Annotated in this window: 92 protein-coding genes and 1 riboswitch (1 of these 93 cut by a window edge); of the genes, 43 read left to right on the top strand and 49 right to left on the bottom strand. The window is 73.0% G+C overall.

The features are described 5' to 3' along the window. On the top strand, positions 1–1,264 hold the 3' portion of the coding sequence (locus tag ASG49_RS05670) for an aldehyde dehydrogenase (protein ID WP_056539853.1). The gene continues 233 nt to the left of window position 1, outside the view; the window shows 1,264 of its 1,497 coding nt (coding positions 234–1,497); the start codon falls outside the window, past its left edge; it ends in the stop codon at positions 1,262–1,264. Positions 1,265–1,270: 6 nt separating this feature from the next. On the opposite strand, the gene ASG49_RS05675 is transcribed toward ASG49_RS05670, so the two are convergent. The 7 genes from ASG49_RS05675 to ASG49_RS05705 all read right to left on the bottom strand — a co-directional run bounded on the left by ASG49_RS05675 (position 1,271) and on the right by ASG49_RS05705 (position 10,991). Beyond that, a complete protein-coding gene (locus tag ASG49_RS05675; protein WP_056538173.1) occupies positions 1,271–2,485 on the bottom strand; it encodes a hypothetical protein in 1,215 nt (404 codons plus the stop codon). Then, the gene (locus ASG49_RS05680; RefSeq protein ID WP_056538177.1) at positions 2,482–3,150 is read right to left on the bottom strand and encodes a class F sortase; all 669 of its coding nucleotides are present in this window, start codon (positions 3,148–3,150) and stop codon (positions 2,482–2,484) included. The genes ASG49_RS05675 and ASG49_RS05680 overlap by 4 nt, the downstream gene beginning before the upstream one ends. Before the next feature lies 1 nt (position 3,151). Next, positions 3,152–3,946: a DUF4397 domain-containing protein gene (locus ASG49_RS05685; protein WP_056538180.1), complete on the bottom strand. Its 795-nt coding sequence runs from the start codon at positions 3,944–3,946 to the stop codon at positions 3,152–3,154. Positions 3,947–4,164: 218 nt separating this feature from the next. Next, positions 4,165–5,175: a 5'-3' exonuclease H3TH domain-containing protein gene (locus tag ASG49_RS05690; RefSeq protein ID WP_056538183.1), complete on the bottom strand. Its 1,011-nt coding sequence runs from the start codon at positions 5,173–5,175 to the stop codon at positions 4,165–4,167. A gap of 150 nt (positions 5,176–5,325) precedes the next feature. Beyond that, positions 5,326–8,721, bottom strand: a complete 3,396-nt coding sequence (locus ASG49_RS05695) for an error-prone DNA polymerase (RefSeq protein ID WP_056538185.1) — start codon at positions 8,719–8,721, stop codon at positions 5,326–5,328. Positions 8,722–8,748: 27 nt separating this feature from the next. Continuing rightward, positions 8,749–10,317: a DNA polymerase Y family protein gene (locus tag ASG49_RS05700; RefSeq protein ID WP_056538188.1), complete on the bottom strand. Its 1,569-nt coding sequence runs from the start codon at positions 10,315–10,317 to the stop codon at positions 8,749–8,751. Continuing rightward, the gene (locus tag ASG49_RS05705; RefSeq protein WP_056538191.1) at positions 10,314–10,991 is read right to left on the bottom strand and encodes a hypothetical protein; all 678 of its coding nucleotides are present in this window, start codon (positions 10,989–10,991) and stop codon (positions 10,314–10,316) included. The genes ASG49_RS05700 and ASG49_RS05705 overlap by 4 nt, the downstream gene beginning before the upstream one ends. A gap of 143 nt (positions 10,992–11,134) precedes the next feature. Between ASG49_RS05705 and ASG49_RS05710 the strand changes: the two genes are divergently transcribed. Together ASG49_RS05710 and ASG49_RS05715 are read left to right on the top strand one after the other, a co-directional pair. Beyond that, positions 11,135–12,526: a hypothetical protein gene (locus tag ASG49_RS05710; RefSeq protein ID WP_056538194.1), complete on the top strand. Its 1,392-nt coding sequence runs from the start codon at positions 11,135–11,137 to the stop codon at positions 12,524–12,526. Positions 12,527–12,589: 63 nt separating this feature from the next. After that, on the top strand, positions 12,590–12,871 hold the full coding sequence (locus ASG49_RS05715) for a DUF4287 domain-containing protein (protein WP_056538197.1): 282 nt from the start codon (positions 12,590–12,592) through the stop codon (positions 12,869–12,871). 7 nt (positions 12,872–12,878) lie between these two features. Here the strand turns inward: ASG49_RS05715 and ASG49_RS05720 are convergent, their stop codons facing one another. After that, on the bottom strand, positions 12,879–13,661 hold the full coding sequence (locus tag ASG49_RS05720) for an alpha/beta fold hydrolase (RefSeq protein ID WP_056538199.1): 783 nt from the start codon (positions 13,659–13,661) through the stop codon (positions 12,879–12,881). 124 nt (positions 13,662–13,785) lie between these two features. Continuing rightward, on the bottom strand, positions 13,786–14,412 hold the full coding sequence (locus ASG49_RS19045; RefSeq protein WP_200936204.1) for a lytic transglycosylase domain-containing protein: 627 nt from the start codon (positions 14,410–14,412) through the stop codon (positions 13,786–13,788). Positions 14,413–14,650: 238 nt separating this feature from the next. Between ASG49_RS19045 and ASG49_RS05730 the strand changes: the two genes are divergently transcribed. After that, positions 14,651–15,034: a hypothetical protein gene (locus ASG49_RS05730; protein ID WP_156384198.1), complete on the top strand. Its 384-nt coding sequence runs from the start codon at positions 14,651–14,653 to the stop codon at positions 15,032–15,034. A 186-nt stretch (positions 15,035–15,220) separates the two neighbouring features. Here ASG49_RS05730 and glnA read toward each other — a convergent pair whose 3' ends face one another. Beyond that, positions 15,221–16,639: a type I glutamate--ammonia ligase gene (gene glnA / locus ASG49_RS05735; RefSeq protein ID WP_056538207.1), complete on the bottom strand. Its 1,419-nt coding sequence runs from the start codon at positions 16,637–16,639 to the stop codon at positions 15,221–15,223. A gap of 179 nt (positions 16,640–16,818) precedes the next feature. Between glnA and ASG49_RS05740 the strand changes: the two genes are divergently transcribed. Continuing rightward, a complete protein-coding gene (locus tag ASG49_RS05740; RefSeq protein WP_056538210.1) occupies positions 16,819–17,205 on the top strand; it encodes an RDD family protein in 387 nt (128 codons plus the stop codon). A gap of 9 nt (positions 17,206–17,214) precedes the next feature. Here ASG49_RS05740 and ASG49_RS05745 read toward each other — a convergent pair whose 3' ends face one another. The 6 genes from ASG49_RS05745 to lipB all read right to left on the bottom strand — a co-directional run bounded on the left by ASG49_RS05745 (position 17,215) and on the right by lipB (position 22,312). Then, positions 17,215–17,736, bottom strand: a complete 522-nt coding sequence (locus tag ASG49_RS05745) for a hypothetical protein (RefSeq protein ID WP_056538213.1) — start codon at positions 17,734–17,736, stop codon at positions 17,215–17,217. 41 nt (positions 17,737–17,777) lie between these two features. Next, positions 17,778–18,503: a DUF4191 domain-containing protein gene (locus ASG49_RS05750; RefSeq protein ID WP_082533806.1), complete on the bottom strand. Its 726-nt coding sequence runs from the start codon at positions 18,501–18,503 to the stop codon at positions 17,778–17,780. Positions 18,504–18,567: 64 nt separating this feature from the next. Beyond that, positions 18,568–19,503 (bottom strand): lipoyl synthase, encoded by a 936-nt coding sequence (gene lipA, locus ASG49_RS05755; protein ID WP_056538217.1) that lies wholly within the window; start codon positions 19,501–19,503, stop codon positions 18,568–18,570. A 57-nt stretch (positions 19,504–19,560) separates the two neighbouring features. Then, positions 19,561–20,532, bottom strand: a complete 972-nt coding sequence (locus ASG49_RS05760; protein WP_056538220.1) for a hypothetical protein — start codon at positions 20,530–20,532, stop codon at positions 19,561–19,563. Continuing rightward, positions 20,529–21,467, bottom strand: a complete 939-nt coding sequence (locus tag ASG49_RS05765; RefSeq protein WP_056538223.1) for an ABC transporter ATP-binding protein — start codon at positions 21,465–21,467, stop codon at positions 20,529–20,531. Before ASG49_RS05765 ends, ASG49_RS05760 begins: the two co-directional genes overlap by 4 nt. A gap of 62 nt (positions 21,468–21,529) precedes the next feature. Next, complete coding sequence (lipB, locus tag ASG49_RS05770; RefSeq protein WP_056538225.1) at positions 21,530–22,312, bottom strand: lipoyl(octanoyl) transferase LipB; 783 nt, start codon at positions 22,310–22,312, stop codon at positions 21,530–21,532. Between the two features lie 82 nt (positions 22,313–22,394). On the opposite strand from lipB, the gene ASG49_RS05775 reads away from it, so the two are divergent. Beyond that, the gene (locus tag ASG49_RS05775; protein ID WP_056538228.1) at positions 22,395–22,898 is read left to right on the top strand and encodes a hypothetical protein; all 504 of its coding nucleotides are present in this window, start codon (positions 22,395–22,397) and stop codon (positions 22,896–22,898) included. A gap of 75 nt (positions 22,899–22,973) precedes the next feature. Here the strand turns inward: ASG49_RS05775 and ASG49_RS05780 are convergent, their stop codons facing one another. Continuing rightward, positions 22,974–23,867, bottom strand: coding sequence for a TIGR01777 family oxidoreductase (locus ASG49_RS05780; RefSeq protein WP_056538231.1), 894 nt, complete (start codon positions 23,865–23,867; stop codon positions 22,974–22,976). A gap of 112 nt (positions 23,868–23,979) precedes the next feature. Between ASG49_RS05780 and lpdA (ASG49_RS05785) the strand changes: the two genes are divergently transcribed. Together lpdA (ASG49_RS05785) and ASG49_RS05790 are read left to right on the top strand one after the other, a co-directional pair. Continuing rightward, on the top strand, positions 23,980–25,371 hold the full coding sequence (gene lpdA / locus ASG49_RS05785) for a dihydrolipoyl dehydrogenase (RefSeq protein WP_056538234.1): 1,392 nt from the start codon (positions 23,980–23,982) through the stop codon (positions 25,369–25,371). Between the two features lie 211 nt (positions 25,372–25,582). Beyond that, positions 25,583–26,530, top strand: a complete 948-nt coding sequence (locus ASG49_RS05790; RefSeq protein WP_056538237.1) for a type IV toxin-antitoxin system AbiEi family antitoxin domain-containing protein — start codon at positions 25,583–25,585, stop codon at positions 26,528–26,530. A 128-nt stretch (positions 26,531–26,658) separates the two neighbouring features. On the opposite strand, the gene sucB is transcribed toward ASG49_RS05790, so the two are convergent. Continuing rightward, complete coding sequence (gene sucB / locus ASG49_RS05795; RefSeq protein ID WP_056538240.1) at positions 26,659–28,572, bottom strand: 2-oxoglutarate dehydrogenase, E2 component, dihydrolipoamide succinyltransferase; 1,914 nt, start codon at positions 28,570–28,572, stop codon at positions 26,659–26,661. Between the two features lie 86 nt (positions 28,573–28,658). Beyond that, complete coding sequence (lpdA, locus tag ASG49_RS05800; protein ID WP_235561915.1) at positions 28,659–30,041, bottom strand: dihydrolipoyl dehydrogenase; 1,383 nt, start codon at positions 30,039–30,041, stop codon at positions 28,659–28,661. A gap of 147 nt (positions 30,042–30,188) precedes the next feature. Between lpdA (ASG49_RS05800) and ASG49_RS05805 the strand changes: the two genes are divergently transcribed. Further along, a complete protein-coding gene (locus ASG49_RS05805; RefSeq protein WP_056538246.1) occupies positions 30,189–30,569 on the top strand; it encodes a hypothetical protein in 381 nt (126 codons plus the stop codon). 6 nt (positions 30,570–30,575) lie between these two features. Here the strand turns inward: ASG49_RS05805 and ASG49_RS05810 are convergent, their stop codons facing one another. Continuing rightward, positions 30,576–32,102: a leucyl aminopeptidase gene (locus ASG49_RS05810; protein WP_200936206.1), complete on the bottom strand. Its 1,527-nt coding sequence runs from the start codon at positions 32,100–32,102 to the stop codon at positions 30,576–30,578. A 47-nt stretch (positions 32,103–32,149) separates the two neighbouring features. Here ASG49_RS05810 and gcvT point away from each other — a divergent pair, with 47 nt between their 5' ends. Both gcvT and ASG49_RS05820 read left to right on the top strand, forming a co-directional pair. Then, entirely contained in the window at positions 32,150–33,274 is a 1,125-nt protein-coding gene (gene gcvT / locus ASG49_RS05815; RefSeq protein WP_056538252.1) for a glycine cleavage system aminomethyltransferase GcvT, read from the top strand. 37 nt (positions 33,275–33,311) lie between these two features. Continuing rightward, on the top strand, positions 33,312–33,560 hold the full coding sequence (locus tag ASG49_RS05820; RefSeq protein ID WP_056538255.1) for a hypothetical protein: 249 nt from the start codon (positions 33,312–33,314) through the stop codon (positions 33,558–33,560). Positions 33,561–33,580: 20 nt separating this feature from the next. Here the strand turns inward: ASG49_RS05820 and ASG49_RS05825 are convergent, their stop codons facing one another. Next, positions 33,581–34,180: a DUF3043 domain-containing protein gene (locus tag ASG49_RS05825; RefSeq protein ID WP_056538258.1), complete on the bottom strand. Its 600-nt coding sequence runs from the start codon at positions 34,178–34,180 to the stop codon at positions 33,581–33,583. A gap of 119 nt (positions 34,181–34,299) precedes the next feature. On the opposite strand from ASG49_RS05825, the gene ASG49_RS05830 reads away from it, so the two are divergent. From ASG49_RS05830 to erpA, 8 genes are all read left to right on the top strand, one after another. After that, positions 34,300–35,100: a PspA/IM30 family protein gene (locus tag ASG49_RS05830; RefSeq protein WP_056538261.1), complete on the top strand. Its 801-nt coding sequence runs from the start codon at positions 34,300–34,302 to the stop codon at positions 35,098–35,100. After that, a complete protein-coding gene (locus tag ASG49_RS05835; RefSeq protein ID WP_056538264.1) occupies positions 35,097–35,375 on the top strand; it encodes a hypothetical protein in 279 nt (92 codons plus the stop codon). Before ASG49_RS05830 ends, ASG49_RS05835 begins: the two co-directional genes overlap by 4 nt. A 38-nt stretch (positions 35,376–35,413) precedes the next feature. Next, positions 35,414–36,334 carry a zinc metalloprotease HtpX gene (gene htpX, locus ASG49_RS05840; RefSeq protein ID WP_056538268.1) on the top strand — a complete coding sequence of 307 codons (921 nt, stop codon included), beginning with the start codon at positions 35,414–35,416 and terminating at the stop codon, positions 36,332–36,334. Positions 36,335–36,336: 2 nt separating this feature from the next. Continuing rightward, positions 36,337–36,903, top strand: coding sequence for a hypothetical protein (locus ASG49_RS05845; protein WP_056538271.1), 567 nt, complete (start codon positions 36,337–36,339; stop codon positions 36,901–36,903). Positions 36,904–36,950: 47 nt separating this feature from the next. Next, positions 36,951–38,204 (top strand): ATP-binding protein, encoded by a 1,254-nt coding sequence (locus ASG49_RS05850; protein WP_162244498.1) that lies wholly within the window; start codon positions 36,951–36,953, stop codon positions 38,202–38,204. Positions 38,205–38,277: 73 nt separating this feature from the next. Further along, the gene (locus tag ASG49_RS05855; RefSeq protein ID WP_056538277.1) at positions 38,278–39,513 is read left to right on the top strand and encodes an ATP-binding protein; all 1,236 of its coding nucleotides are present in this window, start codon (positions 38,278–38,280) and stop codon (positions 39,511–39,513) included. A gap of 34 nt (positions 39,514–39,547) precedes the next feature. Beyond that, entirely contained in the window at positions 39,548–40,642 is a 1,095-nt protein-coding gene (locus tag ASG49_RS05860) for a glycerate kinase (protein WP_056538280.1), read from the top strand. A gap of 73 nt (positions 40,643–40,715) precedes the next feature. Then, positions 40,716–41,078, top strand: a complete 363-nt coding sequence (gene erpA / locus ASG49_RS05865; protein WP_056538283.1) for an iron-sulfur cluster insertion protein ErpA — start codon at positions 40,716–40,718, stop codon at positions 41,076–41,078. Positions 41,079–41,213: 135 nt separating this feature from the next. On the opposite strand, the gene ASG49_RS05870 is transcribed toward erpA, so the two are convergent. Further along, positions 41,214–41,453: a hypothetical protein gene (locus tag ASG49_RS05870; protein ID WP_056538286.1), complete on the bottom strand. Its 240-nt coding sequence runs from the start codon at positions 41,451–41,453 to the stop codon at positions 41,214–41,216. A gap of 146 nt (positions 41,454–41,599) precedes the next feature. Between ASG49_RS05870 and ASG49_RS05875 the strand changes: the two genes are divergently transcribed. From ASG49_RS05875 to ASG49_RS05895, 5 genes are all read left to right on the top strand, one after another. After that, positions 41,600–42,577 carry a carbohydrate kinase family protein gene (locus tag ASG49_RS05875; RefSeq protein WP_056538288.1) on the top strand — a complete coding sequence of 326 codons (978 nt, stop codon included), beginning with the start codon at positions 41,600–41,602 and terminating at the stop codon, positions 42,575–42,577. 150 nt (positions 42,578–42,727) lie between these two features. After that, a complete protein-coding gene (gene coxB / locus ASG49_RS05880; RefSeq protein WP_082533811.1) occupies positions 42,728–43,615 on the top strand; it encodes a cytochrome c oxidase subunit II in 888 nt (295 codons plus the stop codon). Then, a complete protein-coding gene (ctaD, locus tag ASG49_RS05885; protein ID WP_056538291.1) occupies positions 43,612–45,360 on the top strand; it encodes a cytochrome c oxidase subunit I in 1,749 nt (582 codons plus the stop codon). Before coxB ends, ctaD begins: the two co-directional genes overlap by 4 nt. After that, complete coding sequence (locus ASG49_RS05890) at positions 45,357–45,752, top strand: cytochrome c oxidase subunit 4 (RefSeq protein ID WP_056538293.1); 396 nt, start codon at positions 45,357–45,359, stop codon at positions 45,750–45,752. The genes ctaD and ASG49_RS05890 overlap by 4 nt, the downstream gene beginning before the upstream one ends. A 163-nt stretch (positions 45,753–45,915) precedes the next feature. Next, entirely contained in the window at positions 45,916–47,100 is a 1,185-nt protein-coding gene (locus ASG49_RS05895) for an Ig-like domain-containing protein (RefSeq protein WP_235561916.1), read from the top strand. Positions 47,101–47,199: 99 nt separating this feature from the next. On the opposite strand, the gene ASG49_RS05900 is transcribed toward ASG49_RS05895, so the two are convergent. From ASG49_RS05900 to ASG49_RS05920, 5 genes are all read right to left on the bottom strand, one after another. Then, complete coding sequence (locus ASG49_RS05900) at positions 47,200–47,607, bottom strand: hypothetical protein (RefSeq protein WP_056538297.1); 408 nt, start codon at positions 47,605–47,607, stop codon at positions 47,200–47,202. A gap of 115 nt (positions 47,608–47,722) precedes the next feature. Next, positions 47,723–49,468, bottom strand: coding sequence for a cytochrome bc complex cytochrome b subunit (locus tag ASG49_RS05905; RefSeq protein WP_056539862.1), 1,746 nt, complete (start codon positions 49,466–49,468; stop codon positions 47,723–47,725). A gap of 5 nt (positions 49,469–49,473) precedes the next feature. Beyond that, on the bottom strand, positions 49,474–50,529 hold the full coding sequence (locus ASG49_RS05910) for a ubiquinol-cytochrome c reductase iron-sulfur subunit (RefSeq protein ID WP_056538298.1): 1,056 nt from the start codon (positions 50,527–50,529) through the stop codon (positions 49,474–49,476). After that, on the bottom strand, positions 50,526–51,398 hold the full coding sequence (locus tag ASG49_RS05915; protein ID WP_235561917.1) for a c-type cytochrome: 873 nt from the start codon (positions 51,396–51,398) through the stop codon (positions 50,526–50,528). The genes ASG49_RS05910 and ASG49_RS05915 overlap by 4 nt, the downstream gene beginning before the upstream one ends. 37 nt (positions 51,399–51,435) lie before the next feature. Continuing rightward, positions 51,436–52,056, bottom strand: coding sequence for a heme-copper oxidase subunit III (locus ASG49_RS05920; protein ID WP_255355109.1), 621 nt, complete (start codon positions 52,054–52,056; stop codon positions 51,436–51,438). Between the two features lie 99 nt (positions 52,057–52,155). Here ASG49_RS05920 and ASG49_RS05925 point away from each other — a divergent pair, with 99 nt between their 5' ends. Genes ASG49_RS05925 through trpD form a run of 3 tightly spaced genes read left to right on the top strand, consistent with a single transcriptional unit; the run spans position 52,156 to position 54,594 of the window. Further along, complete coding sequence (locus ASG49_RS05925; RefSeq protein WP_056538304.1) at positions 52,156–53,109, top strand: cytochrome c oxidase assembly protein; 954 nt, start codon at positions 52,156–52,158, stop codon at positions 53,107–53,109. Positions 53,110–53,119: 10 nt separating this feature from the next. Next, the gene (locus ASG49_RS19270; protein WP_056538308.1) at positions 53,120–53,542 is read left to right on the top strand and encodes a response regulator transcription factor; all 423 of its coding nucleotides are present in this window, start codon (positions 53,120–53,122) and stop codon (positions 53,540–53,542) included. Positions 53,543–53,589: 47 nt separating this feature from the next. After that, a complete protein-coding gene (gene trpD, locus ASG49_RS05935; protein WP_235561919.1) occupies positions 53,590–54,594 on the top strand; it encodes an anthranilate phosphoribosyltransferase in 1,005 nt (334 codons plus the stop codon). Positions 54,595–54,603: 9 nt separating this feature from the next. Here trpD and ASG49_RS05940 read toward each other — a convergent pair whose 3' ends face one another. The 6 genes from ASG49_RS05940 to ASG49_RS05965 form a co-directional block, all read right to left on the bottom strand. Next, positions 54,604–55,482: a glycosyltransferase family 2 protein gene (locus ASG49_RS05940; protein ID WP_056538314.1), complete on the bottom strand. Its 879-nt coding sequence runs from the start codon at positions 55,480–55,482 to the stop codon at positions 54,604–54,606. Further along, positions 55,479–56,957, bottom strand: a complete 1,479-nt coding sequence (locus tag ASG49_RS05945) for a DUF2142 domain-containing protein (protein ID WP_056538317.1) — start codon at positions 56,955–56,957, stop codon at positions 55,479–55,481. The genes ASG49_RS05940 and ASG49_RS05945 overlap by 4 nt, the downstream gene beginning before the upstream one ends. Continuing rightward, positions 56,950–57,336 carry a DUF2304 domain-containing protein gene (locus ASG49_RS05950; RefSeq protein ID WP_056538319.1) on the bottom strand — a complete coding sequence of 129 codons (387 nt, stop codon included), beginning with the start codon at positions 57,334–57,336 and terminating at the stop codon, positions 56,950–56,952. Before ASG49_RS05950 ends, ASG49_RS05945 begins: the two co-directional genes overlap by 8 nt. After that, positions 57,333–58,001: a glycosyltransferase family 2 protein gene (locus ASG49_RS05955; protein ID WP_235561920.1), complete on the bottom strand. Its 669-nt coding sequence runs from the start codon at positions 57,999–58,001 to the stop codon at positions 57,333–57,335. The genes ASG49_RS05950 and ASG49_RS05955 overlap by 4 nt, the downstream gene beginning before the upstream one ends. Positions 58,002–58,157: 156 nt before the next feature. Further along, on the bottom strand, positions 58,158–58,436 hold the full coding sequence (locus ASG49_RS05960; RefSeq protein ID WP_056538325.1) for an Lrp/AsnC family transcriptional regulator: 279 nt from the start codon (positions 58,434–58,436) through the stop codon (positions 58,158–58,160). A 36-nt stretch (positions 58,437–58,472) separates the two neighbouring features. Then, on the bottom strand, positions 58,473–60,230 hold the full coding sequence (locus ASG49_RS05965) for a DEDD exonuclease domain-containing protein (protein ID WP_056538328.1): 1,758 nt from the start codon (positions 60,228–60,230) through the stop codon (positions 58,473–58,475). Between the two features lie 167 nt (positions 60,231–60,397). Between ASG49_RS05965 and ASG49_RS05970 the strand changes: the two genes are divergently transcribed. The 4 genes from ASG49_RS05970 (at position 60,398) to ASG49_RS05985 (ending at position 64,468) form a co-directional block, all read left to right on the top strand. Further along, positions 60,398–60,604, top strand: a complete 207-nt coding sequence (locus tag ASG49_RS05970) for a hypothetical protein (protein ID WP_056538331.1) — start codon at positions 60,398–60,400, stop codon at positions 60,602–60,604. 105 nt (positions 60,605–60,709) lie between these two features. Continuing rightward, positions 60,710–60,890: riboswitch (cyclic di-AMP (ydaO/yuaA leader) on the top strand. Positions 60,891–60,902: 12 nt separating this feature from the next. Then, positions 60,903–61,922, top strand: coding sequence for a C40 family peptidase (locus ASG49_RS05975; RefSeq protein ID WP_156384200.1), 1,020 nt, complete (start codon positions 60,903–60,905; stop codon positions 61,920–61,922). A gap of 49 nt (positions 61,923–61,971) precedes the next feature. Next, positions 61,972–63,222, top strand: a complete 1,251-nt coding sequence (locus ASG49_RS05980; protein ID WP_056538338.1) for a hypothetical protein — start codon at positions 61,972–61,974, stop codon at positions 63,220–63,222. Between the two features lie 4 nt (positions 63,223–63,226). Further along, positions 63,227–64,468, top strand: a complete 1,242-nt coding sequence (locus ASG49_RS05985) for a M48 family metallopeptidase (RefSeq protein ID WP_056539870.1) — start codon at positions 63,227–63,229, stop codon at positions 64,466–64,468. A 214-nt stretch (positions 64,469–64,682) separates the two neighbouring features. Here the strand turns inward: ASG49_RS05985 and ASG49_RS05990 are convergent, their stop codons facing one another. The 9 genes from ASG49_RS05990 to ASG49_RS06030 form a co-directional block, all read right to left on the bottom strand. Then, on the bottom strand, positions 64,683–64,892 hold the full coding sequence (locus ASG49_RS05990) for a Flp family type IVb pilin (RefSeq protein ID WP_056538340.1): 210 nt from the start codon (positions 64,890–64,892) through the stop codon (positions 64,683–64,685). Between the two features lie 180 nt (positions 64,893–65,072). Beyond that, positions 65,073–65,711, bottom strand: coding sequence for a response regulator transcription factor (locus ASG49_RS05995; RefSeq protein ID WP_056538345.1), 639 nt, complete (start codon positions 65,709–65,711; stop codon positions 65,073–65,075). A 39-nt stretch (positions 65,712–65,750) separates the two neighbouring features. Continuing rightward, the gene (locus ASG49_RS06000; RefSeq protein ID WP_056538348.1) at positions 65,751–67,271 is read right to left on the bottom strand and encodes a sensor histidine kinase; all 1,521 of its coding nucleotides are present in this window, start codon (positions 67,269–67,271) and stop codon (positions 65,751–65,753) included. A gap of 3 nt (positions 67,272–67,274) precedes the next feature. Continuing rightward, positions 67,275–68,213 (bottom strand): type II secretion system F family protein, encoded by a 939-nt coding sequence (locus tag ASG49_RS06005; RefSeq protein ID WP_056538351.1) that lies wholly within the window; start codon positions 68,211–68,213, stop codon positions 67,275–67,277. After that, on the bottom strand, positions 68,210–70,150 hold the full coding sequence (locus ASG49_RS06010; RefSeq protein WP_056538353.1) for a type II secretion system F family protein: 1,941 nt from the start codon (positions 70,148–70,150) through the stop codon (positions 68,210–68,212). Before ASG49_RS06010 ends, ASG49_RS06005 begins: the two co-directional genes overlap by 4 nt. After that, entirely contained in the window at positions 70,147–71,655 is a 1,509-nt protein-coding gene (locus tag ASG49_RS06015; protein ID WP_235561921.1) for a CpaF family protein, read from the bottom strand. The genes ASG49_RS06010 and ASG49_RS06015 overlap by 4 nt, the downstream gene beginning before the upstream one ends. After that, the gene (locus tag ASG49_RS06020) at positions 71,652–72,818 is read right to left on the bottom strand and encodes a P-loop NTPase (protein ID WP_056538356.1); all 1,167 of its coding nucleotides are present in this window, start codon (positions 72,816–72,818) and stop codon (positions 71,652–71,654) included. Before ASG49_RS06020 ends, ASG49_RS06015 begins: the two co-directional genes overlap by 4 nt. 41 nt (positions 72,819–72,859) lie before the next feature. Continuing rightward, positions 72,860–73,606, bottom strand: coding sequence for a Flp pilus assembly protein CpaB (cpaB, locus tag ASG49_RS06025; protein WP_082533815.1), 747 nt, complete (start codon positions 73,604–73,606; stop codon positions 72,860–72,862). Between the two features lie 185 nt (positions 73,607–73,791). Then, the gene (locus tag ASG49_RS06030; RefSeq protein ID WP_056538362.1) at positions 73,792–75,636 is read right to left on the bottom strand and encodes a long-chain fatty acid--CoA ligase; all 1,845 of its coding nucleotides are present in this window, start codon (positions 75,634–75,636) and stop codon (positions 73,792–73,794) included. 146 nt (positions 75,637–75,782) lie between these two features. Here ASG49_RS06030 and ASG49_RS06035 point away from each other — a divergent pair, with 146 nt between their 5' ends. The 5 genes from ASG49_RS06035 to ASG49_RS06055 are packed head-to-tail and all read left to right on the top strand — an operon-like array spanning position 75,783 to position 79,775. Beyond that, the gene (locus ASG49_RS06035) at positions 75,783–76,220 is read left to right on the top strand and encodes an SRPBCC family protein (protein ID WP_056538365.1); all 438 of its coding nucleotides are present in this window, start codon (positions 75,783–75,785) and stop codon (positions 76,218–76,220) included. A gap of 6 nt (positions 76,221–76,226) precedes the next feature. Continuing rightward, positions 76,227–77,411 carry an ArsA family ATPase gene (locus ASG49_RS06040; protein WP_235561922.1) on the top strand — a complete coding sequence of 395 codons (1,185 nt, stop codon included), beginning with the start codon at positions 76,227–76,229 and terminating at the stop codon, positions 77,409–77,411. Beyond that, positions 77,408–77,881 (top strand): hypothetical protein, encoded by a 474-nt coding sequence (locus ASG49_RS06045; RefSeq protein WP_056538368.1) that lies wholly within the window; start codon positions 77,408–77,410, stop codon positions 77,879–77,881. Before ASG49_RS06040 ends, ASG49_RS06045 begins: the two co-directional genes overlap by 4 nt. Then, complete coding sequence (locus tag ASG49_RS06050; protein ID WP_056538371.1) at positions 77,878–78,831, top strand: ROK family glucokinase; 954 nt, start codon at positions 77,878–77,880, stop codon at positions 78,829–78,831. The genes ASG49_RS06045 and ASG49_RS06050 overlap by 4 nt, the downstream gene beginning before the upstream one ends. Next, entirely contained in the window at positions 78,831–79,775 is a 945-nt protein-coding gene (locus ASG49_RS06055; protein ID WP_056538376.1) for an ROK family protein, read from the top strand. The genes ASG49_RS06050 and ASG49_RS06055 overlap by 1 nt, the downstream gene beginning before the upstream one ends. 23 nt (positions 79,776–79,798) lie before the next feature. Here ASG49_RS06055 and ASG49_RS06060 read toward each other — a convergent pair whose 3' ends face one another. Both ASG49_RS06060 and ASG49_RS06065 read right to left on the bottom strand, forming a co-directional pair. Then, on the bottom strand, positions 79,799–81,082 hold the full coding sequence (locus ASG49_RS06060; RefSeq protein WP_056538379.1) for a TIGR00300 family protein: 1,284 nt from the start codon (positions 81,080–81,082) through the stop codon (positions 79,799–79,801). An 82-nt stretch (positions 81,083–81,164) separates the two neighbouring features. After that, positions 81,165–81,782 (bottom strand): hypothetical protein, encoded by a 618-nt coding sequence (locus ASG49_RS06065; protein WP_056538381.1) that lies wholly within the window; start codon positions 81,780–81,782, stop codon positions 81,165–81,167. A gap of 193 nt (positions 81,783–81,975) precedes the next feature. Between ASG49_RS06065 and ASG49_RS06070 the strand changes: the two genes are divergently transcribed. From ASG49_RS06070 to ASG49_RS06090, 5 genes are all read left to right on the top strand, one after another. Then, entirely contained in the window at positions 81,976–82,794 is an 819-nt protein-coding gene (locus tag ASG49_RS06070) for a 1-acyl-sn-glycerol-3-phosphate acyltransferase (RefSeq protein ID WP_056538384.1), read from the top strand. A 2-nt stretch (positions 82,795–82,796) separates the two neighbouring features. Continuing rightward, entirely contained in the window at positions 82,797–83,981 is a 1,185-nt protein-coding gene (gene macS, locus ASG49_RS06075; RefSeq protein WP_082533818.1) for a MacS family sensor histidine kinase, read from the top strand. Next, positions 83,978–84,493: a flavin reductase family protein gene (locus ASG49_RS06080; protein WP_056538386.1), complete on the top strand. Its 516-nt coding sequence runs from the start codon at positions 83,978–83,980 to the stop codon at positions 84,491–84,493. Before macS ends, ASG49_RS06080 begins: the two co-directional genes overlap by 4 nt. A gap of 79 nt (positions 84,494–84,572) precedes the next feature. After that, positions 84,573–85,217 (top strand): response regulator transcription factor, encoded by a 645-nt coding sequence (locus tag ASG49_RS06085; RefSeq protein WP_056539885.1) that lies wholly within the window; start codon positions 84,573–84,575, stop codon positions 85,215–85,217. Between the two features lie 119 nt (positions 85,218–85,336). Beyond that, the gene (locus ASG49_RS06090) at positions 85,337–85,663 is read left to right on the top strand and encodes a helix-turn-helix domain-containing protein (protein WP_056538389.1); all 327 of its coding nucleotides are present in this window, start codon (positions 85,337–85,339) and stop codon (positions 85,661–85,663) included. A 7-nt stretch (positions 85,664–85,670) separates the two neighbouring features. Here ASG49_RS06090 and ASG49_RS06095 read toward each other — a convergent pair whose 3' ends face one another. Continuing rightward, positions 85,671–87,077: a wax ester/triacylglycerol synthase family O-acyltransferase gene (locus tag ASG49_RS06095; RefSeq protein WP_082533819.1), complete on the bottom strand. Its 1,407-nt coding sequence runs from the start codon at positions 87,075–87,077 to the stop codon at positions 85,671–85,673. Between the two features lie 125 nt (positions 87,078–87,202). Here ASG49_RS06095 and ASG49_RS06100 point away from each other — a divergent pair, with 125 nt between their 5' ends. Further along, positions 87,203–88,330: an aromatic acid exporter family protein gene (locus tag ASG49_RS06100; RefSeq protein WP_235561923.1), complete on the top strand. Its 1,128-nt coding sequence runs from the start codon at positions 87,203–87,205 to the stop codon at positions 88,328–88,330. Between the two features lie 7 nt (positions 88,331–88,337). On the opposite strand, the gene ASG49_RS06105 is transcribed toward ASG49_RS06100, so the two are convergent. Genes ASG49_RS06105 through ASG49_RS06120 form a run of 4 tightly spaced genes read right to left on the bottom strand, consistent with a single transcriptional unit; the run spans position 88,338 to position 92,464 of the window. Then, positions 88,338–89,450, bottom strand: a complete 1,113-nt coding sequence (locus ASG49_RS06105) for a glutamate--cysteine ligase (RefSeq protein WP_056538392.1) — start codon at positions 89,448–89,450, stop codon at positions 88,338–88,340. 25 nt (positions 89,451–89,475) lie between these two features. Continuing rightward, positions 89,476–90,021 (bottom strand): DUF402 domain-containing protein, encoded by a 546-nt coding sequence (locus ASG49_RS06110; RefSeq protein ID WP_056538394.1) that lies wholly within the window; start codon positions 90,019–90,021, stop codon positions 89,476–89,478. A 44-nt stretch (positions 90,022–90,065) separates the two neighbouring features. Continuing rightward, entirely contained in the window at positions 90,066–90,917 is an 852-nt protein-coding gene (locus ASG49_RS06115; protein ID WP_056538397.1) for an SDR family oxidoreductase, read from the bottom strand. After that, complete coding sequence (locus ASG49_RS06120; protein WP_056538400.1) at positions 90,914–92,464, bottom strand: NAD(P)/FAD-dependent oxidoreductase; 1,551 nt, start codon at positions 92,462–92,464, stop codon at positions 90,914–90,916. Before ASG49_RS06120 ends, ASG49_RS06115 begins: the two co-directional genes overlap by 4 nt. A gap of 72 nt (positions 92,465–92,536) precedes the next feature. Between ASG49_RS06120 and ASG49_RS06125 the strand changes: the two genes are divergently transcribed. Beyond that, positions 92,537–93,142 carry a TetR/AcrR family transcriptional regulator gene (locus tag ASG49_RS06125; RefSeq protein ID WP_235561924.1) on the top strand — a complete coding sequence of 202 codons (606 nt, stop codon included), beginning with the start codon at positions 92,537–92,539 and terminating at the stop codon, positions 93,140–93,142. Positions 93,143–93,421 lie beyond the last annotated feature (279 nt).

A 93,421-nucleotide genomic window follows, 5' to 3' on the forward strand; every position in this document is an offset into this window, starting at 1 on the left:
GGTGCTGCGCGACGTGGCCACGGCCATCACCGAGAACGCCGAGCGGCTGGCGCTGCTCGAGGTGCGCGACTCCGGCAAGCTGATGCGCGAGATGCGGGGCCAGCTGCAGGGCCTGGGCGTCTGGTACTCCTACTTCTCCGGCCTCGCCGACAAGCTCGAGGGCAAGACCGTGCCGGCGATCTCGCCCAGCACCTACTTCGGCTACACGTTGCGCGAGCCGGTCGGCGTCGTGGGCGCGATCACGCCGTGGAACTCCCCGCTGCTGCTGCTCACCTTCAAGCTGGCGCCGCTGCTGGCCGCCGGCTGCACCTGCGTGGTCAAGCCCTCGGAGCACGCGCCCGCCTCGACGGTCGCGTTCGCCGAGGTGCTGCACGAGGCCGGCCTGCCCGCCGGCGTGCTCAACGTCGTCACCGGTTGGGACCGCTCGACCGGCGAGGCGCTGGCCTCCCACACCGGCGTCGACAAGGTCGCCTTCACGGGCAGCACCGCCACCGGCGCCGCGGTCGCCAAGGCCGCGGTCGCGAACATCAACAAGGTCACCCTCGAGCTCGGCGGCAAGTCGCCCCAGGTCGTCTTCCCCGACGCCGACCTCGACGCGGCGGCCAATGGCCTGGTGGCCGGCGTCTTCGCCGCCACCGGCCAGACCTGCATGGCCGGCTCCCGGCTGATCGTCCACGAGAGCGTCAAGGACGAGCTGATCGCCAAGGTCGCCGCCCGCGCCGAGGAGATTGTGCAGGGCGACCCGACCGAGGCCGACACCGAGATGGGCCCGGTGGCCAACCGGCCGCAGTACGAGAAGGTCATCGGCTACCTCGACGGCGCCCGCGAGGAGGGCTGGACGATCGCGGCCGGCGGCGGCGCCAACGAGGAGCTCGGCGGGCTGTTCGTGCGACCCACCGTCGTCGTCGCCGCCCCCGAGGCGACCATCGCCCGCGAGGAGGTCTTCGGGCCGGTGCTCACGGCGTACACCTTCACCGACGAGGAGGAGGCGGTGCGGCTGGCCAACGACACGCCGTACGGGCTGGCGGGGGCGGTGTGGACCAAGGACGTCCACCGCGCCCACCGGGTGGCTGCGGCGATCAAGGCCGGGACGGTCTGGATCAACGCCTACCGCGTCGTCGCGCCCAACATGCCCTTCGGCGGGTTCGGCATGTCCGGCATCGGCCGGGAGAACGGCTCGCAGGCCGTCGACGAGTACCTCGAGAACAAGTCGGTCTTCGTCGAGCTCACCGGCGGCACCCGCGACCCGTTCAAGCTCGGCTGAGGCGGGTCAGGACAGGTCGAGCTGGGCCTGCACCAGGTCGTCGCGCTCGGCCGGCTCCAGCCGGACCCGCCAGGTGCGGCCCTCGGCCTGGCCGCAGGGGCGAGGGGTGGCCGCGGCATCCGCGGCGCAGGCGGCCGACAGCAACCGGCCGCCCAGCACGGTGACGGTCCGGGGCACCCGGCCGCGCGAGACGTCGAGGTCGAGGGAGGTCAGTCGCGCCAGCGCCCGGTCGGGGTCGTCGTCGCTCCGCATCACCGCCCCCGTCAGCACGTAGCTGACGTGCACCTCCTCGGCGCCGTCGAGCGAGTACGCCGCCGACGAGCCGCGCACGACCCCGGGACCGGGCCGGTCGCCCGACGGGGTCTCGACCCGCACCTCGCGGGCGGTGACTGGGTCGGACCCGGTCCCGGGCACCGTGGGCACGCTCAGCCGGAGCCGCGAGACCGGGCGCGTGCTGGCGATCCAGTGGTCGACCCGGATGTCGCCCTCGGCCCGGACCCGGCTGCGGACGTACTCGCTGTCCGGTGCCACCGCGACCGGCAGCTGCAGCCGCGAGGCCGGGGTGGCGGTCTCGGTCGTGGCAGCCGGCTCGTCCCACCGCACCACGACGACGCCCAGCAGGGCGATGGTCAGCAGGGCCGACAGGGCCAGGAGGGTGAGGAGCACCGCCCGGGCGGGCAGCCGGGCGAGCGCGGACCTCTCGTCCGCGCGGTCGTCGTCGGGGTCAGGCTCGCCCTCGTCCAGGTCGTCCCGGTCGGACCGGTCCTCGGTCTCGTCGTCGGGCCGGTCGGCGAAGAGCGCGTCGGCCGCGGAACGTTCCGCGGGCTCCTCGGGCTCTTCGGGCTCCTCGGTGGCTGGGTCGAGGTCGGGGTCAGGGTCGTCGGGGTCGGGGTCGGGGTCGGGGTCGGGGGTGTCGTCGCTCGGGGCCTCGTGGTCGGCGTCGTGCGCCTCGGCCGGCCCGTCCTCGGCCGCCCCGACATCGTCCCGATCCTGGTCTCCCCGCTCGTCCTGGTCGTCCTCGAGGAGGTCGACCGGGGCCATCACCCCGTCGTCGTCGGGCTCGTGGACGACGCCGTCCTCGTCGACGACCACGGCGTCGGCGTAGTGGTAGAGCCAGCGCTCGACGTACTCCCCGTCGACCTGGACCTCGTGCAGCGCCCAGCCCGGGTCGTCGGCGCCGGTGGTGTCGGTGTCCTGGGCCTCGGTGTCCACGTCGCTCACCCGCGTGGGGTGGGGTCGGACGCGGGTGTGGCGGTGACGACGACCAGCCGCTGGTAGCCCCCGCGATCGGGCAGGTACGGCGGGGCGCAGGTCACCATCACCAGCCTCCGGTCGCCGGCGGGACGGTAGATCCACCGCTGCCGCAGCGCGGTCGCGCGGTCCAGCCGCCGCACCGAGGTCGTCGTGAACGACTGCCGCAGGCCGGCCGAGGTGACGTCGAACCGGTCGCCGCGCTGGGACTCGAGCAGCGTCGCGAAGGGTCCGAGGCCCTGTGACCTGGAGTCGACGTGGGCCGCGAGGAGCGTCGAGCCGAAAAGGTCGCCGATCCCGGAGCCGCCGCGCCACCAGCCGGCCTCGTCGACGTCGGGCGGCACGTCGAGCACCCCGTCGGTGCGGGAGGACACGGCGCGCACCCGCACGACGGCGCCGTCGGGCAGGCGGACCTCGACGGGAGGCTCGGCCCGTACGGCGCCTGCCCGCCGGGCCGGGCGTGACTCGAGCTCGACCGGGGCCTCGTCGCCCGGAGCGGTCCGCTGGGTCGGCTGCTCGACGGCGCCGGAGGTGTCCCGGGGCGAGGGCCACCACAGGGTCGAGGTCGTGACCACCACCGCGACGAGCAGCACCGAGAGCGCGAACCGCAGCAGCGGGCTGCGACCAGCTGCCACGTCATGGCCGCCCTGCGGGCCAGGGCTGCCAGGGGGTGGGCGACAGTGCGGCCAGCGGCTCGCGGTGGCCGGGTGCGGCCAGGCCGGCGGACCCGGTGTCGATCGAGCGGGGGACGACCGACCCGTCGGAGGACAGCGCGAGGGTGTGCGTCACGACGTCCATCGACCGGTCGCGGGGGCTCCCCACGGCGTACACCATGGTGGCCGTGCGGGGGGCCAGGTCGACCGAGAGCGGGCCGAGGATGGGGTCGCCGGAGGTGCCGGCGGGCAGCAGCTCGACGCGGTGGGTGCCGGCGGGCACGTCGGCCTCGGCGTACTCCCCGTTGGCGATGTTGCTGAAGACGACCTTGCCGTCGAAGGCCACGTCGGCCGGCGCCACGGTCGCGGTGTGGGCGAGCAGGAGGCGTGCCTTGCCGGGACCGATGGGGGAGTCGGGCGTGGTGTAGGTGTTGACGACCGGCGACCCGTCGACCGAGGCCGGTCGGTGCAGCACGACGTCGTTGCCGGACCCGGCGGCGACGTCGAGCTTGGTGGTCAGGGTCCGGCCGCCCGGTCCGCCGACGAAGGAGAGCCGGTGCGCACCGGGGGTGAGCGTGAGCGGCCCGACCACCGTGCCGACCCCCGCCTGCTCCTCGACGGTGCGGCCGTCGACCTGCACCTCGACCTCGGTGCCGGGCACGGCTTGCACCACGGTGACCTGCCCACCGGCGGCGGCGCTCGCGCCGCCCCCGGCGCCGGCGGCGGCTCCGAGGAGGCCGAGGACCAGGGTCGCGACGCACCACACGAGCTTGTTCATCCCAGGACCCCCAGATGACCTGCAGCAGCGGGATGCCCCGCTGCCAGGTCGTCCAATGCAGCACGAAGGTCGTTGCCTGGTCAAAGGCCGTCGCCCGACTTGACGGGGGATGGACGGGAAAGTCCTGCGATACCAGGCAGTAGGCCTCGAGTGCAACTCCGTGTCCGCCATCCGGGGCGGCAGCGGCCGAGGTCGGCCGGTCCGGTGGGGGCCGGGACTCAGGGCGTCGGCGAGGCCGAGGCGGGGTCCCCGGTGAGCACCCGCACGGCCAGCGCGGTCGTCGCCTCGACGTTGAAGAAGCCGGCGACCCGGGTGACCCGGTCGATGTCGAGCGGCAGCAGCCCCGGGGTGCCCGGTCGGTCGGGGGTGAGACCGAGGTCGAGGTCGGTGTGGCCTTGCATCAGGTCGACGTTGAAGTCGTAGCGCTCGCGGGCGCCGGGTGCGGTGAGGCGTCGTACGACGGTGGCGCCGAGGCGCCGTCCGCCGGTCTCGGCCGCGTGAGCGTCGAGCGCGGCCGCGACCGAGCGGCCCGCGTCGTGCTCGACGTCGGCCCACACCGCCTGCATGTCCCCGGCGACCTCGAGCAGGGCCATCGCGGCCTTCTCCCCGATGCCCGGGACGCCCGGCAGGTTGTCGCTGGCGTCCCCGCGGAGCGCGGCGTAGGCGAGGTAGTTCTCGGCTGCCACGGCGTACATCAGGCGCAGCCGGTGGGGGTCGAGCAAGGGAGATCCGGCGATGCCGCCGTCGATGAGGCGCAGCACGCGCGTGTGCGGGCTGATGTGCGCGAAGGCGTCGCGGTCGGAGGTCACGATGACGCAGTCCCAGCCGTGACGCCCGGCCCAGGCGGCCGCGGAGGCGCCGACGTCGTCGGCCTCCAGGCCCGGGGGAGTCAGAGTGGCCAGCCCCAGAGCGTCCAGCAGGCCCCCGGCGCGCTCGAGCTGCTCGACGAGCTCGGGGTGCTTGGCCGCCCGCCCGGCCTTGTAGAGCGGGTAGCGGTCACGCCGCTGCGAGGAGGTGCGGTCGTCGAGGCCGAACAGGACGGCGTCGGGAGCGAACCGGTCGATGCACTCCAGGATCTGGCGCAGCATGCCGTGCAGCGCCCAGACCGGGCGTCCGGACCGGTCCAGGATGCGGGTGTGCGCCCGGGCGTGGTGGTTGCGGTGCAGCAGCGACGGGGCGTCGACGACCAGGAGCAGCCTGCGCGGGTGGGCGGCGTCGGGTGGGGTCATCGAGATCGCGGCCCATGCTACGTCCGCGCCTCACCGACCCGCCCGCACCGCCGGTCGACCCGGCCCCGTCGGTCTAGCCGGCCCCGACTGTCGAACCGGCCCCGTCGGTCGAGCCGGCGCCGTCGGTCGAGCCCGTCGAGACCCCGGACCTCAGCGGAAGTCGCGCGAGGACGCCCGTGCCTGCAGCACGGCGCCGGCGCCGGGGACGATCACGTCGATGCCCTCGACCCGGTCGGCGACGAGGTTGGTGACCCCCTCGTGGCGCTCGAGCCGGCCGCGGACGACGACGGCGACGCGGTTGCGGGCCGCCTGCCGGTGCACCTTCATCACGCCGATCGAGCACACGACGTTGAGCATCCCGGTCTCGTCCTCGAGGTTGAGGAAGGTGACGCCCATGGCGGTGCCGGGCCGCTGCCGGTGGGTGACCAGGCCACCGACGTGGACGCGACGCCCCGACTCGGTGTCGGCGAGCTCGGCGACCGAGCGCACCCCTGCGCGGCGGAGGTCGTCGCGCAGGTGCTCGACGGGGTGCCGCTCGGGCGAGACCCCGGTGGCCCAGAGGTCGGCCAGGGTGATCTCGGGCTCGCTGAGGCCCGGCAGGGTGGGAGCCGCAGGAGCCGGCGTCGTGCCGGGCAGGTGCTCGGCCCCCTCGGCGAAGCCGGCCGCCCAGAGCGCCTCGCGGCGGCCCAGCCCCCAGGCGTCGAAGGCGCCGGCCGTCGCGAGCGCCTCGAGCTGGGTCGAGGTCAGGTCGGCCCGGCGGGACAGGTCGGTGACGCCGGTGAAGGGGGACTGCTCGCGTGCCGCGACGATGCGTCGCGCCACGTCGGGGCCGATCCCGCGCACCGAGTCGAGGCCCAGCCGCACGGCGAGCGAGCCGTCGCGCCGGTGGGCGGGCACGGGGTCGGGGGTGCCCGGCACCCACTCGACGCGCTCGAAGCGAGGCCGGCAGCACGCCTGCATCCCGGTGGGGGCGGTCGCGCCCGCCCGGACGGGTTCGAGGTCGGCCTGGGCGGCGGAGCGGGTGACGTCGGGGCGGCGTACGTCGACGCCGTGCCGCCGCGCGTCGCCCACCAGCGACTGGGGGGAGTAGAAACCCATCGGCTGGTTGCGCAGCAGCCCGGCCAGGAACGCGGCGGGGTAGTGCAGCTTGAACCACGACGAGGCGTAGACGAGCAGCGCGAAGGAGAGCGCGTGCGACTCGGCGAAGCCGAAGTTGGCGAAGGACAGGATCTTGACGTAGATCGAGTCGGCCAGGTCGCCGGTGATGCCGCGACGCTGCATGCCGGAGTAGAGCTTGTGCTTGACCGACTCGATGCGCTCGACGCCCCGCTTGGACCCCATGGCCCGCCGCAGCAGGTCGGCGTCGTCGCGGCTGCAGTCGCCGAGCGCCACCGCCATCGCCATCAGCTGCTCCTGGAACAGTGGCACGCCCTTGGTGCGCTCCAGCACCGGCACCAGCTCTGGGTGGTCGTAGGTGACCGCCTCCTGCCCGGTGGCCCGGCGGACGTAGGGGTGCACGGCGCCGCCCTGGATGGGACCGGGTCGGATGAGGGCGATCTCGATGGCGAGGTCGTAGAACTCGCGCGGACGCAGGCGCGGCAACGTGCCGATCTGGGCCCGGCTCTCCACCTGGAAGACGCCGATCGAGTCGGCGCGGCACAACATGTCGTAGACCGCCGGCTCCTCCTTGGGCATCGTGGCCAGCGTCCACCTCTCGCCGAGGTGCTCCTCGGCGAGCCGCATCGTGTGGTCGAGGGCGCCGAGCATGCCCAGGCCGAGCAGGTCGAACTTGACCAGGCCCATCGACTCGCAGGCGTCCTTGTCCCACTGCAGCACCGTGCGCTTGTCCATCCGCGCCCGCTCGATGGGGCAGACCTCGCCGATGGGCCGCTCGGTGAGCACCATCCCGCCGGAGTGGATGCCGAGGTGGCGCGGCGCCCCCATCAGCTCCTCGGCCAGCGCGACCACCGGGGCGGGGACGTCGTGGGCCGCGGGGTCACCCATGTCGCCCGCGACCACGGACTTCCAACCGTCGATCTGCTTGGACCACGCGTCCTGCTGGCCCTGGGAGAAGCCCAGCGCCTTGGCGGCGTCGCGCACCGCCATCCGTGGCTGGTAGGCGATGACGTTGGCGACCTGGGCCGCGTTGTGCCGGCCGTAGGTCTCGTAGACCCACTGGATGACCTCCTCGCGGCGGTCGGAGTCGAAGTCGACGTCGATGTCGGGCTCCTCGTCGCGGTGCGCCGAGATGAAGCGCTCGAAGGGCAGCCGGTAGAAGACGGCGTCGACCGCGGTGATGCCGAGGGCGTAGCAGACCGCGGAGCTCGCCGCTGAGCCGCGGCCCTGGCACAGGATGCCGCGCTCGCGGGCGAACGCGACGATGTCGTGGACGATGACGAAGTAGCCGGCGAAGTCCTTCTCGGCCACGACCCGCAGCTCGTGCTCGAGCCGCTCGCGCGCCTCGCGCTCGTGGGGCACGCCGACGTAGCGCTCGGCGAAGCCGCGCTCGGCCAGCACCCGCAGCCAGGAGTCGGCCGTGTGGCCCTCGGGGATCTGACGCTTGGGCAGCGCGGGGGAGGCCTTGCGCAGGTCGAAGGCCAGCTCCTGCGCCAGCGACACGCTGCGGGCGACGGCGCCGGGGTGGCCCGCCAGCGCGGCGGCCGTCTCGGCACCGCTGCGCAGGTGGGCCGACCCCGAGAGGTCGAGCCAGCCGTCGAGCTCGGCCAGGCTGCGGCGGGCGCGCACCGCCGCCATGGCCGAGGCCACCCGGTGGCCCGCCGGGGTGGCGTGGTGGGTGTTGCCCGCGGCGACGACGTCGAGGCCATGGTCGGCGGCCAGCCGCGCGAGCGCCGCGTTGGTCCCGCCTGCCCCCGGTCGCGGCGACAGCTCGACCAGCACGTGCTCGAGCCCGAACAGCGACGTCAGCCGGTCGAGCGCCTCGGCCGCCGCCCGCTCGCCCCCGGTGGCCAGGGCCTGCTGCACGGTGCCCTTGCGGCAGCCGGTGAGCACCGCCCAGTGGCCGCGGCCGCGCTCGCCCAGCGCCTCGAGGTCGTAGTCGGGACGGCCCTTCTCATCGCCGCGCAGGTGGGCGTCGGTCATCGCCGCGGCCAGCCGGTGGTAGCCCTCGACCCCACGCGCCAGCACCAGCAGGTGGCTGCCCTCCGGGTCGGGCACGCCGTTCTGCGGGCCGGACAGACCGAGGGAGAGCTCGGCGCCGAACACCGTCGGCAGGTCGTACGCCGCAGCGGCCTCGGCCAGCATCGGGGCGCCGTAGAAGCCGTCGTGGTCGGTGATCGCCAGCGCGGTGAGACCGAGCCGCACGGCCTCCTCGACCAGCTCGGCGGGCGAGCTGGCGCCGTCGAGGAAGCTGAAGTGGCTGTGGCAGTGCAGCTCGGCGTACGGCGTCACCGCGGCCGGTCGGTCGATGGACCTCGCCGACGTCGCGGCGCGCTTGCGCCGGGACACCGGGGCGTCGTCGGCCCCCGGCAGGCCGCTGAGACGCCGCTCGAGCTCGGCCCACTTCATCGCGGGGTTGTTCCAGCCCATCAGCGCACCCCGGCTCGGTCGTCGTGGTCAGTCATACGCCGCCTCCAGCGACCAGCCCTCGGGGGCGCGGAGCAGCAGCCAGGCCCGGCCGTCGGCACCGACGACCTGGAAGCGGGCCGAGAGGCCGGCCCCGCCGGACCACCAGCCCTCGTCGGTGGGCCACGGGCCCGCCCACGCCTTGACCGGCTGCCACGGCACGTCGCCGCCCTCGACGCGGAAGCGGGCGGGCTCGCCCGTGACCACGCCGCGCTCGGTGACACGCACGTCGAGGTTGCGCTCGTCGACGACCTCGGCGTCACGGGGGACGGCGAAGACCCGCACCGGGGGCGGGCCGGGCACCCGTCCGGGCCAGGGGCGGTCGACCGGACGCAGGTCGACGGCGCGCTCGCCCCAGGGCACCAGCGCCTGCCGGGCCGCCGGGCTGCGGCCGCCCTGCAGCACGGGGCGCACCACGGCGTCGAAGCCGATCATGCCCTGGACCCGCGCCACGCCCCGCTCGACGAGGTCGTCGGACGCGCTGCCCCACAACGCCTCCCCGTGGGCGGCGGCGGACTCCACGACCTCGGGCACGAAGCGGATCCGCTCGATCGGCGCGCGCACCACGCCGACGTCCTTGCGGGCGCGCAGCGAGCCGCCCACGTCGGCCGACTGCAGCTGCCAGTGCACCCGGTCGACGAGGTCGCGGGCCCCGAAGTGGCGCGGGTGCAACCAGGTGCGCGACGAGCAGACGACGCCCTCGGACTCGGCCTCGACGCGGACGCCGGTGGCGACGAGCTGGCGGCGCGCCAGCTGCTCGACGAACCGCTCGGCGGTGGTGCGGACGCTGAAGGTGACCGCCTCGACCGACTCCAGCGGAGGCTCGAACGGCACCTCGGCGTCGAGCTCGGGCGGCGGCTGCCGGGCGGCGAACAGCGTCGGGTCCTCACCCCGGGCGCGGCGGCGTACGGCGGCACCGTAGGCACCCAGCCGGTGGCCGACCGCCTCGGCCGGCAGGTCGGCGAGGTCGCCGAGCGAGCGCATCCCGAGGCGCTCGAGCAGGCTCACCAGCTCGCGGCCCTGCGCGCCCTCGTCGGCCAGCACCGAGACGGGGAGGCCGCGCAGGAAGTCGGGGGAGCCCCCGGGAGGCACGACCGTCCACGACTGGGCGTCGGCGGTGCGGGCGGCCTGCTCGGCGGTGAAGAGGTCGTCGGCGACGCCGAGACGGACGTCCCTGACGCCGATCCCGACGAGCGCCTCCGCGACCGTGGCGGCGGCGTAGGTCTCGTTGCCGTACCACCGGTCGGGCGCCCGGACGGCGAGCAGACCGGGCCGCAGCGCCGCCACCCCGGGACGCAGGTCCTCGACCGTGGCCAGGACCGGCTCGAAGGCGCGGGCGTCGCGGTCGGGGTTGGCGGGCAGCAGCACCAGGTCGGGGCACCGGGCCTGCGCGTCGCGGCGCCGCTGGCCGCGGCGTACGCCCTCGGCACGGGCAGGGCCGTTGCAGACCTCGACGAGGTTGGCGTGCAGCACGGCCGCGGGGGAGCGTGACGACGCCCCGGCCTCCTCGAGCGCGGCGACCACCGACCAGTCGGGGCACCACACGACCATGACCCTCATCCGATGGCCCGTCGGACGACGGGCTGCTGCTCGACGGGGTCGACGGGGTCGACGCGGGCGACGTCGGGCCAGCTCAGGTCTATGCGCCGGGGCGGCCGTGACCCGCGGTGCACGAGCACTCCGGCACGTCGCTCCTGCAGCTCCCCGGGGCCGGTCGTGGGGCCCTCCCACGCGGACTCCACCGTGCTGAGCCGCGCCTCGACGCGAGGCCACCGGCCGTGGACCACGAGCACCGCCGAGCGGTTGCGGAGTCGCGAGCCCAGCACGGCCGCGGTCTTCTCGCTCACCGACGCGGGCGGTCGCAGCACCACCACGCGCAGGACGTCGACCAGGGCTGCCGTCACCTCCACCCAGTGCTCGCCGGGGTCCGGCACCAGCACCGTGCGCGAGAGCTCGATGCCCAGGCCCGCCGCGGCCTCGGCCCCGAAGTCGGGGCAGCCGGCGAACCCGACCCACGCCCCGGCCTGGGAGGCACCCGCCGCCAGCGCGAGCGCCAGCGAGGCCGAGTCGACCGCGTAGGCCGACCCGGCACGGAGCGGCAGCACGTCGGTGAGCCCGGCGAGCGTGGGCACGACTTCGCCCGTGGTCCTACGCTCCATGGCAGCGACCCGCTCACGCAGCTGCTCCACGACCGACCGCCCCGGGTCGAGCTGGGCGGTGCTGGCGGCGGGCATGGGTCAAGGATCGAACACATGTTCGAACTCGTCAAGCCGTTCGACCGACCCTGTGGACCGGCGTCTCACCGTCCCGTCGGACACCCTGCGCCGCCTGGGGTGCGGGGGTACGGTGACGCGTCGCTGCTCACCGAGGGGATCTCATGCGTCGACCGGGTCTGCTCGCGGGTGCGGTGCTGGCGCTCGCCCTCGGGGTGCAGGTCGGGGTCGGGCCGTCGTCGTCGGCCGACGACGAGCCGCCGGCCGACCCCGGTACGGCACCCGCGTGGCGCGTGCTCCGGTCCGAGGACTTCACCAGGACGCTGACCGTCGACCGGGCGCGCTGGGTCAAGGACCCGCAGAGCGCGACGAGCCCCTGGGCGGTCGACCAGCTCGACGACAACGGCCGCGTCTGGCACGCGATCAGCGACCCGGCGATGACGCGGCAGCTGCGGACGCTCCACGTCTTCCGCAAGCGGGTCGCCTTCGGCACCGACGGCTGGCTGACCGCCGAGGTCGCCGCCGTCGACAAGAACCGCGACGGCCGGCCCGACTCCAGCCCCGGCCTGGCGACCACGGTGCTGCCCGACGGCGAGCGCGCGGCGCGGATCAGCGAGCCCTCGTGGGACGCGGGCGTGGTGATCCGACCCACCCGGCCGCTGCCGGCGGCGTACCGCGTGGAGATGACGCTGCGCGGCATCGACTTCGGCGGCAAGCGCAACGGCTCGCTGTCGTACGCCGGGAAGACCAACGGCTACCGCACCGGCACCTGCAAGACGGCGTTCCCGTGGACGTTCACCGGCGCCATCCCGGGCCGGTCGCGCTGCCGCTACCCGAGCGTGACCAAGGAGAACGGGTTCTACTTCCTGACGATCCTCGACCACGCCAACGGGGCGCCGCACGGCAACGCCGGCATCCACTACCGCCGCAAGGTGGTGCTCGACTCCTACAACAGCCAGGCGTCGTGGTCGGCCTCCAACGCGATCTGCAACCCCGCGACCGGCCAGCTCGAGAGCACGCTCAGCGGCACCTACAACGCCGTCAACGCGGCCTTCGTGCGCGGCGACGCGTTCCGGCGCGAGAACAACAACGTGGGCAACCAGTACTTCTTCCGCACGCCCTGCGGCGACTTCGACGGCGCCGGCCGGTGGGGCCCGGGCGGGAAGTTCCGCGACCTCGCCTCCAGCGTCGAGCTGCGCCCCGAGCTGCTGCCGACCCAGCGCTACCGGTTCGCGGTCGAGCGCGACGCGAGCGGCTACACGATCGAGCTGAGCGGGCCGTTCCGCCACGTCAGCCAGGCGACCTACCGGCTGCACCACGACTTCGTCGAGGGCGGTCGCCCGATCTGGCACTACAACCAGAAGCCGGGGGAGTACGACGGCCGCTTCGACCGCTCGCTCACCCACACCGGACCCGCCGGGAAGTACGTCACCCGCCACACCTGGCCGGCCGGCTCGGCGTACCCCGACTCGTTCGTCATCGGCGACCCCCACCTCAACTTCTACGAGGGCTCGGCGGTCGTCGACGACGTCCGGCTGCTCGTGCCGACCGGCTGAGCGATCAGTTCCACTGTCGGTGGTGGTCGAATTACTGACACCCCTCGATGACAGGAGCACCCGATGTCCTTCCAGGCCTACCTCGACAACGCGGAGAAGAAGACCGGCAGGACCCCGCAGGAGCTCGTCGACCTCGCCCGCGCGCGCGGCTTCGGTGCCGACACGAAGGCCGGCGACATCCTGGCCTGGCTCAAGGACGACTTCGACCTCGGTCGGGGGCACGGCATGGCGCTGGTCCACGTCATCAAGAACGGCCCCGGCATCAGCGACGAGCACGTCGGCAGCTCCGGCGCGCACCGGGACGCATCGTCCGTGCTGCGGCTGGACGGGATCGCCGCCCGCTAGTCCGGTCTCACTCGGTGTTGTCGAGGATCAGCCGGGTGGCCTCGTCCGGTGCGTCCCACTGCGGGAAGTGCCCGCACCGCTCGAACCAGTGCAGCGCGGCGTCGGGGAAGAGCTCCTGAGCACGGGTGGCCTGCCGGGGCACGGTCACCAGGTCGCGACGACCCCACCCGATCGTGACCCGGCCGGGCACCGTGCCCGCCGGGGCTCCCTGCTGCGTGGGGCCCGTGGTCAGGGCGTCCAGGGCAGCCGAGGTCGAGGGAGAATCGGCCAGTCCGCGTACGTCGGGCAGCACGGTCTCGGTCGACAGTGCCCACGGCCGGGCCGACAGCTGAGCCAGCAGCAACGTCCTGCCCACGGGGCTGCCCAGCAGTGCCGGCAGCCTGTCCCGCAGGACGCGGACCAGGGCGATCGAGGGTCGCAGCGTGGCGCCGAAGACGGCGAGCTGGCGGGGGCTCCAGAAGCCGCCCGGGTCCAACGCCACGGTGTCGCCGCCGACGCCCCGGCGCGCGAGCTCGAGCACGATCCGCCCGCCCATCGACTGGCCGGCGGTCGAGACGCCGTCCAGGCCCTGCTCGCGGATGAAGCCCACGACGGAGTCGGTCAAGCTGGCGATCGAGACCTCGCCGTCCAGCGGCGGTGTCTCACCGAACCCGGGCAGGTCGACCGCGACGACCCGGCGACTCTTCGCGAGGTCGTCGAGGATCGGGGACCAGGATCTCCAACCAGCACCCAGGCCGTGCACCAGCAGCAGCGGGCTACCGCTCCCTCGGACCACGTGGTTCAGAGTCATTCCGTCGACGCTAGCGCGTCGTCCCTCGGGTGCGGGCCTCGCTGGTCGTCGGCGGCAGAGCGCTGGCCGCCGAGCGACGGGACGCCTTTGCCCACCGCTCCCCCCGACCGCTCGGAGCCGGTCGTCAGTACCAGCCGACGCGCTCGGAGTGTTCCCACGCGCCCTGGGGGTTGCCGTAGCGCGCGGCGATGTAGGCCAGCCCCCAGGTGATCTGGGTCTCGGCGTTGGTGCGCCAGTCGGGCGCGACGTCCGCCATCTTCGAGCCCGGCAGCGACTGCGGGATGCCGTAGGCGCCGGAGGACGGGTTCTCGGCGAGGTGGTTCCAGCCGGACTCGCGCTGCCAGAGCTGGTCGAGGTACTGCCACTGATCGGCTGCCACGCCGAACTGGAGCATCAGGCGATATCCGAGCCCGCGGTTGGACTCGGGGTCGACGTCCGTAGGCAGCACCTCGGGAGAGGCGCTGGCCATGGACGCGGCGATGCGCTCCGCGCGCTTGGCCAGCTGCTCGATGATGACGGCGCGCGGCACGCTGGCGGCGGCGCCGGTGCGCTCGACCCGGGCTTCAGTCCTCGTGGGGGTCGGTGCCTCAGGCGTCTGCGTCGCGACCGGTTCCCGGGACGGAGTCCGCGTCGGGGCCGTGGGTGCCTCGGACGCCGTCGGCTCGGCCGCCTCGGGTTCGGACGCCGTCGGCTGGGCGACCGCGCAACCAGCGGTCATCAGCGCGACGATCAGCAGCGCGGCTGTCTTCACGGCTGGCCGCCTGGGAACCCCTCCGGGCCTGCCGTGGTGCCGGCACCACGGCATGGTCGACACCTCGTGCTCACGGTCACCGGCACAGGGTGGCACGGGTCGTTGATCTGCGCACCAACATCCGAATCTGGGCAGATCGTACGTTCGGCAGGCAGACGCGAGCCTCGGTTCCTCAGGGCTCAGAGCGAGTCAGATGCGGGAGCTGGCCCCGCACGTCTGTCACCGCACACTGAGGCTCATGACCACCATCGGCGACCTTGCCTTCGTGGCCGCCATCTCGATGGGCCCCGGACTGGTCCTCACCACCTTCGTGCTGCTGCTGGTGACACACCAGCCTCGGTGGGTCTCCAGGACGGTCATCGTCTGTTGGGGTCGTCGCCGCGACCGCGTTCGTCGCCTACTGGCACACGGGGGAAGAGCCTTCGGCTACGCCGACGCGAACCGGTCGGTGCCCGCGGTTCTCGACCAGGCGACCCACGTCGCCATGGCGGCCTGCCTGCTGTCGAGCCTCATCGTGGTGGCGCTCGGGGCCTCGCGGCTGGTCGCCGCCTGGAACAGCCGCCCGAAACCTGGGTCGGATGTGCCCTTTGACAACGAGGCCCTGGCATTGCGTGTCCGGTGATGCACGCGTCCGACAGGCGGCGGTGTGTTCCGGGTCTGGGCCAACTGCAGCACCCGAACGCACAACACCCCCGACCGACTGCAGCGGAGTCGTCCGGGGGTGTCGTGCGGGGCCGCACGTGGCGACCGACGGCAGGGGTGACGACGGGCCCGACCGGAGTGCCGGTCGAGCCCGTCGAAGGGTGGATCAGATGTCGTAGTAGAGCTCGAACTCGTGCGGGTGCGGACGCAGCTGCACGGGGAGGATCTCCTGCTGACGCTTGAAGTCGATCCAGGTCTCGATCAGGTCGGGGGTGAACACGTTGCCCTCGGTGAGGAACTCGTGGTCGCGCTCGAGGTTGTCGAGCACCGCGTTGAGCGAGGTCGGGACCTGGTCGATCTCGGCCATCTCGTCCGGCGGCAGCTCGTAGATGTCCTTGTCGATCGGGTCGGCGGGCTCGATCTTGTTCTTGATGCCGTCGAGGCCGGCCAGCAGCAGCGCCGAGAAGGCGAGGTAGGGGTTGGCCGACGGGTCGGGGCAGCGGAACTCGATGCGCTTGGCCTTGGGGTTGGCGCCCGTGATCGGGATGCGCACGCAGGCCGAGCGGTTGCGCTGGCTGTAGACCAGCGAGATCGGGGCCTCGAAGCCGGGCACCAGGCGGTGGTAGGAGTTCACCGTCGGGTTGGTGAAGGCCAGCAGCGACGGGGCGTGCTTGAGGATGCCGCCGATGTAGTAGCGCGCCATGTCGGAGAGGCCGGCGTACCCGGTCTCGTCGTAGAACAGCGGCTCGCCGTTGTTCCAGATCGACTGGTGCACGTGCATGCCGGAGCCGTTGTCACCGAAGATCGGCTTGGGCATGAAGGTCGCGGTCTTGCCGTTGCGCCAGGCGACGTTCTTCACGAGGTACTTGAACTTCATGACGTCGTCGGCGGCCTTGAGCAGCTCGTCGAACTTGTAGTTGATCTCGGCCTGGCCGGCGGTGCCGACCTCGTGGTGGGCGCGCTCGACGGTGAGGCCGGACTTCTCCAGCTCGATGACCATCTCGTCGCGCAGCTCGCCGAAGTGGTCGTACGGCGCGACGGGGAAGTAGCCGCCCTTGTACTTCACCTTGTAGCCGCGGTTGTTGTCCTCGGAGCCGGAGTTCCAGGCGCCGGCCTCGGAGTCGATCTCGTAGAAGCCGGTGTTGGCCTTGGTCTCGAAACGGACGTTGTCGAAGACGTAGAACTCGGCCTCGGGGGCGAAGAACGCCTGGTCGCCGACGCCGGTGCTCTGCAGGAACGCCATCGCCTTGCGCGCGATGTTGCGCGGGTCGCGGGAGTAGGCCTCGCCGGTGATCGGGTCGTGGATGAAGAAGTTCACGACGAGGGTCTTGGCGGTGCGGAAGGGGTCGATGTAGGCCGTGGTGGGGTCCGGGAACAGCGACATGTCGGACTCGTGGATCGCCTGGAAGCCACGGATCGAGGACCCGTCGAAGCTCAGGCCGTCGTCGAACACCGACTGGTCGAACGACGAGACCGGCACGGTGAAGTGCTGCATCACACCGGGAAGGTCGCAGAAACGGACGTCGACCATCTCGACGCCCTCGTCCTTGACGTACTTCAGCAGCTCTTCGCTGTTGTTGAACATTCGTCCTCCTTGGCCGCCCTGCGACCGCGTGGAAATGGTGAGCGCTGCGCCAGCGTGCTGACGCGACGACGCGAAACTACGTACGGGTGGTTGCACGACCGTATCCACATTGTTTCGGGCACGTAACACGACGGTCACCCAGCGGTCGCCCACGACCCCCTCCTGGCTAGGCTCGCGGCGTGCCTGAGTACGCCTCGTGGGGGCGGCGCATCCTCGCCCTCGCCATCGACTGGATCGCCTCGATCCTCGCCGTCGTGGGCATCGTGGGCTTCGGCCGCTACCTCGACGACCCGTCGTCGGGCTGGTGGGTCCTGGGCGTCTTCGCGGTGCAGGTGACGCTGCTGACGGCGCTGGTCGGCGGCTCGTTCGGCCAGGTCTGCACGGGCGTGCGCGTGCTGCGCGAGGACGGCCGGCTGCTGCCCTTCGTCCCCACCCTGCTGCGCACGCTCCTGATCTGCCTGGTCGTGCCGCCGATCATCTTCCAGTCGGCGACCGGCCGCGGGCTGCACGACCTGTGGACCAAGTCCGCGGCGTACGACGCCCGCAGCGCCCGCCGAGCCGCCTGACCCGCCTCCTCAGGAGGACGGCAGCACGCCCCGCCGCACCGTCAGGCGCTCGGGCCAGGTCACGACGAGCTCGCCGCCCGGGGGAGTGGCCCGCCAGGCGTCGAACAGCTCGGTCAGCCGCCGCTGCACCCGCGCGAGCTCGGCGGGCGTGACGAGACCGGCCGGGAGGTCGGGGCGGAGCCGGCCGTCGTGGCCGACGCAGGCGGCCAGCGCCTCCGAGCAAGCGGTGTCGTCGCGGCCGGCACGGGCCAGGCGCTGCGAGCGCCGCTTGTCCTTCACGGGGCTGCGGTCGGCCGGGGGCGGGGTGAAGAAGCCGCCGAGGTCACCGCCGGCCGCGACCTGGCCGAAGATGCCGAGCCGCAGCCCCAGCGCCTCCTCGATCGCGAGGTGCACCAGGTCGTGCGGCACGTCGCCGCCCGGGGCGCCGACACCCACCCGGGGCGGCACGTCGGGGCCGGTGTCGTGGCGGCCGGAGCGGCGTACGCCCACGCGGTAGCGGCGACCCTCGACGCGCTCGAAGACGACCTCCACCCGGGCGAGGCTACGGAGCGACCGTCGGGCAGCGCCAGCGCTTAACGGCCGCGCAGGTTGCCGCGCATGCCCTTCATCGAGGTCGGGATCGGGCCCTTGGGCATGGGCACGGCCGAGCGGTGGGCGTCGATGGCCTTGATGCGCGCGAGCACGTCGGTCAGCTGGGCGGGCTTGACCTCCTTGCCGAGCTTCTGGACGGTCTTGGTCAGCTTGGGCAGCGGCACCTGTCCGGGCTCGCGGCCGACGATCAGCTCGTGGATCGGCACCTCGCGGGCGACCCGCTCGTGGCGGCGGCGCTCGGAGGCCAGCAGGCCCTTGAGGCGGGTCGGGTTGCCCTCGCCGATCAGCACGATGCCGGGACGGCCCACGACGCGCGTGACGATGTCCTGCTGCTTGTTGACCGCGACGGCCGGATCGGTCTTCCAGCCGCGGCGCAGCTGCTGCAGCGCGGCGGCTGCGGCACCGGGACGCCCCTCGATCTGCTTGTACGCCGCAGTGGCGGCGCGGCGCCCGAAGACCACCAGCACCGCGAACAGGCCCACGAGCACGCCGATGAGGATCGGGAACCACAGCGTGCGGAAGATCAGCAGCATCAGCGCGAAGCCAGCGAGGCCCGCGAGCAGGAAGGTGCCCAGCAGGATCAGCCCGATCCGGGGATCGGACTTCTTGGTCATGGTGTAGCTCTGCCGGATCTGTGCGATCCGACCGGGCTTGGAGGGGTCCTTGACCTTCTTCGCCTTGGGCTGCTTCTCGAGCTTCGTCGCCATGGGTGATGCCTTCGGGTGGTTCGGGTGGGCCGTCGCCCAGTCTCTCAGACGGGACCGGGGAGGGTCAGGACGCGGTCTCGCGCGCCTCGATGGCCTGCTGGTAGAGACGACCGGCGCGGTAGGAGGACCGCACCAGCGGCCCGCTCAGCACGCCGGCGAACCCGATCTCCTCGGCCTCGGTCGTCATCTCGACGAACTCCTCCGGCTTGACCCAGCGCTCCACGGGGTGGTGGCGCGGCGAGGGCCGGAGGTACTGCGTGATGGTGATCAGCTCGCAGCCCGCGGCGTGCAGGTCGACCAGCGCCTGGTGGATCTCCTCGCGGGTCTCGCCCATGCCGAGGATCAGGTTGGACTTGGTCACCAGGCCGAACGCGCGGGCCTGGGTGATCACGTCGAGCGAGCGCTCGTAGGTGAACGCCGGGCGGATCCGCTTGAAGATGCGCGGCACCGTCTCGACGTTGTGGGCGAGCACCTCGGGGCGGCTCTCGAAGACCTCGCGGAGCAGCTCGGGGCGGCCGTTGAAGTCGGGGATGAGGTTCTCCACGCCGGTGCCGGGGTTGAGCTCGTGGATCTGCTTCACCGTCTCGGCGTACAGCCAGGCGCCGCCGTCGGGCAGGTCGTCGCGGGCGACGCCGGTGATTGTGGCGTAGCGCAGGCCCATCGTCTGCACGGACTCCGCGACACGACGGGGCTCGTCACGGTCGAGCGGCTGCGGCTTGCCGGTGTCGATCTGGCAGAAGTCGCAGCGACGGGTGCACTGGTCGCCGCCGATGAGGAAGGTCGCCTCGCGGTCCTCCCAGCACTCGTAGATGTTGGGACAGCCGGCTTCCTGGCAGACGGTGTGCAGGCCCTCGGACTTCACGAGCTTCTGCAGCTCGGTGTACTGCGGGCCCATCTTGGCGCGCGTCTTGATCCACTCGGGCTTGCGCTCGATGGGGGTCTCGGCGTTGCGGGCCTCGAGGCGGAGGAGCTTGCGGCCTTCACTTGCTACCTGGGTCACCGTCCCAGCGTACGTCGGTGACGCAGGTCTCCCCGAGCCGGCGGTCGTGCTCGGCGCTTAGACGTCGCGACGCGAGAACCACGCCAGCGAGACGACGCAGGCGAGCACCAGGAGCACGCCCAGGAACAGCACCGCCTCGGTGTGCGTCAGCACCTGCAGCTGCGAGCAGCGGCCCAGCAGCGAGCACGTGGCCGACGGGTCGTCGTAGGTGTAGTCGGTGCGCAGCCAGCCGACCGCGTTGGTGCCGACGGCCCAGCGGCCGGCGCCGTCGATCGGCAGGAGGCTGACCGCGACCTCGCCGCCCACGGCGTAGACGAACAGCAGCGCGAGCGTGGCCACGGTGTGGCGGAAGACCATGGTGAGGGCGAAGGCGCCGAGACCCGCGGCGGCGGACAGGGCGACCCCGCGGCCGACCTGGAGCGCGACGTCGGCCAGCTCGCCGCCGCCCACGGTCACCCCGCGGGCGCGGGCGACGAGCAGCAGCACGGCCCAGAAGGCCGCCAGGGCAACGAGCGCGGTCACGGCGCAGCCCAGGACCACCGCGCCCGCCTTGGCCAGCCAGACCCGTCGCCGGCGGCCCTCGAAGAGCAGCTGGGTGGCCATCGAGCCCGAGCCCCAGTCGCCGCCGGCGAAGGTGCTGCCGGCGACGATCAGCAGCCCCGCGACCAGCAGCCCGACCTGCACGCCACGACCCTCGCGGACCACGACGGGGTCGAGCGCCTCGCGGGGGTAGAAGCTGTCGGCGGCGGGCAGCAGCGCCGACGCGCAGTCGGCCGCCTCCGCCTCGGGGCCGAGGTAGTCCGTCGGCGCCTCGCGGCAGGCCCGCAGCTCCGAGCGCACCTGCGGGTCGCGCCCGGCGAGGTCGACCTGGGCCTGCGCGTCGACGCGCTCGGCCTGGGTCAGCGGGCGCGTCTGGTAGGCCGTCAGGCCGGCCACCAGGGCAGCGGCGACGACGGTGCCGAGCACCAGCAGGGCGATGCTGCGGCGGGTGCGGAACCGGCTCAGCTCGACCAGCAGCAGGCGCGTCACGAGGCCTCCTCCTGGTCGCGCTGCCCGTCACGACGACCGGTCAGGCCCAGGAAGAACGTCTCCAGCGTCGGGCGCACCTCGGTCAGCTCGCTGACGAAGAGACCGCGCCCGGCCAGCAGCCGGGTCAGCCCGGCCGGGTCGCCGTGGCCCTCGACGACGAGGGCGGCGCCGTCGCGGGTGACGGTGTGGCCGGCGGTCTCGAGGAAGTGCTGCGCCCCGCGGGGGTCGGCGACGACGAGGCGGGTGCGCGAGACCGTGTCGCCGAGCAGGTCCTGCACCGGCCCGGAGGCGAGCAGCCGGCCGCGGCCCACGATCGAGACCGAGTGGCAGACCTGCTGCACCTCGGCCAGGATGTGCGAGCTCAGCAGCACCGTGACGCCGGAGTCGCCGAGGTTGCGCACCAGGTCGCGGATCGAGCTGATGCCGGCCGGGTCCAGGCCGTTGGTGGGCTCGTCGAGGATCAGCAGGTCGGGGTCCTTGAGCAGCGCCGAGGCGATGGCCAGGCGCTGGCGCATGCCGCCGGAGTAGGCGGCGTACGACGTGCGGTCGCGGCGCTCGAGCCCGACCTGGTCGAGCGCCGACTCGACGGCGCCGCGGGGGGCGCCGACGGTGCGGGCGAGCAGGCCGAGGTTCTTGCGGCCCGAGAGCGTGGGCACGAAGTGGGGCGCCTCGACGACCGCGCCGACCCGGCCCAGCACCTCGGGCAGCCCGGCGGGCACGTCGGTGCCGAAGAGCCGCATCTCGCCGCTCGTGGGGCGCGCGAGGCCCAGCAGCAGCCGCAGCGTGGTGGTCTTGCCCGAGCCGTTGGGGCCCAGGAAGCCGTGGACGCCGCCCGCGGGGACGGCGAGGTCGAGCCCGTCGAGCGCGGCGTGGCGGCGGAGCCCGGAGCGGTAGACCTTGCGCAGGTCGCTCGTCTCGATCACGAGCTCGCTCATGCGACGTGCACCCCTCGTCAGCCGCCCGGTCCTGGACCGGTCCAGCATGGCGCAGCGGTCGGTCAGCCCCGCGGATTGAGCACGGGGACACGCAGGTCCGCGTGCTCCCTCGCCACGGCGGGCCGGCGGCCCGGCTCGGGGCGGGCGTCGTAGTCGGGCGTCGCGGCGTACGGCTCCCAGGCGAGCAGCTCGGTCAGCCGCGCCCGCACCAGCGGCAGCACCTCGGTGACGGTGACCCGGCGGCCGAGCTCCGCGCTGAGCGTGGTGACGCCGGCGTCGTCGATGCCGCAGGGCACGAACCGGTCGTACCACTCCAGGTCGACGTCGCAGTTGAGCGAGAAGCCGTGCATCGTGACGCCACGGGCGACGCGGATGCCCAGCGCCGCGATCTTGCGCTCGGGGCGGCCGGGGCCGGCGTCGGTCGCGGGGGTCGCGCGCAGCCACACGCCGCTGCGTCCGGGCACCCGCGCGGTGGTGACGCCGAGGTCGGCGCAGACCAGGATCAGGGCCTCCTCGACGCGGCGCACGTAGTCCACGACCAGCACGTGGTCGGGCAGCGCCACGATCGGGTAGCCGACCAGCTGTCCGGGGCCGTGGAAGGTGATCTTGCCGCCGCGGTCGACGTCGACGACCTGCACCGGCTCGCCGGTCGCGCTCGAGAGGTCGGTGGGCCGCTCGTGGGGCTCGGTGCGCTTGCCGGCGGTGTAGACGGGCGGGTGCTCGAGCAGCAGGGTCGTGCCCGGACCACCGGCGACGACCTCGGCGTGCACGGCTCGCTGCCGCTCCCACGCCTCGAGGTAGTCCACGGGGGCGTCGGTCAGGTCCAGGAACTGCAGCTCGGCCACCCGGCCACGGTATCTCGCTCCGCGGCGCGATCCGCCTGTGGACGACCGACCACGAACGCCCCGGAGCGGGCAGCCTGGGCGCATGACGGTGTGGCGGGCGGTGGGTCTCGGGCTGTGCGCGGTGCTGGTCGCGCTGGCGGCGTGGACGGGTCGGGAGACACCCTCGCCGGTCCAGGCGGCCGAGCCCGCGGCGGTCGCGCCGTCCCCTGCGGCCGGGACGGGACCCCTCGGGGTGCTGCGGGCCTGGGACCGGCGGCGGGCGGCGGCGTGGGCGGCGGGCGACGCCGAGCGGCTGCGGCGGCTCTACGTGCCCGGGTCGCGGGCCGGGCGGTCCGACGTGCGGTTGCTGGGGGAGTACGCCGCCCGCGGCGTCCGGGTGCGTCGGCTCACCACCCAGGTCTTCGCCGTCGACGTGGTGGGGGCCGCGCCCGGTCGGTGGCGGCTGCGTGTGGTCGACCGGGTCGCCGGCGGCGAGCTGGTCGAGGACGGACGCGTCCGGGCGCTGCGCAGCGGACCGGTGGTCACCCGTCGGGTCGAGCTCGTGCGTCGCGGCGACGGCTGGCGCGTGGGCGGGCGGGTCTCGTGACAGGCGCTGCGCGCCTTCCCCGACCAGCCGGCTCGGGTGGCCGAGGAGGTTGCGCAGCAACCGTCACGAGACCCGTCACCGGCTGGGGGAGAGGCCCTCCGCGAGCACCGCGCGGACGTCCGCGTCGTGCCAGGTGTAGCCGCTGCGCGTCAGCGCCTCGGGCACGGCGTTGACCGAGTCGAGCACCAGGCCGCCCAGCTCGCCGCCGGCCTTGCGCAGCACCACCGCGGGGGCGGGCACGACGGCCGGCCGGTGCAGCAGCGAGCCCAGCGCCTCGGTGAACTCGGCGTTGGTCGGGGTGACCTCGGAGCAGAGGTTCACCGGGCCCTCGACGTCGTGCGTGGCGGTGTGGATGACGGCGTCGACCCAGTCGCGGGCGCTCATCACCGGCATGTGCTGGGTGCCGTCGCCGAGCCTGCCCCCGAGGCCGGCCGAGAAGAGCAGCCGCAGCCCCTTGAGCGGCATCGAGCGGCGGTCGAAGACCGGCGAGGTGCGCAGCACGACCACGCGGGCGCCGGCCTGCGACGCGGGCTCGGCGGCGGCCTCCCAGGCGCGGGAGACGCGGGTCAGCAGGGCGTCGCCGCGGGAGTGGGCCTGCTCGGTCAGCGGCTCGGAGCCGTGGTCGCCGTAGAAGCTGATGCCGTTGCCGGCCAGGAACACCGGCTTGGCCGACGAGGCGGCGATCGCGTCGGCCAGCACCGAGGTGGTGGTGATCCGGCTGTTCATCAGCTCGCGCGCCCACCGGCTCGAGTGGGGGTTGCCGACCAGCGGCGAGCCGGCCAGGTTGACCACCACGTCGTGGTTCTCGACGACCTCGACGCCCAGCGGGGCGGCGTACGGGTCCCAGCGGAGCTCCTGGCTGCCGGGGGCGCGGCGTACGAGGGAGGTGACGTCGTGGCCGGTGGCGACGAGCCGCTCACGCAGCTGGGTGCCCAGGAAGCCGGAGGAGCCCGCGATCAGTAAGCGCATGCCTGAAGCGTCCCACCGGGGTGGTCGGCAGGGCGACCGGGGCCGCGCCCCGTGCCTGCCGCTCGCCCTGCCACTTGCCCCGGGCAGACCCCGACGCAATAGGCTCGGCCCCGTGAGTGATTTCGATGTCGTCGTCCTCGGTGCGGGCCCCGGTGGCTACGTCGCCGCCATCCGCGCCTCGCAGCTCGGCCTCAAGGTCGGCGTGATCGAGAAGCAGTACTGGGGCGGGGTGTGCCTCAACGTCGGCTGCATCCCCTCCAAGGCGCTGCTCCGCAACGCCGAGCTCTCCCACATCCTGACCCACGAAAAGGACGTCTTCGGCATCACCGGCGACGTCTCGATGGACTACAAGCCGACCCACGCACGCTCGCGCGAGGTCTCGGAGTCCATCGTCAAGGGCGTCCACTTCCTGATGAAGAAGAACAAGATCGAGGAGATCCACGGCTGGGGGACCTTCACCGACGCCAAGACGATCGAGGTCGAGCTCGACGACGGGTCGAAGCGCACCGTCACCGCCGACAACGTCATCATCGCGACCGGCGCCACCACCCGCCTCGTGCCCGGCACCTCGCTCAGCGACAACGTCGTGACCTACGAGGAGCAGATCCTCGACGACAAGCTCCCCGGCTCGATCGTGATCGCCGGCTCCGGCGCCATCGGCGTGGAGTTCGCCTACGTGATGAAGAACTTCGGCGTCGACGTCACCATCGTGGAGTTCCTCGACCGCATGGTGCCCACCGAGGACGCTGAGGTCTCCAAGGAGCTCGCCAAGCACTACAAGAAGCTTGGCGTGAAGGTCCTGCTCAAGACCAAGGTCGAGAAGATCGAGGACACCGGCTCCGGCGTCAAGGTCACCGTCTCCAAGGACGGCAAGGAGGAGGTCATCGAGACCGACAAGGTCCTCCAGGCCATCGGCTTCGCACCCCGCCTCGACGGCTACGGCCTCGACCAGACCGGCGTGAAGACCACCGAGCGCGGCGCGATCGAGGTCGACGCCCGCGGCCGCACCAACGTCGACGGCGTCTGGGCGATCGGCGACGTCACCGGCAAGCTGATGCTCGCCCACACCGCCGAGGCGATGGGCATCGTCACCGCCGAGACGATCGCGGACCACGAGACCATCGAGATCGACTTCGACATGATCCCGCGGGCGACGTACTGCCAGCCGCAGATCGCCTCCTTCGGCTACTCTGAGGCGCAGGCCAAGGACAAGGGCTACGACGTCAAGGTCGCCAAGTTCCCGTTCTCGGCCAACGGCAAGGCCAAGGGCCTCGGCGACAGCGTCGGCTTCGTCAAGATCGTCGCCGACGCCGCGCACAACGAGATCATCGGCGCCCACCTCATCGGCCCCGACGTCACCGAGCTGCTGCCCGCGCTGACCCTGGCCCAGAAGTGGGACCTCACCGCCGACGAGGTCGCCCGCAACGTCTTCGCCCACCCGACCCTCTCCGAGGCCGTCAAGGAGGCCGTCGAGGGGATCGCCGGGCACATGATCCACATGTAGGTCGCTCGTCACCGGGGCCGGCCCGGCCGGTTTCCCAGGTGATGAACCCGAGCTGCCTCCTCGCACACGTCGCGTCGTGTGCGAGGAGGCAGTTCGCTGTGCGGGGTACGCCGGGCGCCACCTCGCCTCCACAGGCGAGCTCGGTACCCGCCTCGTCCACAGATCCCGGCGGCTGCTGGGCCGCGCTGCCCGACCGGCCGACCCTCGTCGCATGGACGACCCCTTGCGCGTCATCGCGCTGACCGACGGAGTGTTCCTGCGCCGCGAGGCGCTGGAGTGCGGCTACGACGACAAGACCATCGCCCGGCGGGTGCGTGGCGGCGAGTGGCACCGCGTCCGGCACGGCGCCTACTGCTTCGGCGACACCTGGCGCACGAGCACCCCCGACGAACGGCACCTGCTGCTGGCGCGCGCGGTCCTGCGGACGACACCGGGGCCGGTGGCGCTCAGCCACACCACGGCGCTGCTGGCCCACGGGGTCGCGGTGTGGGGTGCCGACCTCTCGCGGGTCCACGTCACGCGACTCGACACCGGGGCCGCCCGGCGCGAGAAGGACGTCGTCCACCACGTCGCGGCGTGCAGCGACGACGACGTCGAGACCGTCGGCGACGTCCCGGTGCTCGGCGTGGCGAGGTCGGTCGTCGAGACCGCGACGGTGACCGGGCTGGAGTCGGCCCTGGTCTCCGCCGACTCGGCCCTGCACCTCGAGAAGACCGAGCGCGACGAGCTGCGGCGCACCTTCGCGGGCATGACGCACCGTCCGGGAGCCCAGAAGATCCACGTCGTGCTGCACCACATGGACGGGCGGTCGGAGTCGCCGGGGGAGACCCGCGCGGCGTACCTCTTCTGGCGGCACGGCCTCCCGCGCCCCGCCCGGCAGCACGCGGTGCGGGACGCCTCCGGGCGCGTGGTCGCGCGGGTCGACTTCGCGTGGCACGAGCACGGCGTGTTCGGCGAGTTCGACGGCCGCGTCAAGTACGGCCGCTACCTCCGCCCCTGGGAGCTGCCCGGGGACGCGGTGTTCCGGGAGAAGCAGCGCGAGGACCTGGTGCGCGAGCTGACCGGCTACCGGTTCGTGCGGCTGGTGTGGGCCGACCTCGAGCACCCGGAGCAGACCGCCGCCCGGGTGCGCGCCGTGCTGGCGCGCCTGGCCGCCTGAGCGTCGTACGCCGGAGCAGGCGGTCTCCTCGCACGCAGAACTGCCTCTGTGCACACGACGTGGTGTGTGCACAGAGGCAGTTCGGGTTCATCACCTGGGAAACCGGACCGGCCCAGGCGTGACCAGGGTCAGACGTCGAACTTGGCGGCCTCCAGGCGACCCTTGACGTCCTGGAGGAAGCGGCCCGCGTCGGCGCCGTCGACCAGCTGGTGGTCGTAGGTCAGCGCCAGGTAGACCATGTGGCGCACCGCGATCGTCTCGCCGAGGTTGGGGTCGTCGATGACGACCGCGCGCTTGACGACGGTGCCCGGCCCCAGGATCGCGACCTGCGGCTTGTTGATGATCGGGGTGTCCCACAGGGCGCCGACGCTGCCGAGGTTGGTGATCGTGAAGGTGCCGCCCGACAGGTCGTCGGGACCGATCTTGTTGGTGCGCGTGCGCTGCGCGACGTCGGCGATCTTCTTCGCCAGGCCGGCGATGGAGAGGTCGCCGGCGTCCTTGACGACGGGGGTCAGCAGACCCTTCTCGGTGTCCACCGCGAAGGCGACGTTCTCGCTGTCGTGGTAGGTCACCTCGCCGGCCTCCAGGTCGAAGGTCGCGTTGAGCGCCGGGTGCGACTTCAGCGCGTCGACCGCCGCCTTGGCGAAGAACGGCAGGTAGGACAGCTTGACGCCCTCGCGGGCCAGGAAGTCGGCCTTCTCCTTGTCGCGCAGCCGCGCGATGTTGGTGACGTCGACCTCGACGACCTGGGTCAGCTGCGCGGAGGTCTGGAGCGACTCGCGCATCCGGGTGGCGATCACCTTGCGCAGCCGGGAGACCTTCTCGGTCTTGCCGCGCAGCGGGCTGGGGGTCGACTCCGAGGCGGCCGGGGCCGACTCGGCGGCCGGCTCCTCCGCGGCCGGGGCAGCGCTGGCCTGCTTGGCCGACTCGGCCGCCGCGAGGACGTCCTGCTTGCGGATCCGACCGCCCACGCCGGTGCCGGTGATGGAGGAGAGGTCCACCCCGTGCTCGGCGGCCATCTTGCGCACCAGCGGCGTGACGTAGGTGCCGCCCTCGGACGAGGACTGCCCGCCCGACGAGCCGCCCGACGACTGCGCGCCCGACGACGAGCCGCCCGAGGGCTGCTCCTGCTTGTCCTGCTTGGTCGGCGCGGGGGTCTCCTCGGCCGCCGGCTCGGCCTTGACCGGGTCCTCGCGCTTCTCCGGCTCCGGCTCGGCGGCCGGCTCCTCCTGCTCGGGCTCCTTCTGGGCCTCGGGCTCGGGCTCCGGCTCCTTCTCGGCCTCGGGCTCCTTCTCGGGCTCCGGCTCGTCGTCGGAGTCGGAGGCCGCGGAGCCGTCGCCGACCACGCAGAGCTCGGCACCGACCTCGACGGTCTCGTCCTCCTCGACGGAGATGGACTGGAGCGTGCCGGCCACGGGGGAGGGGATCTCGGTGTCGACCTTGTCGGTGGAGACCTCGAGCAGCGGCTCGTCGACGGCGACCTCGTCGCCGACCGACTTCAGCCAGCGGGTGACGGTGCCCTCGGTGACCGACTCGCCCAGGGCGGGGAGCGTGACGGGGGTGCCGCCACCGCCGCTCGACTTCTTCGGGGCCGGCTCGTCGTCGGACGCCGCCTGCTCGGCGGCGGGCTCGTCCTCGGCGCGGGCGTCGTCCTTCTCGGACTCGGGGGTCTCGTCACCGTCGGGGAGCTCGCCGGTCTCCGCGGCGTGCTCCTCCTCCTGAGCGGCCTTCTTCTCCGACTCGGCCTCGTCCTTGGGCTGGGCCTCGGGCTCCGCGGCGCCGGACTCGTCCCCGCCGCCCTCGCCCTCGTCGCCGACGACGCACAGCTCGGCGCCGACCTCGACGGTCTCGTCCTCCTCGGCCTTGATCTCCAGCAGCGTGCCGGCGACCGGGGAGGGGATCTCGGTGTCGACCTTGTCGGTCGAGACCTCGAGCAACGGCTCGTCGACCTCGACGGCGTCACCGACCGACTTCAGCCAGCGGGTGATCGTGCCTTCGGTGACGGACTCGCCCAGTGCGGGGAGGTTCACGGGAGTCGACATCGGGTTCCTTTGCTCGTGGTGCGAAACGGGTGCTGAACGGGGTGGGGACGGATGCGGGTGGGGCGGGGTGGTCCAGGGCTATCAGGTCAGGAGTGGGCGTGCAACGGCTTGCCCGCCAGGGCGAGGTGGGCCTCGCCGAGCGCCTCGTCCTGGGTCGGGTGGGCGTGCAGGAAGGGGGCGACGTCCTCGGGGTGGGCGTCCCAGCCGACGATCAGCTGTGCCTCCCCGATGAGCTCGCCGACGCGGGAGCCGACCAGGTGGACGCCGAGGACGGGGCCGTCGGTGCGGCGCACGAGCTTGACGAAGCCCTGGGTCTTGAGGATCTGGCTCTTGCCGTTGCCGCCGAGGTCGTAGGTCAGCGTCTCGACCTCGTCGCCGTGGCGCTCGCGCGCCTGTGCCTCGGTGAGGCCGACGGAGGCGACCTCGGGCTCGGAGTAGGTCACCCGCGGGATGGTCGACTCCTCGACCGGGCGCGGGTCGAGGCCGGCGACCTGCTCGGCGACCAGGACGCCCTGGGCGAACCCGCGGTGGGCGAGCTGGAGGCCGGGGACGATGTCGCCGACGGCGTACACGCCCTCGACGGAGGTGCGGCAGCGCTCGTCGGTGACGACGAAGCCGCGGTCGAGGGTGACGCCCTGCTCGGCGTACCCCAGGCCGTCGGTGACCGGGCCGCGGCCGACCGCGACCAGCAGCAGGTCGGCCTCGTGGGTGGCGCCGCCCTCGACGGTGACCACGACGCCGGCGTCAGTGGCCTTGACCGACTCGACGCGGGTGCCGAGGTGGAAGCGGATGCCGCGCTTGCGGAACGCCCGCTCGAGCGACTTGGAGGACTGCTCGTCCTCGCTCGGCACGAGGTGGGGAAGCGCCTCGAGGATGGTGACCTCGGCGCCGAAGGAGCGCCACACGCTGGCGAACTCCACGCCGATCACGCCCCCGCCGAGCACGACCACCGAGCGCGGCACCTCGGTCAGCCCGAGCGCCTGCTCGGAGGTCAGCACGCGGGTGCCGTCGACCTCGACGCCGGGCAGGGTGCGGGAGAAGGAGCCGGAGGCGAGCACCACGCTCCTCCCGGTGTACGACGCCCCGTCGACCTCGACCGTGCGCGGACCGGTGAGGCGCCCGGTGCCCTGGACGACGGTGATGCCGCGGCTGGACACCAGGCCGGTGAGGCCCTTGTGCAGCCGGGACACGACGCCGTCCTTGTAGGCGTTGACGCCGGCCATGTCGATGCCTTCGAGCGTGGCGCGGACTCCGAACTGCTCGGACTCCCGCGCGGAGTCGGCGACCTCGGCGGCGTGGAGCAGGGCCTTGGTGGGGATGCAGCCGACGTGCAGGCAGGTGCCGCCGACCTTGTCCTTCTCGACGAGGGCGACGCTCAGGCCGAGCTGGGCTGCGCGCAGCGCACAGGCGTAGCCGCCCGAGCCAGCCCCGAGCACGACGACGTCGAACTCACCCGAGCCCTCTGGCACGTCGAACCTCCCCTGTCGCATGTCCGCGTCCATCCAACCACCTCGCCCCGACGGCGCGGAGGAGCCCTGGTGACCCGTCGGTAGCCGCCGACCCCGAGTCGCGCCGTCTGCCCGCGCGGTCACCGGCGATGCCGCACACTGTGCGGCATGAGGTTGCGCGACCGCTTCCGACGTGGCCGGCGCCGGGTCTCCGGTGACGGTCCCGTGGTGCGTGCCTCCGACGCCGCCGACGAGCAGCACCTGCGCGAGTTCATCGCGGCCCGCCGTGGCGTCGAGGGCTTCGTCGAGCCGCGGACGACGGTCACCGACGTGACCCTGCTCCTCGTGGCCCACGACGGGGAGTGGACCCGGCGACGGGTGCCGAGCGTGCGCTGGGCGCACGACTTCTGCAACCGCCACGGCGTCCCGTCGTACGACGCGGGGCTGGTCGGCATCCCGCAGCGGATGCGGGAGTGGAACCACCGGCAGTCGCAGGCCCGCAAGGACCTGCTGCGGCGCAGCGTCCAGGACGACGACGCCGGTCGCTGAGCCGGCTCAGTCGGTCGACGGCTCCGCGGGCACGAGTCCGGCGGCGTACTCCACCAGCGTGGTGACGGCGTAGCCGGTCGCCCCCGTCGGCACGTGTCCCGAGGCGCCGCCGCCGTTCCAGGCCGGCCCGGCGATGTCGAGGTGCGCCCACGGGACGTCGCCGGTGAAGCGCTCCAGGAACGCCGCGGCGTACAGCGTGCCGCCCCAGCGCACCCAGTTGGCCTGCAGCACGTCGGCGATCTCGGTGTCGACGACCGCCTTGCGCGACTCCTCGGGGATCGGGAGCCGCCACAGCTTCTCGCCGCTGCGGCCGGCCGCCTCGGTGAGGGCCGCGGTGGTGGCGTCGTCGCCCATCAGGCCCGCGACCTTCTCGCCGAGCGCGACGACGCACCCGCCGGTCAGGGTGGCGACGTCGAGCAGCACGTCGGGCGACTGCTCGACCGCCAGCGCCAGCGCGTCGGCCATCACCAGCCGGCCCTCGGCGTCGGTGTTGGTGACCTCGACGGTCTGGCCGTCGCGCATCGTCAGCACGTCGCCGGGGCGCATCGCGCCGCCGCCGGGCATGTTCTCGGCCATCGGGGCGTACGCCGTGACCGCGACGGGCAGCCCGAGGGCGCCGATCGCCAGCGTCGCGGCGATCACGGCCGCCGCCCCGCCCATGTCGTTCTTCATCGTCGCCATGCCGGCGCCGGACTTGATGGTGAGGCCGCCGGAGTCGTAGGTGATGCCCTTGCCGACCAGGGCCACGTGGGAGGTCGCGCCGGGCGGTGCCCAGGTCAGCCGCACCAGCCGCGGCGGCCGGTGGGAGCCCTGGCCGACGCCCAGGATGCCGCCGCAGCCCAGCTCGGCGAGCTCGTCGGGGCCGAGCACCTCGACCTCGACCCGGGGGCCCTTGCCCCGGCGGCCCTCGACCAGCTCGACGACACGATCGGCGAACGTCTCGGGGTAGAGGTCGTTGGGCGGGGTGTTGACCCAGTCGCGGGCCTGGTCGACGTGCTCGGCGACGGTGCGGGCCCGCTCGAGGGCCGCGACGGCGTCCTCGTCGCGGGCGACCGGGCTCAGCAGCAGCACGTCGGAGACCGCGGTCGGCTCCGACCCGGACTTGTAGGTGGTGAAGGAGTAGAGGCCGGAGATGAATCCCTCCGCGACCGCCGCGACCAGCGTCGGGTCGTCGGCCGGCAGCGCGAGCGCGACGGAGGCGGCGTTGCCCAGCGAGCGGGCGGCGGTCCCCGCGGCCCGGCGTACGACGTGGGCGTCGACGGCGTCCTCGGCTCCCAGGCCCACCAGCAGCAGCTGGCCGGCGCGGACGCCGTCGGGGCTCGGCACCCGCAGCGTCTCGCCGGGCTCGCCGCGGAAGGTCATCGAGCTGAGCAGCGGCTTGAAGCGACGGCCGTACGCCGCGGCGACGTCCTCGCCGCCCGACGCGACCCTGACGTCACCCCCGGCGGAGCGCACCGCTCCGACGACGACCACGTCGGTCCGGGTCTTGGCGGGGCTTCCCTTGCGCAGCGTGTACGTCGTCACCCTGGGCATCGTAGGGGCAGCCGGTGAGCCACTCGCGCTGCGGTAACTTGCCGACCATGCCCGCCTCGCCGTCCGCCTCGCTCCAGCACTCGCCCCTGCACGAGCGCCACGTCGCCCTCGGCGCCAAGCTGGCCGAGTTCGGCGGGTGGGAGATGCCCCTGGAGTACACCGGCGTCCTCAAGGAGCACGCGGCCGTGCGCGAGGCCGTCGGCGTCTTCGACGTCAGCCACCTCGGCAAGATCGACGTGCGCGGCCCCGGTGCGCTGGAGCTGCTCAACCGCTGCCTGACCAACGACCTGCGCCGGATCGGGCCCGGCCAGGCGCAGTACACCCTGGTCTGCGACGACGCGACCGGTGGCGTGGTCGACGACCTGATCGCCTACGTCCACGACGACGACCACGTGCTGCTGGTGCCCAACGCCGCCAACACCGCCGAGATCCTGCGCCGCCTCCGGGCGGCCGCCCCGGCCGGAGTCGAGGTCACCGACCAGCACACGACCCACGCGGTGCTGGCCGTGCAGGGTCCGCTCGCGGACCAGGTGCTCGAGGCCGTGGGCCTGCCGACCGGCCACGACTACATGTCCTTCCGCGTCGCTCGCCTCGACGGGGTCGAGGGTGCCGAGGTGGTGGTCTGCCGCACGGGCTACACCGGCGAGCGCGGCTACGAGCTCGTCGCGCCGGCCGAGGTCGCCCCGGCCCTGTGGGACGCCCTGCTAGCCGCGGGAGGACCGGTCGGGCTGGTGCCCTGCGGGCTCGGCGCCCGCGACACGCTGCGCACCGAGATGGGCTACCCGCTCCACGGCCAGGACATCTCCCTCGACGTCACCCCGGTGCAGGCCCGGCTCGGCTGGGCCGTGGGCTGGGACAAGCCGGAGTTCTGGGGTCGCGAGGTGCTCACCGAGCAGCGTGCGGCCAGGCCCCGGGTCGTGCTCCGCGGCCTCGTGGCCACCGGGCGCGGCATCGCCCGCCCCGGCATGAGCGTCAAGATCACCCGCGACCTGCCCGTCGGGCACGTCACCTCGGGCACCTTCAGCCCGACGCTGCGCAAGGGCATTGCCCTGGCCCTGGTCAACGCGCAGGTCCAGCTGGGCGCGGAGGTCCTGGTCGACGTCCGCGGCCGCGGCGAGGTCTTCGTCGTCACCAAGCCGCCGTTCGTCGAGGCCGGCGTACGCAGCTCCTAGAGGCACCCGGACCACCCCACCCCCCGAGAGGCACGACATGAGCGAGACCCACGAGAACGCCTTCGCCTCCACCGCGAGCGCCGACACCGTCCCGTGGTGGTGGCAGCTGCTCGACGCCGACGGCCGGGTGGTGACGGGCGAGCGGCGCGAGTTCCCGACGCGCAGCGACGCCGAGAGCTGGGTGGGCGAGGCCTACCCCGACCTCGCCGAGGACGGGGTCGCCTCGGTGACCCTCTTCGAGGGCGACCGCGAGGTCTACGGCCCGATGTCGCTCGCTGCGGAGTGACGCAGCGGTAGGGCGAGCGGCTACTTCGGCCGGCCGCCGATGCGCACCTGGGGCTTGGGGGAGCGCAGCGGACGCACCTGCAGCGCGCGCAGCACGGCGTAGAACACGGTGCCGCGCTGGCTCTCCTCGGGGAAGCGCTCGCGCAGCGCCCGCTTGAGGCGGAAGACCAGCCACAGGGTGTCGATGAGGACCACGAGGATCGTGGTCGTCCACAGCGCGCCGCCGAAGCGGACCAGCGCCGCGTTGCCCGAGGCCTGCAGCACGAAGGTCAGCAGCAGCAGCGGGAGCAGGAACTCCGCGATCGAGACCCGGGCGTCGACGAAGTCGCGGACGAACCGCTTGACCGGGCCCTTGTCGCGGCTCATCAGGTAGCGCTCGTCGCCGTTCTTCATGCCCTCGCGCATCCGGCGGCTCTCCGCGGCGCGCTTGTCCCGGGCCTGGCGACGGGCCTCCTTACTGTCCGTCACCGCGCGGGCCCGCGCCTTGGCGGCTGCCTCGGCCTCGCGCCGCGTCGGCGTCGGGCGTCCCTTGCCGGAGCCGGTGGTGGTGCCGGAGGGGGAGGCGGCAGAGGAGGCGGTGGGCTGGGTGGCGGGCTCGTCGGCCTTGCTGCGGCGGAACACGGGGCGATCCCCTCGGAAGGTGGCGGTGGGCGGTCAGCGTACCCGTCGGCCCGTGTCCCTCGGCCGTGGCTCTGCGCGGGACCCTCGTCCTCGGTGGTGGGGGCCGGTACCGTTGCTCCATGAGCCTCATGAAGCGGATCAGCACGGTCTTCCGGGCCAAGGCCAACAGCGCCCTGGACAAGGCGGAGGACCCGCGCGAGACCCTCGACTACAGCTACCAGCGCCAGCTCGAGATGCTCACGAAGGTACGCCGCGGCGTGGCCGACGTCGCCACGAGCCGCAAGCGCGTGGAGCTGCAGATGAACCAGCTGCAGAACCAGAGCGACAAGCTCACCTCCCAGGCGCAGAAGGCCCTCGACATGGGCCGTGAGGACCTCGCCCGCGAGGCGCTCACCCGCAAGTCGGCCCTCACCGGGCAGCTCAACGACCTGCAGGCACAGCACGCCCAGCTCCAGGGCGAGGAGGAGAAGCTGACGCTCGCCTCGCAGCGCCTGCAGGCCAAGGTCGAGTCCTTCCGGACCCGCAAGGAGACCATCAAGGCCACCTACACCGCCGCCGAGGCCCAGACCCGGATCGGCGAGGCCTTCTCCGGCATCTCCGAGGAGATGGGCGACGTCGGCATGGCGATCCAGCGGGCCGAGGACAAGACGCTGCAGATGCAGGCCCGGGCCGGTGCCGTGGACGAGCTCATCGCCTCCGGTGCGCTCGACGACGCCAGCTCCATCAACCGAGGCGACGACATCTCGCGCGAGCTCGAGGCCATGAGCAGCCAGTCCGACGTCGAGTCCGAGCTCGCCGCGCTCAAGGGCGGCAGCAGCAGCGCCCCGACGCCCCAGCTCGACGCGCCCGACGCCGCGCCCGCCCCCGGGGCCCAGGCCCAGGGCCAGGCGGCGCCCCGGACCGAGGGGGAGCAGCGGTGATCGTCCGCATCCTCACCGAGGGCCAGCTCGAGGTCGCCGACGACCGCGTCGAGGCGCTCAACGCCCTCGACGCCGCCGTCGAGCAGGCCGTGGAGGCCGGTGACCACGAGGCCTTCGCCGACGCCCTTGCGGCCCTCCTCGAGGGCGTGCGCTCTTCCGGCAGCCCGCTGCCGGCCGACGTGCTGCACGACTCCGACCTGATCCTCCCGCCCGCGGACGCGACGTTGGAGGAGGTCCGCGAGATGCTGGGTGACGAGGGCCTCATCCCGGGGTGAGCGGGAACGACGCATGACCGTCCGCGCGTTCACCTGACATGGCCCGCACCCGCTTCGTCAACGACTCCGGACTGACCGTCCGGATGACCGCCGTCATGTTCATCCTCGGCGCGCTGTTCGTCGCCCTGGTCGTCGGACTGATGTACGCCGTCGGCGGGGGCCTGGCCATCGTGATCGGCCTCGCGGGCATCGGCATCGCGTTCTTCCAGTGGTGGCGCTCGGACACCGTGGCGCTGCGCGCGATGGGGGCCCGGATCGTCACCCCCGAGCAGGCGCCCGAGCTGCACGGCATGATCGACCGGCTCTGCGCCATGGCCGACATGCCCAAGCCCCGCGTCGCCATCGCCGACACCCACATCCCCAACGCGTTCGCCACCGGCCGCTCCCCGGAGCGCTCCGCGGTCTGCGTCACGACCGGCATCCTGCAGCTGCTCACCGTCGAGGAGCTCGAGGGCGTCCTGGCCCACGAGCTCTCCCACGTCGCCCACCGCGACGTGCTGGTGATGACCGTGGCCTCCTCGGCCGGCATCGTCGCCGGCATGGTGACCCAGGGCGCCCAGTTCGGCGGCTTCGGCCTGGCACGCTCGCGCGGCAACAACGACAACGGGGGCGGCGCCGCCGCCCTGGTGCTGGCCCTGGTCGTCTCCCTGGTCGTGTACGCCGTCAGCTTCGTGGCGCTGCGGCTGCTCTCCCGCTACCGCGAGCTGTGCGCCGACCGGTCGGGTGCCTACCTGACCCAGAAGCCCAACGCACTGGCCTCGGCGCTGACCAAGATCAGCGGCCAGATGAACGCCGTGCCCGAGCGCGACCTGCGCGCCGCCCAGTCGATGAACGCCTTCTTCATTACCCCCGCCGTGCGCGGCGTCTCGATGAGCACCCTGACCGCGACCCACCCGCCGCTCGAGCAGCGCCTCGACCAGCTCGCGAAGATCGCCACCACGCTCGGCAAGACGTACTGACCGTGGGCTTCTGGGACGCCCTCCGCGGCCGCACCACGCCCCGGGCGGCCACGCTGGACGCCCTCTTCGCCCTGCCGTCGGCCGCACTGACGCTGGAGGCCGGGCTCGGGCTGCGCCCGACCGGCGCCGGCTCGGTGTGCTTCCGGGCCGCCGAGGGGGCGGCCTCGGTGCGCAGCCAGACCGAGGCGGCCGAGCTGGTCGGCCACGACGGCGGCCCGCCGACCGAGTCCACCGTCGACGACTACGGCTACACCTGGCTGACGGTGCGCACCGACCCGCCCGACCCGTCGACGCTGGTGACCGACCTGCACGCCGTCAACTCCGCGCTCGAGGCGCAGGGGTTCTCCTCGAGCCTGCTGTGCTCGGTCATCGCCTTCGTCGACGACCAGGGGGCGCGGGCCTACCTCGTCTACCTCTACAAGCAGGGCACCTTCTACCCGTTCGTGCCCTCGGGTCCCTCGACGCGGGACGCGCTGCGCGAGCGCCAGCTGCGCGACGAGGTGGCCTCCGACCTGCCGTTCGAGCCCGACCCGGGCCGGTGGATGCCGATCTGGGGACTCCCCGTCTAGCGCCGAAATCGAGCCCACCCCGCGACGAAGCGCCTAGAATGCCCGATATGGGAGTTGCGGAGCGGATGCGTGACGCCGAGATCGCGGCGTTGGACCTCGTCGACAACCACCCCCCGGGTGTGCTGGACCACCTCGTGAGGACGGCGGCGCTCGTAACGGGCGCGGCCGGGGCCCGCATCAACGTGCTGACCTCCTCGGCCCAGCACACCATCGCCGACTCCAACGGTGCCGTGGGTCGTTCCGACATCGAGGCCTCGTTGTGCGCCCGGGTGATCGGCACCAGCCCCACCGGTCGTCACGTCGTGCCGGACGCCACGGTGGACCCGCGGTTGCGCGACAGCGAGTGGGTCACCTCGGGGGCCGTGACGACCTACGCCTCGACCGAGCTCGTCAGCTCCCACGGCGTCGCGGTCGGCACCCTGTGCATCTTCGCCCCGCAGCCGGTCGAGGTGGCCGAGAGCACGATGCTCGCGCTGCAGGAGCTCGGGGCCGCCGCCATGGAGGCGCTCGAGACGCACCGTCGCGACGTCGACATGCAGCGCCTGCTCTCCGAGCTCGCCGGCGGCAGCCGCGAGCTGCGCCGCTCCAACGAGCACCTGGCCGCCTTCGCGGGGCAGGTGAGCCACGACGTGCAGGGCCCCCTGGCCGCCGTGCAGATGTCGCTCCAGCTGCTCGAGGAGGAGGTCGCCACCGACGGCGAACCCGTCCAGGACCCCGACGCGGTGGCCATGCTGATGCGCAGGGCGATGTCGGGCGCGCAGCGGATGCGGGCCACCGTGGCCGGACTGATGGACTTCGCCGTCCTCGGCGGCCGGCTCGAGGTCGCGAGGCTCGACACCGGCGTCCTCGTCGAGGAGGTGCTGCAGGACCTCTCCGCCCGGCGCGGCCGCACCGAGGTGGTCGTCGAGGACCTGCCGCCGGTGCACGGCGACGGGGTGCAGGTCCGGGCGGTGCTGCAGAACCTGTTGGCCAACGCGATGAAGTACGCCGTGGCGGAGCGCCCGGTCGTCCGGGTCAGCGGCCGCACCGTGGACGGCGTGACGCGCGTGAGCATCACCGACAACGGCCCCGGCGTGCCCGTGGCCCAGCGGAGCCGGGTCTTCGACCTGATGGTCCGCGGCGACGGGGTGAGCCAGACCGGGGTCGAGGGCCTCGGCATCGGGCTGGCGACGTGCCGCCGTGTGGTGGAGTCCCACGGCGGCCGGATCGGCGTGGGCGAGGCCCCCGGTGGCGGGGCGGACTTCTGGTTCGAGCTGCCTGACCAAACCGACCAAGCGGACCAACCGGGCGCGGTCGCCTGATCGGACCGCGTCGTCCGGGTGCGCGGTCGCCGGACGTGGGTCACACTGCTTCCTGACCAGGTCAGGGGGCCCGATGAGCGAAGCCGACGAGGCGTCGTCCCGCTCCGCTCTCGACCGGGTCCGCGACGCCCAGGTCGACGCCTATCGGGTGGCAGGCCTGCCGCAGGCGGAGCTGACCGACCTCGCCCGGCTGGCGGCCCAGATCGCCGGGGTCCCGGCGGCCGCGGTCAACCTGATGCGCTCGGGCGACCAGACCACCGTCGCGGCGTACGGCACGGAGACCGAGGTGTGCGCCCAGGAGGACGCGATGTGCGCCGCGATCCTCTACGACGGCCACCCGGTGCGCGTCGCGGACGCGTCCACCGATCCCCGGTGGGCCGACAATCCCTACGTCTCGGGGGAGCGCAACGTCTTCCGGTTCTACTGCGCCCACCAGCTGGTCACCCCCGGCGGCGTGGTCTTCGGGACGCTGTGCGTCTTCGACCACGAGCCGCGCGAGATCACCGACGAGGTCGACGACCTGCTCGGCGACCTCGCCCACCGGGTGGTCGACCTGCTGGAGCTGCGGGTGCGCACCCGGCAGCTCGAGGACGCGGTCCGCGACCTGACCCAGACCCGCGGCCAGCTCGAGCGCTCCAACGAGCGGCTCAGCCTCTTCGCCGCCCAGGTCGCGCACGACCTCAAGGGTCCGCTGGCCTCGCTCTCCTTCGCCCTCGGCGTGCTCGACGACCACGACGGGTCGGTCGCCCCGGAGGACGCCTGGCTGGTCGCGCGCGCCCGCGGCAGCGTCGACCGGATGGACGCGCTGATCGGTGACATCCTGCGGTTCGCCACGGTCCAGGGCGGCGTCGTGCTCGACGAGGTGGACCTCGCCGGCCTCGTGCGCGAGGTCTGCGAGGACCTGCAGCTGCAGCTGCAGCGGGTCGAGGTCGTGCTGGGCGAGCTGCCGGCCGTGAGCGGTGACCGCACCCAGCTGCGCCTGGTGGTGCAGAACCTCGTCGCCAACGCCGCCCGCTTCACCCGCGACCGCCGGCACGCCCTGGTGCGGGTCTCCGCCGGGCTCGGCGACGACGTCGGCCGGGCGGGACGACGCGGCTGGTGGCTCGAGGTCGGCGACAACGGCCCCGGAGTGCCGGAGCAGGACCGCGACCGCGTCTTCGAGCTCATGGTGCAGGGCACCGCCTCCGACGGGCTGGGCATCGGCCTGGCCACGGCCCGGCGGCTCGTCGAGGCCCACGGCGGCACGGTCCGCATCGGTGACGCACCCGAGGGCGGTGCGCTGCTGCGCATCGACGTCCCCGCGGGCTGAGCCGCCCGCGGGCGACGCGGGCTAGGGTCCGGGCATGCGCGTCGTCATCGCTCCCGACAAGTTCGCCGGCACGCTGAGCGCGGTCGAGGCGGCCGCCGCGATCGCGGAGGGCTGGTCGCGACGTGCCCCCGACGACGAGCTGGTGCAGGTGCCGATGTCCGACGGCGGCCCGGGGTTCGTCGACGTGCTCCACGCCGCGCTCGGCGGCGAGCTCCAGGCCGTGACCGTCGACGACCCGTACGGCGCCCCCGTCCCCGCCGCGGTGCTGCGCGTGGGCGACACCGCCTACCTCGAGTGCGCGCAGGCCGTCGGCCTGCACCTGACCGAGCCCGACCGGCGGCGGCCCGAGGACGGCACCACCGTCGGCCTCGGACAGCTGCTCGCCGCGGCGGTCGAGGGCGGTGCGCGCCGGGTGGTGGTCGGCCTCGGCGGCTCGGCCACCAACGACGCCGGCGCCGGCCTGCTGGCCGCCCTCGGGGCCACCGCCGGGGCGGGCTCGCTCACGCAGGGTGCCACCGGGCTCGCCGAGGTCGGCGACGTCGACGTGAGCGCCGCCCGGGCCGCGGTGGAGGGGGTCGAGCTGGTCGTGGCCAGCGACGTCGACAACCCGCTGCTCGGCATCACCGGCGCCACCAAGATCTTCGGTCCCCAGAAGGGGCTCCCCGACGAGCGCCTGGTCGTCGTCGACGGCTGGCTGCAGCGCTTCGCCGAGCAGACCGACCGCAAGCTGGCCGCCCGCAAGGGCACCGGCGCCGCCGGCGGGCTCGGCTTCGCCCTCCAGCTCCTCGGCGCCGAGCAGACCAGCGGGGTGGTGGTGGTCGCCGAGGCCGTCGGGCTCGCCGACCTGGTGCGCGGCTCCGGGCTGGTGCTCACCGGCGAGGGCGCCTTCGACTTCCAGTCCCGCTCCGGCAAGGTGCCCTACGGCGTGGCCGAGGTGGCGGCCGCGGCGACGGTGCCGTGCGTGGCGCTGGCCGGCCAGGTGCTGGTGGGGTCCCGCGAGATGCGCGCCCTCGGCGTGGAGTCGGCGTACTCCCTCGTCGACCTGGTGGGGGAGGAGCGCGCCTTCGCCGCGCCCGCGGACGCCCTGGCCGAGCTGGCCGAGCGCACCGCCCGCACGTGGTCGCGCTGATGGCTCGGAATATCCGGTCGTGTGCGACGATTGAGACGTCGTATCGCGCACCCGATCAGCACTGGAGAGCCACATGACCGAGCAGGTCGACACCGCTAGCGAGATCCGCACCGACGGCATCAACGTCACCGACACCGCGTCGAGCAAGGTCAAGAGCCTCCTGGAGCAGGAGGGTCGCGACGACCTCCAGCTGCGCATCGCCGTGCAGCCCGGCGGCTGCTCGGGGCTGCGCTACCAGCTCTTCTTCGACGAGCGCACCCTCGACGGCGACGTCGTCACCGACTTCGACGGCGTGTCCGTGGTGGTGGACCGCATGAGCGTCCCCTACCTCAACGGCGCCACCATCGACTTCATGGACTCGATCGAGAAGCAGGGCTTCACCATCGACAACCCCAACGCCACCGGCTCCTGCGCCTGCGGCGACAGCTTCCACTGAGCTGACGGCCCTCCGGGGCCACGGATTTCCAAGGCCGGTCCCCACCGGCGCCCCGCGCCCTGTCGGACGCGACGAGAGGCGGTTCCCCTCGAGGGAACCGCCTCTCGTGCTGTCCGGACCGGCGACCGGTCGCGGCTAGTCGAGGTGCAGGTGCAGCCGCGAGGCCAGGTGGGCGGCCGCCTGGCTGACCGACACCTGCGGCTTGCGCACCTCGCGCGGCTGCGCGTCCCAGGCCAACGAGGGAGCCGGGCGCCCGAGGGCCCCGTCGAGGACCCGCTGCTCGGGGAGGCGGACGCGCTCCGCGCAGGCGGCGCAGTCGGTGGTCATCGTCGGGGCGGGGTCCTGGTCGGCGTAGGCGAGGCGCTCGTAGGTCATGTCCGCGACGCTAGGGGCTACTGGGGGGTACTCCGCGGTGTACCGCTGGGTAGTGTTCGGGGCGCGTCGCGCGGGTCCGTCCCAGCGTCCCCGGGGCGTCCGAGACCCGATCTCCCCACCCGCGAAGCCCTCCCCGAAGGACGCCCATGTCGCTGCTGATCGCCGGATCCATCGCCACCGACCACCTGATGAGCTTCGGGGGCAAGTTCGCCGACTCGCTCGTCGTCGACCAGCTCGACAAGCTGTCGGTGTCCTTCCTGGTCGACGACCTCGAGATCCGACGCGGCGGCTGCGCCGGCAACATCTCCTTCGGCCTGGGCCAGCTCGGGCTGCGGCCGGTGCTGGTGGGGGCGGCGGGGGAGGACTTCGCCGGCTACCGCTCCTGGCTGGAGCGTCACGGCGTGGACTGCGAGTCGGTCCGGATCTCCGAGGACAAGCACACCGCGCGGTTCGTCTGCACGACCGACACCACGATGGCGCAGTTCGCCAGCTTCTACCCCGGCGCGATGAGCGAGGCCCGGCTCATCGAGCTCGGGCCGATCGCCGCCCGGGTCGGTGAGCCCACCTTCGTGCTCGTCGGCCCCGACGACCCCGAGGGCATGGTCCGCCACACCCAGGAGTGCCGCCAGCGGGGCTACGCCTTCGTCGCCGACCCGAGCCAGCAGCTGGCCTTCGGCGAGGGCGACATGATCCGCGAGCTGGTCGACGGAGCGGCGTACCTGTTCTGCAACGAGTACGAGTCGCACATGATCGCCCAGAAGACGGGGTGGACGCCCGAGGAGATCCTGGCCCGGGTCGGCACCCAGGTGGTCACCCTCGGCAAGGACGGCGTCCGCGTGGAGTCCACCACGGCCGAGACCGTGACGGTCACGGCCGTCCCCGACGTCACCGCGGTGGAGCCCACCGGTGTCGGCGACGCGTTCCGGTCGGGCTTCCTGGCTGCGCTGGAGTGGGGCCTGGGCCACGAGCGGGCCGCTCAGGTCGGCTGCGTGCTCGCGGCGTACGTCGTGGAGCGGGTCGGCACGCAGGAGTACTCCTTCACCCACCAGCAGTTCGTCGACCGCGTCGCCACGGCGTACGGCGACGACGCGGCCGCCGAGGTGCGCCCGCACCTGCTGGGCTGAGGCCTCCCGCACCTCCGGGTGCGGGTTCACAGCGAGAACCCACCCACGACCCGGACGTCTCTCAGGAGGGGCGGGTAGTAGGCTCAAGGAGTCCGTAGTTGGCTCCGTCGACCACCGTGTCCGCCGGTCACCACACGAAAGGGCTCGTCCGTGAGTCTGCAGTTCCCCACCCGCCTGCGCCGGTCCTCGGCGACGGGTCTGCTGGTCGCCGTCGCGCTGGTGCTGAGCGGCTGCTCGGCCGAGACCGACACCCAGCTCAAGCGGCTCGCGATGCCCGAGGCGGCCACCGCCGAGGCACCGGCCGTGCACACGTTGTGGATCTGGGCCTGGGTCGCCGCGATGATCACCGGCGTCCTGGTCTGGGGCCTCATCCTCTACGCCTCCTTCCGCTACCGCCGGCGCAACGAGTCCGAGATCCCCGTGCAGACGCGCTACAACCTGCCGATCGAGGTCATGTACACCATCGCGCCGGTCATCATGGTGCTGGTCTTCTTCGTCTTCACCCTCCGCGCGCAGGCCGACGTCCTCAAGGACGACGACAACGCCGACAACGTGGTGACCGTGGTCGGGCAGCAGTGGTCCTGGTCGTTCAACTACAACCTGGGCTACGACGAGGAGTCCGAGCAGTACGAGCCCCGTGACGGCGAGGACGTCGTCTACGACGTCGGCACCGCCGCGGAGCCGCCCACGCTGTGGCTCGTCAAGGACCAGTCGGTGCAGTTCAACCTCACCTCGCCCGACGTCATCCACTCGTTCTGGGTGCCGGCGTTCCTGTTCAAGATGGACGTCATCCCCGGCCGCCACAACAGCTTCAGCGTCACCCCGACCCGGACGGGCACCTTCGAGGGCAGGTGCGCCGAGCTGTGCGGCGTACGCCACACCCGGATGCTCTTCAACGTCAAGGTCGTCGACCAGCAGGAGTACGACGATCACCTGGCCTCGCTCGCCGAGCGCGGCAACACCGGCCCCGCCCTCGGTGGCGCCGAGGTCAACACCGTCACCGGCCTCGAGGCCGAGAGCAACGGAGGAGAAGAGTGACCGCCGTCTCCGACGCGCCCAGCACCACGCAGCGCGTCACCACCCCCCGCAAGCCCAGCCTGGGCCAGCAGGTCGTCCGGATCCTGACGACCACGGACCACAAGCTCATCGGCAAGCTCTACCTGACCACCAGCTTCGCGTGGTTCCTGGTCGGCGGCCTGCTCGCGCTCGTCATCCGCTCCGAGCTCGCGTTCCCGGGCTCCCAGGTGGTCAGCGACGAGGTCTACAACCAGCTGTTCACCATGCACGGCACGATCATGCTGCTGCTGTTCGCGACGCCACTGTTCTTCGGCTTCGCCAACGTGCTGGTCCCGCTGCAGATCGGTGCGCCCGACGTGGCGTTCCCGCGGCTGAACATGCTCGCCTACTGGTTCTACCTCTTCGGCGGCATCATCACCTTCTCCGGCTTCTTCACCCGTGAGGGCGCCGCAGACTTCGGCTGGACGGCGTACACCCCGCTCAGCGACGGCGTGCGCTCCCCGGGCGTCGGCGGCGACCTGTGGGTGATGGGCCTGTGGCTCGCCGGTCTGGGCACCATCCTCGGTGCGGTCAACTTCACCGTGACGATCATCTGCATGCGCGCGCCCGGCATGACGATGTTCCGGATGCCGATCTTCGTCTGGAACTCGCTGGTCACCAGCCTGCTGGTCCTGATCGCGTTCCCGATCTTCGCCGCCGCGCTGCTCGCGCTGGCCGCCGACCGCACGCTGGGGGCCCAGGTGTTCGCCCCGGAGCACGGAGGCGCCATCTTGTGGCAGCACCTGTTCTGGTTCTTCGGCCACCCCGAGGTCTACATCCTCGCGCTGCCGTTCTTCGGCATCATCACCGAGATCCTCCCGGTCTTCAGCCGCAAGCCGATCTTCGGCTACGTCGGCCTGGTGGCCGCCACCCTGGCCATCGCCGTGCTCTCCGTCGCCGTGTGGGCCCACCACATGTTCGTCACCGGGGCGGTCGACCTGGCGTTCTTCTCCGGCATGACCTTCCTGATCGCCGTGCCCACGGGCGTGAAGTTCTTCAACTGGATCGGCACGATGTGGGGCGGATCGATCAGCTTCGACACGCCCATGCTCTGGTCGGTCGGCTTCCTGACGACCTTCCTCTTCGGTGGTCTCACCGGCGTCATCCTGGCCTCGCCGCCGCTGGACTTCCACGTCTCGGACTCCTACTTCGTGGTGGCCCACTTCCACTACGTCGTCTTCGGCACCGTCGTGTTCGCGATGTTTGCCGGCTTCTACTTCTGGTGGCCCAAGATGACCGGCCGGATGCTCGACGAGACCCTCGGCAAGGTCCACTTCTGGCTGCTGTTCCTCGGGTTCCACACCACCTTCCTCGTCCAGCACTGGCTCGGCGTCGAGGGCATGCCGCGGCGGTACGCCGACTACGCCGCCGGCGACGGGTTCACCACCCTCAACCAGATCTCCACCATCGGTGCCTTCCTGCTGGCGTTCTCCACGCTGCCGTTCCTGTGGAACGTCTACGTCAGCTCGCGCTCGCCGAAGGTGTCGGTCGACGACCCGTGGGGCTGGGGCCGCTCCCTGGAGTGGGCCACCTCCTGCCCGCCGCCGCGCCACAACTTCGTGACGCTGCCCCGGATCCGCTCGGAGTCCCCGGCCTTCGACCTCCACCACCCGGAGATCGCCGCGCTGGAGTACGCCGACAACGACCTCAGCGGTGCCGCTGACGCGCCCGACATGGACGGCCGCTTCGGCAACCTCGCCGAGAACGACAAGGGGGAGGGTCGATGAAGGCCGAGACCTGGATGTTCGTCTTCTGCAGCGTCTTCTTCGTCCTGGTGACGCCGCTGTACTACCTCTCCAGCGGTGACCTGACCGGCACCACCGCCCTGGTGATGACGTTCCTGCTCACCACCCTGATCGCGTTCTACCTTGGCTTCCACGCCCGCAAGATGGAGCCGCGCCCGGAGGACCGCAAGGACGGCGAGATCGCGGAGGGCGCCGGAGAGCTGGGGTTCTTCCCGCCCTACAGCTGGTGGCCGCTGTGGTGCGCGCTGTGCCTCTCGGCGATGGTGCTCGGCGTCGCGATCGGGTGGTGGCTGTTCCTCATCGGTGCCGCGCTCGGTGCGATCGCCCTGTGCGGCCTGATCTTCGAGTACTACCGCGGCGAGTACGCCCACTGAGGTCGGCGTACGCCTGACGTCGTGTGACACGGCTCACGTCGGCAGCGAGACCTGGGAGTCTCGTAATGCGTGAGTTGCTAGCCTGAACGCGGTTCTGCCCGACGTTCTCTGGAGTCATGCGATGTCCTCACGGACACTTCGATCCCGTTCTGCCCTGGCCGGTGTGCTCGCCTCGGCCCTGGCCATCTCCGGCTGCTCGCTCACCGCGGGCGGCGGCTCCGACGACGCCGGTGCCCGCACCTCCAGCGGTGGTGAGGCGCCCTCGGCCCAGGAGGAGCGCGAGTCCGCCGCCGTCGTCGTCAGCAACATCCGGCGCGGCGCCCAGGACGTCGACCTCACCCGCAAGCTGCGGCTGAGCGTGCAGGACGGCACCTTCGAGGACGTCACCGTCACCACCCGGCGGGGCGAGCCCGTCGAGGGTCGGCTCTCGGCCGACAAGACCCGCTGGGTCTCCCAGCAGCTGCTGACCTCCGGCACCCGCTACCGGGTGGCCAGCACGGCCGTCGACGCCGACGGCTTGGCGAAGACGTTCGACTCCGGCTTCCGGGCCCGCACCCTGAGCCTCGACGAGCAGACCTACCCCAGCTTCGTGGGTGACGGTCAGACCGTCGGCGTGGGGATGCCCGTCATCGTCCGCTTCGACGTGCCGGTGAGCGACAAGGCCGCCATCGAGGAGCACCTCCAGGTGACCAGCAAGCCGGCCCAGGTCGGCTCGTTCCACTGGATCAGCGACAACGAGGTCCACTGGCGTCCGCGCACCTACTGGAAGCCCGGCACCCAGGTCGACGTGACCGCCGACGTGGGCGGCGTGCCCGCTGGCAACGGCATCTACGGCCAGGTCGACCGCAGCATGAACATGACCATCGGCAGCGCCATGGTCTCCAAGGTCGACATGAACTCCCACCAGATGAAGGTGTTCCGCGACGGTCGGCTGCTGCGCACCATCCCGATCACCACGGGGGAGCAGCCCAAGTTCACGACGCGCTCGGGCACCAAGGTCATCGTGGAGAAGTTCCGGCAGAAGCGGATGAACTCCGAGACCGTCGGCATCGACCCCGACAGCGCTGACGGCTACGACATCGACGACGTCGAGTACGCCATGCGCGTCACCTACTCCGGCGAGTTCATCCACGCCGCCCCGTGGTCGGTCGGCAGCCAAGGCTCCGCCAACGTCAGCCACGGCTGCACCGGCATGAGCACGGCCGACGCCGGCTGGCTCTACGAGAACTCCAAGGTGGGTGACGTCGTGGAGTACACCGGCACCGACCGCGGCACCGACCTCACCAACGGCTTCGGCGACTGGAACACCTCCTTCGCCGACTACAAGACGGGTTCCGCCCTCAGCTGACCCCGACGGTCGACCCAGGCTCCCCGACGCCCCCAGCACGGTCCCACGGTCGTCCTGGGGGCGTCGTACGTCCCTGGTTGGCGGCGGGTGCCGGGCTCGTCAGCCGCTCACCGCTCCGTCGACCCAGAACGGCCCGGCGAAGCCGACCAGGGTGCACGCCAGCGCCAGGCCGACGAGTCCCCACCCGCCCGGCCGTGGCTCGACTCCTCGCAGGACGTGGTCGACCCGCCGGAGTCGCCGCCGGAAGCCGAGGGTGAACAGCACGGCTCCGACGACGGTCAGCGGGACGCCCCATCCCATCGCGCGCCAGGCGTCGGCCGTCGCGAGCAGGTAGAGCTGGAACGGCACGAACCCGTAGAACAGCACGAAGAAGGGCGACACCCGGACGAGCAGCTGCCACCGCTCGGCGCGCGCCGCCGCGACCACCGCGGCCCGCTGCCCCCGGGCGCGCTCGAGGCCGACGTCCCCGTCGCCGGGACGGTCCCCTGCCCGTTGCCCGTCGCTCATGGACCGAGGGTAGGAGGGGGCGCTGCTCCGGGGGCCGGTTTGCCCGCAGTGCCGCCGCCCGGGACGGCGAAGGGCCCCGGGACGGTGTCCCGGGGCCCTTCGCGTCGTGCTGGTGTCAGCGGCTGCTGAGCTGGTTGTCGCTGACGGACTCGGCACGGCCGTCGAACTGGTGTCCGTCGGCGGCGTGGCCGCTCATGGCGACCTCGTGCGCGTGCTCGAGCTCGGCGTGGTGATGGGCCTCGTCGAGCTCCGCCCGGGTCGGCGCCTGCACGTTGTCGCCGTACCAGAGCTGCGAGAGACGGCCGCGCAGCTTGTCCTTGCGCGCGGTGGGGGAGGAGACCCCGTTGTCGTCGGTCGTCAGCTGCGGGACGAAGATATCGTCACGGTCGCGGGCGGTCAGCGTGTAGGCACGCTCCAGGGGCAGCGGCAGGTGACGCTCGCTGTAGCCGCCCTGGGCGTCCCGCATGATGATGCCGCTCTCGTAGCCGTGCAGCAGCTTCTCGTTGTCGTGACGCTGGAGCGAGATGCACCAGCGGCGCGTGATGATGAACGCGATCACCGGGCCGATGAAGACGGCGGCCCTGATGAAGTAGGTGATCTGGTTGATGCTGAGGTTCATCTTGATGGCGATGATGTCGTTGCCGCCGGCGGCCCAGAGCAGACCGATGAAGGTCATCAGCGCGACCATGGTGGCCGTGCGCGTCGGGGCGTTGCGGGGGCGCTGCAGCAGGTGGTGGTCCCGCTTGTCCTGGGTGATCCAGGACTCGATGAACGGCAGCATCAGCAGGATCGTGAACATCACGCCGGGCAGCACGATGATCGGCAGCAGCACGTTCCACGACAGCGTCAGGCCGAAGAAGTGCGACTCGATGCCGGGCATGATGCGCAGCGCGCCGTCGGGCCAGCCCATGTACCAGTCGGGCTGCGAGCCTGCCGTCACCTCGGCCGGGTTGTAGGGGCCGTAGGCCCACACCGGGTTGATGCTGATGATGCCGCCCATGAGGGTCAGCACGCCAAAGACGATGAAGAAGAACCCGCCGGCCTTGGCGGCGTACACCGGGAGCATCGGGAAGCCGACGACGTTGCCCTCGGTGCGGCCGGGGCCGGGCCACTGCGTGTGCTTGTGGTAGACGAGCAGCAGCATGTGGGCCGCGATCAGGGCCAGCAGCACACCCGGGATCAGCAGCACGTGGACGGTGTAGAGGCGCGGGATGATCGAGTCGCCGGGGAACTCGCCGCCGAAGAGGAAGAACGAGGCGTAGGTGCCGATGACGGGGATCGACTTCATGAACCCGTCGGCGGCGCGGATGCCGGTGCCCGAGAGCAGGTCGTCGGGCAGCGAGTAGCCGGTGAAGCCCTCGAGCGTGCCGAGGATGAGCAGCAGGCAGCCGATCACCCAGTTGAGCTCGCGGGGCTTGCGGAAGGCACCGGTGAAGTAGACGCGCATCATGTGCACGAACATCGAGGCGATGAAGATCATCGCGGCCCAGTGGTGGACCTGGCGCATCAGCAGGCCGCCACGGATGTCGAAGGAGATGTGCAGGGCCGACATGTAGGCCTCGGACATCTCGAGCCCGCGCAGCGGCGAGTAGGAGCCGTCGTAGACGACCTCGGCCATGCTCGGGCGGTACCACAGGGTCAGGAAGACGCCCGTGAGCAGCAGCACGACGAAGGACCACAGGGCGATCTCGCCGAGCATGAAGGACCAGTGGTCGGGGAAGACCTTGCGGAGGTTCTTCTTGGCCAGCCCGGCGAGGCCGAGCCGGTCGTCGGCCCAGGTGGCGGCGGCGCCGACCTTCGAGGGCTTCTCGGGCTTGGCGGCAGTCTTGCCGTTGGTGCGAGCGACGGTGTCAGCGCTCATCTCGGTCACTCATCTCCAGGCTCATCGTTGTTGCGCTCCCAGAAGGACGGGCCTACGGCCTCGGTGAAGTCGCGGGTGGCGACCAGGTAGCCCTCGTCGTCCACGGCCAAGGGTAGCTGCGGCAGGTGACGGGCCGCGGGGCCGAAGATGACCTTGCCGTTGTCGGCGAGGTCGAACGTGGACTGGTGGCAGGGGCACAGCAGGTGGTGCGTCTGCTGCTCCCACAGGGAGATCGGGCACCCGACGTGGGTGCAGATCTTGGAGTAGCACAGGATGCCGTCGACGCCCCAGTTCTCCCGACCGGGCCAGGGCTTGATGTCGTCGGGCTGCATGCGGACGATCACCACGGCGGCCTTGGCCTTCTCCTGCTGGAGCTCGATGCCGTGGTAGATCGGCTCGCCCTCGGCGTCCTCCTCGAAGAAGACCGCGGGCTCGCCGTTGACGAGCTGACCCACCTCCATGTCCTGGGGGCGGATCGGGGTGCCGCTGACGTCCTGGACGACGCGCATGCCGCGCTTCCAGACCGTCGTGTAGAGCTTGTCACCGGGCAGCGGACCGAGGTCGCGGAGCATGATGACGGCCGGGGCGCCGAGCAGCAGCACGGAGCCCAGGAGGCTGTTGCGGATCAGCGGGCGCCGGGCGATGCCCGACTCCTCGGTGCCCTGGCGCAGCGCCGCGAGCGTCTCGACCTTGTCCTCCTCCGAGGACGAGGCCGCGTGGCGGTACTCGACGATCTCGGTGTCGGCCATGAGCTTGCGGGCCCACTGGATTGTGCCGACGCCGATGAGGGTCAGCGCCAGGCCCAGGAACAGGCCCATCGTGAGGTTGGAGGCGCCGAAGCCGAGGAGCTCGGTGGGGTTGTCGCCGATCTCGAAGACGAAGTAGGAGACGCAGAACAGCACCGTGCACACGGCCGACAGCGCGAACATCAGCGCGACCTGGCGCTCGGCGCGCTTCTCGAGGTGGTCGTCGACGTCGGTGGGCCGCGGCTCGTGGGCCGGCAGACCCGGGTCGTCGAACAGGTCGTTCTCGACCCGCTCGAGCTCGCCCTTGGCCGTCATGCCGTGCCGCCCTTCTTCTTGGTCGATCGGGTGGAGTGCGCGGCGATCCACACCGCGAAGCCGACCAGCGCGCCCATGCCGACCAGCCAGGCCGCGAGGCCCTCGGTGACCGGTCCCAGGGAGCCGAGCTCGAAGCCGCCGTACTTGGGCGACTCCTCACGCTCGTTCAGGTAGGCGATGATGTTGCGCTTGTCCTCGGGGGTGAGGACCTCGTCGGAGAAGACCGGCATCTGCTGCGGGCCGGTGAGCATGGCCTCGTAGATGTGCTTGTTGGAGACGCCGTCCAGCGACGGGGCGAAGCGGCCGCGGGGGAGCGCCCCGCCGGCGCCGGCGAAGTTGTGGCAGGCGGTGCAGTTGGTGCGGAAGAACTCGCCGCCCTCGACCACGCCCTCCTCGTCGACGTCCTCGGTGCTGGTCTCGGACTCCGCGGGCACGGCCGGGCCGGGGCCGAGCGTGGCGACGTACGCCGCCAGCGCCTCGGTCTCCTCCTCGGAGTAGACGGGGGGCTTGCGCAGCGCCTGGGTGCCGGGCTGGGCCATCGGCATGCGGCCGGTGCCGACCTGGAAGTCGACCGAGGCGGCGCCGACGCCGACCAGGCTGGGGCCGTACTGGTTGCCCTGCTCGGTGGGGACGCCCTCGCCGTTCTTGCCGTGGCAGGACGAGCAGCCGACCAGGAACAGCGCGCGGCCCTTGGCCACGAGGTCCTCGTCGGCGGTCTTCTGCTCCGCCGAGGCGGGAGCGAGCAGCGAGAACATCCCGCCCGTGAGGATGAGCGCCAGCAGCACGACCACGGGGCCGGCGAGGCGGCTGCGGCGGTGTGCCGAGAGGCGGCCGGTGATCCGGCTGCCGAGCTTCTGCGTGAGTCGCACCAGGGAACCCTTCGGGGAAGTCAGGACTGCGGGGGAGCTACTTGATGAGGTAGACGGTCGCGAACAGACCGACCCAGACCACGTCGACGAAGTGCCAGTAGTAGGACACGACGATCGCGGTGACCGCCTGCTCGTGCGTGAACTTGCGGGCGAGGTAGGTGCGCCCGAGGACGAAGAGGAAGGCGACGAGGCCGCCGATGACGTGGATGCCGTGGAAGCCGGTCGCGAGGTAGAACACCGTGCCGTACGCCGAGGACGGGATCGTCAGGCCCTCGTGGACCAGCTCGGCGTACTCGAAGGCCTGGCCGCCGATGAACACGGCGCCCATGACGTAGGTGAGGATGAACCACTCCCGCAGGCCCCACTGCTTGAACTGCCACAGCTTGCCGGTGCGACCGACGATGCCGTCCTCGGCCTTGAAGACGCCGAGCTGGCAGGTCACCGAGGAGGCCACCAGGATGATCGTGTTCACCGTGGAGAACGGCACGTTGAGCAGCTCGGTCTCCTGGGCCCACAGCTCGGGGCTCACGGAGCGGATCGTGAAGTAGGCGGCGAAGAGGGCCGCGAAGAACATCAGCTCGCTCGAGAGCCACACGATCGTGCCCACGCTGACCATGCTGGGTCGGTCGTGGTGCCCGTGGAGTCGGGATGCCGGGATAGCCGTTGCTGTCGCCACCCGATCATTATTGCCCCACCCTGTGAATCGGCCATCCCTGACCCCGGTGTTTTGCTGAGAAGCACCACCTAACCTGGAGGAGTGCCGCCCTTCTCCCCGTCCGCCGTCGTCACCGAGTGGGGCCTCTCGCCCGTGCTGTTCGTGCTCGTCGTGTGGGCCGCGGGGCTCTACATGTACGCCGTGTGGCGGCTGCACGACCGGGGCGACCGGTGGCCGGTGGGGCGCACCCTCGCCTTCGTCGGTGGTGGTCTGGGGACGTTCTTCTTCGCGACCAGCTCGGGCCTCGCGGCGTACGACACGACGCTGCTGAGCGTGCACATGGTCCAGCACATGCTGCTCTCGATGGTCGTGCCGGTGATGTGCGCCCTGGGTGCGCCCGTGACGCTGGCGCTGCGCACGCTGCCCGCCCGGCCCCGCCGGGTCCTGCTGTCGGTGCTGCACTCCCGGTTCGCCCGGGTGCTGACCTTCGCGCCGCTGACCCTGGCGGTCTACGTGATCAGCCCCTGGGCGCTCTACTTCACCGGCTGGTACGACGCCACCCTGCGCTCGGACCTGCTGCACGAGCTGATGCACGTGCACCTGGTGGCCGTGGGTGCGTTGTTCTTCACACCGATCCTCGGCGTCGACCCCGTCCCCGGTCGCGTCAGCCACCCGTTCCGGCTGCTGATGCTGATGCTGACGCTGCCCTTCCACGCCTTCCTGGGCGTCACCGTGATGGGCCAGACCACGCTCATCGGCGGCGACTGGTACCCCTCGCTCAAGGCGCAGCTGCCGTGGCTGCCCGACCCGATGGCCGACCAGCACCTCGCCGGCGGGATCCTCTGGGGCTCGGGCGACCTGATCGCGCTCATGATGTTCGTCACGCTGTTCGTGCAGTGGGTCCGGGCCTCGCAGCAGGAGGCGCGACGCGAGGACCGACGGCTCGACCGGCTCGCGCGGGCCGAGGAGCGGACCCGGGACCGCGACGAGCAGGACGCGCACCCGCGGGAGCAGGCGAGCACCGCCCCGAGCGCCCCGAGCGCCCCCAGGCGGTAGCATCCGCGACGTGACCTCCGCCTCCTCCAGCGCCGGCAAGACCCTGAGGGTGCTCGTCTACAGCGACGACGTCGACACGCGGGAGCAGGTGATCCTCGCGCTCGGCCGTCGGCCGCACCCGGACCTGCCCGAGGTGGAGTACGTCGAGGTGGCGACCGAGCCCGTGGTGATCCAGCAGATGGACGCCGGCGGCGTCGACCTGGCCGTCCTCGACGGCGAGGCCGCCCCGGCCGGGGGCATGGGCATCGCCAAGCAGCTCAAGGACGAGATCTACCGGTGCCCGCCGCTGCTGGTGCTGACCGGCCGGGTCCAGGACAACTGGCTCGCGACCTGGTCGCGCGCCGACGCCGCGGTGTCCCACCCGCTGGACCCGATCGAGCTGGCCGAGGCCGTCATCCGGCTGCTGCGCTCGCGGGTCCCGGCCACGACGTGAGCCCGGCCCCGACGTCGACCGGCGGGACCGCACCCACCTGGCCATCGGTGCTCGGCGGCCTCGTCGCCGGCCGCGACCTGGACGCGGGGGAGACCGCGTGGGCGATGGGCGAGGTCCTGGCCGGCGCCGCGACCCCGGCCCAGGTGGCCGGCTTCGCGGTGGCGCTGCGCGCCAAGGGCGAGACGGTGGCCGAGATGGAGGGCCTCGTCGCCGCGATGTACGACGCCGCGACGCCGCTCTCGGTGCCCGGCCGCCTGCTCGACGTGGTCGGCACCGGCGGTGACCGCTCGTTCTCGGTCAACATCTCCACCATGGCCGCGATCGTGGCGGCCGGCGCGGGTGCGACCGTGGTCAAGCACGGCAACCGCTCGGCGTCGTCCAAGGCGGGCAGCGCCGACGTGCTCGAGCGGCTCGGCATCCGCCTCGACCTGCCGGCCGCCGACGTCGCGCGGGTCGCCGAGGAGGCCGGCATCACGTTCTGCTTCGCCGCGGCCTTCCACCCCGCCCTGCGCCACGCCGCCACCGCGCGCAGCGAGCTCGGCATCGGCACCACCTTCAACTTCCTCGGCCCGATCGCCAACCCGGCCAGGCCGGCCGCCCAGGCGATCGGGTGCGCCGACGTCCGGATGGCGCCGGTGATGGCCGGCGTCTTCGCGCGGCGGGGCGTCGACGCCTGGGTCTTCCGCGGCGACGACGGCCTCGACGAGCTCACCACGACCACGACGTCACGGGTGTGGCTGGTCCGCGACGGCGAGGTGACCGAGCACGTCCTCGACCCCGAGGCGCTCGGCCTGGCCCGCGGCACCGCGGAGGGGTTGCGCGGCGCCGACGCGGCGTACAACGCCGAGGTGGTGCGCCGGACCCTCGACGGCGAGGCGGGCCAGGTGCGCGACGCGGTGCTGCTCAACGCCGGCGCCGCCCTGGCCGTGCACGCGCGGGACGACGGCACCCTCGAGGAGCAGCTGGCCGCCGGTCTCGCCCGCGCCACCGAGGCCGTCGACTCCGGGGCCGCTCGGGCTGCGCTCGACCGCTGGGTGGCCGCGACCCGCTGAGGTCCCGGCTCACCGCCAGCTGGTCGCGGCCCTCACCGAGACGGGGAGACCGGCCCGGTCGCCGCGGCGCAGGGCTGCTGCGACGTTGGCCAGGGCATGGGCTCGGCTGGTCGGTCGCACGAGGGCGGCCCGGCGGGCACGACGCCAGCCCAGTTCAGCGCACGACCGTGCCACCTCCTGGGAGATCTGGCTCTCCTCCGCGAACCGGGCCGCGGTGCGAGCCGTCGACGACGACGCACTCGCCGCGTGCCGCCGGTAGCTGAAGGTGACGTGGTCGTCGACGACGAGCTGGTGGCCGGACAGCACCAAGCGCATCACCAGCTCGAGATCGAGCGCGGTCTCCAGGCCGGGCCGGAAGGACAGCGCGGCCGCCTCCCGACGCCAGAGCATCGATGGGAAGTACAGCCAGTTCCCCGTCATGAGGCTGCGTGCCAGCTCCTCGCCCCCCAGGTAGCGGGGCCCGCCGGCGGGCCGCAGGAGCATCTTCACCCGGTCGGCCAGGCCGGCGTGGGTCGCCCCCTGAGCGTCGATGACCTCGACGCCGGGCTGGTACATCGATGCCTGCGGGCAGGCCTCGACCATCGTCAGCAGGTGCGCCAGGTGGTCCGGTCGCATGAGGTCGTCGCACCCCATGAACGTCACGAACGGGGCCTGGCCGAGAGCGGCGCAGTGGCGGAACACGGCATTGACGCCCAGGCGTCGAGGACTGCGCCACACCGAGACCCGGGGGTCCTCGTGGTCGTGCAACCAGGCGTGGACCGAGGGATCGGGGTCGGCGTCGTCGACGACGTGGAGACGCCAGTCGTCGTGGGTCTGGTCCAGGACGCTGGTCACGGCGGCCCGCATCAGCCCCGCGTCTCCCCGGTAGGGCAGGACCACGTCGATCACGCGACCACCTCCCGGGCGTGCACCCGGGTGGGCGAGGACGGGCCCGCGTCGCGACGCCGTGTCGTCCCCCAGACGACCACCGACACCCCGGCCACGGCCAGCAGGACGGTGGTCGCCAGCCCCCCGGGCGCCGCGGCCGCCGTCCCCGGCCATCCGCTGCCCCGCTCCGTCCAGGCCACGTCGACCACCGAGGAGACGTGCACGAGAGCCATCAGGACCACCGCCGCCGCGGCGGCCGCCCGCGGTGGCGCCGCACCCCAACGGTCGAGGGCCAGGCCGCACAGCGCCGGGATCCCGACGGCCAGCGGCAGGGCGTAGCGACCCTGCCAGGCATACCCCTCGGAGGCGTACGACGCCGCGGTGAGCGCGAGAGGGACCGCGACCCAGAGCAGGGCGACGAGCAGCAGGGAGACCCGGGTACGTCGCTCGGCCGCGCGCACGCCGAGCCAGGCGACCATCCCGAGGAGACCCAGCCACACCGGGTAGATCCACGCCGGTGCCATCTCGTTGCGCAGCGGGAAGGCGGCGACGGTCTGCAGGAGCCAGGCGAGCTGTGAGGACGCCAGGCCCGCCGCGTCCATCGGAGGCATGGCCGGGCTGGGTGCCCCGAGCCGGTTCGTGTCGGCCACCAGGACCCAGCCCAGGCACGCCGACGCCACGAGTCCCGAACCCAGCACCGTGCGCAGCAGCGCCCGGTGGTGGTGGCGCGCCAGGGCGAGCCACTCGCCCCGCGACCGGAGGCTCAGCACGACGAGCACGATGCACACGCCCCAGAGCATCCCGGTGGTGTGCGTGACCAGCACCGTGCATGACCCCACCAGCAGGGGGGCCCACCAGCCGGGGTCGCTCGGGCGCCGGACGAGCCCGGTGGCGGCGGCCCAGACCAGGCAGCCCGCGGCGTACCCGACGGCGTTCGGCGCGGCGACACCGGCGCTCTGGACCAGGACGGGGGTGCACGCGACCGCGAGCGCGAGCAATGGCCACGACGTCGTCGCCCAACGGGTGATCACCAGGGCCGAGGTGGCGAGCAGCAGGCTGGTCAGCACCGCGGTCGCCACCCGCATGGCCATCAGTGCCGACACGCCCTCGAACGGGGCGGCGACAGTGCCTGCGACCACGTAGAAGGTGGGGTTGTAGGACGCGGCGGCGGAGGCCACGAGCACCCGGCCGGGGGCGGACGCCGCGACGGGGGTGCAGTTGTCCGGCCCGGTGTAGGGGTAGGAGGAGCACAGCGGCCCCGCGGCGTCCACGAGCGCGGAGTCCACGGCGAGCAGCTGCCCGCGACCGTCCTGGGCCTCGACGGTGCCCCGGAGCTGCCCGTGGGCGACGGCGTCGGCCTTGTAGGCGTGGTCGAACTCGTCGGCACCGCGGAACGCGGGAAGCGCGAGCACCCACGCGAGCTCCAGCAGCAGGGTGCCGGCGAGGACAGCCCAGAAGACGCGACGGGGGGACGTGGCCCGGGCCGGCTCAGCCATCGACCTGCTCGTGGCCGCCGACGCGCAGCTCGGGGGCGGATGCCGGGTGCGCGGGACGCACCGGGGCGGCGAGGGCGAGCTCGCGGACCACCACCGTCAGCTGGGACTGCAGCGACTGGACGCGCTGGTAGAGCGAGGCCGTGGTGAAGAGGAAGAACATGACCATGACGTAGAGCACGAGGTCGGTGCCGCGTCCGACGCCGACGAGGTGGGCGACCCAGGTGACGGCCGAGGGCCACAGCACGGCCACCACGCCACCGAGGGCCAGCGAGGCGCCGAGGAGTCGTCTGACGGCGAGCTGTCGGTGCCCGGCGCCTCCCCGGAGCACGAGACCGGCCAGGGCGAGGGTGGCGGCGACGAGCAGCACCTGGACGATCACAGGGCCACCCGCAACCGCTGGAGGACGAGGTCGAAGACGATGTTGACCGCGTTCGCGTTGCTCTGGCCCTTGGCGCGTGAGTAGTCGGTGTAGAGCACCGTCGTCGCCACCTCGGCCCACGGCAGGCCCGACCGGGCCACGCACGCCTCGAGCTCGCTCGCATAGGCCATCCCGGGGAACTCCAGCCGGATCGCCCGCAGGGCGGTGAGGCTGAGCACGCGCAGGCCGTTGTGGGTGTCGGTCAGGGGGAGCCCCGTCGAGCGCCGGGAGAACCAGACCGCCGCCCGGAGCAGGGCCAGCCGCGAGGCGGGGATCGACCGGCACTCGCCGAGGAAGCGTGAGGCGAGCACCACGTCGAGGTCGTGCGTCCGGGCGTGCTCGACCATCCGGACGGCATCGAGGGGGAGGTGCTGCCCGTCGGCGTCGAAGGTCACCACGTAGCGGGCCCCACCTGCGCGCAGGACGAGGTCGAACCCGGTCTGCAGGGCGGCCCCCTGGCCCCGGTTGAGGACGTGGCGCACCACGGTGGCACCGGCCGACCGGGCCAGTGACGCCGTGTCGTCGGTGCTGCCGTCGTCCACGCAGACGACGCGGTCGAAGTGGGCGAGCAGGGCCTGCACGACACCGACGATCGTCGAGGCCTCGTTGTACGCCGGAACCACCACCCACGTGTCCTGCACCGGCCCGCTCCCGCCCTCGTCCTTGGCGACCCAGACTGTCCTGCCGCGCCCGCCGCGACGGGCTTTTCGAGGAGAATGTCCGTTTTCAGGACCCAAATAGTCCGAACGGACTACGAGCCGGGCTACCTCGCCCGGTCGCGGTCAGTCGAGGCCGAGGGAGAACGCGGACTCGAGGTCGTGCTTGGAGTAGGTGCGGAAGGCGATGTGGGTCTCGGTCTCCTGGACGCCGGGCACCTTGTTGAGCTGGTCGGCCACGACCCGGGCGACGTCGTCGTGGCCGGCCACACGCACCATGGCGATCAGGTCGATCTGGCCGGTGACGCTGTAGACCTCGCTGATGCCGTCGAGCGCGGCGATGGCCTCGGCCACCTCGGGGATGCGCGCGACGTCGGCCTTCACGAACACGATGGCGGTGATCATGGGGTCAACGTACCGCCGGGGCGCCGCCGCGGCGCGTCAGCGCGTCGGCTGGTGCACCGTCGCGACCTGGCGACGGTCGTCGAAGGGGACCAGCTCGGAGCGCGAGGTGGCGACGGCGTCGTGGACCTCGAGGTGACGCCCGGCGCCGTGGAGCGGGCAGGTCCACTCGCCCTCGACGTGGACGAGGCGGACCCCCGGCTGCTCGAGCCAGCGCAGGATCAGCTCGGACTCCTCGGCGGTGGCCGCCGGCGTCGGGCCCGGGCCGCCGACGACCGTGTCGGCCGACTCGCGCAGGCCACGCACCCAGTCTCCCGCGTGGGCGTCGCTCGGGATGATGCCGGCGGCGGCCAGCCGACCGTGACGCACGACGTGGACGGCCCAGCGACGGTCGTCCTCACGGCGGGCCGCGACCAGCTCGCTGCAGCTCGCGAGCGACCCCAGTCGCTGGGTGCGTGAGGCGGCACGCACGAACGCCGCCAGCCGGTCGCGGTGCACCCCCGCCTCCTCGAAGCGCTCGCCCCCGGACAGGGTGGCCATCCGCTGGGTCAGGGTCTCGACCACGCGGTCGGCGTCCTGTCGGAGGGCGTCCCTCAGCCGGGCGACCTCGGAGGCGTAGGTGTCGACGTCGACACTGCCGTCGCAGGGGGACAGGCAGCGCTGCATCTCGGCCAGGACGCACGGGGTGCGGGTCGGCGTCAGCGGCAACCGGTCGGTGCACTGGCGAACGGGGAAGGTCTCGTGGAGGGCGGCGAGGCAGCGCTCGGCGGTGCGTCGCGAGGAGAAGGGGCCGAGGTAGTCGGCGCCGTCGTCGGCCACCTTGCGGACCAGGGAGAGGCGGGGCCAGGGCTCGACGGTGAGCTTGAGCCAGGTGACCTTGTCGGGGCGGCGGCTGCGGCGGTTGTAGCGCGGCCGGTGTGCGGCGATCAGCCGGAGCTCGCGGACCCCCGCCTCGAGCGGGGTCGCGCACTGGACGTGGTCGACCGAGCCGGCCAGGTTGACCATCTCGCCCATCCGGGCCCGGGACTCCGAGGCCGTGAAGTAGGACCGCACCCGGGTGCGGAGGTCGCGGGAGGTGCCGACGTAGAGCACCTCGTCGCGCTCGTCGCGGAACAGGTAGACCCCGGGGGCGTGGGGCAGGTGCTCGGCGAGGTGACGCTTGCGCCGCACGGCCGGGCTGACCCGGGAGCTGAAGGTGCTCAGCTCCTCCAGGGTGTGCACGCCGAGGCCGCCGAGCCGCTCCATCAGGCCGTGCAGCACGTCGACCGTGGCCCGCGCGTCGGACAGCGCCCGGTGGTCGGGCGTCGTGGTGGAGCCGAAGGCGACGGCGAGCGAGCTGAGCTTGCAGTTGGGGGCGTCGTCGCGGGTGATCACGCGGCGAGCGAGCCGGGCGGTGTCCAGCACCTCGAAGCGCGGCCACGGGCGTCCCTGCCGGGCCGCGAAGTGCTGGAGGAAGCCCACGTCGAAGGGCGCGTTGTGCGCGACGAGGACGCAGCCGTGCGCGAACTCCAGGAACGACGGCAACGCCGACTCGATGGACGGAGCCGTGGCCACCATCGAGTTGGTGATGCCGGTGAGCACGGCGATGAAGGGCGGGATGGCCGCGTGGGGGTTGACCAGGGTCTGGAACTCGCCGAGCACCTCGCCGCCACGCACCTTGACCGCGCCGATCTCGGTGATCATCGACCCCTGAGCGGCGGACCCTCCGGTGGTCTCGAGGTCGACGACGCAGAAGGTGGTCTCGCGCAGCGGGCGCCCGAGCTCGTCGAAGCTCATCTGGGTGTCCCACCTGCTCATGGGAGGGACGCTAGGCGGGGGCACCGACAAGGAGGTGCAGGGCGTCCCCGGCGTGGCGCGGGACAGGGCCGGGGGAGGGTGTCCCGCGACCGGGGTCGGTGGAGTTGTCGGTGGGGGGTGCTGGAGTGCTCGTGACCGGCCTTCCCCCGCTCTGCAAGGAGACCCCGATGAGCGTCCACATCGACTGCGACACCTGCCTGGTGCGCGGCCTGGCCTGCCACGACTGCGTGGTGACGGTGCTGCTGGGCCCGCCGCCCGAGCTCGGGTTCGACGCTGAGGAGGCCCAGGCGCTCGAGGTCCTGGCGGGGTCGGGGCTCGTCCCGCCGCTGCGCATGGTGACCCCGGTGAGCGGTCCGGAGATCGAGTCGGCGTGAACAACGCCACACCGCCCGTCCACAGCCTCGACTTGGACCCACAGCGGGCCCTGACCTAGGGTCGAGCGCTATTGGCCGTCGTCAGCGGGCACCGACCGGGTGCCCACGACGGCCGCGCCGAGTCCGGACTCGTCTCCTGGGGGGAGAGGGGTGGCCGGAGCCGGGGACCCATGTTCCTGGGGTGAATCCAGGCGCCGACAGCACCGATCGTGCCGTCACAGCCTGGTAGGGCGTTCTTTGGGCCCGAACCCGTCAGCTCACCTGGTAGGCGTCCAGACAAAGAGGAGACCGGCCGCTCGTGAACGACGGTTGGAAGTACCCCCATGCCCGCGCATCAGTAGGAGTGGCCCTGGCCCTGGGCCTCACCGGCCTCGGCGTCGTCCAGGCCGCTCCCGCCACCGCGGCACCCGACGACAAGCTCAAGACCCGCATCGACGCCGCGCAGGCCGCGGTCGACGACGTGGCGCCGGCGGCCGCCGCCGCCGAGCGCCGTCACGACCGGGCCCAGGCCCTGGTGACCCGCGACAGCAAGCGCGTCAAGGCGCTGACGAAGCGCATCGTCCGCGCCAAGACCCTGGCCGAGACCGTGCGCGAGCAGGTGGCGGCCGACGTGCTCGCCGAGCACCAGGTCACCGGTGGCGCCGCCGCTCCGGCGGCGCGGTCGCTCCCGGCCGACTCCGAGGTCCTGCTCAGCAACGTGAGCGTCGTGTCCGAGGACACCGACGGTCGCATCGAGCAGGTCGCGCAGTCGCTCGCCACGGCGCAGCAGCTCACGCAGCGCCGCGCCCATGTCCGTGAGGCGCTCGTGGACCAGCGGGCCACCGCCAAGAAGCTCGCCGCCCGGGAGGCCACGGCCGCCGGGGTGGTCGACCGTGCGCAAGGGGAGGTCGACGCCCTCGAGGCCGAGCTCGCGGAGCGCCAGGAGGAGCGGGAGGCCGAGCAGGCCGCCGCTGCTCCCGCGGCGCCCGACGGCTCCGCCAGCTCCGCGGTGTCCTACGCCATGGCGCAGGTCGGCAAGTCCTACGTCTGGGGTGCCTCCGGCCCGAGCTCCTTCGACTGCTCCGGGCTGACGATGGCCGCCTGGGCGACGCAGGGCGTCTCGCTGCCGCACAACTCCGGTGCCCAGTACGCTTCGGGCACGCCCGTCTCCGAGAGTGAGCTGCAGCCCGGTGACCTCGTCTTCTACTACAGCCCGATCAGCCACGTCGGCCTCTACGTCGGCAACGGCCAGGTCGTCAACGCGCTGAACCCCGGCTCCGGTGTCCAGGTCTCGGGTCTGCACGACATGCCCTACTCCGGCGCGGTCCGCCCTGGCTGACCGCCACCGCGTCGACGCCGCCCGTCCCCCCGCTGGGACGGGCGGCGTCGTGCGCTCCGGCGTCGTCACGTGCCGGCACCGCCGTGGTGCCGTCGTCGCAGCACTGGTCGCCGCGCTCGGGGTCCTCTCGATGAGCGCGTGCGAGCAGGAGGTGGACCTCGAGCCGCCGCGCGCGCAGCCCCGTGCGTCGCTGGACGCCGACCAGGCGCAGCGCGCCCTGGACGGACTGGTCGCGGCGCTCGACGGAGACCGGCGGGGGGACGCCACCGCCCTGGCGGCTCCGGCGGGTGCCGAGGCCGTCGGAGACGCGTGGGACAACGCCAGGTCGCTGCGGCTGGAGGACCTCGCGATGCGCTACGTCGACGACGCGGCCCCGCTGACCGCCGGCGAGCGCGAGCGCTGGGGGAGGACCGCCGTGCCCGTCACCGTCCGGCTGTCCTTCGCCTACGGTGGCGTCGACACCGGTCCGGCGGAGGTCGAGACGCGGGTGGCGCTCGTGCCTGACGGCGGCTCGGCGCGGGTGGCCGGTTTCGGCGGCGGCGGACGGACCCCGTTGTGGCTGGCGGAGCGGCTGAGCGTCGTACGCACTCCGGAGACGTTGACCGTGGTCGCGGGCCCGGTCGGGCGGTACCCGCGGCTGACCGAGCGTGCGGTCGCCCAGGTGCGCCGGGTGCTGCCGCGCTGGCGCGGACCGCTGGTCGTCGAGGTGCCCCGCACCCGCGCCGAGCTCGACGCCGCCCTGGACGCACCCGCGGACCGCTACGACGAGATCGCCGGCATCACCACCACCGTCGACGGCTCTACCGAGCGCGGAGCACCCGTGCGGGTCTACCTCAACCCGGAGGTCTTCGCCGACCTGTCCGGTGCGGGGGCCCAGGTCGTGGCCAGCCACGAGGCGGTGCACGTCGCGACCGACTCGAGCTCCACCTCGGTGCCGACCTGGCTGCTGGAGGGGTTCGCCGACTACGTCGCCCTCGACGACGCGGGCGTGCCGGTCGAACGTGCCGCGGCGCAGGCGCTCGGGCAGGTGCGGCGCGACGGGCCGCCCGACCGGCTGCCGACGTCGGCCGACCTCGACCCGACGGCGACCGGCCTCGGTGCGACCTACGAGCTGGCCTGGTTGGCGTGCCGGTTCCTCGTCCAGGAGCACGGCACCGGCCGGTTGGTCCGGCTCTACGACGCCGTGGCCGACGGGACGCCGGCGGCGGCCGCGTTCCGGGAGGTCCTGGGCACCACGGAGGGGGCGTTCCTCAGCGCCTGGCGTGCGGACCTGCGACGGTTGGCCCGCGTGGCAGGCTGAGGCCGTGTCGTCGGCCCGTCGTTCCGCTGCGGTCCTGCTGCTCGTCTCGGTCGTCGCCTTCGCGGTGGTGGCTGCACTGCTCGTTCCCTGGGACTGGGTGCCCGGTGGACGGGTGCTGCCGGTGCCGCCCGGTGAGCTGTTCACGGGCCGGGAGGTCGAGCGCGCCACGGCGTACTCCTCGGCGCAGCGGCACCTCGGCTGGGGATCGCTCGTGGTCTCGCTGCTGGTGGGCCTGGTGCTCGGCCTGACGCCGCTGGGCGCCCGCGTCGTACGCCGGCTCCATGGCTGGTGGTGGTGGCGCGTCCTGCTGGCGACGCTGCTCGTGCTGGTCGTGGGCGTCCTCGCGACCGCTCCGTTCGCGGTGCTGGTGCGGCGCAACGCGCTGGAGGCGGGGCTGAGCACGCAGCCGTGGTCGGGCTGGCTGCGCGACCAGGTGGTCTCGCTCGGCCTGTCCTGGGTGTACGCCGGCTTGGTGGTGCTGCTCGTCGTCGGGGTTGCCCGCCGGGTGCCGCGGCGGTGGCCGCTGGTCGTCGGGGCGGTGGCGGCGCTGCTCGTGGTGGTCGGGTCGTGGGTCTACCCGGTGGTCGTCGAGCCGCTGTTCAACCGGTTCACCTCGCTGCCCGACGGGCCGCTGCGCTCCGACGTGCTGGCGCTGGCCCGGGAGGAGGGGGTGCCTGTCTCCGACGTGCTGGTGGCGGACGCGTCGCGTCGTACGACCACGCTGAACGCCTACGTCTCCGGGTTGGGCAGCACCCGTCGGGTGGTGCTCTACGACAACCTCGTCGACGACGTGCCGCGGCGCGAGACCCTGGTGATCGTGGCGCACGAGCTGGGGCACGCCAAGAACCACGACGTGGCGGTGGGGACGACGCTGTCGGCTCTCGGGGTCGCCGCGGGGGTGGGCCTGCTGGGCCTGGTCGCGGGGCCGGTGCTGCTGCGGCGGTCGGGCGCGGACTCCCTCGGCGTGCCCGAGGTGGTGCCGCTGGTGCTGGCGCTCGTCACGGTCGGGACGCTGCTGGCGAGCCCGGTGGAGAGCACCATCAGCCGGGCGGTCGAGGCCAGGGCCGACCGGGAGTCGCTGGCGGCCACCGGCGACCGTGCCGCGTTCGAGCGCATCCACGCACGACTGGCCGTGCGGTCGCTGGCCGACCCGGAGCCGCCGGCGTGGAGCCAGCTGTGGTTCGGCTCGCACCCCACGGCCCTGCAGCGGATCGGGCTGGCACGGGGGCTGGAGCGGGTGCGGTGATGCGGAGGCGGTGGCCCGGGACGCAGCACGCGCCCGACCCGGTCAGCGAGTGACCGGATCGGGCGCGCGTGACGGCGGCTCACCACCCCCCGGCAGTGCGGGTGCGTTGCTCGGGCGCACCCGCTGAGAAGCCGCCGTCGGGCCCACGCGCGTGGTCGCGTGGGACGTCAGGCCGTCTCAGACGGTCGGTGCGTGTCCGAGGGTGCGGGAGTGGCTAGGCGCACGTGGCCGAGGTGGTGGCCTTCGAGGCGACGGTGGTGCAGGTGTCGGTGAAGACCTCCTTGATGACCCCGCCGAGCAGGAAGACGATGGCGACGACGAGGGCGGCGATGGCGGCGACGAGCAGGCCGTACTCCACAGCGGAGGCGCCCTCCTCGTCACGGCGCTCCTTGAGCATCTGCAGGGCGACGTAGAGCTTGATCATCGTGATCTCTTTTCGTGAGCAGCGAGTGTTGTCGTGCTGACCGGGAGGCCAGTGGGATAACTCTCCCAAATCGGACAGATCCGGACATCGTGCTCACGGACGATTCATCGTGACCATTATGGGTCATTTGCGGAGTAGTCCGGACGGACTACCCGACCCCGTGCCGGGATGGCCGTTCGGTCAGCCCGGCGGGGTCGCGTCGGCGATCAGGCCCATTCGCATCGCGGTGACCAGGGCCTGGGCCCGGTTGGCGGCGCCGAGCTTGTCGTAGATGCGGCCGATGTGGCTCTTGGCCGTGGACTCGCTGAGGTAGAGCTTGGCGGCGATCTGGCTGACCCCGAGCCCTTCGGCGAGCAGGTCGAGCACCTGCCGCTCGCGGTCGGTCAGGCGCGGGGCGCCGGAGCGCATCCGGCGCATCATCGCCTCGGCGAGCCCGGTGCAGGTGAAGGTCAGCGGTGCCACCGAGGCCTGCTTGGCGGCGGAGACGACCGTCGAGGTGGGGGCGTCCTTGCCGACGAAGGCCGACGCGCCGGCGTCCATGGCCGCGAACAGCTGCTCGTCGCCGGCGTACATCGTCAGGACCACCAGCCCGATCTGCTTGTCCTCCTTGCGCAGCGTGCGCACCACGTCGAGGCCGGAGCCGTCGGGGAGCCGCACGTCGGTGACCACGACGTCGGGCCGCAGCCGCTCGACCTGGGCGAGACCGTCGGCCACCGATCCGGCCTGGCCCACCACCTCGAAGCGGTCGTCCTGGGCGAACGCTCCGGCGAGACCCTGGCGGATCAGCTCGTGGTCGTCGATCAGCAGCACCGTGGTCATCGCTCACGCGGGCAGGGAGCCCGGCCTCCGGTCGAGACGCTACCGCGCGGGCGCCCCGACCCTGACCTGGACACGGGTGCCGGGGCGCTGCGGGGTCGGGGCCTCGATGCCCAGCTCGGCCCCGATCGCCACCGAGCGCTCGCGCATGATCTTCAGGCCCTGGGAGTCCGCGCGCGGTCGGTGGCCGCGGGTGCCGTCGTCGCGAACCTCGACCTCGGCGAACGGCGCCCGGACGGTGCACCGCAGCCACAGGTTGGCGGCGCCGGAGTGCTTGCGGGCGTTGTTCATCGCCTCCTGGGCGATCCGCATCAGCTCGAACTCCTGGTCGCGGGGGAGCCGAGGCCCCTCCTCGTCGAGGGTGACGTGCACGGTCATCGTCGAGGTCGTCCCGACCTGGTTGGCGTACGCCGAGAGGCTCTCGCCCAACCCGGAGCTGGCCGCCAGCTCGTGACGCAGGTCGAAGATCGAGTGGCGCAGCTCGGCCACCACCCGCGTCACCTCCTCGCGCAGCTCCACGATGCGGTCCAGCTGGTCGGGGTCGCGTGTCCCGGAGGCGAGGTTGTCGACGAGGTAGCCCAGCCCGGCGACGTCCTGGGCCACCCCGTCGTGGACCTCACGGGCGATGCGTTGCCGCTCCTGCGCGGTCGCGCTGTCACGCACCCGCCCGAAGAGCAGGGCGGCCTGGAGCTGGACGGCGAGCCGGGACAGGCGCGTGCGGAGGGCCAGGGCGTCCGCCGACTCCACGGGCCGCAGCGCCTCCACGACCAGCACCGCGATGGTCTCGTCGTTGGCGACGAGCGGCAGCGCCAGCCGTCGCTCGCGCAGCATCATCGCCTCGTACTCCCAGCACCGGGCCGAGAGCTCCTCGGCCCACATCATCGCGCCGGGCTCGGTGCCGGCGGTGTAGCGCAGCGGGACCATGGCCCCGGTGGCGGAACGGGTGAACACGCCGGCGGCGCGGAGCGGAACGGTCTCGTCGGCCTCCTCCATCACCTGCTCGGCGATGCCCACCGCGTCCAGGCCGCCGCTCAGCCTGCCGGCCAGCGCCTCGAGCCGACGGATCAGGCCCACGGCGCTGCGGTAGGACGAGTCGGTGTCGGTCGTCGCCTGGGCCGTGCGCAGGGTGCTGCCCAGCAGGCCGAGGCCGATGCCGGTCACGAGCCACATCAGCGCGTTGGTCGCGAACTCGGTGTTCCAGTCGCGGACCACACCCAGCCGGGCGAGCACCATGACGGCCAGCTCGAGGACCACCACGCGGGTGAGCCCCAGCCGGCCGCTGTCGAGCGCGGCGACGAGGGCGGGGACCACCAGGTAGGGCGTGACGGTGGCGTGGTCGGGGAAGACCAGTGCGGCCGTGACGGCGACGACAGCCGCCTCCAGCAGCGCGACGACCGTCTGCGACCAGCTCGTGCGGGTCCCGGCGAGGAGCGCCAGCACCGCGGTGGCCACGACCACGGCGACGCCGATCAGGTCCTCGGCACCAGCCAGGACCGTCAGCGGGATGAGCGCTGCCAGGGTGAAGACGCGAGCGGCCAGCGCCACGCGGCCGATGTCGGTCACGGGTCAGAGTCTGCCCGAGAACGTCCCCAGCATGGAGATGCCGGCCGGCCCGAGGACCGCGATGAACAGGCACGGCAGGATGCAGAAGATCAGCGGGACCAGGATCTTCACGGGCACCTTCTGTGCCGCGGCCTCGGCCCACTGCCGGCGCTTGACCCGCATCTCCGAGGACTGGACCCGCAGCACCTGGCCGACCGGGATGCCGAACGCATCGGCCTGCACCATGGCGCCGACGAAGGTGCGTACGTCGGGCAGGTCGGTGCGCTCGCCGACCGAGCGCAGCGCCTCGGCGCGCCCGCGCCCGATCTGCATCTCCTGCAGCATCCGGGCGAACTCGTCGGACAGCGGGCCCTCGGTGTTCTTGGCCACCTGGGCCACGGCCGCGTCGAAGCCGAGCCCGGACTCCACGGAGATGGTCAACAGGTCGATGGCGTCGGCCAGCGCCTTCTGCATCTGCTCGTTGCGGTCGTGGGCGCGCTGGTAGAGGTAGAGGTCGGGGGTGCTGTAGCCGATCAGCGCGAACACGACCACCAGGCCCAGGGTCACCGGGAACGACGTGCCCATCAGCACCAGCAGCAGCAGGGAGAGTGCGAGGGCGACGACGAATCCGACCACCTTGCCGGCGATCACCCGGTCGACGGTCCACCCGGCCGGGTTGCCCGCCTTCTCCAGCTTCTCGCGCACCCGCAGGTGGGCGTCGGCGGGGCTCATCCGGCGCCCGATCCCCTGGGTGCGGGCCAGCAGCGGGACGAGCACGCGCTCGGCGAACGAGGCGTCGCCCTCGGCGCGCATGTCGTCGGGCACCGAGGTCATCGCCTCGAGCACCTCGAGCGAGCGACCGACGCCGGTGGCCTCCTTCGTCAGTCCGCCGACGGCGCCGAGGACGAGGAACAGGCTGAGGAAGATCAGGCCGATGCCCGCGGCCAGCACGAGCGTCGTCATATGTCCACCTTCGCGACCTTCATCATCCAGGTGAAGCCCACGACGAGGAGCACTGCCATCAGCCCGATCAGGACGTAGCCGATGGGAGTCGTGTAGAGCACGCTCACGTAGTCGGGGTTGCTCAGGGAGAGGTAGAGCAGGAACATGGGCGGCAGCGCACCGAGGATCCAGGCCGAGAGCCGGCCCTCGGCGCTCAGGGCGAGGACGTGACGGCGGAGGTACTCCCTCTCACGCAGCGTGGCCGCGACCTGGAGCAGCAGCTCGGCCAGGTTGCCGCCCACCTGGCGCTGGATGCGGATGGCCATCACGACCCACTCGAAGTCCTTGCTCTCCATGCGCTCGGCGACACCGCCCAGCGACTCCTCCAGGGGCACGCCGAGCCGGCTCTCGACGATGACGCGTCGGAACTCGCCGGCGATGGGGTCGGCCCCCTCCTTGACGATGGTGTCGACCGACTGGGCCAGCGACAGACCCGCCGACAGGCTGCCCGACATCAGCTGGAGGGTGTCGGCGAGGCCGGACGAGAAGGCCTTGAGCCGTCGCGACTTCTTCAGCCCCAGGAACAGCCATCCGCCGACCGCCCCGAGTGCGAGGAAGACCAGCGCGACGAGGATGTTGCCGCGGCTGAGCAGCATCCCGAGCACGGCGGCCAGGACGGTCGTCCCGGCGTGGACGAGCAGCCACTCGGCGGGCTTCAGGGACATGCCGGCGGCGTCGAGGCGGGCCGCGATCCTGGCCTCGAGGCCCTCGTTGCCGGCCAGTGCCTTCTCGGCCACGCTGCGGGCCTGGGCACCGAGGCCCTGGTCGCCGGGCGCGGCCTGGTCGACCCGGGGTGCGCCGTACACGCCGTAGGCCTCGAGCTGCTTGCGCAGCTTCTCGTCCTTGGACGCGCCCGGGCGCACCAGGAACAACGCCGCCACGATGCCGAGCAGCCCGAGCCCGATGGCCCCGACACCGACGCCGACGGCGGAGGGGGGAAGGTCGATGCGCGGCCCGGCGGCCGCGACCGGGCCGGCGGCCGCGGGGGCCTCGACCGGCTCCGCCCGCGCCTCGGCCGACCCGACCGTCAGGTAGGCGCTGGCGATCACGGGCCGCCCGTCGACGGGCACGGTCACCGTCACGTCGGCCTGTTGCTCGGTGCCCTCGGGGAGGGTGACGTCGACGGCGAGCTGGCGTCGCAGTGCGTCGGCCTCGCCCGCGAAGGTGGCGCTCAACGAGGCCGGGTCGGCGTCCATGACCCGGCCCCCGCCGGCCTGGGCGATGAGCTGCAGCGGCTGGCTGGCCGCGTCGGCCTGCTGGAGCGAGACGACGTCGACGGACACGTCCTCCTCGGCCAGGGTCTTGAGCACCTGCGACAGCGGGGTGTCGGTGGTGTCCTTGCCGTCGGAGAGCACCAGCAGGCTGCGGGCGCCCTCGTCGCCGCTCGCCTCGACGGCGCCCAGCACCCCGTCGTAGAGCGCGGTGTCGCGGGTCAACGTCAGTCCGGCCACCGCGCGACGCAGGGCGGCGCGGTCGCGCGAGGGCTCCACGAGCACCTCGACGTCGTCGTCGAAGGAGACCAGTCCGACGGCGACGTCGGCCGGGGCGGAGTCGAGGAAGAGGGTCGCGGCCTGCTTGGCGGCGGCGATCCGCTCGCCCCGCATGCTGTTGCTGGTGTCGATCGCCAGCACCGTCGTACGCCGCACGTCGGTGTTGCCCGTCGCCGCGACGGCCGTCGCCCGGGCGGCCGTCCCGCCGACCTCCACGGCGACGCCGCTCGTCTCGACCTCGCCGTCGGCGGGCACCGAGACGAGCAGTCGCACCCCGCCCTGGCGGACCTCGGCGTGGTCGATGCTCGCTCCTGCGCCCGCGGCGTCGGCGGCCGAGGCGGGGGCGAGGCCGCCCAGCGCGAGCAGCGCCCCGCCCGCGACCGCGGCGAGGCCGACGCGCGGCCTCACCGGAACCCGCCGCCGGTGGAGAAGACCCGCGGGTCGACGGTGACGTTGTTGTGGGCCATCTTCTCGAGGAACTTCGGGCGCAGGCCGGTGCTGCGCAGCGTGCCGAGCGACTTGCCCTCGGAGTCGAAGCCCGCGGAGTTGTCGAACAGGAAGACGTCCTGCAGCGTGATCACGTCACCCTCCATGCGCTCCACCTCGGTGACGTGGGTGATCCGACGGGTGCCGTCCTTGAGCCGCGCCTGGTGCACGACGAGGTCGACGGCCGAGGCGATCTGCTCGCGGATGGCGCGCACCGGGAGGTCCATGCCCGCCATCAGCACCAGCGTCTCGAGACGGGAGCAGGTGTCGCGCGGCCCGTTGGAGTGGACGGTGCAGATGGAGCCGTCGTGACCGGTGTTCATCGCCTGCAGCATGTCGAGGGCCGAGGCGTCACGGACCTCGCCCACGACGATGCGGTCGGGTCGCATCCGCAGGGAGTTGCGGACCAGGTCGCGGATGGTCACCGCGCCCTTGCCCTCGATGTTGGCCGGCCGGGACTCCAGGCGGACGACGTGGTCCTGCTTGAGCTGCAGCTCGGCGGCGTCCTCGATGGTGACGATCCGCTCGTCGGACGGGATGAAGGACGACAGCACGTTGAGGGTGGTGGTCTTGCCCGCGCCGGTGCCGCCCGAGACCACGACGTTGAGCCGGCCGCGCACGCAGGCGTCGAGGAAGTCGGCCGTGCTCTCGGTCAGGGACCCGAAGCGGATCAGGTCGTTGACGGTCAGCGGGTCGGTGGCGAACTTGCGGATCGTCAGGGAGCTGCCGTCGATCGCCAGCGGCGGCACCACGGCGTTGACGCGGCTGCCGTCCTGGAGCCGCGCGTCGACCATCGGCGAGGCCTCGTCGACGCGGCGGCCGATGCGCGAGACGATCTTGTCGATGGTGCGGCGCAGGTGCGCCTCGTCCTTGAACGTGCCGTCGGTCTTGGTGAGCTTGCCCTTGCGCTCCACCCAGATGTCGTAGGGCCCGTTGACCATGACCTCGGCGACGTCCTCGTCGCGCAGGTAGGCCTCGATGGGCCCGTGGCCGAGGATGTCGTCGGAGATGTCCAGCGTGATCCGCTCGCGGTCGGCGCGGGTCAGCGGCCGGTTGGTCGCGGCCAGCACGTCGGCCAGGACCGCGTTGACCTTGGCCGCGAGGTCGGCGGGGGTCATGTCGCTGTCGTAGAGCTGGGGGCCGAGCTCCTGGAGCAGCTCGGAGTGGACGTGCTCCTTGAGGTCCTGGAACCGGTCCTCGGCACCGGATCTGGCGCCGTTGGCCTCGGCCATGGCGGTGAGCCGGGACGGCGTGGGTGCCGTCGGCGCGGCGGGGGCGGTGCCGTCGGCCACGGCCCGGTCGACGTCCGCGTGCCGCGTCGGCGCGGTCGCGGGGGGGACCGAAGCGGCCGGGCGGGTCTCCGCGGCCGGCGCGGCGGCGTCACCGGTCCGGCCGAGGGCGGCGATGCGGTCGCTGAGGCTGCTCACGACGACTCCTTCCGGCGGCGTCCGAAGAGGCCGCGTCGACCGTGGGTGCCCGGCGTCGAGGCCTGGGCGAGCTCCCCGGCGACGGCCGGGACGAAGGCCGTGATGGCCCGGGAGACCGGGTGCTCGGGCTTGGCGTGCACGATCGGGTCACCGTGGTTGGTGGCGCTGGCCACGGCCGTGGCGCTCGGCAGCGTCAGCGCGACCGGCATGCCGAGGATGCCCTCGACGTCGGAGGCGGTCAGCCCGACCTCGTCGTCGGCCCGGTTGAGCACGAGGTGGCGGCGCTCGACGAGGTGCAGCAGGTCGAGGGTCTCCAGGGCCACCTTGGCGTTCTTGACGGTGGGCACGTCCAGGGTGGCGACGATGATGCACTCGTCGGTCTCGTCGAAGGCGCCCAGCACCTGGTCGTCGAAGCCGGGCGGGGTGTCGATGAGGACGTGGTCGAAGCGGTGGCGCAGCGTGCTGATGATGCGGCGCACGAGCGCGGGGGTGATGCGGTCGCGTCCCTCGGGCTGGGTGGGGGCGGCGAGCAGCTGCAGCCCGCTGGGGTGGGAGGTCAGCAGGCCCTCGAGCAGCGCCCAGTCGAGCCGGTCCTCGAACCCGGCCGCGTCGGCGATGGTGTGCTGCGGGATGACCTGCACCGTGATGGCGACGTCGCCGAAGGCGAGGTCGAGGTCGACCACGCAGACCCGCGACCCCATCCGCGTGAGCGCGAGCGCGAGGTTGACGGTCATGGTGGTCTTGCCGACCCCGCCCTTGGGCGAGAAGACGGTGAGGACCCGACCCTCGTGCTCGGCGCCCTGGCCGCCGTGGATGGCCTGCCAGGTCTGCTTGGCGCGGGCGAGGGCGCTGGCCAGGGCGTCGGGGTCGTCGGCGGCGACGACCGCCCCGATCCCGGCCTGCAGGGCCTGCGCGTAGAGCTCGGGCTGCAGGTCGTGGCGCACGAGCACCACGCTCGTGGCCGGGTGGGTACGACGCACGCGCTCGGCGACCAGGGCGGCGTCGGCCATCGCGATGCTCGGACCCAGCACGACCGCCGGGTCGGCGCGACGGGCCAGGCAGGCGTCGACCTCGTCGGCGCGGGTCAGGACCTGTGCGCCGCTGCCCAGCGCCGTGGCCATGACGCCGGCGACGGCGGTGTCGAGCTCCAGCAGGAGGGTCATCGGGTGTCCTCGGGGGGAACGGTCACGGAGGGGGGCACGGGTCAGCCGAACAGGTTCTCGAGGTCGACGCCCTGCGAGGGAGCGACCTCGGAGTCGTCGTCGAGCAGGCCCAGGGCGAGGGAGCCGTTCTGGGAGGCGTACATGACGCGCTCGGCCTCGCGCTGGCTGACCGCCAGGGTCAGCAACGTCTGCGGCAGCGGCGCGGGGGCGGCGGCCGCGGCGTCCTCGGACTCGCCCTCGGCCGGAGGCGCGACGGGCTCGGTCGAGGTGTTGCCCAGCGCGAGCACCTGCACGTTGGGCAGCAGCAACCGGCTGAAGGGCCCCTTGTCGTCGTTGCCGGCCATGAAGACCGCGACCCGGTTGCCCGGCGCGAGGAAGCCCGCGACGCGGGAGGGGTCGTCGAGGTTGACCGAGATCGCGATCTTGCCCTCGGGGATGCTCAGGGTGGTCGCGGTGCCCTCGGCCGGGGCGCCGAACTTGGTCTCGACGATCTGCTCACCGGGCAGGATCTCGACCGTGGCCGCCATGGACTGCACGCTCTCGAGCGTGGTCAGGGCTCCCGGCAGGACGTCCTGGGAGGACACCTGGCCGGTCGCGATCTTGCCCGCGGCCTGGGCGGCCTCGACGGTCTCGCCGACGGCGATCGGCTTGGTCGCCCGCAGCACCTGCACGGCGGAGTAGCGCTCGTCGGCGCGGCTGTCGGCGCCCTTGACGTAGAGGAAGACCAGCAACGTGCCCAGGGCGGCGACGAGCGCCGCCACCAGCAGCAGCACTTTCCTGCGATCCATGACTTCGACCTGCCTCGAGGTGCCGGGGAGGAGCAGGCCACGCCGGCCCTGCTCGTACGCCGGGCGCGGGGGTCGCGCCGACACGAGACAGCGTGCCCGAGTTGAGTCCGTTTTGTCCGTGAAATACGGACTCCGCGATGCGAAGCCGCGGGCCGACTAGACCAGTGGCCCGCAGGCCCCCGTCGTCAGCGGCGGTACAGCGCGTCGATGTCGTCGCCGTGCTCGCGCGTGACGACCGCGCGACGCAGCTTCAGGCTGGGGGTGAGCTGCCCGCCCTCCTCGGTCCAGGTGTCGGGCAGCACCCGGAAGGCGCGGATCGACTCGGCGCGCGAGACCGCGTCGTTGGCGGCGTCGACGCCGCGCTGCAGGTCGGCGAGCAGGTCGGGGTGGTCGAGCAGGTCGGCGACGCGGGGCGAGGTGTCGTGCTGCTCGGCCCAGGCGGGGAGGGCCTCCTCGTCGAGGGTGACCAGGGCCGCGATGAAGGGCCGGCCGTCGCCCACCACCAGGCACTGGTCGACGAGCGGGTGGGCCCGGACGAGGTCCTCCAGCACGGTGGGGGAGACGTTCTTGCCGCCGGCGGTGACCAGGATCTCCTTCTTGCGACCGGTGATGCGGACGAAGCCCTCGTCGTCGATCTCCCCGATGTCGCCGGTGTGGAACCAGCCGTGGTCGTCGACGACCGGGTCCGTGGCGGCCTCGCTGCCGGGCGCCTCGCCCTGCCAGTAGCCGGCGAAGACCTGGCCCCCGCGGAAGAGCAGCTCGCCGTCGTCGGCGACGCGCACGCTGGCGCCGGGCAGGGGTCGCCCGACGGTGCCGATCTTCTGGGCCTCGGGGGTGTTGACGGTCAGGGCGGCGGTGGTCTCGGTGAGGCCGTAGCCCTCCAGGACCGTCACGCCGATGCCGCGGTAGAAGTGACCGAGCCGCTCGCCGAGGGGCGCGCCCCCGCTCACAGCGTAGGCGCAGCGGCCGCCGAGAGCCTCGCGCAGCCGGCCGTAGACGAGCCGGTCGAAGAGCCGGTGCCGCATCCGCAGCGTCACCGGCACGCGACCCGCGTCCTGGGCGCGCGACCACGCGATGGCGGTCTCGGCCGCGCGGTCGAAGATGCCGCCCCGGCCGTCGGCCACGGCCCGCTGCGAGGCGGTGTTGAAGACCTTCTCGAACACCCGCGGGACCGCCAGCACGAAGGTCGGGCGGAAGGCGCCGAGGTCGTCGACGAGGTGCTTGATGTCGGCGGAGTGGCCCAGCCGGACGCCGGCCCGGACGCAGCCCACCTGGATCACCCGGGCGAAGACGTGCGCGAGCGGCAGGAAGAGCAGCGTCGAGGCCGCCCGGTCGGCGGCGGTGTCGCCCGCGACGTCGCCGTCGCCCGGGGCGGGGTCGAAGAGGGCGTCGAGCTCGCTGACGGCCACGGTGAGCTCGTGGAGGAAGTTGCCGTGGGTCAGCCGGCAGCCCTTGGGGCGTCCCGTGGTGCCGGAGGTGTAGATCAGCGTGGCCAGGTCGTCCGGCCCCGCCGTCGTGCGCCGCGCCTCGAGCTCGGCGTCGGCGACGTCCTCGCCGAGGGTGCGCAGCACGCCGACCGCGTCGCCGTCGAAGGACCACAGGTGGTGCAGGTGGGGCAGGTCGCCCCGCAGCCGGGAGACCCGCGACCGGTGCTCGGGGGACTCCACGACGGCCGCGACGGCACCGGAGTCGCGCAGGATCCAGCCCACCTGCTCGTCGCTGGAGGTCTCGTAGACGGGCACGGTGACCGCGCCGGCGAACCAGATGGCGTAGTCGAGCAGCGTCCACTCGTAGCGGGTGCGGGAGAGCAGCACGACCCGGTCGCCGGGCGCGACGCCCGCCGCCACCAGGCCCTTGGCGACCCCGCGGACCTGGGCGAGGAACTCGGCGGCGGTCACGTCCTGCCAGGCGTCGTCGACGGGCCGGGCGAACGCGACCCGGTCGGGGTGCAGCTCGCCGTTGCGGACCACGTCGTCGGTCAGGTTGCCGACCGGGACCTCGACCTCCAGGGCCGTGGAGTACTCACGCAACGCCGGACCTCTTCCTCGATGACTGCTCGACCACGCCGGACGCACGTTACTCGGGGCCACCGACCGTGCGACGGCAGCGTGCGAGGGCCCCGGGCAGGTCGGCTAGCCTGACGAGCCCGCACCCCCCGAACCACCCAGGACGGACCATGGCCGAGCAGACCACCTCCAGCATCGTCGTCGCGGCCCCGCCCGCCGACGTCATGGCCGTCATCGCCGACTTCCCGCACTACCCCGAGTGGGCCCAGGGCATGAAGCGCGCCGAGGTGGTCGAGCAGGGCGCCGACGGCCGCGCCGACCAGGTCTTCTTCGAGCTCGACGTGACCCCGATCAAGGACTCCTACACCCTCGCCTACGAGTGGCGCGGCGACGAGCAGGTGACCTGGAGGCTCGTCGAGGGCAAGGTGCTCAAGGCGATGCAGGGCGCCTACGAGCTGCGCCCCGTCGACGGTGGCACCGAGGTGACCTACCGGCTGGCGGTCGAGCTGAGCATCCCGCTCATCGGCATGCTCCGGCGCCGCGCCGAGAAGGTCATCATCGACACCGCGCTGAAGGGCCTGAAGAAGCGCGTCGAGTCCCTGGGCTGAGCGCCGGTGGACGTGCGCACCATCCTGTTCACGGGCAAGGGCGGCGTCGGCAAGACCACGTCGGCGGCCGGGACGGCCGTGCTGGCGGCCCGCGCCGGGCGCCGCACGCTGGTGGTCTCGACCGACGCCGCGCACTCCCTGGGTGACGCCTTCGGCGTGCCGGCCGGCGCCGAGCCGGTGGAGGTCGACCCCGGACTGTGGGTCCAGCAGGTCGACGCGCAGCGGCGCTTCGAGCGTTCGTGGGCCGAGATCCAGGGCTACCTGCTCTCCGTGCTCGACAGTGCGGGCGTCGACCCGATCACGGCCGAGGAGCTCACCGTGCTGCCGGGCGCCGAGGAGGTGCTGGCCCTGCTGGAGCTGCGCAACCAGGTGGTCAGCGGGCGCTGGGACGTGGTCGTGGTCGACTGCGCGCCCACCGCGGAGACGCTGCGGCTGCTCGCGCTGCCCGAGGCCCTCGGCTGGTACATGACGCGCGTCTTCGGGGTGCAGCGCCGCATGGTCCGGGCGCTGCGTCCCGTGCTGACCCGCGCCGCCGGGGTGCCGATGCCGGAGGACTCGGTCTTCGAGGCGGTCGAGCGGCTGCACCGCGACCTCGAGCAGGTGCAGCAGCTGCTCTCGGGGCCGGGCGCCACGGTGCGGCTCGTGCTGACCCCGGAGACGGTCGTGGTGGCCGAGGCGCGGCGCTCGTTGACGACGCTGTCGCTCTACGGCTACCGCGTCGACGGGGTGCTGGCCAACCGCGTCTTCCCCGACGGCGGTGGCGACACCTGGCGGGAGGGCTGGGTGGCCTCGCAGCAGCAGGTGCTCGCCGAGGTGCGGCAGTCCTTCGCCGGGTTGCCGGTGTGGCGCTCGGCGTACTCCTGGGGGGAGCCGGTGGGCGTCGAGTCGCTCGCCGACTTCGCCCGTGCGGCGTACGACGGCCAGGACCCGCTCGCCGAGCCCGCCGGCGACGGCCCGATGACGATCACCCGCACCACCACCGGGGCCGAGCTGCGGATCGCGCTGCCGTTCGCGCAGCGCGACGACGTCGACCTGGCAAGGCACGGCGACGAGCTGGTCGTGACGGTCGGGTCCTACCGCCGGTTGCTGGCCCTTCCAGCCGCGCTGCGCCGCCACCGTGTCGCCGCCGCGCGCGTCGAGGACGGGGTCCTGCGAGTACGGTTCCGCTTCGAGCAGGAGGAGCAGGTGTGAGCGACGCGAACGAGCCCCCCACCGGCCCCGGCGACGGCCCGGGCGGACCCTCCGGCGACCCCTCCCGCGACCCCGCTGGCGAGCCCGTGGGCAGCGTGGGCGAGGAGGCCGCCAAGCTCTTCGGCGCGCTCTCGGACTGGGCCCGCGACCAGGGCGCGGACCACCTCGGCGGTCTCGGGGGCGTCGCCGGGATGGGCCAGGGCATCGGGGCCGCGGCCCGCAGTGCCGAGGAGCACCTCGCGACCGGGGGCGCGGACTGCCGCTGGTGTCCCGTGTGCCAGCTGATCTCGGTGGTGCGGCAGACCAGCCCGGAGGTGCGGACCCACCTCACCGCCGCCGCGGGCTCGCTGGTGCAGGCCGCGGCGGCGCTGCTGGCGACACCGCCGCACGGCCAGGGACAGCAGGTGGAGAAGATCGACCTCGACGACGAGTCGGTCTGGGACGAGCAGGAGTGGGACGGGGAGCGATGACGCTGACGGTGGGGGTCGACATCGGGGGGACCAAGATCGCCGCGGGCGTCGTCGGCGAGGGCGGTCAGGTGCTGGCCCGGTCGCGGACGCGCTCCCCGGCGACGGACCCGCCCGAGATCGTGCGGACGATCGGTGAGCTCGTGCGCGGCCTGGTGGCCGGGCTGCCGGACGGTGCCGAGGTCGAGGCGGTCGGCGCCTCGGCGGCCGGCTTCGTGGACAAGCAGCGCTCCACGCTGGTCTTCGCCCCCAACCTGGCCTGGCGCGACGAGCCGCTCCGCGCCCACCTCGAGCGCGAGCTCGACCTGCCGGTCGTGATCGAGAACGACGCCAACGCCGCGGCGTGGGGCGAGTTCCGGTTCGGCGCGGGCGAGGACGTCGACAACCTGTTGATGCTGACCATCGGCACCGGCGTGGGCGGCGGTGTCGTCCTCGACGGGGAGCTCGGTCGCGGCGGCTTCGGCATGGGTGGCGAGGTCGGCCACATCACGATGGTCCCCGAGGGCGTCCGGTGCGGCTGCGGCAACCTCGGCTGCCTGGAGTCCTACGGCTCGGGGTCCGCGCTGGTGCGGATGACCCGTGAGCACGCGGCCGACGATCCTGGCGCGGCGGCGCTGCTGGAGGAGGCCGGTGGCGACGTCGCCGGGATCACCGGTCCCATGGTCACCGCGGCCGCCGCGGCCGGTGACGCGTTCGCCATCGCTCGCCTGGTCGAGCTGGGCGAGTGGATCGGCCGTGGTGTCGCGACGCTGACGGCGGTGCTCGACCCCAACGTGGTCGTCATCGGCGGCGGCGTCAGCGAGGCCGGTGACCTCCTGCTCGAGCCGGTCCGCGACAGCTTCGCCCGGCACGTCACCGGCCGGGGGCACCGGCCGCTGGCCGAGGTGCGGGGCGCACGGCTCGGCAACGCCGGCGGCATCGTCGGGGTCGCCGACCTCGCCCGCCGGCGCTGATGGCGACCCCTGCCGTCGGCGTCCCCTCCATCGGGGTCGACATCGGCGGCACCAAGGTGCTCGCGGCCGTGGTCGACGAGGCCGGGCGGGTCGTCGACACGGCCACGACGGCGACCCCGGGCAAGGGGTCGGGCATCGACGACGCCACTGCCGAGGAGGTCGAGGACGCCCTGGTCTCGGTCATCCACGCCCTGACCCGCGAGCACGGCCGCTGCACCGTGGGCGTCGCCGCCGCGGGCTTCGTGGACGCGGTGGGGGAGCGGGTGCGGTTCGCCCCCCACCTGCCGTGGCGCGACGAGCCCCTGGCCGACCGGCTCACCGAGCGCCTCGGTCACCGGGTCGTCGGCGAGGTCCACGTCGACAACGACGCCAACGCGGCGCTGTGGGCCGAGGTGCGCTTCGGGGTGGCGGGCGACGCCGAGCACGTCGTGATGATCACCCTGGGCACCGGCATCGGGGGCGCGCTGCTCCTCGGGGGCGCGCTGCACCGGGGGCGCAACGGCATGGCCGGCGAGCTCGGCCACATGCAGGTGGTCCCGGACGGCCGGCTGTGCGAGTGCGGCGGCCGGGGCTGCTGGGAGCAGTACTGCTCGGGGCGCGCGCTCGGCCGGGCCGCTGCCGCCGCCGGGTCGGAGCTGTCCGGCCCGCTGCTCACCGAGGCGGCGCAGTCCGGGGACCCGGCGGCCGTCGCGGCGTACGACGAGGTGGGGCGGTGGCTCGGTGTCGGAGCCGCCAACGTGGCCGCCGCGGTCGACCCCGAGCTGGTCGTCGTCGGGGGAGGGGTCTCCGCGGCGGGCGAGCTGCTGCTGGCCCCGGCCCGTCGGGCCCTGGCCGGCAGCCTGGTCGGGGCCGGGCACCGCGACCTGCCCGACCTGGTCGGGGCGCGGCTGGGTCCGCTCGCCGGGGTGGTCGGCGTGGCCGACCTCGCCCGCGACATGCTCTGACCCGCGGACAGACCGGCCGCGGGTCAGGCGTCCGCGGCCTGGCGCCGGTAGCCCGGCACGAGCTCCATCGCGAGCTGCTCGAGGAACAGCCCCACGTCGGTGACGATGCCGCGGGCCTGCGAGGAGCCACGGTCGGCCAGCTTGGTCACCGTGGCGGGGTTGATGTCGACGCACACCAGCGGCACCGAGGCGGGCAGCAGGTTGCCGGTGGCCACGGAGTGCAGCATGGTCGCGACCATCAGGCAGAAGCCCGCACCGTCGAGCTGGGCCCGCATCGCGCGCTGGCCGTCGATCACGTCGGTGTGGACGTCGGGCAGCGGGCCGTCGTCGCGGACCGAGCCGACGAGGACGAACTCCTTGCCGTGGGTCACCAGCGCGTGCATCACCCCGCTGGTCAGCACGCCCTGCTCCACCGCGGCCCGGATCGAGCCGGCCTTGCGGATGGTGTTGATGGCACGGATGTGGTGCTCGTGGCCGTGCTCGACGCCCTGCCCGCGGGCGAGGTCGATGCCCAGCGAGGTGCCGTAGAGCGCGGACTCGATGTCGTGGGTGGCCAGCGCGTTGCCGGCGAACAGCACGTCGACGTACCCCGCCTCCACGAGCGCCACCATCGCCGGCGCGGCGCCGGTGTGGACGACGCCGGGACCACCGACCCACAGCACCTTCTGGCCGGCCTCCTTGGCCTCGCGCATGCCGTCCGCGACCTGGCGCACCAGCACCGCCTGGGGCTTCTCGCTGGACACGTCGGACTCCATGAACCCGAACGACCCGCCGCTGCGCTCCGAGACCGGCACCGTGACACGGACTCCGGCGGCCCCGCAGACCACCCGCATCCCGGCGCGCACGTCGGCCATGGGGACCGTCCGGACGGCGACGTCGCCCGCACCGGCACCCTCGGCGGCCGGGGCGTCGCCCTCGACGACCAGCCCGCAGTCCATCTCGGGGTTCTCCACCGTCCACCAGCGCCCGCCGACCCGCACCTGCGTCTCGAGGTTGGTGCTGGAGTAGAAGCCGTCGGGGAAGACGCCGTCCTGCGCGGCGGGGACGACCTCGGCCTCGCCGGGCTCGACCTGGTTGACGCCGTGGGTCTGCAGCCGCATCAGGATCCGCTGGAGCGTCTCCTCGTCGGCCGCCGACACCTCGAGGCGGGCGTACGACGGGTCGGCGGTGCCGTGGCCGATGTCGAACTGGTGCACCACGTAGTCGCCGCCGTACTCCCCGACGTCGTTGAGCACCCGCGACAGCGAGCCCTCGTCGATCAGGTGGCCGGTGATCTCGACGCTCTCCTGGTGGGACCGCTGCGACACGGGCGTGCTCCTCGCTGTGGGGGACCGCGGCCGGCCGGGGCCGGGTGCGCGGTGGGTGCGGTGGTGGTGCGGGCGCCGCGCCCTAGAGCACCGCGCCGTCGTCGTGGCCGTCGCGCGGACCCGACCGCATCGAGGCGACCAGGAAGACGAACCCGCCGACGAACCAGGCCATGAATAGCACGCTCAGCCACTGCGGGAACGACGCCCCGACGACGATCGCGACGAGGGTCAGCAGCGGCACGCCGAACAGGCCCAGCCAGGCCAGCAGCCGGGGCGGGGTGGCCAGCGCGACCCGGGGCGGCGGGGGCGGCACGAAGTGGTCGTCCGGGTCGTCTGGCTCCTGCCGACCCTCGTCGTCCCGCGGCCGTCGTCCCGCGTCGGCCAGGGAGCCGGCCGAGCCGTCGTCGAGGTCGATGCGCTCGGGGCCCCGGCGGGCCGGCGGGCGTGCCGCGGGGGGCGCCGCGGCGGGGCCGGGGTCGTCGAAGGAGGGGTGGTCGCCGTAGTTGTCGACGATGGCCTGCCATGCCGCGGCCTCGCGGGCGGCGGCGTCCTGGGGCCCGTCGGGCGTCGCGGCCGGGGCGTGGTCGGTCGCATGGCCCGGGGCGTGGTCGGGGGCGTGGTCGCGGGCTGCGTCGGAGGCCGGGTCAGCCGCCGGGTCGGTCTCGGCCGACCGCTCGTCATCGGCGTCGGAGGGGTTCACGGCCGCTCCTCCGGTGCGCCGGTGGGCTCACTCACGTGTCTACCTCCGCAGGGTCCGGGACGACCCCCGGAGCGTGGCCCCCATCGTGTCACGTGGCCCCGCGGTGGACCAGCGACCGGAGGTCGGTCGAGGGTTCGGCCCCGGGGGCACCCATGCCCTAGTGTTCGAACGGCAGGCAGGGAGGTCGGCTGAGTTGTTCTACTGGTTCTTGCGGTACATCGCCCTCGGGCCGGTGCTGCGCGTGGTCTTCCGGCCGCGGGTCATGGGAGGGGAGCACGTCCCCGAGGACGGCCCGGCGATCCTGGCGAGCAACCACCTGTCGTACGCCGACTGGCTCTTCATGCCGCTCACCATCTCGCGCAAGGTGACCTTCGTGGCCAAGGCGGAGTACTTCAACTCCCCGGGCGTGAAGGGCTGGCTGCAGAAGAAGTTCTTCTCCGGCGCCGGCCAGGTGCCGATCGACCGCTCGGGCGCCAACGCCGCCGAGGGGGCGTTGCGGACCGCCAAGCGCGTGCTGGCCTCCGGCGAGCTGTTCGGCATCTACCCCGAAGGCACCCGCTCGCACGACGGTCGCCTCTACCGCGGCAAGACCGGCGTCGCGCGGCTCGCGCTCGAGACCGGCGTCCCGGTGGTCCCCGTGGCCGTCGTGGGCACCGACGTCGTCGCCCCGCCCGGCAAGAAGTTCGGGCAGTTCACGCGGCCCGACGTGCGCTACGGCCGCCCGCTCGACTTCAGCCGCTACGAGGGCATGGAGAACGACCGCTACATCCTGCGGTCGATCACCGACGAGATCATGTACGAGATCATGCGGCTCTCCGGCCAGGAGTACGTCGACACCTACGCCGCCGTCGCCAAGGAGACCGCCCGCGCCGAGCGGGCCTCCAGGCGCGAGGCCGCCGAGGCTGCGGAGTCGGCCGCCGGCTCCGCCCAGGACGGCACGGACGGCACGGACGGCTCGGAGATGACCCCGCTGCCCGGTGGCCGGACGGAGCCCGACGCGAGGGCCTCCTGAGGGTGGTCGGCACGCCTGGCGTCGCCCGCGAGGGCGAGCCCGGGCCCGCCGCTCGTGCCGACGAGCACGGGCCGGTGCAGGCCACGCTGCTCCGCGCCCTCGGGGTGCTGCGGTTCGTGGTGCTGGCCAACGCGCTGGTGCTCTACGCCCTGCGCTCGGGCGACTACGCCCACCCCCGGCTGGGCTGGGTCGTCGTGGCGGTGCTCGCCGGCTGGACCGTGGTCGCGGTCTGGGCCTACGGCAGGCGCAGCTGGCGGCGGGCACCGTTGCTGGTGGCCGACCTCGCCGTCGGTCTGGGGGCGATCGCCCTGACGCCGTACGTCAAGGGCGAGGGGTTCAGCGCGACCCTGCCCGGCTTCTGGGTGATGGGCGTGGTGCTCGCCTGGGCCGTGGTCTGGCGCGCCCCCGGTGGTCTCGCGGCCGCCGCCGCGGTGAGCGTGACCGACGTCAGCATCCGCGACGACTTCACCCAGGCCAACTACGGCAACATCTTCCTGCTAGTGCTGGGCGGCGCCGTGGTCGGCTTCTTGTCGATCCTGCTGCAGCAGACCGCCTCGCAGCGCGACCGGGCCGAGCGGGCCGCGGCCGCCGCGGGGGAACGGCAGCGGCTGGCCCGGGTGGTGCACGACGGCGTGCTCCAGGTGCTGGCGCTGGTGCAGCGACGGGGTCCCGAGCTCGGACCCGAGGGCGCCGAGCTCGGCCGGCTCGCGGGGGAGCAGGAGGTGCGGCTGCGCGGGCTGGTGCAGACCGGCTCGAGCGAGCTCGTGGCCCCGCTGGGCGAGCGAGACCTGGCCCGGCTGCTGGCGGAGCTGCAGGCCGCCCACGTGCAGGTGGTCGTGCCCGGGACGCCGGCGGTGCTGCCGGCCGAGACGGCCGGCGAGGTGGTCTCGGCCGTCGAGTCGTGCCTGAGCAACGTCCGCCACCACGTCGGTCGCGACGCCCCGGCCTGGGTGCTGCTCGAGGAGCTGCCCGACGCCTGGGTCGTCACCGTGCGCGACGAGGGCCCCGGCATCCCCGAGGGACGGCTGGAGGAGTCCGCGGCCCAGGGCCGGCTCGGGGTCCACCAGTCGGTCGTGGGACGGTTGCGCGACCTCGGCGGCGAGGCGACCGTGCGGTCGGCGCCGGGCGAGGGCACCGAGTGGGAGCTCCGCGTCCCGCGCCACCCCGGCCGGCGGGAGCCCGCGTGACCATCCACACCGAGCACCCCTTCGCCGACCCCGACCCCGATCCCGTACGCCGACTGCGCGGCCGCCTCGGCGGGGCGGTGACCCTCTGGACGGCGGGCGACCTCGACGGCACCCACGCTGGGCTGACCGTGTCCTCGGTGGTCGTGGGTCGCGGCGAGCCCGGTCACGTGCTCGGCCTGGTCGACCCCGACTCGGACTTCCGCGACGTGCTGGAGACGACCGGACGGGCGGTGGTGCACCTGCTGCAGTGGCGCCACCGCGACCTGGCCGAGGCCTTCGCGGGCCTGCTGCCCTCACCCGGGGGTCCGTTCCGCGGGGCCGAGTGGCAGCAGGGGAGCCACGGGCCGGTGCTGCTGCCCGCCACCAGCCACGCGCTGGTCGAGGTGGCCGACGTCCGTGAGGTCGGCTGGTCCGACCTCGTCGACGCCCGGGTCGTCGACGTGGTGCTGCACGACGACCCCGACCCGCTGGAGCACCGTCGGGGACGCTACGCGCGGCCCGCGGGCCGCTAGGGTCACGCGCGTGGGCCAGGGGGAGAACGACCAGCCGGACCAGCCGGACCAGCCGGACGTGTCCGACGCGCTCCGGGTGATGGTCGTCGACGACCACCCGATGTGGCGCGAGGGCGTCGCGCGCGACCTGACCGAGGACGGCATGCGGGTGGTCGCGACCGCGGCCGACGGTCGCGAGGCGCTGGCCCGGTTCCCGGCCGCACGACCTCAGGTGCTCGTGCTCGACCTGCAGATCCCCGAGCCCCGCGGCGTCGAGGTGACCGCGCGGGTGGTCGCGCTCGACCCGTCGGTGCGGGTGCTCATCCTCTCCGCCAGCGGTGAGCAGCAGGACGTCCTCGACGCCGTCAAGGCCGGGGCGACCGGCTACCTGGTCAAGTCGGCCTCGCGCGCCGAGCTCCTCGAGGCCGTACGACGCGTCGCGCTGGGCGACACCGTGTTCACCCCCGGTCTCGCCGGGCTGGTGCTCGGGGAGTACCGCCGGCTCTCCGACACCCCGACGACGGCTGGTGACGACACCCCGCGGCTGACCGACCGCGAGACCGAGGTGCTCCGCCTCGTGGCCAAGGGGCTGTCCTACAAGCAGATCGCCGAGCGGCTGGTGCTCTCCCACCGGACCGTGCAGAACCACGTCCAGAACACGCTGCGCAAGCTGCAGCTGCACAACCGGGTCCAGCTGGTCCGCTACGCCATCGAGCAGGGGCTGGACGACGAGCCGCTCGGCTGAGGCCGTGCGCACGCAGGTGCGTCCCGACCGACCGGCCGACCGGCCCGATCGGCGAACCGTCCCACGGGAAGCATGGGCGGACCGGTAGCGTTGTGCAGCACAGCCGAAGGGAGCCCCACATGGGTCAGGGCACGTTGTTGTTCCGTGCGTCGCTGGGTGCGGTGCTGCGCGCCGAGCGGATGCGCCAGTCCATGACCCTGCGCGACCTCTCGGCCCGGGCGCGCGTCAGCCTCGGCTACATCTCCGAGATCGAGCGCGGCCAGAAGGAGGCGTCCTCCGAGCTGCTCGCAGCGCTGTGCGAGGCCCTCGACCTGCCGCTGTCGAGCGTGCTGCGCGACGTGAGCGACCACGTCGAGACCCAGGAGCTGGCGCTGCTGCCGGTGCCCGGCCTCGTCGAGCGCGACCTCCGCGCCGGCGACGGCGACGTCGTCGCCTCCGCCGCCTGAGCGCGGCTCAGGCCACCCCGACCGCCTTCTCCAGCGCGCCCAGCTCGTCGTCGAGGTGGGTCAGCAGCCGCTGCAGCGACGGCACGCTCCGCCGGCAGCCGGTCAGGCCGAAGCACATGTCGTCGACGTAGCTGTTGCAGGTGATGTTGAGCGCCATGCCGTTGATCGGGATCGACAGCGGGTAGGTGCCGACCATCCGTGCGCCGTTGAGGTACTGCGTCTTCCGCGGCCCCGGCACGTTGCTGATGATCAGGTTGAACGGCGGGCGCAGCAGGCCGTGGAGCCGCAGCGTGGGGATCACGATCGAGGGGGCCATGCCCAGCGCCGTCATGGCGGTGATCTGGAGCGGCGTCATCGAGCTCAGTGCCTGCTTGCCGGTGACCATCGAGGCGTGGATCGAGGACAACCGGTCGGCGGCGTCGGGCAGCTCGGTGCCGAGCTTGACCATGACCGCGCCCACCGCGTTGCCGCCGTCGCCCGAGGCCTCGCCGGCCTTCTTGGCGTTGAGCCCGACCGGGACCATCGCGACCAGGCCGGTGTCCGGCAGCGCCTGACGCTCCATGAGGTAGCTGCGGATCGCGCCCGAGCACATCGCGAGCACGACGTCGTTGAGCGTGGTGCCGCTGGCCTTGCCGACCGCCCGCAGCCGCTCGAGCGGCCAGCCCTGCGCCGCGAAGCGGCGTGAGCCCGTGATGGTCGTGTTGAACATGGTGCGCGGGGCGTAGAGCGACAGCGCCGAGGTCTCGTTGCGGACGCCGTGCAGCAGGGTCTTGACCAGTGCCCCGGGCAGGCCCGCCGCGTCGGCGGTGATGCCGAGGGCGGCGCGGAACGCGTCGACCGGCACGCCGGCGATGCTCCGCTCGGCCTCCTCGCGCGCCTTCCGGGTGCGCGCCTTCGGTCGCGCCGCCCACATCGGGGCCATGCCGCGCTCGTCCGGGTCGGTCGACATCACGCTCTGCAGCAGCCGCATCGCCGAGACGCCGTCGACCAGCGAGTGGTGCAGCTTGGTGTAGAGCGCCACCCGGCCGTCGTGGAGCCCCTCGATGAGGTGTGCCTCCCACAGCGGCCGCTCCCGGGCGAGGCGGGTGCTGTGCAGCCGGGAGCACAGCTCGAGCAGCTCGCGGACCCGGCCGGGCTCGGGCAGCGCGCTGTGGCGGAAGTGGTACTCCAGGTCGAAGTCGTCGTCCTCGGTCCAGACCCACTGCCCGGCGGTGGTGATGCCTCGCGTCGGGCGCCGCAGGAACAGGGGAGCGATGTCCCCGGCCTCGCTCATCGACTCGTAGATCTGCCGGGCGTAGTCCTCGGGCGCGCCCTCGGGGCGCTCGAAGAGCTGGAGACCGCCGACGTGCATCGGCATCTGTCGGTTCTCGGCGAACAGGAACGCCGCCGAGGTCGGGTCGATCGGAACCACCACAGGTATGGCCTCTCTTGTCTTGGCCTGATCCTCGCGTGTCGTGACGCCCGACACAACCGGCGGGTAACCTCGGCTCCCGTCGAGCAGCCGCGGACCGTGGTCGGGCGCTTGGATAGGTTCACCGGGTGGACCAGCCCCGTCGCCGCGTCGCCGGTGCCTCGCCGATGATGGGCACCGCCCTGGCCGCGGGCCGGCTGAGCATGCGGCAGCGGCGCGCGCGGCTGCGGGCCAAGTCGTGGCAGGTGGCGCAGTGCGCCGTCGCGGCGGGCGTCGCGTGGTTCGTCGCGCGCGACCTGCTGCAGCACCCCACCCCGTTCTTCGCCCCGGTCGCGGCGGTGGTCAGCCTCGGCACCAGCTACGGCCAGCGGCTGCGGCGGGTCGCGGAGGTCACCGTGGGCGTCGCGGTGGGCGTCCTGCTCGGCGACGTCATCACCTACACCCTCGGCAACGGTCCGCTGCAGATCGTGCTGCTCGTGGCGTTGGCCATGACCGCGGCGCTCCTGCTCGACGCCGGCACGCTCCTGGTCACCCAGGCCGCGGTGCAGGCGATCATCGTGGCCACCCTGGCGCCCGCCCCCGGCGCCTCCCTGCTGCGGTGGACCGACGCCCTGGTCGGCGGCGCGGTCGCCCTGGTGGCGGCCACCGTCGTGCCCCGGGCGCCGCTGCGGCGCCCGCGCGAGCAGGCGGCCGTGGTGGTCCGCAAGATCTCGGGGTTGCTGCGCGCGGCCGCCGAGGGGGTCCTCGACGGCGACGCCGAGCGCTCGATGGAGGTGCTGCGCGACGCCCGCACCACCGACGGGCTGGTGGAGGAGCTGCGCGCGGCCTCGGCCGAGGGGCTGTCGGTGGTGGCGTCCTCGCCCTTCCGGCTGCGGCACCGCGGCGGCGTACGGGCGATGGCGGAGCTGGTCGAGCCGCTCGACTTCGCGCTGCGCAACACCCGGGTGCTCGTACGCCGCGTGGCCGTGGCCGGCATGCGCGACGAGCCCGTCCCCGCGTCGTACGCCGCCCTGCTGCGCGAGCTCGCCGAGTGCAGCGACGCCGTCGCCGAGGAGCTCGCCGCGGGCCGGCTGCCCGGGTCGGTGCGGGCCCGGCTGACCGAGCTGGGCCGGGCGACCTCGCGGGCCGAGCGGGTCCACGACCTCTCCGCCGAGGTGGTGCTGGCCCAGGTCCGCTCGATCGTGGCCGACCTGCTCGCCGTGAGCGGCATGGACCCCGTGGTCGCGACCAACCAGATCCCGCGGCTGCCCGACTGAGGACCGGCTACAGCTCGCCGACGACCGACTCGACGACCGCGACCAGGTCGCCGCCGGTGCGCTCGGCGACGCGCCGCTGGCGCTGGTACGACGCCCCCTGCCGGGGGATGTCGGCGACCGAGGCGAGCTCCTCGACGCAGTCCAGTCGCTCGGCGACGGGGGCCAGCTCGACCAGCAGGTCGGCCAGGTCGTCGCGCAGCAGCCGCTCGGCGGAGGTGTCGTCGAGGATGATCCAGGCGTCGAGGCCGTAGCGCGCGGCCCGCCACTTGTTCTCCTGCACGTGCCACGGCGGCAGCGTGGGCAGCGTCTCGCCGCGCTCGAGCCGCTCGACCAGGTGGACCACCAGGCAGTGGGTCAGCGCGACCAGGGCCCGCATCTCGCGCAGCGTCGAGACGCCGTCGCAGATGCGGACCTCGACGGTGCCCAGGGTCGGCGCGGGTCGGACGTCCCAGCGGATCTCGTCGATGTGCTCGATCACGCCGGTGGTGAGCAGGTCGTCGGCGTAGCGCTCGAAGCCCGCCCAGTCCTCGAAGGCGAAGGGGAGGCCGGCCGTGGGCAGCTGCTGGAACATCATCGCCCGGTTGCTGGCGTAGCCGGTGTCGGTGCCGGCCCAGATGGGGGAGGAGGCCGACAGCGCCTGGAGGTGGGGGTACCACTTGAGCAGCGCCGAGACGACCGGCATCGCGTGCTCGCCCTTGACGCCGACGTGGACGTGGACGCCCCAGATCAGCATCTGGCGGCCCCACCACTGGGTGCGCGCGATCAGCTCCTCGTAGCGCTGGCCGGCGGTGAGCTGCTGACGGGACCACTCCGCGAAGGGGTGGGTGCCGGCGGAGTAGAGGTCGACGCCCAGCTCGGCGGCGAGCGGCCGGACCAGGTCGACCAGCTCGGCGAGCTGGTCGACGGCCTCGCCGGTGGTGCGGCAGATGCCGGTGGTCAGCTCGACGGTGTTGCGCAGCAACTCGCGGTGGATGCGGGGCTGCTCGCCGTGGCGCTCGGCCACCAGGTCGAAGAGCTGGGAGGCGGCGTTGACGAGGTCGCGGGAGTGCCGGTCGACGAGCCCGAACTCCCACTCGACCCCGAGGCTGGGGGTGGGGGAGTCGTGGAAGTCGATGGGCACCGGCTCATCGTTCCACGACCCGCCCTCAGCGCTGCGTGCGGCGCAGCCGGTCCAGCCAGCCGAGGTGGGTGCCGTCGAACGCGCCGGTGCGATCGGTGACGGCGGCGAGCACCTCCTGGCAGCTGCGCACCGCTCCCTCGACGACCTCGTCGGGGTAGTCCAGCTCCACCCGGTGGGCGGCGAACTCGTCCTCGTCGTCGACCCAGACCCGGCCCGTGGTGCCCCGGATGACGTCGAGGTCGAGGTCCACGGCGCGCACCAGGTGGTCGTCGTGCCAGGTCGCGGGGGTCGCGATGTCGACGTAGACGTCGAAGGGGCGGCGGGCGTCGTCGCCGTAGAACGTGGCCAGCCACCAGGCGTCGTGGGGCACCAGCGTCACGTGGTCGGCGGCGGCGTGGAAGGCGCGGGTGGGACTGGCCAGCAGGGTGCCCTCGGTGATGCCCACCCAGGTGCCGTGGCCGTCCTGGCCCAGGCGCACGGCGTCGAACTCCCAGTGCGGGGAGTCGGGCCACTTGCGGCACTCCACCCGCACGGCGGCGGCCGTGCGGGTGGGGTCGGGTGCGGGAGGCATGCGGGCGAGGATACGACCCGTCGGGCCGGTCGTCCCGGAGCCCGTCAGACGATCTTCTTGCCGGGGTTCATCCGGCCGGCGACCCGGGCCACGACGTCCTGGTAGCGGGCGCCCGCGATGCGGCCGAACTGGTGCAGCGCGTGGGCGTCGAGGCCCACCAGCTGGCGCGGCTTGCCGGCCATCGCGCCCTCCAGGATGATCCGGGCGGCCTTGTCGGCCGTCATCTTGGCCAGCTTCTGGTCGAAGAAGTCGTCGGTGGCCTGCACGTTGGTGCCGGCGACCTTGCGGCCGTTGCGGGCGATGCCGGTCTTGATGCCGCCGGGGTGCACGCAGGTGACCTTGACCGGGTGGCGGTTGACGATCATCTCCTCGCGCACCGCCTCGGTGAAGCCGCGGACGGCGAACTTGGTGGCGTTGTAGGCGCTCTGGCCGGGGATGCTGATCAGGCCGAAGAGGCTGGAGATGTTGACCAGGTGGCCGTCGCCGGAGGCGATCAGGTGGGGCAGGAACTCCTTGGTGCCGTGCACGACGCCCATGAAGTTGATGCCGACGATCCAGTCGAAGTCGTCGTACGGCATCTCCTCGAAGTCACCGGCGTAGCTGACGCCCGCGTTGTTGACGACCACGTGGACGGTGCCGAACTGCTCGGCCACGGCGGCCGCCCAGTCGACGACCTCCTGGCGGGCGGCGACGTCGACGCGGTCGCTGCGCACCTCGGCGGCACCGGCGTGCTTGAGCAGGTCGACGGTCTCGGCCAGGCCCTGCTCGTTGACGTCGCTGACGGCGACGCGGGCGCCGTGGCGGGCGGCGAGCAGCGCCACCTCGCGGCCCATGCCGGAGCCGGCGCCGGTGACGACGACGACCTTGCCCTGGAGTCGGTCCAGTCGTGAGCTCATGCTGCGTTCTCCTCGGTGTCGGTGGTGCGCTGCTGGGGGGTGGCGACGTACGCCGCGGGGTCGAAGCCGGCGAGCTGGCGCCGCAGCGTGAACAGGCTGCGCGGCCAGAGCGTGGTGTTGCGGCCGTGCTCGTCGAGGTACCAGCTGGCGCAGCCGCCCTGGTGCCACACGGTGTGCTGCATCCGGCGCTGGAGCCGCTTGTTCCAGCGGCGCTGGGCCTCCGGTCGCGGCTCCACCGTGGCCACGGCGTGCTGCTCGAGGTGCGCCAGCGCGGCCCGGATGTAGCGGATCTGGCTCTCGATGACGAAGACCATCGAGGAGTGGCCCAGCCCGGTGTTGGGGCCGACGATCTGGAACAGGTTGGGGAACCCGGCGATCGTGGTGCCCTTGTACGCCGTCATGCCGTGCTCGCGCCACACGTCGGCCAGGGTGCGGCCGTCGCGGCCCTTGATGTGGTGGGCGATCGGCTGGTCGGTGGTGTGGAAGCCGGTGGCCACGACGAGCACGTCGATCTCGCGCTCGGTGCCGTCGGCGGTGACGATGCCGGTCGGGGTGACCCGGGCGATCCGGTCGGTGACCAGCTCGACGTGGTCCTGGGCCAGCGCGGGGTAGTACTCGTTGGAGATGAGCACCCGCTTGCAGCCGAGCTTGAAGTCCGGCGTCACGGCCTCGCGCAGCGCCGGGTCGGAGATGCCCCTGCGGATGTTGGCCCGGGCCATCAGCTCGGCCGGCTTGGCGATGTCGGGGGCGGCGGTGAAGGCCGGCACGTAGGTCTCGCGGGTCAGGAACACGCCGAGCCGGTAGAGCCGCTGCAGGCCCGGCACGTGCCGCAGCGCCGCGCGCTCCAGGGCGGGGTAGGCACGGTCCTGCCGCGGCACGATCCAGGGCGCGGTGCGCTGGTAGACGTCGAGGTGCCCGACGGTCTCGGCGAGCCGCGGCACGATCTGGATGGCCGAGGCCCCGGTGCCGATCACGGCGACGCGCTTGCCGGCGAGGTCGGTGTCGTGGTCCCAGCGGGCCGAGTGGAAGATCCGGCCGTCGAAGGACTCGATGCCCTCGATGTCGGGCAGCCGGGGCTCGGACAGCCCGCCCGAGCCGGTCACCAGGACCTCGGCGGTCACGGTCCCGTGGTCGGTCACGACCTGCCACACCCGGTCGGTCTCGTCCCAGGTGGCGTCCTCGACGGTCACGCCGAAGGCGAACCGGTCGAGCACGCCGGCCTCGCGCGCCGTGCGCTCGAGGTAGGCGTGGATCTCCGGCTGCTGGGAGAACGAGCGCGTCCAGTCGGGGTTGGGCGCGAAGCTGAAGCTGTAGAGCTGGCTGGGCACGTCGCACGCGGCGCCGGGGTAGGTGTTGTCGCGCCAGGTGCCGCCGACGGTCGCGCCCTTGTCGACGACCACGAAGTCCGTGACGCCGTCCTCGTCGAGCTTGATCGCGGTGCCCAGCCCGGCGAACCCGGCGCCGACCACCAGGACCCGCACCCGGGAGGGGAGCGAGGGGCCGTCGGTCTGCTGCGCGTCGGTCGTGCTGGTCTGCTGCTGGCTCATGCCGTCTACGGTCCCAGCCTGTTGAACGCGCGTCAACAAGCCTGTTGAAAGAAGTTCAGTAAGATGGCCCACATGACGTCGTCACGGGTCCGCATGTCCCCGGACGCCCGCCGCGAGCAGCTGCTCGAGCTGGGCGTGCGGCTGCTGGGGTCCCGGTCGCTGGAGGACCTCTCGATCGAGGTGCTGGCCGAGGAGGCCGGCATCTCGCGCGGGCTGCTCTACCACTACTTCGGCGGCAAGCAGGAGTTCCACGTGGCCGTCGTACGCCGCGCCGCGGACGACCTGTTCGCCGTCACCGCCCCCGACGGCGTCGGCACCCAGCTCGAGCAGCTCGCCGGCTCGTTGGAGCGCTACGTCGACTACGTGGCGGCCAACTACCGCGGCTACGTCTCCCTGGTCCGCGGCGCCGCCGGCGGCAGCGCTGAGCTGCAGCAGATCTACGAGCAGTCACGCAACGCGCTCACCGACCGGCTGTTCGACGGGGCGGTGGCCCAGGAGGCCCGGCAGCTCGGGCTCACCGACACCCCCGCCGTCCGGCTGCTGGTGCGCGGCTGGGCGGCCTTCATGGAGGAGGTCGTCGTGGAGTGGGTGCGCGACGACCGCGGTGTGTCCCGCGCCGAGCTCCTCGACCACCTCGCCGCCTCCCTCCCCGGCATCCTGGCCCCGCTGCGCCCCTGAGGGGTGGCCCGGTCTGCCCGGTCTGCCCGGCCTGCTTGCCCGGGAGTCCTGTTGCTGTGCCGGGGTCGTGGTCCCGGAGCAGCGACGGTTTCCCAGGCGACCTCGGGAAACCGGGTTCTCCGAACAGCGGGTCCGCGACACGCCGTACGGGAGGGTCCGGGTGTTCGGAAATCGGCCCGGGACCGGCGGCGTCGCCTGCTTGCCCGGGAGTCCTGCTGCTGTGCCGGGGTCGTGGTCCCGGCGCAGCGACGGTTTCCCAGGCGACCTCGGGAAGCCGGG

Source organism: Marmoricola sp. Leaf446, from assembly GCF_001424755.1.
Classification (GTDB): Bacteria; Actinomycetota; Actinomycetes; order Propionibacteriales; family Nocardioidaceae; genus Marmoricola.

Coding starts and splice junctions, on each gene's coding strand:
- ASG49_RS05850 (WP_162244498.1), top strand. CDS start 36,951: ATGGGAGTTGCGGAGCGGATGCGTGACGCCGAGATCGCGGCGTTGGAC.
- ASG49_RS05965 (WP_056538328.1), bottom strand. CDS start 60,230: ATGAGCAGGTGGGACACCCAGATGAGCTTCGACGAGCTCGGGCGCCCG.
- ASG49_RS06085 (WP_056539885.1), top strand. CDS start 84,573: ATGGTCGTCGACGACCACCCGATGTGGCGCGAGGGCGTCGCGCGCGAC.
- ASG49_RS06020 (WP_056538356.1), bottom strand. CDS start 72,818: ATGACCCTCCTGCTGGAGCTCGACACCGCCGTCGCCGGCGTCATGGCC.
- ASG49_RS05700 (WP_056538188.1), bottom strand. CDS start 10,317: ATGAGGGTCATGGTCGTGTGGTGCCCCGACTGGTCGGTGGTCGCCGCG.
- ASG49_RS06005 (WP_056538351.1), bottom strand. CDS start 68,213: ATGACGACGCTCGTGCTGGCCGCGGGCATCGGCCTGATCTTCCTCAGC.
- ASG49_RS06055 (WP_056538376.1), top strand. CDS start 78,831: ATGGCGACCCCTGCCGTCGGCGTCCCCTCCATCGGGGTCGACATCGGC.
- ASG49_RS06125 (WP_235561924.1), top strand. CDS start 92,537: ATGACGTCGTCACGGGTCCGCATGTCCCCGGACGCCCGCCGCGAGCAG.
- erpA (WP_056538283.1), top strand. CDS start 40,716: ATGACCGAGCAGGTCGACACCGCTAGCGAGATCCGCACCGACGGCATC.
- ASG49_RS06035 (WP_056538365.1), top strand. CDS start 75,783: ATGGCCGAGCAGACCACCTCCAGCATCGTCGTCGCGGCCCCGCCCGCC.
- ASG49_RS05805 (WP_056538246.1), top strand. CDS start 30,189: ATGAGGTTGCGCGACCGCTTCCGACGTGGCCGGCGCCGGGTCTCCGGT.
- ASG49_RS05990 (WP_056538340.1), bottom strand. CDS start 64,892: ATGATCAAGCTCTACGTCGCCCTGCAGATGCTCAAGGAGCGCCGTGAC.
- ASG49_RS05870 (WP_056538286.1), bottom strand. CDS start 41,453: ATGACCTACGAGCGCCTCGCCTACGCCGACCAGGACCCCGCCCCGACG.
- gcvT (WP_056538252.1), top strand. CDS start 32,150: ATGCCCGCCTCGCCGTCCGCCTCGCTCCAGCACTCGCCCCTGCACGAG.
- ASG49_RS05900 (WP_056538297.1), bottom strand. CDS start 47,607: ATGAGCGACGGGCAACGGGCAGGGGACCGTCCCGGCGACGGGGACGTC.
- ASG49_RS05730 (WP_156384198.1), top strand. CDS start 14,651: ATGACCACCATCGGCGACCTTGCCTTCGTGGCCGCCATCTCGATGGGC.
- ASG49_RS05710 (WP_056538194.1), top strand. CDS start 11,135: ATGCGTCGACCGGGTCTGCTCGCGGGTGCGGTGCTGGCGCTCGCCCTC.
- ASG49_RS05775 (WP_056538228.1), top strand. CDS start 22,395: ATGACGGTGTGGCGGGCGGTGGGTCTCGGGCTGTGCGCGGTGCTGGTC.
- ASG49_RS05750 (WP_082533806.1), bottom strand. CDS start 18,503: ATGGCGACGAAGCTCGAGAAGCAGCCCAAGGCGAAGAAGGTCAAGGAC.
- ASG49_RS05780 (WP_056538231.1), bottom strand. CDS start 23,867: ATGCGCTTACTGATCGCGGGCTCCTCCGGCTTCCTGGGCACCCAGCTG.
- ASG49_RS05910 (WP_056538298.1), bottom strand. CDS start 50,529: ATGACGGCCAAGGGCGAGCTCGAGCGGGTCGAGAACGACCTGTTCGAC.
- ASG49_RS06120 (WP_056538400.1), bottom strand. CDS start 92,464: ATGAGCCAGCAGCAGACCAGCACGACCGACGCGCAGCAGACCGACGGC.
- ASG49_RS05945 (WP_056538317.1), bottom strand. CDS start 56,957: ATGGCTGAGCCGGCCCGGGCCACGTCCCCCCGTCGCGTCTTCTGGGCT.
- ASG49_RS05790 (WP_056538237.1), top strand. CDS start 25,583: ATGGACGACCCCTTGCGCGTCATCGCGCTGACCGACGGAGTGTTCCTG.
- ASG49_RS05995 (WP_056538345.1), bottom strand. CDS start 65,711: ATGACCACGGTGCTGCTGATCGACGACCACGAGCTGATCCGCCAGGGT.
- ASG49_RS05820 (WP_056538255.1), top strand. CDS start 33,312: ATGAGCGAGACCCACGAGAACGCCTTCGCCTCCACCGCGAGCGCCGAC.
- ASG49_RS05810 (WP_200936206.1), bottom strand. CDS start 32,102: ATGCCCAGGGTGACGACGTACACGCTGCGCAAGGGAAGCCCCGCCAAG.
- ASG49_RS05960 (WP_056538325.1), bottom strand. CDS start 58,436: ATGATCACCGCCATCGTGTTCGTGAAGGCCGACGTCGCGCGCATCCCC.
- ASG49_RS05720 (WP_056538199.1), bottom strand. CDS start 13,661: ATGACTCTGAACCACGTGGTCCGAGGGAGCGGTAGCCCGCTGCTGCTG.
- ASG49_RS05695 (WP_056538185.1), bottom strand. CDS start 8,721: ATGGGCTGGAACAACCCCGCGATGAAGTGGGCCGAGCTCGAGCGGCGT.
- ASG49_RS05860 (WP_056538280.1), top strand. CDS start 39,548: ATGCGCGTCGTCATCGCTCCCGACAAGTTCGCCGGCACGCTGAGCGCG.
- ASG49_RS05905 (WP_056539862.1), bottom strand. CDS start 49,468: ATGAGCGCTGACACCGTCGCTCGCACCAACGGCAAGACTGCCGCCAAG.
- glnA (WP_056538207.1), bottom strand. CDS start 16,639: ATGTTCAACAACAGCGAAGAGCTGCTGAAGTACGTCAAGGACGAGGGC.
- ASG49_RS06110 (WP_056538394.1), bottom strand. CDS start 90,021: ATGCCTCCCGCACCCGACCCCACCCGCACGGCCGCCGCCGTGCGGGTG.
- htpX (WP_056538268.1), top strand. CDS start 35,414: ATGGCCCGCACCCGCTTCGTCAACGACTCCGGACTGACCGTCCGGATG.
- ASG49_RS06090 (WP_056538389.1), top strand. CDS start 85,337: ATGGGTCAGGGCACGTTGTTGTTCCGTGCGTCGCTGGGTGCGGTGCTG.
- ASG49_RS05690 (WP_056538183.1), bottom strand. CDS start 5,175: ATGACCCCACCCGACGCCGCCCACCCGCGCAGGCTGCTCCTGGTCGTC.
- ASG49_RS05890 (WP_056538293.1), top strand. CDS start 45,357: ATGAAGGCCGAGACCTGGATGTTCGTCTTCTGCAGCGTCTTCTTCGTC.
- ASG49_RS05830 (WP_056538261.1), top strand. CDS start 34,300: ATGAGCCTCATGAAGCGGATCAGCACGGTCTTCCGGGCCAAGGCCAAC.
- ASG49_RS05765 (WP_056538223.1), bottom strand. CDS start 21,467: ATGAGCGAGCTCGTGATCGAGACGAGCGACCTGCGCAAGGTCTACCGC.
- ASG49_RS06115 (WP_056538397.1), bottom strand. CDS start 90,917: ATGAGCTCACGACTGGACCGACTCCAGGGCAAGGTCGTCGTCGTCACC.
- ASG49_RS05685 (WP_056538180.1), bottom strand. CDS start 3,946: ATGAACAAGCTCGTGTGGTGCGTCGCGACCCTGGTCCTCGGCCTCCTC.
- ASG49_RS05705 (WP_056538191.1), bottom strand. CDS start 10,991: ATGCCCGCCGCCAGCACCGCCCAGCTCGACCCGGGGCGGTCGGTCGTG.
- ASG49_RS06050 (WP_056538371.1), top strand. CDS start 77,878: ATGACGCTGACGGTGGGGGTCGACATCGGGGGGACCAAGATCGCCGCG.
- ASG49_RS05855 (WP_056538277.1), top strand. CDS start 38,278: ATGAGCGAAGCCGACGAGGCGTCGTCCCGCTCCGCTCTCGACCGGGTC.
- ASG49_RS05875 (WP_056538288.1), top strand. CDS start 41,600: ATGTCGCTGCTGATCGCCGGATCCATCGCCACCGACCACCTGATGAGC.
- sucB (WP_056538240.1), bottom strand. CDS start 28,572: ATGTCGACTCCCGTGAACCTCCCCGCACTGGGCGAGTCCGTCACCGAA.
- ASG49_RS05715 (WP_056538197.1), top strand. CDS start 12,590: ATGTCCTTCCAGGCCTACCTCGACAACGCGGAGAAGAAGACCGGCAGG.
- ASG49_RS05970 (WP_056538331.1), top strand. CDS start 60,398: ATGAGCGTCCACATCGACTGCGACACCTGCCTGGTGCGCGGCCTGGCC.
- cpaB (WP_082533815.1), bottom strand. CDS start 73,606: ATGGATCGCAGGAAAGTGCTGCTGCTGGTGGCGGCGCTCGTCGCCGCC.